This is a genomic window from Hymenobacter pini, assembly GCF_020421205.1.
Taxonomy (GTDB): domain Bacteria; phylum Bacteroidota; class Bacteroidia; order Cytophagales; family Hymenobacteraceae; genus Hymenobacter; species Hymenobacter pini.
In genome coordinates this window covers 1,321,441-1,433,889 of sequence record NZ_JAIZZH010000001.1, presented here as the reverse complement: position 1 = coordinate 1,433,889, position 112,449 = coordinate 1,321,441, and the positions used below count along the sequence as shown (strand labels likewise).

General features: G+C 58.4%; 117 protein-coding genes, 1 tRNA gene and 1 pseudogene (2 of these 119 cut by a window edge). 40 read left to right on the top strand and 79 right to left on the bottom strand.

Annotation, left to right across the window (positions count from 1 at the left end; translation table 11 throughout):
* The 6 genes from trxB to LF252_RS06125 all read right to left on the bottom strand — a co-directional run.
* On the bottom strand, positions 1-18 hold the beginning of the coding sequence (trxB, locus tag LF252_RS06150) for a thioredoxin-disulfide reductase (RefSeq protein ID WP_226268670.1). Its footprint begins 930 nt before the window's first position; 18 of the gene's 948 nt are visible here — the first part of the coding sequence; it begins with the start codon at positions 16-18; its stop codon lies off the left edge, out of view.
* A 242-nt stretch (positions 19-260) separates the two neighbouring features.
* The gene (locus LF252_RS06145) at positions 261-1,124 is read right to left on the bottom strand and encodes a sigma-70 family RNA polymerase sigma factor (protein WP_022823752.1); all 864 of its coding nucleotides are present in this window, start codon (positions 1,122-1,124) and stop codon (positions 261-263) included.
* A gap of 131 nt (positions 1,125-1,255) precedes the next feature.
* Positions 1,256-3,418 carry a polyribonucleotide nucleotidyltransferase gene (pnp, locus tag LF252_RS06140; RefSeq protein ID WP_226268669.1) on the bottom strand — a complete coding sequence of 721 codons (2,163 nt, stop codon included), beginning with the start codon at positions 3,416-3,418 and terminating at the stop codon, positions 1,256-1,258.
* Between the two features lie 204 nt (positions 3,419-3,622).
* Positions 3,623-3,898, bottom strand: a complete 276-nt coding sequence (rpsO, locus tag LF252_RS06135; RefSeq protein WP_226268668.1) for a 30S ribosomal protein S15 — start codon at positions 3,896-3,898, stop codon at positions 3,623-3,625.
* Positions 3,899-4,028: 130 nt separating this feature from the next.
* Positions 4,029-5,462, bottom strand: coding sequence for an LptF/LptG family permease (locus LF252_RS06130; RefSeq protein ID WP_226268667.1), 1,434 nt, complete (start codon positions 5,460-5,462; stop codon positions 4,029-4,031).
* Positions 5,463-5,582: 120 nt separating this feature from the next.
* The gene (locus tag LF252_RS06125; RefSeq protein WP_226268666.1) at positions 5,583-5,996 is read right to left on the bottom strand and encodes an START-like domain-containing protein; all 414 of its coding nucleotides are present in this window, start codon (positions 5,994-5,996) and stop codon (positions 5,583-5,585) included.
* Between the two features lie 137 nt (positions 5,997-6,133).
* Here LF252_RS06125 and LF252_RS06120 point away from each other — a divergent pair.
* Together LF252_RS06120 and LF252_RS06115 are read left to right on the top strand one after the other, a co-directional pair.
* A tRNA-Met gene (locus tag LF252_RS06120) sits at positions 6,134-6,207 on the top strand.
* 81 nt (positions 6,208-6,288) lie between these two features.
* Complete coding sequence (locus LF252_RS06115; protein WP_226268665.1) at positions 6,289-7,425, top strand: tyrosine-type recombinase/integrase; 1,137 nt, start codon at positions 6,289-6,291, stop codon at positions 7,423-7,425.
* Positions 7,426-7,589: 164 nt separating this feature from the next.
* Here LF252_RS06115 and LF252_RS06110 read toward each other — a convergent pair whose 3' ends face one another.
* The 40 genes from LF252_RS06110 to LF252_RS05915 all read right to left on the bottom strand — a co-directional run bounded on the left by LF252_RS06110 (position 7,590) and on the right by LF252_RS05915 (position 39,570).
* On the bottom strand, positions 7,590-7,865 hold the full coding sequence (locus LF252_RS06110) for a hypothetical protein (RefSeq protein ID WP_226268664.1): 276 nt from the start codon (positions 7,863-7,865) through the stop codon (positions 7,590-7,592).
* Between the two features lie 90 nt (positions 7,866-7,955).
* On the bottom strand, positions 7,956-9,230 hold the full coding sequence (locus tag LF252_RS06105) for a hypothetical protein (protein WP_226268663.1): 1,275 nt from the start codon (positions 9,228-9,230) through the stop codon (positions 7,956-7,958).
* Positions 9,231-9,281: 51 nt separating this feature from the next.
* A complete protein-coding gene (locus LF252_RS06100) occupies positions 9,282-9,845 on the bottom strand; it encodes a recombinase family protein (protein WP_226268662.1) in 564 nt (187 codons plus the stop codon).
* Positions 9,846-9,964: 119 nt separating this feature from the next.
* Positions 9,965-13,084 carry a phage tail tape measure protein gene (locus LF252_RS06095; protein WP_226268661.1) on the bottom strand — a complete coding sequence of 1,040 codons (3,120 nt, stop codon included), beginning with the start codon at positions 13,082-13,084 and terminating at the stop codon, positions 9,965-9,967.
* 11 nt (positions 13,085-13,095) lie between these two features.
* Positions 13,096-13,533, bottom strand: coding sequence for a hypothetical protein (locus LF252_RS06090; protein WP_226268660.1), 438 nt, complete (start codon positions 13,531-13,533; stop codon positions 13,096-13,098).
* Entirely contained in the window at positions 13,533-15,011 is a 1,479-nt protein-coding gene (locus tag LF252_RS06085) for a hypothetical protein (protein ID WP_226268659.1), read from the bottom strand. The genes LF252_RS06090 and LF252_RS06085 overlap by 1 nt, the downstream gene beginning before the upstream one ends.
* Complete coding sequence (locus LF252_RS06080) at positions 15,008-17,149, bottom strand: SprB repeat-containing protein (protein ID WP_226268658.1); 2,142 nt, start codon at positions 17,147-17,149, stop codon at positions 15,008-15,010. The genes LF252_RS06085 and LF252_RS06080 overlap by 4 nt, the downstream gene beginning before the upstream one ends.
* 1 nt (position 17,150) lies before the next feature.
* On the bottom strand, positions 17,151-17,693 hold the full coding sequence (locus LF252_RS06075) for a hypothetical protein (protein WP_226268657.1): 543 nt from the start codon (positions 17,691-17,693) through the stop codon (positions 17,151-17,153).
* 4 nt (positions 17,694-17,697) lie between these two features.
* Positions 17,698-18,516, bottom strand: coding sequence for a hypothetical protein (locus LF252_RS06070; protein WP_226268656.1), 819 nt, complete (start codon positions 18,514-18,516; stop codon positions 17,698-17,700).
* A 116-nt stretch (positions 18,517-18,632) separates the two neighbouring features.
* On the bottom strand, positions 18,633-19,091 hold the full coding sequence (locus tag LF252_RS06065; protein WP_226268655.1) for a hypothetical protein: 459 nt from the start codon (positions 19,089-19,091) through the stop codon (positions 18,633-18,635).
* A gap of 91 nt (positions 19,092-19,182) precedes the next feature.
* Positions 19,183-19,590: a hypothetical protein gene (locus LF252_RS06060; RefSeq protein ID WP_226268654.1), complete on the bottom strand. Its 408-nt coding sequence runs from the start codon at positions 19,588-19,590 to the stop codon at positions 19,183-19,185.
* Positions 19,590-19,736 carry a hypothetical protein gene (locus tag LF252_RS06055; protein ID WP_226268653.1) on the bottom strand — a complete coding sequence of 49 codons (147 nt, stop codon included), beginning with the start codon at positions 19,734-19,736 and terminating at the stop codon, positions 19,590-19,592. Before LF252_RS06055 ends, LF252_RS06060 begins: the two co-directional genes overlap by 1 nt.
* Entirely contained in the window at positions 19,733-20,188 is a 456-nt protein-coding gene (locus LF252_RS06050) for a lysozyme (protein WP_226268652.1), read from the bottom strand. Before LF252_RS06050 ends, LF252_RS06055 begins: the two co-directional genes overlap by 4 nt.
* A complete protein-coding gene (locus tag LF252_RS06045; protein ID WP_226268651.1) occupies positions 20,185-20,700 on the bottom strand; it encodes a phage holin family protein in 516 nt (171 codons plus the stop codon). The genes LF252_RS06050 and LF252_RS06045 overlap by 4 nt, the downstream gene beginning before the upstream one ends.
* Before the next feature lie 6 nt (positions 20,701-20,706).
* Positions 20,707-21,720, bottom strand: coding sequence for a DUF6712 family protein (locus LF252_RS06040; protein ID WP_226268650.1), 1,014 nt, complete (start codon positions 21,718-21,720; stop codon positions 20,707-20,709).
* On the bottom strand, positions 21,711-21,881 hold the full coding sequence (locus LF252_RS06035; protein WP_226268649.1) for a hypothetical protein: 171 nt from the start codon (positions 21,879-21,881) through the stop codon (positions 21,711-21,713). The genes LF252_RS06040 and LF252_RS06035 overlap by 10 nt, the downstream gene beginning before the upstream one ends.
* A 3-nt stretch (positions 21,882-21,884) precedes the next feature.
* Positions 21,885-23,219, bottom strand: coding sequence for a hypothetical protein (locus LF252_RS06030; RefSeq protein WP_226268648.1), 1,335 nt, complete (start codon positions 23,217-23,219; stop codon positions 21,885-21,887).
* Entirely contained in the window at positions 23,219-23,584 is a 366-nt protein-coding gene (locus LF252_RS06025) for a hypothetical protein (RefSeq protein ID WP_226268647.1), read from the bottom strand. The genes LF252_RS06030 and LF252_RS06025 overlap by 1 nt, the downstream gene beginning before the upstream one ends.
* Positions 23,585-23,898: 314 nt before the next feature.
* Entirely contained in the window at positions 23,899-25,572 is a 1,674-nt protein-coding gene (locus LF252_RS06020) for a hypothetical protein (protein ID WP_226268646.1), read from the bottom strand.
* The gene (locus LF252_RS06015; protein WP_226268645.1) at positions 25,569-26,210 is read right to left on the bottom strand and encodes a hypothetical protein; all 642 of its coding nucleotides are present in this window, start codon (positions 26,208-26,210) and stop codon (positions 25,569-25,571) included. The genes LF252_RS06020 and LF252_RS06015 overlap by 4 nt, the downstream gene beginning before the upstream one ends.
* A complete protein-coding gene (locus LF252_RS06010) occupies positions 26,203-26,877 on the bottom strand; it encodes a hypothetical protein (RefSeq protein WP_226268644.1) in 675 nt (224 codons plus the stop codon). Before LF252_RS06010 ends, LF252_RS06015 begins: the two co-directional genes overlap by 8 nt.
* A 64-nt stretch (positions 26,878-26,941) precedes the next feature.
* On the bottom strand, positions 26,942-27,442 hold the full coding sequence (locus tag LF252_RS06005; RefSeq protein WP_226268643.1) for a hypothetical protein: 501 nt from the start codon (positions 27,440-27,442) through the stop codon (positions 26,942-26,944).
* Positions 27,443-27,534: 92 nt separating this feature from the next.
* Positions 27,535-28,254, bottom strand: coding sequence for a porin family protein (locus tag LF252_RS06000; protein WP_226268642.1), 720 nt, complete (start codon positions 28,252-28,254; stop codon positions 27,535-27,537).
* A 103-nt stretch (positions 28,255-28,357) separates the two neighbouring features.
* The gene (locus tag LF252_RS05995; protein ID WP_226268641.1) at positions 28,358-28,930 is read right to left on the bottom strand and encodes a hypothetical protein; all 573 of its coding nucleotides are present in this window, start codon (positions 28,928-28,930) and stop codon (positions 28,358-28,360) included.
* A 2-nt stretch (positions 28,931-28,932) separates the two neighbouring features.
* Positions 28,933-29,217, bottom strand: coding sequence for a hypothetical protein (locus LF252_RS05990; protein ID WP_226268640.1), 285 nt, complete (start codon positions 29,215-29,217; stop codon positions 28,933-28,935).
* Positions 29,218-29,276: 59 nt separating this feature from the next.
* Entirely contained in the window at positions 29,277-30,287 is a 1,011-nt protein-coding gene (locus LF252_RS05985) for a hypothetical protein (protein ID WP_226268639.1), read from the bottom strand.
* Between the two features lie 51 nt (positions 30,288-30,338).
* A complete protein-coding gene (locus LF252_RS05980; RefSeq protein WP_226268638.1) occupies positions 30,339-30,746 on the bottom strand; it encodes a hypothetical protein in 408 nt (135 codons plus the stop codon).
* 30 nt (positions 30,747-30,776) lie between these two features.
* Positions 30,777-31,679, bottom strand: coding sequence for a S49 family peptidase (locus tag LF252_RS05975; protein ID WP_226268637.1), 903 nt, complete (start codon positions 31,677-31,679; stop codon positions 30,777-30,779).
* 107 nt (positions 31,680-31,786) lie between these two features.
* The gene (locus LF252_RS05970; RefSeq protein ID WP_226268636.1) at positions 31,787-32,470 is read right to left on the bottom strand and encodes a ferritin family protein; all 684 of its coding nucleotides are present in this window, start codon (positions 32,468-32,470) and stop codon (positions 31,787-31,789) included.
* Positions 32,471-34,294 carry a hypothetical protein gene (locus tag LF252_RS05965; protein WP_226268635.1) on the bottom strand — a complete coding sequence of 608 codons (1,824 nt, stop codon included), beginning with the start codon at positions 34,292-34,294 and terminating at the stop codon, positions 32,471-32,473.
* Positions 34,294-34,953, bottom strand: a complete 660-nt coding sequence (locus LF252_RS05960) for a hypothetical protein (RefSeq protein ID WP_226268634.1) — start codon at positions 34,951-34,953, stop codon at positions 34,294-34,296. The genes LF252_RS05965 and LF252_RS05960 overlap by 1 nt, the downstream gene beginning before the upstream one ends.
* Positions 34,946-35,521, bottom strand: coding sequence for a hypothetical protein (locus LF252_RS05955; protein WP_226268633.1), 576 nt, complete (start codon positions 35,519-35,521; stop codon positions 34,946-34,948). The genes LF252_RS05960 and LF252_RS05955 overlap by 8 nt, the downstream gene beginning before the upstream one ends.
* Positions 35,522-35,624: 103 nt before the next feature.
* A complete protein-coding gene (locus LF252_RS05950) occupies positions 35,625-36,014 on the bottom strand; it encodes a hypothetical protein (protein ID WP_226268632.1) in 390 nt (129 codons plus the stop codon).
* On the bottom strand, positions 36,011-36,304 hold the full coding sequence (locus LF252_RS05945) for a hypothetical protein (RefSeq protein WP_226268631.1): 294 nt from the start codon (positions 36,302-36,304) through the stop codon (positions 36,011-36,013). The genes LF252_RS05950 and LF252_RS05945 overlap by 4 nt, the downstream gene beginning before the upstream one ends.
* Positions 36,305-36,346: 42 nt before the next feature.
* Positions 36,347-37,711 (bottom strand): hypothetical protein, encoded by a 1,365-nt coding sequence (locus LF252_RS05940; RefSeq protein WP_226268630.1) that lies wholly within the window; start codon positions 37,709-37,711, stop codon positions 36,347-36,349.
* Between the two features lie 269 nt (positions 37,712-37,980).
* Positions 37,981-38,319, bottom strand: a complete 339-nt coding sequence (locus LF252_RS05935; protein WP_226268629.1) for a hypothetical protein — start codon at positions 38,317-38,319, stop codon at positions 37,981-37,983.
* Between the two features lie 11 nt (positions 38,320-38,330).
* Positions 38,331-38,660 (bottom strand): hypothetical protein, encoded by a 330-nt coding sequence (locus tag LF252_RS05930; protein ID WP_226268628.1) that lies wholly within the window; start codon positions 38,658-38,660, stop codon positions 38,331-38,333.
* 2 nt (positions 38,661-38,662) lie between these two features.
* The gene (locus LF252_RS05925; RefSeq protein WP_226268627.1) at positions 38,663-38,977 is read right to left on the bottom strand and encodes a hypothetical protein; all 315 of its coding nucleotides are present in this window, start codon (positions 38,975-38,977) and stop codon (positions 38,663-38,665) included.
* Positions 38,978-38,989: 12 nt separating this feature from the next.
* Positions 38,990-39,280: a hypothetical protein gene (locus tag LF252_RS05920; protein ID WP_226268626.1), complete on the bottom strand. Its 291-nt coding sequence runs from the start codon at positions 39,278-39,280 to the stop codon at positions 38,990-38,992.
* A gap of 32 nt (positions 39,281-39,312) precedes the next feature.
* Positions 39,313-39,570 carry a hypothetical protein gene (locus LF252_RS05915; RefSeq protein WP_226268625.1) on the bottom strand — a complete coding sequence of 86 codons (258 nt, stop codon included), beginning with the start codon at positions 39,568-39,570 and terminating at the stop codon, positions 39,313-39,315.
* Positions 39,571-39,857: 287 nt separating this feature from the next.
* Here LF252_RS05915 and LF252_RS05910 point away from each other — a divergent pair, with 287 nt between their 5' ends.
* The 11 genes from LF252_RS05910 to LF252_RS05860 all read left to right on the top strand — a co-directional run bounded on the left by LF252_RS05910 (position 39,858) and on the right by LF252_RS05860 (position 46,367).
* Positions 39,858-40,295, top strand: a complete 438-nt coding sequence (locus tag LF252_RS05910) for a helix-turn-helix domain-containing protein (RefSeq protein WP_226268624.1) — start codon at positions 39,858-39,860, stop codon at positions 40,293-40,295.
* Positions 40,296-40,325: 30 nt separating this feature from the next.
* A complete protein-coding gene (locus LF252_RS05905) occupies positions 40,326-40,613 on the top strand; it encodes a hypothetical protein (RefSeq protein ID WP_226268623.1) in 288 nt (95 codons plus the stop codon).
* Positions 40,614-41,059: 446 nt separating this feature from the next.
* Entirely contained in the window at positions 41,060-41,443 is a 384-nt protein-coding gene (locus tag LF252_RS05900; protein ID WP_226268622.1) for a hypothetical protein, read from the top strand.
* 26 nt (positions 41,444-41,469) lie between these two features.
* Complete coding sequence (locus LF252_RS05895; protein WP_226268621.1) at positions 41,470-42,096, top strand: toll/interleukin-1 receptor domain-containing protein; 627 nt, start codon at positions 41,470-41,472, stop codon at positions 42,094-42,096.
* Between the two features lie 10 nt (positions 42,097-42,106).
* Positions 42,107-43,543 carry an SIR2 family protein gene (locus LF252_RS05890; RefSeq protein WP_226268620.1) on the top strand — a complete coding sequence of 479 codons (1,437 nt, stop codon included), beginning with the start codon at positions 42,107-42,109 and terminating at the stop codon, positions 43,541-43,543.
* Between the two features lies 1 nt (position 43,544).
* The gene (locus LF252_RS05885) at positions 43,545-44,033 is read left to right on the top strand and encodes a TIR domain-containing protein (protein ID WP_226268619.1); all 489 of its coding nucleotides are present in this window, start codon (positions 43,545-43,547) and stop codon (positions 44,031-44,033) included.
* A 125-nt stretch (positions 44,034-44,158) separates the two neighbouring features.
* A complete protein-coding gene (locus LF252_RS05880; protein WP_226268618.1) occupies positions 44,159-44,605 on the top strand; it encodes a hypothetical protein in 447 nt (148 codons plus the stop codon).
* A gap of 1 nt (position 44,606) precedes the next feature.
* Positions 44,607-45,059, top strand: a complete 453-nt coding sequence (locus LF252_RS05875) for a hypothetical protein (RefSeq protein ID WP_226268617.1) — start codon at positions 44,607-44,609, stop codon at positions 45,057-45,059.
* Between the two features lies 1 nt (position 45,060).
* A complete protein-coding gene (locus tag LF252_RS05870; protein ID WP_226268616.1) occupies positions 45,061-45,447 on the top strand; it encodes a hypothetical protein in 387 nt (128 codons plus the stop codon).
* Positions 45,448-45,496: 49 nt separating this feature from the next.
* Positions 45,497-45,913, top strand: coding sequence for an STAS/SEC14 domain-containing protein (locus LF252_RS05865; RefSeq protein WP_226268615.1), 417 nt, complete (start codon positions 45,497-45,499; stop codon positions 45,911-45,913).
* A 43-nt stretch (positions 45,914-45,956) separates the two neighbouring features.
* On the top strand, positions 45,957-46,367 hold the full coding sequence (locus LF252_RS05860) for a hypothetical protein (protein ID WP_226268614.1): 411 nt from the start codon (positions 45,957-45,959) through the stop codon (positions 46,365-46,367).
* Between the two features lie 513 nt (positions 46,368-46,880).
* On the opposite strand, the gene LF252_RS05855 is transcribed toward LF252_RS05860, so the two are convergent.
* The 9 genes and pseudogenes from LF252_RS05855 to LF252_RS05815 form a co-directional block, all read right to left on the bottom strand.
* Positions 46,881-47,027 (bottom strand): DUF4113 domain-containing protein, encoded by a 147-nt coding sequence (locus LF252_RS05855; RefSeq protein WP_226268613.1) that lies wholly within the window; start codon positions 47,025-47,027, stop codon positions 46,881-46,883.
* A 533-nt stretch (positions 47,028-47,560) separates the two neighbouring features.
* Positions 47,561-47,905: a 50S ribosomal protein L20 gene (rplT, locus tag LF252_RS05850; protein ID WP_125423859.1), complete on the bottom strand. Its 345-nt coding sequence runs from the start codon at positions 47,903-47,905 to the stop codon at positions 47,561-47,563.
* Positions 47,906-48,058: 153 nt separating this feature from the next.
* The gene (rpmI, locus tag LF252_RS05845; protein ID WP_226268612.1) at positions 48,059-48,253 is read right to left on the bottom strand and encodes a 50S ribosomal protein L35; all 195 of its coding nucleotides are present in this window, start codon (positions 48,251-48,253) and stop codon (positions 48,059-48,061) included.
* Between the two features lie 183 nt (positions 48,254-48,436).
* Positions 48,437-48,994: pseudogene (infC, locus tag LF252_RS05840) on the bottom strand (translation initiation factor IF-3); the annotation flags it as partial.
* 230 nt (positions 48,995-49,224) lie between these two features.
* On the bottom strand, positions 49,225-51,189 hold the full coding sequence (gene thrS, locus LF252_RS05835) for a threonine--tRNA ligase (RefSeq protein WP_226268611.1): 1,965 nt from the start codon (positions 51,187-51,189) through the stop codon (positions 49,225-49,227).
* Between the two features lie 116 nt (positions 51,190-51,305).
* Positions 51,306-52,376, bottom strand: coding sequence for a tetratricopeptide repeat protein (locus tag LF252_RS05830; RefSeq protein ID WP_226268610.1), 1,071 nt, complete (start codon positions 52,374-52,376; stop codon positions 51,306-51,308).
* A gap of 111 nt (positions 52,377-52,487) precedes the next feature.
* On the bottom strand, positions 52,488-53,345 hold the full coding sequence (locus LF252_RS05825) for a tetratricopeptide repeat protein (RefSeq protein WP_226268609.1): 858 nt from the start codon (positions 53,343-53,345) through the stop codon (positions 52,488-52,490).
* 146 nt (positions 53,346-53,491) lie between these two features.
* Positions 53,492-56,269, bottom strand: a complete 2,778-nt coding sequence (locus LF252_RS05820) for a DNA gyrase/topoisomerase IV subunit A (RefSeq protein WP_262904880.1) — start codon at positions 56,267-56,269, stop codon at positions 53,492-53,494.
* A gap of 232 nt (positions 56,270-56,501) precedes the next feature.
* Entirely contained in the window at positions 56,502-58,415 is a 1,914-nt protein-coding gene (locus tag LF252_RS05815; RefSeq protein ID WP_226268608.1) for a DNA topoisomerase IV subunit B, read from the bottom strand.
* 194 nt (positions 58,416-58,609) lie between these two features.
* Here LF252_RS05815 and LF252_RS05810 point away from each other — a divergent pair, with 194 nt between their 5' ends.
* The 3 genes from LF252_RS05810 (at position 58,610) to LF252_RS05800 (ending at position 62,095) form a co-directional block, all read left to right on the top strand.
* Positions 58,610-59,794, top strand: coding sequence for an AI-2E family transporter (locus LF252_RS05810; protein WP_226268607.1), 1,185 nt, complete (start codon positions 58,610-58,612; stop codon positions 59,792-59,794).
* Positions 59,795-59,992: 198 nt separating this feature from the next.
* A complete protein-coding gene (locus LF252_RS05805; protein WP_226268606.1) occupies positions 59,993-60,463 on the top strand; it encodes a ferritin-like domain-containing protein in 471 nt (156 codons plus the stop codon).
* A gap of 153 nt (positions 60,464-60,616) precedes the next feature.
* Positions 60,617-62,095, top strand: a complete 1,479-nt coding sequence (locus LF252_RS05800) for an exonuclease domain-containing protein (RefSeq protein ID WP_226268605.1) — start codon at positions 60,617-60,619, stop codon at positions 62,093-62,095.
* Between the two features lie 9 nt (positions 62,096-62,104).
* Here LF252_RS05800 and LF252_RS05795 read toward each other — a convergent pair whose 3' ends face one another.
* Together LF252_RS05795 and LF252_RS05790 are read right to left on the bottom strand one after the other, a co-directional pair.
* The gene (locus LF252_RS05795; protein WP_226268604.1) at positions 62,105-62,527 is read right to left on the bottom strand and encodes a hypothetical protein; all 423 of its coding nucleotides are present in this window, start codon (positions 62,525-62,527) and stop codon (positions 62,105-62,107) included.
* 75 nt (positions 62,528-62,602) lie between these two features.
* Entirely contained in the window at positions 62,603-64,204 is a 1,602-nt protein-coding gene (locus LF252_RS05790) for a hypothetical protein (RefSeq protein WP_226268603.1), read from the bottom strand.
* 150 nt (positions 64,205-64,354) lie between these two features.
* Here LF252_RS05790 and LF252_RS05785 point away from each other — a divergent pair, with 150 nt between their 5' ends.
* On the top strand, positions 64,355-65,950 hold the full coding sequence (locus LF252_RS05785) for a hypothetical protein (RefSeq protein ID WP_226268602.1): 1,596 nt from the start codon (positions 64,355-64,357) through the stop codon (positions 65,948-65,950).
* 72 nt (positions 65,951-66,022) lie between these two features.
* On the opposite strand, the gene LF252_RS05780 is transcribed toward LF252_RS05785, so the two are convergent.
* The gene (locus LF252_RS05780; RefSeq protein ID WP_226268601.1) at positions 66,023-67,156 is read right to left on the bottom strand and encodes a DNA topoisomerase IB; all 1,134 of its coding nucleotides are present in this window, start codon (positions 67,154-67,156) and stop codon (positions 66,023-66,025) included.
* A 252-nt stretch (positions 67,157-67,408) separates the two neighbouring features.
* On the opposite strand from LF252_RS05780, the gene LF252_RS05775 reads away from it, so the two are divergent.
* Complete coding sequence (locus LF252_RS05775) at positions 67,409-68,218, top strand: M48 family metalloprotease (RefSeq protein WP_226268600.1); 810 nt, start codon at positions 67,409-67,411, stop codon at positions 68,216-68,218.
* Between the two features lie 159 nt (positions 68,219-68,377).
* Positions 68,378-69,565 (top strand): App1 family protein, encoded by a 1,188-nt coding sequence (locus tag LF252_RS05770; RefSeq protein WP_226268599.1) that lies wholly within the window; start codon positions 68,378-68,380, stop codon positions 69,563-69,565.
* A gap of 140 nt (positions 69,566-69,705) precedes the next feature.
* On the opposite strand, the gene LF252_RS05765 is transcribed toward LF252_RS05770, so the two are convergent.
* Both LF252_RS05765 and mtgA read right to left on the bottom strand, forming a co-directional pair.
* Complete coding sequence (locus LF252_RS05765) at positions 69,706-70,155, bottom strand: YybH family protein (protein ID WP_226268598.1); 450 nt, start codon at positions 70,153-70,155, stop codon at positions 69,706-69,708.
* Between the two features lie 88 nt (positions 70,156-70,243).
* A complete protein-coding gene (gene mtgA / locus LF252_RS05760) occupies positions 70,244-70,987 on the bottom strand; it encodes a monofunctional biosynthetic peptidoglycan transglycosylase (protein WP_226268597.1) in 744 nt (247 codons plus the stop codon).
* A gap of 243 nt (positions 70,988-71,230) precedes the next feature.
* Here mtgA and LF252_RS05755 point away from each other — a divergent pair, with 243 nt between their 5' ends.
* Both LF252_RS05755 and LF252_RS05750 read left to right on the top strand, forming a co-directional pair.
* On the top strand, positions 71,231-71,863 hold the full coding sequence (locus LF252_RS05755) for an LON peptidase substrate-binding domain-containing protein (RefSeq protein WP_226268596.1): 633 nt from the start codon (positions 71,231-71,233) through the stop codon (positions 71,861-71,863).
* A 62-nt stretch (positions 71,864-71,925) separates the two neighbouring features.
* Positions 71,926-73,146, top strand: coding sequence for a metallophosphoesterase (locus LF252_RS05750; protein ID WP_226268595.1), 1,221 nt, complete (start codon positions 71,926-71,928; stop codon positions 73,144-73,146).
* On the opposite strand, the gene LF252_RS05745 is transcribed toward LF252_RS05750, so the two are convergent.
* Both LF252_RS05745 and LF252_RS05740 read right to left on the bottom strand, forming a co-directional pair.
* Positions 73,136-74,038: a diacylglycerol/lipid kinase family protein gene (locus LF252_RS05745; RefSeq protein WP_226268594.1), complete on the bottom strand. Its 903-nt coding sequence runs from the start codon at positions 74,036-74,038 to the stop codon at positions 73,136-73,138. The two genes, LF252_RS05750 and LF252_RS05745, sit on opposite strands and share 11 nt — an antisense overlap.
* 85 nt (positions 74,039-74,123) lie before the next feature.
* Positions 74,124-74,933 (bottom strand): M48 family metallopeptidase, encoded by an 810-nt coding sequence (locus LF252_RS05740; RefSeq protein WP_226268593.1) that lies wholly within the window; start codon positions 74,931-74,933, stop codon positions 74,124-74,126.
* 192 nt (positions 74,934-75,125) lie between these two features.
* Between LF252_RS05740 and LF252_RS05735 the strand changes: the two genes are divergently transcribed.
* On the top strand, positions 75,126-75,320 hold the full coding sequence (locus tag LF252_RS05735) for a hypothetical protein (protein ID WP_226268592.1): 195 nt from the start codon (positions 75,126-75,128) through the stop codon (positions 75,318-75,320).
* Between the two features lie 93 nt (positions 75,321-75,413).
* Here the strand turns inward: LF252_RS05735 and LF252_RS05730 are convergent, their stop codons facing one another.
* A complete protein-coding gene (locus LF252_RS05730) occupies positions 75,414-76,112 on the bottom strand; it encodes a murein L,D-transpeptidase catalytic domain family protein (protein ID WP_226268591.1) in 699 nt (232 codons plus the stop codon).
* 196 nt (positions 76,113-76,308) lie between these two features.
* On the opposite strand from LF252_RS05730, the gene LF252_RS05725 reads away from it, so the two are divergent.
* Positions 76,309-76,755 carry a hypothetical protein gene (locus LF252_RS05725; RefSeq protein ID WP_226268590.1) on the top strand — a complete coding sequence of 149 codons (447 nt, stop codon included), beginning with the start codon at positions 76,309-76,311 and terminating at the stop codon, positions 76,753-76,755.
* Between the two features lie 143 nt (positions 76,756-76,898).
* Here the strand turns inward: LF252_RS05725 and LF252_RS05720 are convergent, their stop codons facing one another.
* Together LF252_RS05720 and LF252_RS05715 are read right to left on the bottom strand one after the other, a co-directional pair.
* Positions 76,899-77,360 carry a hypothetical protein gene (locus LF252_RS05720; protein ID WP_226268589.1) on the bottom strand — a complete coding sequence of 154 codons (462 nt, stop codon included), beginning with the start codon at positions 77,358-77,360 and terminating at the stop codon, positions 76,899-76,901.
* A gap of 197 nt (positions 77,361-77,557) precedes the next feature.
* Positions 77,558-78,031 carry a DUF4199 domain-containing protein gene (locus tag LF252_RS05715; RefSeq protein ID WP_226268588.1) on the bottom strand — a complete coding sequence of 158 codons (474 nt, stop codon included), beginning with the start codon at positions 78,029-78,031 and terminating at the stop codon, positions 77,558-77,560.
* A 285-nt stretch (positions 78,032-78,316) separates the two neighbouring features.
* Between LF252_RS05715 and LF252_RS05710 the strand changes: the two genes are divergently transcribed.
* Together LF252_RS05710 and LF252_RS05705 are read left to right on the top strand one after the other, a co-directional pair.
* Positions 78,317-79,939, top strand: a complete 1,623-nt coding sequence (locus tag LF252_RS05710) for an ABC-F family ATP-binding cassette domain-containing protein (protein ID WP_226268587.1) — start codon at positions 78,317-78,319, stop codon at positions 79,937-79,939.
* A gap of 19 nt (positions 79,940-79,958) precedes the next feature.
* Positions 79,959-80,729, top strand: a complete 771-nt coding sequence (locus tag LF252_RS05705) for a hypothetical protein (protein ID WP_226268586.1) — start codon at positions 79,959-79,961, stop codon at positions 80,727-80,729.
* A 110-nt stretch (positions 80,730-80,839) separates the two neighbouring features.
* Here the strand turns inward: LF252_RS05705 and LF252_RS05700 are convergent, their stop codons facing one another.
* Positions 80,840-80,998, bottom strand: coding sequence for a lmo0937 family membrane protein (locus tag LF252_RS05700; protein ID WP_226268585.1), 159 nt, complete (start codon positions 80,996-80,998; stop codon positions 80,840-80,842).
* Between the two features lie 340 nt (positions 80,999-81,338).
* Between LF252_RS05700 and LF252_RS05695 the strand changes: the two genes are divergently transcribed.
* Positions 81,339-82,226 carry a 3-hydroxybutyryl-CoA dehydrogenase gene (locus LF252_RS05695; RefSeq protein WP_226268584.1) on the top strand — a complete coding sequence of 296 codons (888 nt, stop codon included), beginning with the start codon at positions 81,339-81,341 and terminating at the stop codon, positions 82,224-82,226.
* A gap of 247 nt (positions 82,227-82,473) precedes the next feature.
* Positions 82,474-83,019, top strand: a complete 546-nt coding sequence (gene msrA / locus LF252_RS05690) for a peptide-methionine (S)-S-oxide reductase MsrA (protein ID WP_226268583.1) — start codon at positions 82,474-82,476, stop codon at positions 83,017-83,019.
* 73 nt (positions 83,020-83,092) lie between these two features.
* Here the strand turns inward: msrA and LF252_RS05685 are convergent, their stop codons facing one another.
* Together LF252_RS05685 and LF252_RS05680 are read right to left on the bottom strand one after the other, a co-directional pair.
* The gene (locus LF252_RS05685; protein ID WP_226268582.1) at positions 83,093-83,899 is read right to left on the bottom strand and encodes a hypothetical protein; all 807 of its coding nucleotides are present in this window, start codon (positions 83,897-83,899) and stop codon (positions 83,093-83,095) included.
* 217 nt (positions 83,900-84,116) lie between these two features.
* Positions 84,117-84,935: a 2,3,4,5-tetrahydropyridine-2,6-dicarboxylate N-succinyltransferase gene (locus LF252_RS05680; RefSeq protein WP_226268718.1), complete on the bottom strand. Its 819-nt coding sequence runs from the start codon at positions 84,933-84,935 to the stop codon at positions 84,117-84,119.
* 127 nt (positions 84,936-85,062) lie between these two features.
* On the opposite strand from LF252_RS05680, the gene LF252_RS05675 reads away from it, so the two are divergent.
* The 5 genes from LF252_RS05675 (at position 85,063) to LF252_RS05655 (ending at position 91,161) form a co-directional block, all read left to right on the top strand.
* Entirely contained in the window at positions 85,063-86,205 is a 1,143-nt protein-coding gene (locus LF252_RS05675) for a glycosyltransferase family protein (RefSeq protein WP_226268581.1), read from the top strand.
* Positions 86,206-86,303: 98 nt separating this feature from the next.
* Entirely contained in the window at positions 86,304-87,317 is a 1,014-nt protein-coding gene (locus LF252_RS05670; protein ID WP_226268580.1) for a 3-oxoacyl-ACP synthase III family protein, read from the top strand.
* Positions 87,318-87,435: 118 nt separating this feature from the next.
* A complete protein-coding gene (locus LF252_RS05665; protein WP_226268579.1) occupies positions 87,436-88,095 on the top strand; it encodes a metal-dependent transcriptional regulator in 660 nt (219 codons plus the stop codon).
* A 152-nt stretch (positions 88,096-88,247) separates the two neighbouring features.
* Complete coding sequence (mnmE, locus tag LF252_RS05660; RefSeq protein ID WP_226268578.1) at positions 88,248-89,639, top strand: tRNA uridine-5-carboxymethylaminomethyl(34) synthesis GTPase MnmE; 1,392 nt, start codon at positions 88,248-88,250, stop codon at positions 89,637-89,639.
* A gap of 229 nt (positions 89,640-89,868) precedes the next feature.
* Complete coding sequence (locus LF252_RS05655; protein WP_226268577.1) at positions 89,869-91,161, top strand: citrate synthase; 1,293 nt, start codon at positions 89,869-89,871, stop codon at positions 91,159-91,161.
* Positions 91,162-91,257: 96 nt separating this feature from the next.
* Here the strand turns inward: LF252_RS05655 and LF252_RS05650 are convergent, their stop codons facing one another.
* The 8 genes from LF252_RS05650 to lepA form a co-directional block, all read right to left on the bottom strand.
* Positions 91,258-91,623 carry a hypothetical protein gene (locus LF252_RS05650; RefSeq protein WP_226268576.1) on the bottom strand — a complete coding sequence of 122 codons (366 nt, stop codon included), beginning with the start codon at positions 91,621-91,623 and terminating at the stop codon, positions 91,258-91,260.
* A gap of 140 nt (positions 91,624-91,763) precedes the next feature.
* Positions 91,764-92,132, bottom strand: coding sequence for a hypothetical protein (locus LF252_RS05645; protein WP_226268575.1), 369 nt, complete (start codon positions 92,130-92,132; stop codon positions 91,764-91,766).
* 38 nt (positions 92,133-92,170) lie between these two features.
* Complete coding sequence (locus LF252_RS05640; protein WP_226268574.1) at positions 92,171-92,530, bottom strand: hypothetical protein; 360 nt, start codon at positions 92,528-92,530, stop codon at positions 92,171-92,173.
* Positions 92,531-92,833: 303 nt separating this feature from the next.
* Positions 92,834-94,783 (bottom strand): OmpA family protein, encoded by a 1,950-nt coding sequence (locus LF252_RS05635; protein WP_226268573.1) that lies wholly within the window; start codon positions 94,781-94,783, stop codon positions 92,834-92,836.
* A gap of 19 nt (positions 94,784-94,802) precedes the next feature.
* Entirely contained in the window at positions 94,803-95,384 is a 582-nt protein-coding gene (locus tag LF252_RS05630; RefSeq protein WP_226268717.1) for a 7-carboxy-7-deazaguanine synthase QueE, read from the bottom strand.
* Between the two features lie 288 nt (positions 95,385-95,672).
* Positions 95,673-96,584 carry a bifunctional 5,10-methylenetetrahydrofolate dehydrogenase/5,10-methenyltetrahydrofolate cyclohydrolase gene (locus LF252_RS05625; protein ID WP_226268572.1) on the bottom strand — a complete coding sequence of 304 codons (912 nt, stop codon included), beginning with the start codon at positions 96,582-96,584 and terminating at the stop codon, positions 95,673-95,675.
* 12 nt (positions 96,585-96,596) lie between these two features.
* The gene (locus LF252_RS05620; protein WP_226268571.1) at positions 96,597-96,776 is read right to left on the bottom strand and encodes a hypothetical protein; all 180 of its coding nucleotides are present in this window, start codon (positions 96,774-96,776) and stop codon (positions 96,597-96,599) included.
* Between the two features lie 118 nt (positions 96,777-96,894).
* Entirely contained in the window at positions 96,895-98,682 is a 1,788-nt protein-coding gene (lepA, locus tag LF252_RS05615; RefSeq protein WP_226268570.1) for a translation elongation factor 4, read from the bottom strand.
* A 174-nt stretch (positions 98,683-98,856) separates the two neighbouring features.
* On the opposite strand from lepA, the gene LF252_RS05610 reads away from it, so the two are divergent.
* The 3 genes from LF252_RS05610 (at position 98,857) to LF252_RS05600 (ending at position 100,788) form a co-directional block, all read left to right on the top strand.
* Positions 98,857-99,210, top strand: a complete 354-nt coding sequence (locus tag LF252_RS05610) for a hypothetical protein (protein ID WP_226268569.1) — start codon at positions 98,857-98,859, stop codon at positions 99,208-99,210.
* 64 nt (positions 99,211-99,274) lie between these two features.
* The gene (locus tag LF252_RS05605; protein ID WP_226268568.1) at positions 99,275-100,144 is read left to right on the top strand and encodes a carboxypeptidase-like regulatory domain-containing protein; all 870 of its coding nucleotides are present in this window, start codon (positions 99,275-99,277) and stop codon (positions 100,142-100,144) included.
* A 41-nt stretch (positions 100,145-100,185) separates the two neighbouring features.
* Positions 100,186-100,788 carry a Uma2 family endonuclease gene (locus LF252_RS05600; RefSeq protein WP_226268567.1) on the top strand — a complete coding sequence of 201 codons (603 nt, stop codon included), beginning with the start codon at positions 100,186-100,188 and terminating at the stop codon, positions 100,786-100,788.
* A 419-nt stretch (positions 100,789-101,207) separates the two neighbouring features.
* Here the strand turns inward: LF252_RS05600 and LF252_RS23125 are convergent, their stop codons facing one another.
* Entirely contained in the window at positions 101,208-101,441 is a 234-nt protein-coding gene (locus tag LF252_RS23125) for a pentapeptide repeat-containing protein (protein ID WP_226268716.1), read from the bottom strand.
* Positions 101,442-101,737: 296 nt separating this feature from the next.
* Here LF252_RS23125 and LF252_RS05590 point away from each other — a divergent pair, with 296 nt between their 5' ends.
* The 5 genes from LF252_RS05590 to LF252_RS05570 all read left to right on the top strand — a co-directional run bounded on the left by LF252_RS05590 (position 101,738) and on the right by LF252_RS05570 (position 111,523).
* On the top strand, positions 101,738-105,232 hold the full coding sequence (locus tag LF252_RS05590) for a methylmalonyl-CoA mutase family protein (protein WP_226268566.1): 3,495 nt from the start codon (positions 101,738-101,740) through the stop codon (positions 105,230-105,232).
* 17 nt (positions 105,233-105,249) lie between these two features.
* Positions 105,250-105,786: a hypothetical protein gene (locus tag LF252_RS05585; protein WP_226268565.1), complete on the top strand. Its 537-nt coding sequence runs from the start codon at positions 105,250-105,252 to the stop codon at positions 105,784-105,786.
* A gap of 89 nt (positions 105,787-105,875) precedes the next feature.
* Positions 105,876-106,655: a hypothetical protein gene (locus tag LF252_RS05580; RefSeq protein ID WP_226268564.1), complete on the top strand. Its 780-nt coding sequence runs from the start codon at positions 105,876-105,878 to the stop codon at positions 106,653-106,655.
* A 625-nt stretch (positions 106,656-107,280) separates the two neighbouring features.
* Positions 107,281-109,098 carry a peptidoglycan D,D-transpeptidase FtsI family protein gene (locus LF252_RS05575; protein ID WP_226268563.1) on the top strand — a complete coding sequence of 606 codons (1,818 nt, stop codon included), beginning with the start codon at positions 107,281-107,283 and terminating at the stop codon, positions 109,096-109,098.
* An 85-nt stretch (positions 109,099-109,183) separates the two neighbouring features.
* On the top strand, positions 109,184-111,523 hold the full coding sequence (locus LF252_RS05570; protein WP_226268562.1) for an amylo-alpha-1,6-glucosidase: 2,340 nt from the start codon (positions 109,184-109,186) through the stop codon (positions 111,521-111,523).
* 141 nt (positions 111,524-111,664) lie between these two features.
* On the opposite strand, the gene LF252_RS05565 is transcribed toward LF252_RS05570, so the two are convergent.
* Entirely contained in the window at positions 111,665-112,114 is a 450-nt protein-coding gene (locus LF252_RS05565; RefSeq protein ID WP_226268560.1) for a DUF305 domain-containing protein, read from the bottom strand.
* 95 nt (positions 112,115-112,209) lie between these two features.
* On the bottom strand, positions 112,210-112,449 hold the 3' portion of the coding sequence (locus LF252_RS05560) for a DoxX family protein (protein ID WP_226268558.1). 642 nt of this gene lie beyond the right edge of the window; the window shows 240 of its 882 coding nt (coding positions 643-882); its start codon lies off the right edge, out of view; the stop codon is at positions 112,210-112,212.

The following is a 112,449-nucleotide window of genomic DNA, read 5'->3' as shown; positions in this document are numbered from 1 at the left end:
TGGGGTGGTGGTTGCCATGAGAAATTAGGTAACGCCGGACTTTCTCGGCGCCATAAAGTGTGAAGTTGGGGTGCAAAAGTACACGCGGCCCGCATAATCTGCCGGCCTCAGTACACGTTGCTGCAAAACTGAGCCAAACGTGTTGACTGGTCACTTTGTCTGAAAGATCGACAAAGCTGGACAATCCAAAGGCACCGTTCCATACTGCAACAAAAAACCCCAACCAACGGTCAGGGTTTTTTGCTGTGGGGTAGAAAAGCTTACCCCAGGTAGGGTTTCAGCGCTTTGCTGCGGGAGGTGTGACGCAGGCGGCGGATAGCCTTTTCCTTGATCTGACGAACCCGCTCGCGGGTGAGGTTGAACTTCTCCCCGATTTCTTCCAGCGTGAGCGAATGTTCCCCGTTCAGGCCAAAGTACAGCGTGATTACGTCGGCTTCACGCTTGGTGAGCGTGCTCAGGGCGCGCTGCACTTCCTTGCGGAGCGAGTCGTTCATCAGGCCGGTGTCAGGGCTTTCCTCGTCCTCGTTTTCGAGCACGTCGAGCAGACGGTTTTCCTCGCCTTGCACGAAGGGAGCATCCACCGATACGTGGCGGCCCGAAATCTTCAGGGTGTCCACTACCTCAGAAGTTGTCAGTTCCAGCACTTCGGCAATTTCCTCGGGCGAAGGCTCCCGCTCAAACTTCTGCTCCAGTTCCGAGAACGACTTGCTGATTTTGTTCAGCGAGCCAACCCGGTTCAGGGGCAGACGCACGATGCGCGACTGCTCGGCCAAGGCCTGCAGGATGGACTGACGAATCCACCATACGGCGTAGGAAATGAATTTAAAGCCCCGGGTTTCGTCGAAACGCTTGGCCGCCTTAATCAGACCGAGGTTACCCTCGTTGATCAGGTCGCCCAGGCTTAGGCCCTGGTTCTGGTATTGCTTGGCTACCGACACCACGAAGCGGAGGTTAGCCTTGGTCAGTTTTTCCAGCGCTTGCTGGTCACCTTCCTTGATGCGTTGCGCCAGCGTTACCTCCTCATCGGGGGTCAGCAGATCCACCTTACCAATCTCCTGGAGGTATTTATCCAGCGACTGGCTTTCGCGGTTGGTGATCTGCTTGCTGATTTTTAACTGTCTCATTGCGGGCGCGTGAGAATGGAGTTATGGTTGCTTATCGTCGTCTTTGTCCGCTATACGGACGGATACCCTAACGCGGGTACCGGTATTGCCAGTGTGCAACACAGCGGTACCCGCGAAAGTTCGGGGAGTGCTTACTTAGCTGCGCCGTTTGAGTCGGCCGCCCGCTCCGGCTTAGGCAGCAACACCTTGCGCGAGAGGCGGTATTTGCCGGTTTTCTTGTCGATATCCAGCAGTTTCACGTCGATTTCCTGCCCAACTTCCAGCACACCTTCCAGCGAGGCCAGCCGCTCGTGGGCTACCTCCGAAATGTGCAACAGGCCGTCTTTGCCCGGCATGATTTCCACGAAAGCACCGTAGGGCTGAATCGAGCGAACCTTGCCTTTGTAGGTCTCGCCCACTTCCGGCACGGCGGCAATGGCGCGGATGCGGCCGATGGCAGCTTCCATGTCTTCCTGGTTGGAAGCGAAGATGCTTACGTGGCCTTTTTCGTCCTTCTCCTCGATGATAACCGTGGCGTTGGTATCCTTCTGGATCTGCTGAATCACCTTGCCGCCGGGCCCGATTACCGCACCGATAAACTCCTTGTCGATGAGCATCTTGTGCGAGCGGGGCGTGTGAGGCTTCAGGTCGGCAGCCGGGGTAGCAATGGTCTTGGCCATTTCGCCCAGGATGTGCAGGCGACCTTCGCGGGCCTGGTGCAGCGCCTGCGTCAGGATTTCCTTCGACAGACCCTGGATTTTAATGTCCATCTGGCACGCCACAATACCTTTCTCGGTACCGGTTACCTTGAAGTCCATGTCGCCGAGATGGTCCTCGTCACCCAGGATGTCCGACAGTACGGCGTACTCGCCGGTGTCTTTGTCCTGCACAAGACCCATAGCAATACCCGATACGGCCGACTTCAGCTTGATACCGGCATCCATCAGAGCCATCGACGAGGCACACACCGTGGCCATCGACGACGAACCGTTCGATTCCAGGATGTCCGACACTACGCGGATGGTGTAGGGGTTCTCGTCTTCCGAAGGCAGCACTTTCTTGATGGAGCGCATGGCTAGGTTGCCGTGGCCTACCTCCCGACGGCCGGGGCCGCGGTTGGGCTTCACCTCACCGGTCGAGAAAGCCGGGAAATTGTAGTGCAGCATGAACTTGTTGTAGCCCGACACCATAGCCGAGTCCACAATCTGCTCGTCGAGCTTGGTACCCAGGGCTACCGAGGTCAGCGACTGGGTTTCGCCGCGGGTGAACAGGGCCGAGCCGTGCGCACCAGGCAGGTAGTTTACCTCGCTCCAGATGGGGCGGATTTCCGTCAGCTGACGACCATCGAGGCGGGTGCGCTCCTTGATCATCATGTCGCGGATGGCCTTCTTCTCGGCCGATGAGTAGTAACGACCGAACATTTTCATGTCCAGTTCGGGCTGCTCTTCCAGCAGCTTCTCGATCAGCGACTTTTTCACGGCACCGAACGCCTCTTTGCGGCCCGACTTGCTGGTGTTGCCCGACTTGGCAATTTCGTAGGCCTGCTGGTACACGCCTTCCTGTACGCGCTTCTTCAGGTCGTCGTTCTCGTCGTACTTGGGGTACTCGCGCTTGGTGTGCGACTTCTCCACTTCAGCGGCCAGTTCCAGCTGCACGCGAATTTGTTCTTTGATGGCTTCGTGGGCGAAGTAGATGGCTTCTACCATTTCTTCCTCGCTCACTTCGTTCATCTCGCCTTCCACCATAGCCACCGAGTCGATGGTAGCACCCACGATAAGGTCGATGTCGGCACGCTCAATGTCGGCCGTTTTGGGGTTGATCTGCAGCTTGCCGTCGATGCGGGCTACGCGTACTTCCGATACAGGACCAGCAAACGGAATGTCGGAAATCGACAGGGCAGCCGAGGCGGCCAAAGCAGCCAGCGCGTCGGGCTGTACATCTTTATCGGCCGAAATCAGCGACACCATCACCTGCACTTCGTAGTGGAAGTCCTTGGGGAACATGGGACGCAGCAAACGGTCGATCAGGCGGGATACCAGCACTTCGGAATCCGACAGGCGGCCTTCGCGGCGCTGGAACGAGCCGGGAATTTTGCCGGCACCACCGAATTTCTCTTGGTAGTCAACCGACAGGGGCAGGAAATCCACGTCGGGGCGCGAGCTGGGCTGCGACACGACCGTAGCCAGCAGCATGGCGTCGCCCATGCGCACGACTACCGAACCGTCGGCGAATTTGGCCAGCTTGCCGGTTTCAATGGAAATCTGCCGCCCGTCGGGCAGCGTAATGTGTTTGGTAACCGCGGTGTAATTGGGCATCTTCTAGGATTGCTTGAAAAAGCGTGCAGCGGGCGAGCAGCCGTAAAACCAGCACCGGCAGTGGCAACTGATTTGCTCTGGGGAATTTGGGTTGTTTCCGGGGGGTAAACAACGAAACCGGCAGAATAATGCGGCCGGCTTCGGACAAAAAAAGAGCAGGGAACTTCCCATTGGAGGAAAGCTCCCTGCTTGCGGACCGTGGGCTTACTTACGAATGCCCAGTTCCTTGATGATGGCGCGGTAGCGGTTGATTTCGCGGTGCTGGAGGTAGTCCAGCATGCGGCGGCGCTTACCAACGAGTTTGAGCAGACCCAGGCGGGTCGAGTAGTCCTTCTTGTTCACTTTCAGGTGCTCGGTCAGGTGAGCAATGCGGTGGGTGAACAGGGCAATTTGCGACTCGGCCGAACCGGTGTCATTAGCGGACTTCTGCAGGCTGTTTTTTTCGAAAATAGCCTGTTTTGCTTCAGTGGTGAGTTGCATCGGCAGATAGGTTTCCCCGTCTTAGATTAAAAAATGAAAAAAGAAAAAGCCACCCCGCATTTCGGGGTGGCCGCAAAGGTATGGGTTTATTATCAACAATGCGCCATTCTACGTGCATTCTGCGCACCTACTAAGCTGATTTTTTGTAGCCGCGCAGGGGCCAGCGTAGCCAGTTGGGCACAAACCGATTCCAATCCACTTCCAGAATACCCGAATCGTGGCGTGCTTGGTACAAGAAAAACAGTCCAATAGGCAGCAGTACCGCCCCCGACATCCACATTCCTGCGCCCACGGGCATCACCATCTCCCGGCCGTATTTCTCACCCATGATGGAGATGACGTAGTAGATAATGAAAAACACGATGGATACCAGAATGGGCACCCCAATACCGCCTTTCTTAATGATGGCCCCCAACGGCGCCCCAATCAGGAACATGAGCAGAATGGCCGCCGACTGCGTGTATTTGCGGAAGGTTTCAATGCGGTAGTTAGCTGTTTCCTTGGCCAAGTTGTTCAGCCGCTCCGCCGAGGTACCCAGGAACGAGTGCACGTTACGGGCCCGGTTGGCGGCCTGCTGGGCAATGTTCTGGCTCACGGGCCGCAGCTCCGCCTCGGGCACCCGCCAGCCTTCTACTCGCTGAATGGCCGTGCGGCCGGCCGTATCTAGGCGCAGGAAGGTGTAGTATGGATTTAGCTGCGGAATTAACTGCCGCCGCTCCAGCAGCACCCGGTTGTGCAACGAATCGGTATAGCTCGCTAGTTGACCCAGGTCCAGCATCATTTTATTGGTCTTGAACAGATCCTCCTTCGTACGGTCCAGCCCAAAGGAAGCCAAGGAAAGCGTAATCAGGTTTCGGTCGAAATTTTGGCGAATGTAGCTGGCTCCGGCCCCACCCTGAGCACTGGGCTGCTCTACATAGGTGCGGCCGTGGAACAGCTCCAAGCCCAGATACTGCCCATTGAAGCGCGTGTACATCCGCCCGGAATCAGCCAGGATAACAGCGCTGCCACCCCGGTTTTGGGTGTGGTCGTAAATCATCACGCCTTTCAGGATATCCCCGTTTTCGCCCAGCTTCTTGTTCACCTTGATGGTATAGCCCGGAATACCGTTGTAGAACACGCCTTCCCGGATGTCCAGCGCCAGTTTCTGCTGCCGTACATCCCACAGCAGGCTGTATGCTTTCAGATTGGCCATCGGCACAATCGTGTTATTAAACCAGAATGCGCCGCCCGCTAGAAACAGGCTAAACAGCATAACGGGGCGCAGAATCCGCGTGAGCGATATACCAGCCGTTTTGATGGCCGTCAGCTCGTGGTGCTCGCCCAGTGAGCCGTAGGTCATCAATGACGACAGCAGCACCGCCAGCGGCAGCGAAATAGGTACGATGAGCACGCTGAAATAGAAAAGTAGCTGCGCAATAACAGAGAAGCCCAGGTCCTTCCCTACCAGATCGTCCATGTACTTCATCATGAACTGCATCAGGAAGATGAACTCCACCACCGCAAAGGTGAGCAGAAACGGCCCCGCGAAGGCCTTAAGAATAAGCTTATCTAATTTTTTCATACGAAGTACCGCCAGTTGCCCTGGCCGGTCAGGCAGGGTTCTAAACGTAAAGGAGCAAACAGGAAACGAAGATACGGTTCGTTTCGTGCCTGCTCCTTTCCGGAAGAGTGCCTGGGTGGATTAGCCGCCTACTTGCTCACGCAGGTTCTGGATGAGGCTGTCCCACATTTCCTGCAGCTCAACAGTGTCGGCTTCTTCTGAGTAGTCCACTACGCGCAGATACACCTCCTGCGTAAGTTGAGATTCCTCCACGAGGAAATCCAGGTAATTGGCATCGGCGGTATGGCGCTTGTTTTCATCGAGGAACACAAACCGTACGGAGCGGTTGGTGCGGTGCGAGGCCATTTCGGCGTAGTGCGGCTGGTTATCCCAGATGAAGTTGTACAGGTGCCCGCCTTCAATTTTTACATCCTGACAAAACCAATGAGAGAGTCCCGAAGCCGAGGCCAAGTATGGATACAGGATTTTTGGGGAAGCATTTATGGGGTATTCAACCGTAAACCGATGTTTGAGGCGAGTGGCAGAAAGGGGCATAAGCAGAACAGAGTAAAGAATTTAGGGCGGTGGCCTGATTGGTGAAAGTGGCCCGGCAGCCAATATACGCGGGTTTTTTTTTGCACAACACTTGCATTACGTTAAATCTTGTTCTTACATTTGCACCACCAAAACAGGGCGGGGTAGCTCAGTTGGTTAGAGCACAGGATTCATAACCCTGAGGTCACGAGTTCAACTCTCGTCCCCGCTACATACAAAAACGGCTTTTCCAGAACGGAGAAGCCGTTTTTTTGTGCTTGTTACTTTTTTATCACAAAATTATCACAGCCCCATGTACGCCCCTGAGTACGAACCCCGCCTGTTCGATGCCGAGGGCGACCTGTCCAAGCGGTGGTATATTGACTACCGAATCTGGGATACTGATAAACAAGCCTTCGTGCGCAAGCAGTACACGGGCATGAACAAGTACACCACCCTGCGCGAGCGGCGGCGGGTGTGCAAGGAGAAGCTGGCCGAGATTCGGCAGCTGCTGGAGGAAGGCTACACGGCCGGCAAGACCCCGGCCGTTACCCTGGGCATTGACCCGAAAAAGGCGACCGTGCAGCAGGCCGTGGAATGGGTGGTAGAGCGTAAGGCCGCGGCCGGCGTGGGCACGGAGTTCTACAACGTGGCCCTGCGCCGCATCCGCGAGTATGCGCCCTTTGCGTCCCTCCCGCTCAAGTTTCTCTCGCTGGCGCACATCACCAGCTTCCTGGACCAGCAGAGCAAGCGCGGCATTACGGCCAAAACCTATAATAACTACCGCAACAGCCTCAACGCCTCCTTTAATTACCTGGTCAAGCAGGAAATCCTGACCCGCAACCCCTGCGCGCCCACCGAGCTGCGCAAGGTGGAAGCCTCCCCTATTCATGTTCCCTACACGGAGGTCGAGCGGCAGGCTATCACCGCCGAGATTCTACGGCGGGGCGATGAGCAGCTACTCCTATATATAAGCTTCATCTACTACGGCTTTATTCGCAGTGGCAGTGAGCTGCGTTTGCTGCGCGTGCGCGACATCAAGCCGCGCACGGTGCTCGTGCCAGCGGCCCGGGCCAAGAACAGCAAGGCCGAGCACGTGGCCATCGTGCGCCAGCTCGAGGCCTTGATCGAAAAAGCGGGCCTGCGCTCCTACCCGCCCAATGCCTACGTGTTTACCAAGACGCACCAGCCGGGGCCAGAGCCCGTGGGAAAAAACTGGTTTGCCAAGCGGCACCGTAAGGTATTGGCCGCCGTGGGCCTGAACGATGGGGAACACACTGTCTATGGCTATAAGCACACTGGTGCTATCAACCTGTACTTGGCCACGCACGATATTGAGCTGGTGCGGCGGCACTGCCGACACGCCCACGCCGGCATCACGGCAACCTATCTGCGCAAGCTAGGGATGTTCGATGATGATGAGCAGCTGGCCAAAATGCCGGACTTTTAACAGCCTGCTTGGGGTGCGTCCCCAACAGGTAGCACCAGAACCGGTGCAGAAGTTACGCTCCCTGCAGTGGCATTTTACTGTTTCCCCGTTTCCCCAAAACAGAACGCCCCGCTACGGTTGGAAGCGGGGCGTTCTGTTTACTGAAGGCTTACAAAAGCTATCCTTTACGATAGCTGCACCCAGCGGCGGTTGCCGTACTTCACTCGGCGCGGGCCGGACACATCCCGAAAATGGGTGCGAATGAAGCTACTATCCGGGCGGGCCGAAAAGGCAATCGGGTTTGCCTCCTGCTTCAAAGTAAGCGAGTCCTGGCCAGTTGGCCTACCTCGGTGCTCCGAGACGGACTGCATGTCAGCAGTTTCAACAGTAGAGGAAAGTGGCGTTGTGCTGGCCATGAACAGGCTGAGCAGACCACCGGCGGCAAGTAAGATGCGCTTCATAATGCAAAAGTGAGGTTTGGGGTAGCAGAAGAACCCAAACCTCACTTTTTATAAGCCAGAAGCGAAGGACAGAAAAAAGCCTTTATACACTTAGTCTTTACTTCTCGAAAAATGAGCTTCCAAATACTCTATTGCTTTCCTAACGCTGAGATAAGCGTTAACAGCCTGCTGCTTATTAATTATATGAGTATTACCATGAACGATATCGTTTCTTAGTTGAATGGCATTCTTTTTTAAATCTATTGCCTCCGTTTTATCAATAAAACTCTCTCCGATAACATTAGGTATTATGTTTTCGAGAATCAAGCTTATCGGCAGTGGGTGCCTTTTACCATCCGCATCATTAAACGACATCATTTTATCATACTTACCCTTACCCATTCCTCTTTCAGTGCGATAATGATAGACAAGCTTAGGATGTATCCAAGTTTCAAACATAACTGCGCTATCAACAACAGCTAATCGCCACTCCCCTCGATCTAGTCTTCCTCTTATTTCTAAATCCAACACTTTTACTATATCTAAATTTTCATTGTCAATAAGTGATGCCCTTAACAGCGCATCTGCTTCCGAAGATACTTTTTGAGAAGCAAATTCAAGTATTGGCACGGGTAATATGGCCAGCTCCTTGATAATATCATTTAAACTATCGTACCATCTTATGATAACATTTCTAAATACATTCTTAGTAATATTATTTATAAAATATACATCATTAATAAATTTATATTTTTCAATGAATTTATTAATAACAATCTCGGATAATGCGAGATATACATCACCGTTAGCATCATTTACAAAATCCTTTTTTTGATTATAAATTGAATATTTAGGGTTTGTATTAATTACGTCATGATCGAAAATCTGAGATTCAAGCAGAGTCTTGATGTTATCTAAATCATTGTAATTCAATCGCATCAAAACAGTTGAAAAAGCGATATTTCCTACAGAATCACCTAACGGAAAGCCAATATAGACAGGGTCACTTTGTTGATTAATTCTATATAAGAATGATAATCCAACAATAACATTATCAGTAATTCTCACACGATACCAGTCACTAAGTTGTGTTGGCAAGTAAACACCATATTTGACGTTATCCTTTGACAAACCACTTACATCAATTATGGCTATTCTTGATGGTTCGAGTTCTGCAAGATCATATTCTAGCGGCTGATGACTAGATTCTTTTCTTGGTTTTTCACCTCTGTCACGTGCCTCAACATACTCTTGTAGCTGACTGTCGGTAAATCCATCATTCACAGCTATTAAAAAGGGCAGATCAAATGACACATCAACATATCTAGTGTTTTGGCTAACATACTTTGGATCAGCCATACCTTTTCTTACTTTTTCGGGTATCATAGAGTTATCTTGTTACAGTTGTGAAACATTAATGAATCTTCAATTTTCCAATTAAATGATTGAATTGCTTACAATTCGCTTATACCTCTTTACAGTGCTTTCGCTGATGCCCGTTACCTCTACAATCTGGTGAACTGAGAGCCCCGCTGCAAGGGAAGTCTTCACTTTCTTCAGCTTCTCCTCATCAACGCCAGCCGGGCGGCCCATGTGCTTACCCTGGGCCTTGGCCAACTCAATGCCAGCGGTGCGCCGCTCCCCATTGCTCTCCCGCTCAAACTGGGCCAGCGAAGCGAAAACGGCCAGCACCAGGCGACCGGCCGGCGTGTTAGTGTCGATGCCGAGGTCGAGCGAGACGAAGCGCACCCCGCGCTCATTGAAGTCATTTACCAACTGCATTACGTGGGCGGCATTGCGGCCGAGGCGCGAGAGGCGGTTCACCGTCACGGTGTCGCCGGCCCGGAGCACGCCGAGCAGCTTATTCAGTTCGGGCCGGCTGGTGCTGGCACCTGATACTTTCTCCTGGAAGATGCGGTCGGCCCCGGCATCGGTAAGCTCCTTTAGTTGGGTATCGAGGTTCTGATCCTTCGACGACACCCGGGCATAGCCAAAATTCATCCTGACAGGTCAAAAAGGTTGGTTCATAAAGTTACCTATCTGGCCCTACTTTTTGGCCCCTTACCGGAAATAAATCCGGTCGGTCAAGTTGGGGGCCGGATAGGTCCACCTTTTTGGCCCTATCGGATGCCTCCACCATTCTGGGTTTTCTCCACTACCTCCAGCCCGCGCTTCGTCTTCACCAGGTCGAGTGAGACTTCCAGATTGCGGGCCCAGTGCTCCACTCCTTCCAGCCGACCATCCAGCTGGCCCAACACACGCACCAACTGGGCCATCAAGTCCCCTATTGAATCACTGCCTCCACTGCTCACCGCCGAGGTGCCAGGCACCGTGGAGCCACCGGCGGCGAAGGCATTGCCCCGGCTGGCAATCTGGGCTTCCAGGAAACCCATCAGGTCGGCCTGCTTCGGGTCCGAATACAGCCAGTTAGGAATTACCAGCTCCGGCCCGGCCTCGCCAATCAGGCCGATGGTGGCCTTGCCCACCGGGCCGCCGCCGGCGAAGCTACCTCCGCTGGCCCCGCTGAGCAGGCCGGCCAGCTGGCCCACGCCAAATACCTCGCCCGGCCGCATCGTGTTACCACCCGATTTGAAGGCGGCAATCTTAATGCCGGCGGCCACGCCCCGGGCAATGGCAAAGCCGTTCTGGATGGCCAGCTGCGTGGCCACCAGGGCTGAGCCACCCGGCACGGCGTTGAGCGGGTTGCGGGCCGCGTTCAGGGCGTTGGCCTGCGTTTCGGCAATCACGCCCATGCCCACCTCGGCCAGCTCCGCGCCCTTGCGCAGCATCTTGAACAGCTGGTAGGCCGCGGATTTCTTGTTCAGGTTGTCTTCTACCAGCGCCAGCCCCTCCTTCAGCAGCCCGGCCCCGGCCTGCGCCAGCCGCGTCTCAAACAGGCGCAGGTCTTCCTTCTGCTCCTTCTCCTTCTTGATGCGGGCCGCCTCATTGAGCAGAATCTGCGCGTTCAGGCGCTTATACTCGACAGACTCCTCCCCCTTCATTTGCTTGACCAAGGCCAGCTGGTTTTCCATCGACACACGCTTGAGCTCATACAGCGCATCCTGGTACGCCTGCTCGGCCAGCAGGCCGTTGGTGAAGGCCAGCTCCAGTTGGGCGGCCTGCTGCTCCTCGTCGGCCTGCTCCTGCTCCACCTGCCGGGCCAGGTCTTCCTGTTTCAGCTTTTGCTCATCCTCTTTCTGCTTCTGACGCACGGCGGCAATGCGCTCCTGGCGCTGCTGCTCCAGCAGTTCCCACTGGGCCATGATCTGCTCATCGTCGCCCTGCAGAGCGGCCATCTTCCGGTCGGTCTGCAGGCTGATTTCCTGAATTTCCCGCTCGTACTTATTCTTCACGGCGGCCACGCGCAGGTCTTCCAGGCTCTGCTGGGCCGTGAGCTGCGCCTTCTCAGCATCCTCGCGGGCCTTCTTGAGTTCGGCCAGGTGCTTCTTCTGCTCGGCCAGCTCCTTATCGTGGGCCTTTTTGCGGGCCGCTTCCCGCTCCTTCTCGGCCTTCTCATCATCCTGGCGTGAGGAACCGCCCGTTTTCACGTCCGATGGCACCGGGGGCTTGCCCTCCTTGGTCTTATCGGCGGCCAGCGCCGCCAGCTGCTGGTTCTTGCCCTCGGCAATGGACTTGTTGAAGGCCGTGGTATAGGCGTCGGCCGCATCCTTGCCCGCCGTGGCAAACGCCTGCCGGGCCCCGGAGAAGTCCCGATCCTTGAGCATGGTAAACACCTTGCCCACCGTCACGGCCCACGAGCCCAGATAGCTGATGCTGCCCATCACGGCCGCCCGCAATTGCTCCATACCATTGATGAAGCCGGTGATGCCGTTGTAGACGTAGGCCTTGGTGATGGCCCACAGGTTTTCCAGCTGGGTACCCGATCCGGCAAAGCTCAGCGTGAGGTCTTCCTCAGCCTGTGCCAGCAGCTTGTTGGCCGCCAGCTGCTCCTGCTGCATCTGGGTGTACATATTGGTGCGGTCAATCAGGCTGTCGATGCCGTCGCCTACCTTGTACAAGGACTGCAGGTAGGTAGTGCCGGCATCCTCGCCCGGGCCCCCGAACACGTCGGCTACTACCGTCTGGAGCTTGCTGGCCGGCACCGTGGTGTCGTTCATGGCCGCGCTGACTTCGCGCAGGGCCTGCACCACCGTCATCTTGCCGGAGTTGATGCCGGCGAAGATGCGGTTGGTGAAGTCCTGACCAAACGCGCCGTCCAGTGCGTCGCGGGTGGCCGTGGTTTGCTCCCGGATACGCAGGCCGAACTCCTTCACGGTATCGGCTCCCTTGTCCGAAAATACCCCGCCCAGCTCGGCCTGGGTCACGCTGGTGATGAACTCCTCGGCCGAAGCCCCGGCCGCCTTGTACTGCACGGCGTACTCCTTGATGTTGTCCAAAAACTCGCCCGACCGGTTAGCCCCGGCCAGGTAGCCCTTCTCGATCAGGTCGAAGGCCTGCTCGTGGCTCACGCCCATCTGCTTGGCCAGCACGTCGGCCGCTTTGAGCACGTCGCCGTACTCGTCGCCGAAGGTTTTCGACAGGGCCCGCACGCGCACGGTAAGCCCATCCAAGGCCTCGCCTTGGGCCCCAGTGGCCGTGGTCACTGCCGACTTCACCTCGTCCACCTCATTGACCAGGCCGACGAAGGCCTGCACCATCTCCCAGATTTTCTCAATGGCCAGCAAGGGCAGCAGCGCCGCCATGGCCGCCTGGAAGCCGGCCTTCATCAGCCCGCTGGCTGAGGTGATGCCGTCGAGTCCCAGCTTAGCCAGCCAGGTGGATTTCTCGGTTCCCTTGATGGACTTGTCCACTTCGTCCATCCGGCCCTTCACCTCCTGCAATTCCTTGCTTTTCTTGATGAATTCGGCCGTACCGGGCGTCAGGTCCTTGATGTCCTTCTCCAACTGCTTTGCCGCGGCATCCATCTCGTTGTAGGTAGCCGACACCTTCTTGCCGTTGACGACGATGCGCACGGCCTCGGCGTTAGCCGCGGCCTGCTCGGCCGCCAGCTCCTCGGTGGTTTTCACCAGCGTGCGGGCCGCCGTATTGGCTTCCTTATACCGCTGGCTCATTTCGGCATAGTCCCGCTGCAGCTTTTCGCGGCCTGGGTCATCCTGGCTCATCTTATCGAGCTGGGCCTTCATTACGGCCGCGGCGGCCCCCATCTCCTTGATGGATGCGGTGGCTTGCTGGCCTTTGAGAATTATCTCGACGGTTCTGGTATCCGTATTGCCTGCCATTACGACTTCACTTATAAGGTAATTTCTATGGTTCCCGCCGTGGCCGCGTCCTGGGCCAAGGCAATCATCGTGTCGCCGTAAAACTCGCTGAGCAGCGTGCTCAGGCGGAAAGTCTGCCGGCCCATTTCCTTGCTGTACCATTGGCGCTTTTTGCGCGAGTAGCGGTAGAGCTGGCCTTTTTCATCCCGGATGCGGGTGTAGGCACTGTTGCTTTTGCGCACGCCGGCACCCATACCACGGCCCACGCCCATGTCGGCAAACTTGCCATAGAGGGCGTAGGCAATGGAGAGCTTCTGCACGTCCCCGTCGGATGCCGCTACCAGGTGGCCCTTGATGCTGTCGAGCAGCTCGCCGGTATCCTTCACTTTCAGCCGGATGATCTGCTCCCGCAGGTTGGAGAGGGTGATTTCGAGCCACCGCTCCACCGTCATTTGCTGGGTCGCTGCCATCAGTGCGCCGTCTGGTGGTAGGTAAAGCGGGCCTCGCCAATGGTGTCGTCGCCGCCCAGCTGCACGCTGATCCGCTCCCAGAGAAAGTGCAGCTCCTGCACCCGATCCTTCCGGGCCGGATCAAGGGAAAGGAACTCGGCCAGCGTGAGCGGCACCACCCGCTCCTCCTGGCGGGCGTTCAGGCGGAAAGCCAGCCAGTCCTTGTGCCACTGCTCGTACAGGCCGTCCGGGCCGTCCCAGCTCAGCGCGTACTGGCCCACCGTCAGGCCGCCGTAGTTCACGGTGCCGGCGCTGCCCAGCGGGTAGAGCTGGCCCTGGCTGTCGGGCTGCAGGCCCCGGTAAAAGAGCAGCCGCAGCTGCCCCACCCGGTTGTCCTGCATATCGAAGTCCTTGCGGTCGGAGCCCCCGGCCTGCTCGGCCGCTGGCACCAGCCAGCTCCGGCCGGGCTTTACGGGGTCGGCCTCGCGCACCATCCGGAGTGTATCGAGGGCGGGCCGGATGACCTCCTTGCCATTGCCGAGGCGCACCTCCGGCCAGCTGAAGTTTTTGAGCAGGTCGTCGCCGCTGTCCACCGTGAAGCCCAGCGTGAAGCCCTCCACCTCGGTGGCCACGTCGCGCCAGCCGGCCCGCACTTTCCGCTCCAGATACACCGGATCGGTGATGATGTCGCGCAGGGGCCGGATGGTCAGCTCCTTGCGCACGGGGTTGAACAGGTAGCCCAGCGCGAAGGTCTGCTGCAGCAGAATCAGCAAATCAGCCACCCGGATGTCGGGTAGCAGGCCGGCCAGCGCCACCTCGGCCACGTTGCCCAGCCCCTCCACCGTATCCAGGCTGCGGGTACTATACACCACCAGCTGCCGAATCTCCGGATCAACTACCCAGCTGCCGGCCACCGAGTAGCCGAACTGGCCCAGTACCCGGCTGAGCAGCGGCACCACCTTCAGAAACGGGGTGTAGGTGGTGCGCAGCTTGTCGGTGTTGAGGGGGAAGGCCCCGTCGTAGTAGTTGGCCACCTTACCCCAGTCGGGCGCTTTCTCTTTCGGGTAGAACGTGCTGTTGCGTACTGGAAAGAGCACGTAATCGTCGGTTTCCACCTGCAGCTGCACCGGCACCGTGCCCAGCGCCAGGCCGGGTAAGCTCTGCCCTTCGATGCGGGTGGCCAGCGCGTCCGAATCGGCCTCGAACTGGTACTGGTACTCGTTTTTGGCGCTGTCGTAATGCTGGTAGCGCAGCAGGCCGCGCCGCCAGAGCGAGCCGCCCAGATAGCAGTCGGCCGGGATGGGCGGCACCGGCCCTGTCTGGCGGGCCCGCACGGCGGGAAACTGCAGCAGGCGGCGGTTGCGGGGCGTATCCTGAAAGCCGGTCGGATAGGATTTGGTCCCCGGCACGGCATCGGTTTCAAACAGGGGGCTGCGGATTTCCAGCCCCAGGGTGGCGTTGTAGTCCAGCCACTCCTCGTGTACGCGGAAGCCAATCATTCGCTCGGAGCATCGACAGGTGGCACAATGGGCGGCGTTTCGATGGGCGTGCTCTGCACCGGCAGGCGCAGGCGCGGGGTGTAGTGGCGCTGGCGGGGCAGCTCGAAGTCGAAGGGCAGCAGCCGCCGGGTTTCATCCTCGTCGTAGGGCGTGAACGTGCGGTCCTTGACGGTGCCGGCCTGCAGCCTCTCGCCGTCGTAGAGCACCACCCGGGGCGAGAGCATGAAGTCCTGATCGGCCTGCAGCTGCTCCCGGCTGCGGGGGCCGGCGTACACCTTCAGCGTGGGCAGCCCGGTTTTGCGGTCCACCTGCACGTCGCCCCGCTCGGCATCGTAGCCGGCCACGCGCACCAGCTGCGAGCTGGTGGTTTTGGTGGCCAGCTGCACGTCGGAGCGGCCGAACGCCGGCAGCGTGTTGACCCCGCCCAGCGAGTTGCCGTACAGAAAGTAGCGGGGCGTGTGCTGGTAGCGGCCGTCCAGCTCGTAGGTGCGCACCTCCGAGACGGGCGAGCCATCCTGATCCGAGGCCCACACCTCCCACCGCAGCACGCGCACGGCGCTCAGCTCAAAGCGGCCCAGGTCCAGGGCCGCAAACGAGCAGGGCAGGATATACACCTCGTGCCGGCGCACGTCGTCGTAGCGGCCCAGCGCAAACGCCGGGCTGCTGCCATCGGAGAGGTACACGCGCACCTGGCGCACCACGGAAGTGGTATCGGCCGGCACGAGCAGGTAGAGCCATTCGGGCTGCTCCCGAGTCACGCGCTTACGCAGGGGCTCCCACGTCAGGAAGGGCTTCTGCACGTCCTGAAAGCCGTTGAACCACGTGCCGCGGGCCGCTTCCTCAAACGAGAGCCCGCCGTGCACCAAATAGCTCAGCTCGGAAGTGATGCCGGCGCTCAGCTCGCCGTCCACCCGCTCCTGGTAGCTCAGGTAAAACCGGCAGAAGTTGCGGCGGGCCTGCACGATATCAGGCACCAGCCCGCCGGCTACGGCCGGAAACTGGCAGTCCACGAAGGGCTCCAGTAGCTCCTGCACCTCGAAGACGGTGCGGCCGTCCCGGTCGGCGGGCTGCTCCTGGGGCTGGCCGGCCAGCTCGAAATGGCCGCTCAGGTACTCCCGCTCCACGTGCACGGAGCACACGAAGCTCAGGTTGGGCTTGGTGGTGGGGTCGTCCCGGTAGTCGTCGCCGGCATCGAGGCGCAGCTCAATCGGGTCGTGGCTGAAGAAAAAGCGGTTCTGCTCCACCGAGGCCGATATCTGGGCCCCGCAGCCCAGACTATCCTTGACAACGCAGGTGTAGATACCTGCAGCCAGGTTGGGGCGCACGGCCGTGCGGATGCCATCGTTCCAGAGGTAGGTATAGGGCCCCACCCCGCCGCTGGGGAATACCGATAGCCCGCCGTTTTCCTTACGAATGTCGAGCACAATCTGCGTGTTCTGGCCCACGCGCACCGTCACAGTGGTGTTGGCTCCGCTGGCATCGGTGACGGTGACCGAGTACTGGCCGGCCCGTATACCGAAGCGGTTCTTCTCGGTGCTGCCGTCGTTCCAGAGGTAGGTATACTGGCCGGTGGAGCCGTTGCGCACTCTGAGCAGGATGGTACCGGTGGCCGAGCCCCAGCACGTGGCCAGCGTGACGGCGGGCTCCACGATGACGGTCTGAGCCGTAGCCAGCCGGCTCACCTCCCGGAAGCGGGGGTAGTCGTTACCGGGTGTACCGAAGCCCCCATCGACGAGCGGCTGGAAGTCCAGGGCGGCATCGTAGTAGCGGGCCGTGAGGCTGACCTGCCCCTTGTACATGCCGGTGGAGTCCACCGAGGGGTCGTCCACGTAGCCGTCGCCATCGGCGTCTTCCGGTGTGGTGTCCCGCACCAGCGTAGAGGCCAGCTGGTACTTGTCAGCCAGGCCCAGCCGGGTCAGCTCCTGCTCGATAGCATAGCGCAGGGAGTTGGCCGTGCTCAGCAGCGGGTTTTCCGCCGCGTTGGGCTGCGTGTAGACCGTGTATTCGCGCGTGGCAACGGTGTAGCCGTAGCGGGCCGTGAAAGTGCGGTAGGCCCCGCCCAGCCAGAGCTGAATCTGCTGGCCGTCACCGGGGAAAACGTGCTGAAAAGTGAGGGATGCGTACCGTTCGCCGGCCATCTTAGTCGAGGTGGAATGCGTCCGGGTTGAAGGCCAGGGCCTTGGTCGCGGGCTGGGTGAATTTGAAGGTGAACTGGGCCCCGTAGTGGTTGTCGGCCACCGGGCCGATGAAGTCGAGTTGCATGTTGGAGCGGTCAATGAAGCGGCCTTGCCGGCGGGCTTCCGGACTGCGAAAGGCTTTCAGCACGAAGGCCATCACCTCGTGAGCAATGCGCTCGGTGCGCTCCAGCACCTGGTCGCGGTGGGCATCGTTACCGACTTTGGCATGTTCCAGAATGATAAAGGAGCCGTGCCGGTGCGTGAGCGTCTTATCGTCGCCCGAATCCTCGTAGTCGCCCTCGTAGCTGATGCACACCAGCGAGGGGCCGGGCTTCAGCGTGTTTTTGAGCTTCGTAAAGAAGGGCGTCCAGCTGATGGCTTTCTGCACCGGGTCGGCCGAGAGCACGAGCTTGACGAAGTGGCACTCGGTGGGCCGGTGGCCAATTTCTTTGTGCCGGGAAGCGGCCTCCTCAAACAGGGCCGTATACTCCAGATTGGCGAACATAGCGTTAGGTGGATTGCTGGGCCTCCTTGGCCCGGTCGTAGTTTTCCAGCACGCGCTGCATCTCGCGCATGACGTTGTGCAGGCGCTGCTGGGCCGTGGCGTCGATGCGGTGCACGCCGTCGGCCAGGCCGTGCAGCACGGCCTGCCAGCCGCTGAGCGCCGCCTTCCGGTTGGTGTCGCCCTCGAACACGCGGGCATAACGCCGCTCCAGCTCCCGCCGGCAACCGCGGTAGTAGAGCAGCACGGCAAACTTGACGTAGTGCGGCACCCGGGCCACGTGGCGGGCGCGCGCCGCCAGCAGGTGCTCGTTGAAGTCCTCGCGCCGGTCGCCGCCGTAGCTTACGGCCAGCGGGTTGTAGTCCCGGCGCTGGGGCCGGTAGAGCACGGCCACCAGCTTGTCCAGCGCGGCTTCCTCGGTGGTCTGCAGGTAGCGCAGGAAGTAGGTGTCGGCGAAGATGAACTCCGAAAAGCTCAGGTTCCGGAACGAGTCGGCCGGGCCGTAGAGGGTGGGCGCGAAAAAGGCTTGTCGCCAGCTGCGCACCGGCAGGCGGGGCAGCAGCTGCGCAGTGAGCGGGCGGCCTTGGTCAGGCTCCAACAGGAAGCGGTAGAAGGGCTTCAGCTCCAGCACCTGCACGTGGTTGATCTTGCGGAGTACGCGGGCGGGCACCTGCAGCAGCACGCCCAGCATCGCCCGGTGCAGCAGGGCCCGCAGGTTGAAGTCCTTGCCGTAAATGCGGCACACCTGCAGCAGCTGCTCGCCGGTCAGCTCATTCCATGTGCGGGCCATCTTGCGGTGCCGGCGGCCGATTTGTACGTCGTGCATAAGGGTGTATCGTTGAGAACAGCCCGAAATTCCACTAGCTAGTGCCAAAAGCGAAGGACACAAAAAAGCCCCCAACCATGTGGCCGGGGGCATCAATACTTTTTATGAAGTATTACTTAGAAATCAGCGTTACCTAACCAGTGTACACCTACTGCTTTCAGCAATGAGGTCAAAGTATCGGTATTGTCAAAATTGACTACTCGCAAGGTATTTCCCACAAAGACAGCAGCATAATGCCCATCTGCAATATTTTCACCGGGTAGGTTATGAACAACAAATGGAATTCCGTGTGCCATGTTCGTTTTCACCACTTCAGGCAACAGTTCCAGCACATCATTCAAAGCTTGGTCATACTCTTTCTGACGAAAGACTACTTCACCCTTTGCTTCACGAAGGGACTTTTCAAACGGAGCAGCAACCTCAATGTCTTCGTACGACATATAGTTACCAGTCATAGGTAATTTTGGAAGAGAAGCATTCATTCCATTCACCTTCCGAATTGCAAAATGCAGTTGCTTTTCAGTAGTGATGAAGTGACGGAACTTGTTAACAAAATCTTGGTGAGAGACAGACATAAAAAGGAGTTAAAATGAAATACTGTTGCCTGTTCTACAAGAAGTCTACCACTATACCGCATTTAAGCTACATCTGCCAGAACGTCACTTATTAATTCGACACGTTGTGCTTCAACCAGCGCCGACATACAAGAAAGCCAGCAGCAAAGCCTACCACGGCCACCACGGCAAACGTGCCGAAGCCCGGACCTCTGTTCTCGACGACTGCGTGGCCACCATTCGCGCCCTCACTGGCATTGCGGCCGGTGTTGTCGGTTTTGGTGGTACTGGCCGTGTTGCCTGGGGCCGTTTGGATGATGAACGTGTTCTTCTTGCCCACGTCCTGCAGCACCACTAGGCCACCAGCTCGGGCCGGCTCGGTGGGCACCGGTAGCCCGGCCTGGGCCAGCCGGGTGGAGTCCACGCGCCGCTCGAAGCCAGCAGTGAACGGAAGCCGCTCCGAAGCGCAGCTGGCCAGCAGGCAGCCAAGAAGGGCAAAATAGATAGCGAGACGGAGCATCAGATGCGACGGTTGGGCTTGAAGTGTTTGGTGGGCGTGTTGGCCGCCCCGTAGCGCGAAACGTGGCCGGCCACGGTGGGCGGGCAGACGCGGCAGCTGGTGGCCAGCAGCAGGCCGGCCAGTGCCAGAAGTAGGCGGCCTATCATTTCAGGAACAAGGCAAATTCCCGGAGCCGGCGGGCTTCAATGGCCGCATTCGGTTTGCCGTTCACATTGCGCCAGATACGGAAGGCGTTCTTCAGGTAGGCCGCATCCCGGTTGGCGTTGGCCGTGGCGTTGATGTATGTGAGCAGGCTGGACTTCTGCAGCGCCCCGGCTCCCAGATTGAAGGCAAAGCTCACCAGCGCATTGAACTGGTTCTGGGTGAGCGGCACCGTTACCAGGCTGTTCACAGCGGCTTCAAACCGTTGCAGATCGTAGGTGAGCAGCTGCTGGCTTCGCTCCCGGGTAATAGTCTGGCCGGCTTTTACATCAGGGCCGGTGTGGCCCACGCCGATGGTGAGCACGCCGGCCGAGCAGCGGTAGGCAGTCAGCACTTCGCCCTCCTCCTTCGTGATGAAGGCGCGGCCGGCGGCATCGGTTTTCATGGATACACTCATAATGGATCGGGGGTGATGGCGGCCGGTTCAGCCGCCGGGTTAAGGGATTCGGGTAGTGATGGCGCTGGTGCTGCCGGCAGCTGGCCGGTTTCTTCCCAGTCGGCTAGGCGCTTGCGCAGGAAGGCCGGGAACGGCAGGCCGCTGAAGCCCAGCCCCCGCAGGTTTTCGTCGATTGACTTCACTTCGGCCCAGAGTACGGCCAGGTACATCACGGCCTTGAAATGCGGCACCAGCATATTCAGAATGCTGTTTTTCTGGCCGTCCACCGTGAACTCGCAGAGCACGTGCACCATGATCAGCACGGCCCCGTACTGGATGAACTTCTCGAACATGCCGCGGAACTGGCGGCTGTGGTGCCGGCGGCGCTTCATGCTCAGCCACACGCCCAGGGCGGTATCCACCACGAAGACCACCAGCAGGTAGCCGATGAAATTCCAGTCGGCAAACACGTACTTCTGGAAGGCCGAGCCACTGCGCTGCAGCAGCTCGGTGAGTTGGATCAGTAAGGTCACGGCGGATTAGATGGCGCCGAACATCGGCGCGGTGGATTCGGTCAGGTAGGATTGGCCGCTCAGCGGGGCCTCGTAGGCCGAGGAGCCGAAATAGGTCGCATAGCGGTCGGCCGAGGCCGTTTCGTTCAGGTGCTTGCGCATGCGGCGCAGGTAGCGGGCCCCGTCGTCCACGGCCTGCTCCTGCTTCATATCCAGCAGGCGCTGCAGGCCCGGGTCGGATTCCTTGCTGTTGGCGTTGTCGGGCCGGTACACATTCAGCTCCAGCGCCTGGCCGTTCAGCGAGAAGCCCAGCTCCCCAATGGCCTGGGCCATCGTCAGGTGGGCCAGCGCCGGGCGCAGGTACTTCTCCACCAGGGCGGCATTCTCCGGCGTGAGCTGCTCGTCGGCCAGCTGCTGCTTCAGCTCGTCGAAGAACGGGGAACCCAGCGCCGGCTCCAGGGCGAAGCTCTCGGTTTTGCGCACCAGCGAGGCCAGCGACAGGAAGGTGGTGCGGGCGTTGTTGATGTTGTAGTGCTGCGAAAACTCAGTGGCCGTGCTAATGAACAGCTCACGGTGCTGGCGGGCGGCTTCCGAGCTTTGCCAGGTCGGAAACTCGGACTCGTTGCGCTGCAGGAAGGCCAGCACCTTTTCCAGCCCGTTGAAGCCCTTGCGCGAGAAATTGACCTTCAGATCGTTGATCTGCCACTGGAAGGCGGTTTTCTGGGTGGTGTCGCTGATGATCTGCACGCCGACCCCGCTGATCTGCACCTGGGCAATGTCCAGGTAGCTCACCATCGTGAGGTTGGCCAGGGGCGACTGCAGCAGCTGCAGCAGCTTCTTAGCCGGGGTATTCAGCTGCTCGATGCCCTCCTCTACCTGTTCCCGAAACTGCTGATAGAACTCGTCCCCCAGCATGGGCCGGATGTGCTCGTCCTCCACCAGCAGCAGGTCGGCCTGCAGGGCCGTGTAGGTGTCCTCGTCGGCCGTGCTGTTGAGCGTGACGTGGGCGCGGAATTGGTCGATGTCCTGAATCAAAGCCATGCTTGACGGAGTTGTGAGCGGATGGCTCGGATTTGCTGTTGAACTTGATTGTACTGGGCCTGCAGCTGGGTGCGGCGCGGGTCAGAGGCCGGCAGGGCCTGGAGTTCCACTAGTAGGGTGCGGCCCTGCAGCTGCAGGGCGTTGTAGGAGAGGTCGGGCATGGGTCAGGCCGTTTCTTGTTGGACTTGCTTGCCCTTGTCCATGGTCATGATCAGGGGCTGACGAAAGCGGAATTCCAGGTTTTCGGGCCAGCCGTTATAGTCCCGGATGAAGTGCAGCACTTCCAGAATCAGGTCCTGCTCGAAGGTGCTGGTACTGATGAAGTTGTTAAAGGCCACCCGGGCATCGGAGCCGCTGCCGGCCCCCATGTTCTTGCCGGGCTGGATGCCCATGAGCGTAGGCGCGACGCCGCCGGCGGTGTAGGCGTGGCTGGCGGCCTCCTGCGAGTCCTCGTTGAGCTTATCACTCTGCTTCTTGTCGATGGCCGTCACCTTGAAGGCCGACACGTCGTTGCCGCTGGAGTCCTTCACGGTCGTCGTCATCAGCGACTTGCCGGCCCCGTTACTGCCACTCATCACCTCGCCGAAATTCTTCAGCTCGGCCGTGATCAGGCGGCGGCGCTCCTCCTCGGTCTTATCGTCCCAGTCCTTGTATTTCCATTCCCAGTAGGCCGGGTGCACCTCAATGATGAATTCTACCGAGAGAATCTGCTTCAGCAGCATCTTCTTGAACTCCACCACGGCCTTGGCCACGTCGGCCCAGCCGGAACGGCGGAACGTGTTCCAGTCGGCCATCTGGTACTCCGATTTGTCGGGGCTGGGAATGTTGATCGGGTAGATGTACTTGAAGCCGTCGGTGCGCTGGCGCAGGGCCTCCACCTTGTTGTAGTACACCTCCAGCACCGGAATCTTCGTGGCGTACTCGTCATCGTGCCGGCCGCCGTTGGCCCAGTTGGCATTCACGTACACGTGCTGCATGGGCGCGTCGCCGGGCTTTTTCGGGCGCGAAAACCGGCAGTAGCAGGCGTCGATAGTGCTCACGTGGACGATCTGCTGGCGGTTGCGCGAGAGAATCAGCTCCACAAAGGCGTTGGCGAAGTAGCTCAGGTCCTTGGCGGCCTCGAAAGCGTAGCGCCCCAGGTTGTTGTTGCGCAGAAACGCCTCCACCTGCGGCAGGCGCACCCGTTTGAAGGTTTCCTCGCCCTGCTCGTCGATGTCGGCCAGCCCGTAGATCAGGCCGCCGCCGTACCAGGCCTTGGCCTTCCAGCTGAGCATGGTGGGCAGGGAGGTGTTTTTCTCCGTGTCGGCCACCACCTGCTGGGGGAACTGGTTATCCTCGCCCCAGTTGGCAACCTCCGAGGAGCCACCCGAGGCCTTGACGTGGGAAATGGTGGTGGTAGCGCCGGGCTCCAGCCTCCCGCCGGCCCCGGTCTGAACCACCGCGTTCAGCCCCTCGATATAGCCGAAGGACAGGTCGCCGTTGACGTAGGCATTGAGCATTAGAGTAGTACTTTTTTACCGTTGAATTCGAGTAGCAGATAGATGTGCACCTTCAGGAAGCGCCCGTTGCGGGTGTTCACCAGGTTGCGGGTCATATGATCAGAATGGTTGGGGGCGCGGGTACCTTTCGCGGCTGTTTTCTGGTGCATGTCGTCCGCTCGTTCCGACGCCCCCTCCCCTTCTACCGCTGAAGCACCTCCTTCCGGCTGCGCCCGGCTGCTCAGGCGCACGGCGTCGTAAAACACGACCTCGCCGCCTTCCTGCTTCCCCTCATTCAGCTTCACGAAACGCAGTGAAAACGGCTCCTTCGCCGTCTGCATTTGCTCCAGCACCTGCTTCAGTAGTATGAGTTTCTGACCTGTCATAACACTGCGAAACTCCCATCTACAAGCCCGAAAGCGAAGGACAGAAAAAAGCCCGCTAAGGGCTGGCAATCGGCTCCGAAAAAACCCAGTCTCACGACAAAGTGCTCCTGCGTGCTGCAAACGCCGTTTTTCGCCCGAAAACAGAAAATTTTGTCTCACGCTGCGGTAAATCACCCCAGCTTGCACTAACACCTTCCGGCAATTGCCACCCGGCCCAAAGGGATATATGAATGAGGTTCACGCAAACAAAAACCGCGTTTCTATGCAGGAAACGCGGTTTTGAATACCAATTGCCAGCTGTCTGCTCGGTGGACCTACCCTACCTGCATAATGAAGCCGCTGAAGTCAGCTGCCGGCTTGAGGGTAGTGTCGTCGATGCTGAGCAGGTGCAGGTCCACGGTGTCGGTGAAGTGGGGAGCTTCCTCAGCGGGCACGCTGGTGAGCTTCTCTGACTTCTTGTTCTTCTCGATACCGCGCGGCCCCTCCTTCATCTCCGTCAGCTGCATGGCCAGCAGCACCTCCTTGCAGTGGTGCTTATTAAAGCGGATGATGGGGTTGTGCGGGTCCAGCTCAGCCAGCAGCTCGTGAGCCAGCAGGTAGCGGGCATGATGGCCCGGCGTGCGTCCCAGCTTCACCACCTTCACCTTCCACCCCGCCTCCCGCAGCAGCCGGGCAAACATCTGGTTGTAGGTCTCGTCACTGTTGGCCACGCGGTTGTTCCCATGCTCGGCATCCTCAATAAAGTCCACCTGCTTGCGGATGTGGTAGGCGTAGTAGGTGGTGAACTTCTCGGCCAAGTGCCGGATCAGTTGCGGATGCTTCACGTACAGGCCCATCAGGAAGCGGTACTCGCGCCGTTTGCTGTGCACCTGGGCAACTGTCAGAAACGATGCCCGACCGCCCCAGTCCGGAGCGATGCGTAGCGGCAACGTAGGGTCACAGTCGGCATCCTGGCGGCTATCGGGTTTGTCGCCCAGCCGTTGCAGCTTCTTCAGGTTGTAGCTGAGCCCATCCACCTGGCCCTCCAGGTAGTCATTGTTGAATGCCTCGTAGGCGTGCTTGGCCGTATCGAGCGTGGGGTAAAAGCCTGCCTCCACCGCAAACGGCCGCTGGTTGAGCACCTCCACCCGGAAGGTGAAGTCCGTGAGCACCCGGCGCTGCTGCTCCAGGTAGCGGATGCCCACGTTGTGGATGTTCTCAAACACGTTGGCCTCCGAGTAGAGCTGGCCGTCCTTGTCCACGTAGTAGCGCAGCTCGGTAGTAAGCTTCTGAATATCCACCCAGATGGCCCGCCGGGCCTCCCGGTCCTTGGTGTCGATGTACTTCACCTGCAGCTTGATCAGCTCTCTGGTGAGTATTTCGTAATCCTTGCCGGCTTCCTGGTAGTGTTTGGAGCCCTCCAGCAACCATTTACCCTGCTGGCCGTAGGGCATCGACGAGAAGTGAAAGATGCCGTGGTGGAGCCGGTTATCGGACCACGCCCGGCGCTCATTGCCCCGGTTAGCCGGTACTACCTCGTCGTCGAACTTCTCCTTATTGAGCGTGAGGCTCTCGTCGGCAATCACCCCGTCCAGGTTCAGGCCCCGCGCGCTGCCACCACCTCCATCCAGCGAAATCAGGTGAAAGCAGGCCCCGGTGTAGAAGGTCATGGTGTGGTTCCACTTCAGCGGCGGCTCAAACGGCAGCAGGAAGTGCTTGGGCGGGTGCACGCCAATCACGTAGTGGATGCCCTGCACGTAGCCGATGCGCTCCAGCGAGGCAATGGTGCTCGGCAGCGTGCGGGTGAGAATCTGCTGGTAGGTCTGGCCACAGAGCGCCCACGCCGAGCGGGGCAGCTGCTGGATAACTAGGTGCATCAGCCAGGCAATCAGGCTCGACTTCCCGGTGGCCCGCCCCCAGATGCTGATGGCCGACTGCATCAGCGTGACGATGAAGCGCAGCTGGGGCCGGTTGAACTTCAGCGGCGTAACCTTCAGCTCAGTGCTCATTTCTTCGGTTTTCCTTTCTTTTCGGCCTTATCCAGCAGCTGCTCCATGTCCTCCAGCGGAATGCTCATGTTTTCCACGGCCTCAACCACTTCGGCGTACTGGGCTTCCTCCAGTTCCTCGATTTTCTCCACGTTGAAGCGCACCCCGGGCGCATCGGGGCCGCCGGCACCCTTCAGCTCGATCAGATAGGTATGGGCCTGCAGGGCTTCGAGGTTGCTGTCCTTATCCTCCACGTTCAGGCCCTCGAATACAATCATGTTCTTCTGAATGGCCGCGAAGGCCCGCATATCCCCCAGCGCCTCGGCCTGGTCGAGGGCCCGCAGCGAGTACTCCCAGAGCAGCAGCCGCTTCTGGGCCTTGGTGGTCTGCACAAGGTTACCGAACACGTGCAGCGCGTCCTGCACGATGCGGTACGCCGTGGCTCGGCTCACACCGAGCTTCTCCTGCAGGTATTCGGCCGTTTTCAGCGGCGACTTGCGCTGGAGCATGTGGTGCCAGGCCTCGTCGATGCGGGCGCGGCGTTCCAACTCCTGGGGCGTAAGGGTGCGCTCCACCTCGTCGCTGAGATAGGAGAAATAGATGCGGTCAAAGGTAGTTTCCAGCTTCGCCGGCACCACAAGGCTTTCCTGCTTAGCCACGGTTTACCTCCTCCCCTTTCAGCTGCTCGATACGGGCCGACAGGGCCTGCTCCTCCACCTGCGCGGCGGCCAGATCAGCAGCCCGGGCCGGTTTCTTCTTCCACTTGCTGATGCAGCTGCGCAGGTTGGCCCGGCGGCCGATCAGCTCGGCCAGGGTGCCATTCTTCACGTCGAAGGGTAGCGACTCCGGCACGGGCAAATGGCCGTGCTCCTTCACGTAGGCCGTGGCCGCCCAGCTTTCGTTGAGCTGGCGGCTGATAGCCTGAATGCGCCGGGCTGCCTGTAGGCGGTCGGCATCGGTGGGCAGGCCGGCCAGCTGGGCATGCAGGTAGCGCCGCTCATCGTAGAGCGGCGGGCGGGCCGTGGCCAGCTCCTGCAGCACCTGCTCCTGCAGCGGGTCGGCATCTGCCGGCTCTGGAGCTAGTGCCGGGGGCGCGGGGGCTGTCCTGCTGAGCACTGGCAGTACTGGGGCAATGGCCGGCAGCACATCCATCTGCACGCCGGCCTTGGCCAGCTTGCCCACCTCGTAGGCCAGGGCCTCGCGGTTGTAGCTGTTGGGGCCGGAGCTGAGCGTGCGCTTCAGGTGGGCATTGCTGCCCAGCGCCTCGTAGATGCGCCGGCCGGTTTCGTAGTCTCGCTCACTCTGGAGCCATTGCTGGGGTGTCATACCCCAAAATTCGACCGGCAATTACCAAAAGTGAAGGACGAAAAAAAGCCCCCGGAGCTACCGGTTACTTCACCCGGACGTAGGTATAATAGTGAACTGAATACGTTGATAGGCTAGACTCTCTGCGAAACTCCAGCTCTAATTCTTTCCGGGTGAATTTCTTCACGGTATAAGCATACCACCCCTGGGCAGTTGGCTGAACAGGACCATACATGGAGCCCTGATGATCTATTGTTAGACTCTGCTGGGTTCCATAATAGCTAAATGGCCCTATGAACATCGTATCCAGATTGGTCCCCTTTGGCTGGGTATGCGCAAGCTTCATTGTGGATGCGCTAGGAGTAAATACAAAGTAATCTGTATTGTCATCCGGAAAATGGGTGGACTCTACATACTCCCCAACAAACTCGTTATCGGCCCGGTGATAGTCGCGCCGACGCTTTCCTTCCAGCTTCCAGATACCCTTGTACTCTCCTGGTTCCTCTGGCGTGGGCTTCGGTTCCGAATCATGCGTACAGGATGCAATCAGGACGGCAAAGCCTAGTAGGTATAGAGCTGGTTTCATAAACTCCTAGTAGAAATTCAAGGCAAGTTAACGCATCCCTTTTACGAAAAAAGCCCCCAAAATGTACCGGAGGCTTTGTTCTCTTACTCACATTATTCTTTCCTGTTTACTCCGAATAGGTAGGCGACAGATAGCTGAGCGACGCGATTTTCGAAGTGAATAGCATATAGGCTGGTATTGTCTGACTGACGATATTCGGCGCCGACGTCTCTCAGTCCGTAGCTATAGCCAATCTGTAGCAACCAGTGATTATACCCATAGCCTATACCCGCCTGCACGCCAGCATCAAATCTTTTCGAGGCTATTCCTCCTTCTTTCAGTTCCACTACATCATCTATCCGCACATCCAAATCGCCTTTTACCGTGTGTATGTTTCCATAGACATCCGTATAGTCGTCAAATGTGTGTTGGCCGTTTAACAGCATTGCGGCATAGCCACCAGTAAATACTTGGAATCCTTGCCCATTAGGACGCTGCGAGTAGGCAACACTCACAGGGATGGTCAGATAATTAAGCCGGTACATCTGCTTGCTCCTCTGGTAGGTGCTTGGGTCACGAAATTCCTGATCAAATCGAAAGCCTTTCTGGGCATAGAGAGCAGATACCTGTAGTGCAACATGGTTCCGACTAATGGTCGCCATAGCTCCGGCTTCTCCTGCAATCAGCGAAGTGGTGTTGAATATACGATCAGAGGCTTCATAGCGAGCGGTTGCCACGTTCAGACCAATTCTGGGACCTACGTTCAAGTTGACCTGTCCTTGAGCGTTGCCAGCCAGTAAAACAGTAGCAGATAAACCAAGTAGATATTTCATAGGCCAAAGCTAGGCGAAACACGACAAAAAAAAGCCCCCGGCAAGCGCCGGGGGCCTTTCTGGGCAGTGGCAGCGGGGCTACCACTTCTTATCTGCCAGCACGTTACGCCAGGAACACCAGCACCTGTTCGGTGGAACCTACCATCACCTTGCCCGTGAAGCGCGGCGTGGGCCCGCTCCAGACGCTCTGGAAGGTGTAGGTGCGGCCTTTGGCGTCGGCCGTCTTCTCGCCCGTGGTGCCGGGGGCGGCTACCATTTTGGCCGGATAGCCCGGGTGGCCCAGCATGAAGGTAGCCCCATCTAGGTCAGCATACAGGATGTAGAACGAGCCGTTCTTGGCGAAACGGGCGAAACCGTCAGCCTCGGCCGTGTTGCCGGGATGGAACAGCTTCAGCGCGTTCTTGAACGACATGCCATCCATCTCGCCCTGGGTTTCCGAGGTGGCCCCGGACTTCTCCAGCGTGCAGTAGAAGCCGATGGCCTTCTTGCCTTCCTTCAGCTTGATGTCGCCGGGTACGATGGCCAGATCTTTCAGCGAGGTGGCTCCCTCAAACTTGGGCAGGGCGGGAAACTCCTGCACATCCGACTTGCGGATGAAGTACACCGTCTGCTGAATGCCGGCGGTGTTGTCCTGGCCTTCGGCCCACTCGATGTCTTCTAGAACGAAATCAGGCACGGCTAGATAGCGTAAAGGAGGTTAGAGAAGGTCAGCTCAACGTCCTTCGCCAGCTGCGGCACCGTTTCGATGGTGGGGCCGTCGAAGCTCTTGTACTCCTTCACCTCATTGCTGCAGATGACGGTTTTGGCTTCGGTGGACACCACCAGGCGGGGCCCTTTTTCGCCGGCCTGCACCAGCACTTTGGCTTTGCCCTTCTCCGAGCCATCCGGATTGGTCACCACGCCGGTGGCGTTGAAGATGCCCTTGGTTTTGGTCTCGGAGGTGATTGTTACTTTAAGTGGCATACGGCACTACAATGTGCCCACCTGACAGGGTGGCCAGGTGGGCGGGTTATCGTATCAGATTAGGGCTGGGCGACTACGGCGGGGGTGTTATAGTACTTCTCGTTAGCCCCGGCCGGAGCCAGACCGGTGATGTTGCCACCGATGACGCCGGCGCACACCAGCTGGTTGGTCCAGAAGGCCACTCCTTCCCACCACTCCATGAAAATCTTCACGTCGTAGTCCTGGGCCTGCACGTCGGTAATCACCGGCTCGTCGTTCAGATCGATCAGACGCAGGAAGTTGTCGTCGGGCGTGGTGAAGATCAGGTCGGTGCCATTCAGGCCCGGCAGACCAATCAGCTCCCGGTTACCCAGGATCGTTTTGAAGCCCTGGTTGGCCGTATAGGTGGGATACGAGCCGTACTTCTTGAAGAAGTCCAAGCGGTACCGCTCCAGGTTGCTGCTGGACATGTAGATGCGCTTCACGAAGCCTTTGATGACTTCGGGCAAGGCCAGCTCGAACTCGGTTACCTGATCGGTGATGTTGGCCACGGTCACCGCTTCCATCGGAATCTGGTACACCGGGTTTTCGCTGTTAGCGGCCAAGCCCAGTTCGATAATCTTCACGATACCGTTCATCGACTTGCCGAACGTGCCCAGATCGTTGGCGTCATACACGCCACGGCAGAGCAGGTACTCCCGGTCATCCACCACCTTCGTCATCAACTGCGAGTCGATGATGTACTTAGAAATGGGCATGTCCTGGGGCTTCTTGTTCTCCTCATAGAGATGTGAGAGCCAGGAAGACTGAATATCGTCCGGCTTAATCGGGTAGTTGACCTTCTGGCGGTAATTCACCAGCTCGTTTACCCGAAACTCCGTTACGCCCAGCGGATTCCATACCGACTTGAAACCCTGCACAACGTGGCCGGTAATTGCCTGCAAGGCCGGGAATTTGCCCTTGATGGCGGCGACGGTACGCATGTAGCCGGCCGTTACCGACTTCTGGTAGGCCATGCTGCGCACCTCTTTGTTGTTGGTGCGGGCATACGCGCCCAGTTCGGCCTTTAATTGAGTGGCATTGATAGCCATAGTGGGGTAAGAATAAAACGTGAAGAAATGGATGTACCGAGGTGCTGCCGCTTAGCTGAGCAGCTTGGCGGCTTCCAGGTTATGCTCTGCGTTGGGGTCGAAGAAGCTCGATGCCTTCGTACCCTCTTCCTGCTTGTCGCCGTCCTTCTTTGTAGCATCCGTAGGCTTGTCGCCACCCAGCGCACCGAGGCGGGCCACTTCCTTCTCCGAAGCGGCCAGCTTCGTAGTCAGGTCGTTGTTAGAAGCAGTCAGGTCCGTTACCTGCTTTTCTACAGCGCCCAGCTTGCTGGCTTTTTCGGCCAGGGCGTTGTAGTTGCCCTCCGTGATCAGGGCGGCCGTGGTGATGCCGGCGGCGCGCAACTCCTCGTTGGCGGCGCTGGCCTCCTCGGCCGTGATGGTGGTTTTTCCCGACAGTGCTTCCAGCTTCGGGAACTTCGATTTTGCGCCAAATAGCGACATAGGATTGGGGGTTTGGGGTGAAAAAAAGTCTTAGGAAGGGATCTGTTCAGCGGCCAGATCAAAGCAGAGCTGCAGGGCCTGCTGCATCGTGCCCACCGAGTCGGCCAGGCCCAGCTCCACGAGCCGGTCGCCCAGGTAGCACATGCCGCTGAGCACCTCGGCACGCTGGGCAGCATCCTTGGGCAGCTTCTCGCCCCGGTACTGCTCCACCGTGCTCAGGAATACCTCGTTGATGGGGTCGAGCAGCTGGGCCCGCAGCGGCTCCGGGTCGCCGGCAGCAGCAGCATCGAAGGCCGCATTCTTGTTGAAGCTCTTGGTGGCCGTATGCGAGTGCAGCGTGATGCCCTGCATCTTGAAATACTCGCTGTAATCGGCCGTGTCGAACTTGGTGCCGATGGAGCCGGCCAGGGCCGTGCGGCCTTCCATCATGATGTGGTCGGCCCCGCAGAAGCCCCACACGCCGGCCGAGCACAGCTGCGTGGCCAGCACCACGAATGGCTTTTGGGTCGCGGCCACGATGCTGGAAAACCGCTCGATGCCGGCCACCGTGCCGCCGGGCGTGTTCACGTAGGCCAGGTGGCCCACGATGCTCGAATGGCTGTCAGCTTCCTCAATACGCTGGCCCATCGTGCGCGTACCGGCCGAAAAGCAGCTATCCTCCTCCATCAGCACGCCGTCCACACTGAGCACGCTGATGCTGTTGGGCGGCATCTCGTTCAGGCTGCCATAGCCCTCGAAGAAGAGGCTGGTGGCGTCGAAGGCAATGCCGTGGAAGGCCGTAGAACTGGCCAGCAGCCGGGGTTGGGTCCAGTCTTCGGCCTTGAAGGTGCCGTTGAGCAGCGAGGCCACCAGGGGCAAATAGGACTGGGCAGCCGATTCCTCGATAAGGAACCGACCGCCCAGAATAGCACGTAGGATGAGACTGTTTTGCATCAGCTGGTATTGATCGATGCAAATCTGCCAGTCAGGCTGGGCCTCGCGAAGGACACAAAAAAGCCCCGCCGGGGTGGGCGGGGCTTGAATCAGGATGTGCAGTAGGGTTACAGGAAAGAGGTGCCCAGCTTGGCAGCAAAGTACTGGCGCACCTCTTCAATCTGGGCATCTGTGTCATTGCCTACCACCAGCCCGAATGCGTACCACCCCCCGCGTAGAGCCCCGTAGAGGCCACCCCCATCCGGGGTGCCACCCAGGTAGGTCGGGCTGGTGGTGGGCTGCTGCACCCACTGGCCATTGGCCTCAATCACACCATTGACCAGCAGCGTCGCCCCCGCACTGTTGAGTCGCACCACCAGCAGGCGCAGCACGTCGTCGGGGGGCATGATGTAGTTGGTCATGGTGCCGCCCACGCTGTTATAGAGCACTGCTCCTTCGCTCACCTGCACAATCCACCTGTCACTCACGCTGTCGACCAGGCGTACCCCCGTCCCGCTGCTTTTGCGCACTACCAGGTACACCGTGTAATCCGAGGGGACGGCCCGCAGCGTGGACAGCGAGAACAGTTGCGTGCCCGTGGCCTCATAGCAGGCGCGGCCCTGCGCATCCAACGTGAGGTTGAAGGCGGCATTGGCCACCGCGTCCTTGCCGTGGCCACTCTGGTCGAGCCACTGCGTGGCGGTATTGCCCGCCGAATCCGCTTCCAGGAAAGTAGCGAAGCGGGTTTTATCGATCTGTGCCGCCTCGCCTGGGAAACTATTCAGGTCAGCGGTGAGGAATTGCAGGTTCATTTACAGCAGGGTTAGGCCCACCGTGGCCGCGTCGGCCGCCACGTTCGGAATGGTCTTGACGTAGAGCTTTACGCCCGCCAGCAGCTCGCCCGCGCTCAGGCTGGACAGCAGCGCGTTAACCTGCGCCAGTGTCTGGTCAGGCGTGCCATACTGACGCGTTCCGACCCGCGTGTTGTGGTCGAGCTGGTAGGAGATGCTAGCCGCGTTCAGGTCCAGGGTTTCACTTTGAATCTGCAGAGGCGAGGGCACGGGCACTTCCCGCACCCGCGCGGTGGCGGTGGAGCGGATTTGCAGGTAGGAGGCAAAGCGGGTGTTGCTCTCGGATTTTGTGTAGTAGTTGCTCAGGTCCACGTTGCCCGAACCAGTACCCCCGCTCTGCACCGGCCGCTCATCAAGCAGTAGTGCCGCCAGAGTCGGAGCTGTCATGTCGGTCCCCGTTTGCAGGTCGGTAAACTCCGCGACCGGCTTGCCGCCACCCGGCGTGACGGTGCTTGAGCCCTGCAGGCGGATGGTGTCAGCCTGGTAGGCGGCCCCGCTGAAGATGGGCCCGGAGTCACTCTTCAAGGCGCAATCCAGCAACGAGAGCTTACAGACCTGCGCCGGGTTTACGCCGGCCGGGTAGCGGAACAGGCCCGAGCCGCGGCCGGTCACGGTGCCCACGCCGGGTTGCGGCTGCATGTAGGGCACGTAGGCACCCCTATAGTGCATCCGGAGGCCCTCGAAGGTCCACGCATCGTCGCCCTGGGAGTAGTAGCGGTGGCCGAAGCCCAGGAAGAAGTCGACCCAAGCATTGGGCCCACCGGTGCAGTTCACCAGCCGGTACGTGCTGGGCCCGGCTCCCTGTACCAGCAGGCACAGGCGCTTGCGCCAGCTCAGGCCGTACACCGTGATTTTCTGGCCTTGCACGTCCCCATTGGGGTAGTAGCCCAAATCCGCGCCCTCCACCACAGCGCCAGTGCAGTAGTAGGTGCCCGGGCGGTAGAAGCGCAGAAACGCGTGGTAGCCGCTGATGTAGCAGGCATCCGTTTCCAGCTGCATGCTGTCCAGCGCCTGCTGGGCCGTGGCGTAGCGCGTGAGGGTGCCGGCCGCGTCGATGCGCAGGGCTATGGGGGTAGCGGACAGGCGCACGTCCGTGGAGCCCACAAACTGGCCGCTGCTCTGCACTTCCAGCAGGGCCGTGCCCGCTACGTAGCCGGTGGCGGCCGGGGCCGGCAGCGGGGCAAAGACCGTGTAGTTCACGTCCGACTGGCCGGTGGGCAGCGGGTTCTGGTAGCTGCGCGGGGCTGGCTCGTTTACCTGGTGCAGCAGCGTCGAGCCATCCGGGTAGGTGAACTGAAACACGTCGCCCGGGTCGTAGAAGTGGTCCTCCTCGATGAACACCGGGTACGAGCCCACCTTGTCCTGCTCCGAGCCATCGGTGCGCACCCAGCTGGCTTTCACGCGCTGGGTGGTCGCGGGCAGGCTATTGACGTAGGCCAGCAGCGGCCCGGTCGAATCCTTGATCAGGCGGAAGCTGGCCGGGCCGGCCTCCACGCCGGCCGCGGCCGAGCCCATGTCCGTGGCGTTGGCCACAGTGGCCCCCTGCCCCACGGCCAGCACGTTCGAGTCTACCAGGGGCAAGTCGTCGAGCGTTTCCAGCAGCAGCGTGTTGCCCCGGATGGAGTTGACCGTGAGCTGGGCCCTGGCCACGAAGGCTTTGGTCATGTCCTCGGCCTGCTCGCGCAGGTCGGCCTCCCCGATCTGGAAGGTGTCGTTGTTCTGGTAGCGCAGGCGCCACTTGGCCAGGAAGGCCGCCGGCGTCATCACATCGGTAGTCGTGGCCATCAGATGATCTGGTAGGAAAGCTTAAAGCCGGATTTTAAAATGATGCGCTTGCCCGCCGGCACGGTGGCCAGCAGCTGGCCGCCCTGGGTGCGCAGCTCAATGGTGCCGCCCTGGCCCTGCTGCATGCCCACCGGCTGATGGAGCCCGTACTCGCTCACCTGCCAGGTGCCGAAGTAGGCCCGGGCCCGGCGGGTGGTGTCGGCCGCGAAGGTGAAGGTGGCCTCGTTGCGCTGGGTTGCGGAGCCGGTGGTTACCACCTCGCTCCAGGTGAGCGGCTCGTCCACGTCGCCCACCAGCCAGACCTGGCCGCTCAGGTCGCGGTAGAGCACCATGTAAAGGTGGCCCTGCATGGCCTCCAGGCCGGCGGCCAGCCCGCTGGTGTTCTTGGCCAGCACGCCCGTGAGCTTGGGCTGGAAATACTCGCCGTGCCGGTCCTTCTTGCCGGGCTGGCTGTAGCGGATGGAGTCGAGCACGGCCGAGAGCTGGTACCAGTTGGCCCCGGCCCGCAGCTCGATGTCGTCGAAGAGGATCGGATCGTCGGGCGTGGGTACCTGCAGCACCTGCTCCACGGGCACGTACCAGCACGTTTCGATGCCGCCCAGGTTGTCGCCGGCCACCTGCTCCAGGTTGCGCAGCTGGTAGGGGTGCGTCTCAGACATTGGCCGGCTGCAAGGGCCGGGAGGCCACAGGACATTTCGGCATTGAAACCGCCGGTTTTACGGGTGCCAGGCGCTGGCCGGCAGCCTTGCGCCGCCGGTAGTCGGCCTTGATCAGCGCGTCCAGGCTGATGTCGTCCTCCGTGAAGTCATACAGCGCCATGAAATCCTTGGCGTACTGCTTGGTCTCAATCGGCACGCCGTACTCGCGCAGCACGCGCAGGGAGCTTAAGAATTCCTCCTCCAGCATGTCCTCCACCTGGCGGTTGAAGTCGTGAATGGCCTGGGCCGTCAGGTGCCGGCAGCCATCGAGCCAGACCATTTTCTTGGAAATGGCCACCGTGAGCGTCTGCGGGTACTGCCCCACGGACGTGTCATACTGCCGGTCCTGCTCGGGTTTGCGCAGCAAATGGTAAAGCAGGCGGCCGGCCTGGCTGCTTTTGCTCAGGCGGAAGGGCTCCTGCCTGCCGATCAGGTTCATCTTCTTGAGCAGGTATTTGAGCACGGCCGAGCGCACGGCAATCGAGAGAATAAAAACAGGCGGGGTAACGGGTTGTCTAGTCGTTGGCATAGTGATCAAACCTACCGAAGGGCGGCTCCTTTTCAGAGGACATTTCGGAATTGCAACCAGCGCCGCCCCGCCCCCGGTTCACGGCCGCCGCTCACCTGCCGGCTCACAGCTGAAAATGCGCCTGCAGGTTCAGCGCTTTCTGGTTTAGCTTCAGGTACAGGGCCCCGAACGCCGGGCGCTGGGCCACGGTCGGGGCAAACAGCTCGCCCGCAACCAGCAGGGCATTGAGCTGCAGCAGCTCATCAAACTCCACCCGCCAGCGGCGGGGCTTGCGCCCCAGGCGGGCCGTGCGGGGCCAGGGGCCGCGCAGCAGCCCCTCCAGCCGCTCGCGCACCCGCAGCGTCGCGCGGATGCTCATGGTCTCCTCCAGCAGCAGGGGCCGCTGGCCCGAGCGCCAGACCAGCAGCCGGTGGTACATGCTCAGGGCCCCGTGCAGGGCCTCGGCCTCGTCGTGGTAGAGGTCCACGCGTTGCTCCAGCGCGCGCAGGTTCATACCAGTCGCACGCCGTTCTGCACCCACACCTCCAGCTGCGCCCCGCTCTGGTTATCGTAGATGCGCAGCTCCTTGATGGGCGAGCCCCAGGCCTTGTCCAGCACCCGGCTGCGAAAGCCCCGGATGCCGTAGCGCAGCGGGTCGTCCACTAGGTAGCGGCCACTGGTATCGTAGGAGTGAAAGGTTTTTTTAGCCCCGTTCTGCCACACCACCCAGGCGCGGGTGAGGGCCGTGGCGGGCCAGCTGGCCGGAGCGGAAACGGAGGGAACGGCGGTGACGGTGGCGGGCATACGGGTAGGTCGGTAAAAAGAAATGGGAAAACGTGAGTCGGGTTAGGCGGGCGTGAAGCCCAGGTGCTCCAGGCGGGCGGCCAGGCAGTGCAGCCCCGCCTCGCCGGCCAGGCGGCGCACCAGCGTGCGGTGGGTCCAGTGCAGGGTTTCCAGCGAGAGGCGCCTAGCCCGGTCGGAAGCCTGCACGCGCAGGCCCCGGTCCAGGTCGCGGCGCTGCCGGATTTCGCGCTCGGCGCAGTCCAGGGCCTTGTCCAGGGCCGTCAGACCGCCCTGCTTGCGGTTGACTTTGCGGGCCAGCCACAGGTGGGTGCGCGCAAAGCCGTTGGGGTTGCCGGCGTCGAAGTAGCCGCGGCCGGTGTGCACCTCCGCCCAGGGCAGGGCCGGGTACTTGTCGGGGTGGCGCTGGAAATACCAGTAGGCCTGGTCCACGCGGCGCAGCAGCTGCTCGTGCACCCGGTCCCAGTGCGGCTCGGGCGTGGCCTCCAGCAGGGGCCGGTACTGGCCCTGCCAGATGGCCAGCTTGGCCCAGCGCTGCTCCAGCTCCGAGAACGGGGGCAGGCCGGCGTAGAGCATGGTGCGGGCATACTGGTAAAACCGGCTGACGTAGGCCCCGGCCCGGGCCAGGCGGGCGGCCTGGGCCGGGGCCTGCTCCGGCGGGGCAAGCCGGGCCTGCCGGGCCGCCGCCCGCCCCTGGTGCCGCCCTTTCGCCGCCTGGCCGGCGGCGCTGCCCGGGGTCTGGATGCGGCCCTCCGGTTCCAGTAAGGGGGTTCCAGCTGCGGAGGCGGGTGCCAACTTATCCACTCGCCCTACTTTCTCTTGCTGAGATTCTAGTGGTTCAAGAACCTCAGTAAGCGAAAGATTCTTATGGTTGGCCCCCGAAAAAGCGGGCGCGGCAGTGGGCGTGGAATCGGCCTCCCCGGCCGGCTGGGGGCTTTCCACGGGGGTTTCCCACACAAAGGCGGGATTCAGCCACAGGTGAAAGTTGGCGCGCGTGCCGCGGAACTTGCGCGAGAGGATCAGCCCGCAGGCCTGTAGCTGCTTGAGGTGGTGGCGCATGGTCACTTCCGAGAGGCCGCGCTGCTCCATGAGCTTGCGCGCATTCACCGGCAGCGGGGGCAGCTGGCAGCGGCCGTCCGCTCCCACCAGCGCCTCGCTGAGCACGGCCTGACTGAGCAGGCGCTGCACCAGGCGGCGCACCCAGCGAATCAGGAGCAGCCCGGTTTGCTTGGCCCCGTCGCAGACGGCTTTGGGCCGGGTCAGAATGGTTGTGGCCGGCCGGGCCACGCCGTTGACGGTGTGGGCGGCGCGGGTGTGCACGCGGGGGCGCTGCTGCTGGCGCAGGCTTTCCACCAGGCTGTGCCAGGACAGGCGAATGTGCTCAAGGGAGAGCAGCGTAGGACGAAGCATCGAACCAGGACGAGTGTTGTGAATGTGTACTACATGCCCGAAGGCACCAATAAGAAGGCCGGGGCAAGTCCGGCGGGCGGGTATTCCCGTGCGGACGGCCGCTGGCCCGGGCTGCGATGCAGACCCTCCGTGCCCCCAGCCAGCGCGAGCTGGCCCGGTCCCGTAGCTTGTTCCCACCCGCTGGGGGAACGGTCGGCTTCGTGCGCCTTCTGGGCGCGGCCGATGGGGGCAGTAGGTGCAGTAGGTGTGCGGGGGGCGGGAAAACGTGGCTAGGCCGCCTGCCGTCCTTCGTTGAGGGCGGCGGCAATGGCCGCCAGGCGCGCGGTGAGCCGCTGCTCGTCGGCCTGGAGTAGCTGCTCCTCTTGCGGGAAGCGGCCGGGGTGCTGGCGGGCCACCGAGAGCAGAAAGCGCACGGAGTTCAGCTGCTCCGTGAGCTGGCCGCGCTCCACCAGCAGCTGGGGGCGGCGCACGCCGGCAGGCGGGCGCAGGTGCTCCAGGCCGAGCAGGTGCACGGGCTGCTGGTACTCCGAGAGCAGAAAGTCGCGGAAGGAGCGCGGGGGGCCGGCGGCGGGCCGGGCCGTGTAGAGGGCGTAGGCGGCAGTAGCCATCACAATCGGGGTTAGGAGCGTTTCAGGCCCATGGACTCGGCAATGGAGCGCTCCTGCCGGGGCAGGCGCTGGCGGCCCCGGGCCGGGCGCGCCGGCTTCTCCCCTAGCTCGGCCCGGGAAAAGCGCCACTTGAGCAGGTGACGGCCCCGGCCGGGGCGCGGGGTGGCGTAGGGAGCCGCGCGCAGCTCCTCGAGCACCGTCTGCTCGGTGAGCGTCTCGCCCAGGAGCTTACCCAGCACCTTGCCGATGTGCTCGGTGGTGTACTCGCTGGTGAAGGGCGGCGTGCCGAAGACCAGGGCCAGGGCGTGGGCCACGGGACTCAGGGAAGCAGAAGGCGTCATGATCAGGCGGCAGTAGGCAGTAACAGCTGAAACTCGCGGCGGCAGTCGGTCCAGTCGATTTCCCGAATGCCGCTGGGCAGCTCGGGCACGAGCAGCACCTCCTGGTGGGTGGTGCCCTCCTGCCGGGCCGTGCGCAGCTCCGGGGGCATGGTGCCGCGCACGTACACGGTGAGGTGGCCCTGCTGGTAGCTGTAGCCCAGAATGGGCTCGGGGGCGGGCACCAGGGCGGCCCCTTCCGGGAGCTGCTGCACGCGCACGCGCTTGCCTGTGCGGGCATCGGTGAGGGAAATCGGCGGAAAGAATAGCTGTTTGGACATGGCCGGGGCGGGTTAGGCACGCGTGGCAGAATCGGGAAAGGCGGGGGCCTCGGTGGCCGTGGCCGTGACCAGGCGCAGCTCCCCGCGCAGGGCCGCCCGGCGCTGCTGCTCGTAGCGGCGCACCAGCGGGGTTTCCTCCCGGTACTCCGGGTGAGTCAGGTCAATTTCCTGGCAGCGGCGCTCCAGCTCGTCCAGAGACGTGAGCATCACCACGGCCGGGGGCAAGAGCGTGGTGGTCAGGCGCGCCAAATCGCGCAGGCAGGGGCGGCGGGCCGGGGCCGGGGGCTCAGTGTTGAGGTGCATAGCAAGCGGGGGGTATAGGTGAGAAACGGGGACTACTTCTCGAATAAGGGGGCCGGGGCGTGCTCCGGGCGCAGGTGCGCGGGCACGGCAAACTCCGGCAGGGAGTGCTCCACCAGGGCCAGCAGATCGGGCAGGCAGGCCACTTTGCCCTGCTTGACGTGCGAGAGACGCGTGGAGGCCGAGGCGTACTGCTGGCCGTAGCCGGCGCGAATGGCCCGGTCCACGGCGAAGTGCGGCAGGTCCTCACAGACCAGTGCGAGTAGGGCATAGTATTTCTGCTTCTCCGTCATGGCAATGGGGAAAAAGAGTAGATTTGAAACGCGTATGTATGGCTTCTGAGTAGGCAGAACTACCTGATAAAGTAGGCTGTTGCTACCTCTTACCGCAGAGAAGGCATCTGCTGAATTGGCCCCTCACTGTGTTTGGACAGATTGGCTAACTGTTGCTTTACTTAGCACCGAATACGTACAAATGTACGCGTAAGATTTTCCCATAGTCAACATTTTGACTAAAATAAATCACCATTTTGTTGAGAAACGGAAAAAAAGAGACGGTAGAAGCTATACACCAGCGATTTATGCGCGCGCATGCTCACCTAATTCAAATGGACAGAGTGGGCAGTTTGAAAGACTTCTGCCAAAATGTGGGTATCTCTTATAGCAACTGGAGCAAGTACGAGAGAGGAGAAAGACACATCGATTTGACGAACATCGTCAAAATGATGAATCACTATGACATCTCAATTGAGTTTTTGATGCAGGGTAGAGAGCCCATTGATGGCTTTTCTGTCATGCTTAACAGACAAAAAAGTCAATCCACAGTTGATCGGTATATTGATATAGACACTGGCAAGGAGCATCCTTGGCCGATTGTACCATATCCTAATAAGAGGGCAAAACTTGAGAATGAACTACAGTTGGCCCAAGAGAAAATAGACCAGCTCAGTAGCCACCTGAAGGACAAAGAGCGGATAATACAGCTTTTAGAACAGCAGTCAAACAGGGAAAAAGAGTAGATTTGAAACGCGTATGTATGTCTTTGCCCGATGCTAGCTCCTGCCCTGCTTTCTGAACTCCAAACCCTGGGGCAACGCCTCATGGAAGCCACGGAGGCCGAGGAAGCGGGGGGCCGGGGGCCCCTGGATGCGGCGCAACGGTTCTTGTTTACCTACCTGCCGCAGGAGCCCGCGGTGCCCCACCGGGCCGACGAGCTGCTGGAGCTGCTGGCTCCCTCGCCCCACGTGCATCACTCGTGGGCGGGCCAGCGGCAGCTGGTACTGGAGGGGCTGACGCTGCTGCACCAGGTGTGGCTGCGTGAACCTCCTCAAGGGTGAGCAGCCGGGCCTCGGCCAGCGGCTCCCAGCTGCCGAGCAGAAAGGCCACGTCCTGCGCATCCCGCACGAGCAGACGGCCCGTGCCCGCCCGGAAGGGCCCGTAGTACGCCTGGAGTTCCAGCGTCCTCTTGCCCGCGCGCGTGTCGTGCTGGTAGAGGGCCAGAAACGAGGTCAGGCCGGCACTGATAGCCGAGCCCTGCACGGACACCTGGCCCGTGGGGGAATACAGCTCGGAGCTGGCAAAGCCATGCGCCCGCAGCAGTATCAGAATCGGCTGGCTCAGCTGGCGGACGTTGTCGGGGCAGTACGGGGCGAGGTCTTCCATCGTGTTTGGACGATTTGGCTGCCGGTTGCTTTACTTGGGCAGCGAGTACGTACAAACATACGTCAGATTAGAAATAAAATACACCCAATCACAAATAAAAATTTGTGATTAGCACTTTAATATGTCTGAAGGCACTATCAATCAGCGTCTTAGGGATTTGATAAAGGCTCTTGGCTTGAATGTCAGAAGCTTCAGTATCAAGTACAACCTTAAAGAAGGTACAACGCGGAACTACACTGATAGAAACTCGCTGCCTAATGCAGACTATTTATCAGCGCTGCTCCTTTCGATTGAGAACTTAAATCCCGCTTGGCTCCTACTCGGCCGTGGCGAGATGTTTCTCGATGGAGCGGCCGAGGTGCAGGTGGTGGATGCGAAGCGTGGGGATACCTCAGATAGTGAGCATCAGATAAAGACGCTTCAACGCGAGGTTGCTCTACTGGAAGCCCAGCTCCGGGATAAGGAGCGGATCATTCAACTGCTGGAGATGCAGGTAAAGAAGTAAATACAATGCTTAATTCATTATAAAAAATGGCCCTTTTTTCAAAGACTAATCTCAGACAGAGAGGCAAAGAAGAAATATCAAAAGTCTTATTAAAATCCCAAGACAGGCTTTTTAGCGAGCAATACAAAGGCAAAGTATTAATTAACGAATCAATAAAGCTTCAACTTTCAAAACAAGATAAAATATATGACATATTTCTTTCACATAGTTCAAATGACGTAACAGAAGTAGTCGGCTTGAAATACACATTAGAAGATTTAGGTTACAGTGTCTATATAGATTGGATAGATGATCCTGAGTTAGATCGAAGCAAGGTCAATAAGCATACAGCATCTCAGCTAAGAGAACGTATGAAATCCTGCAAATCTTTGTTTTATGCATTCTCACCTAATTCCTCCAACTCAAAATGGATGCCTTGGGAATTAGGTTTTTTTGATGGACTAAAAGGTAAATCTGCTATACTACCAGTAACAGACAACACTGACTATTCCAACAAGTTTATTGGCAGTGAATACTTAGGATTATATTATTATGTCACCATTCAACCCAACATTGCAAGAGAAGTCAAACTATGGATAAGGTCATCTGACAAAGAATATGTATTATTTGACAATTGGGTAGACGCAAACGAAGAACCATCACAAAAATCCTAATTTCAGAAAGATGATTATTGACCAGGAATCGTTCATCAAAAAATACGTTGAACATATTGAAGAAGGCGATGCAGCCTTATTCATCGGCGCAGGTATGTCTGTTAGCCAAGGATTCGTTGATTGGAGATCTTTATTAAGAGAAATTGCTGACGACCTTAAACTTGAGATTAATAAGGAGTATGACTTATTATCTGTTGCACAATTTCACTTCAATAAGTTTGGTAGAAATTCTATCAATAAAAAAATAATCGACGAATATAGCAAAAAGGCCGTTGAATCTAAGAACCATCAGATCATAGCAAGAATTCCAATTGACACAATTTGGACAACTAACTACGACAAACTTATAGAGAAGAGTATAGAAAAAGCTGATAAGCGAGCTGATGTAAAAACAACAGTTAGTAGTTTAGCTAACAATAAAAAGGGCAGAGACGTTACTGTGTTTAAGATGCATGGTGATGTTGACCGCCCTGAGGAAGCTGTGCTGATAAAAGATGATTATCAATCTTACCATATAAGAAGACAAGAATTCACCAACACATTAGTTAGCCATTTTATAACTAAAACTTTTTTGTTTTTAGGTTTTAGTTTTACTGATCCAAATATTGACTATATATTAAGTCGTGTAAAGTTAGAAATTGACAAAAATGCAAGGCCTCATTATTGTATAATTCGAAAGGTTAAACAAGAGGGAGAATATAAGAAAAAAGCTGATTTTGAATATGCAATTCGAAAACAAGAGCTTCTTATTGAAGACCTAAGACGATTTAACATACACACAGTCCTAATTTCCGAATACTCGGATATAACAAATATATTACTTGAAGTAGAAAGACGCTATAAACAAAAAACAATATATATATCTGGTAGTGCAGTAAGATTTAATACTTACAGCCAAGATGAAGCAACAAATTTTATCCATAATCTTAGTCATAGCTTAATTGAAAAAGGATATAATATTGTCACAGGATTTGGATGGGGAGTAGGAAGCGCAGTGATTAATGGTGCTTTACAGGCGATATACTCTGATTCTCAAAAATATTCTGACAAACAATTAACTATTCGACCATTTCCTCAATTAGTTATAGGAGAGCTTGATAAGGACACCTTATGGCATGAATACAGAGAAAGAATGCTTAATCTTGCGGGAATTGCCATTTTTCTATTTGGCAATAAAGAAAAAGGTGATGAAATTATCAACTCTGATGGTGTCAGAAAAGAATTTGAAATAGCAAAAAAACAAAATATACTATTGCTTCCTGTTGGCGCAACTGGATATATGTCTTTCGAACTATGGGAAGAGGTTTACAATAATCTCAAATATTATTTTCCTAGTCGTTCAAAAGTATTTAATACACTATTTACATCACTATCTAACAACACAATACCACTTTCTTCACACTTAGAAACAATTCATAAAATACTTTCATTAATAAAAAAACCCTAAAATGGCACGACGTGTATTTTTCAGCTTTCATTTCCAACGAGATTCACATAGAGTTTCTCAAATAAGAAACTGCAATGTTATATCCAATCATTTTGAAGAAGTTCCTTTCTTAGATCATGCAAAATGGGAAACCATTGAAAGGCAAGGTGATACAGCTATAAGAAACTGGATCGACAGTAATATGCATGGTGCATCTGTTATTGTAGTTTTGGCTGGATACGAAACGTATAACCGTAGATGGGTCAAGTATGAGCTTGAGAAGGCTCATTCAGAAAATAGAGGAATTGTGTGTATTGATATGGCAGGTATGAAGAATATGTTTGGACACATTGATCCAAGTGGAATAAACCCTCTTGCAACCGCAAAGGACTCTTCTGGGCGGTCATTGGCTTCTCTTGGCAAATACAAAACATACAGTTGGCTTGGAGATTTAGGTCGGTTTAACATTGATGATTGGATTACGGCAGCTGCTGAAAATGCAGGTCGCTAAAGTCTTTACCACCTTTTGTTGCTAGCCTGATATTGCTACAATAAAGGCTACCTTATCTTAGGTAGCCTTTATTGTAGCAATATCAGGCTGATGGACGTGTATTAGATCCAAATCTCGAATCTACTATGCCCGCATCCCTACGCCTCCTACTGCTGCTGAGCCTGCCGCTGCTGCTGGTGGCGTGTAAGGAGATAGCCGCCGAAGAGCCCCCGTTTGCGGACAAGACCGGCAACCTGCTCGGCGCGTGGCAGCTGGAGCATCAGGTAGTCACGCACTACGACGAGCAGGGCAAGGTGACGTCCCGCCGCTTGGAGCCACGCCGCCCCAACAGCTCCGGCGTGCAGGCCGTGGCCTTCACCGATTCCACGGTGCAGCTCGAAGAGTTCGGGCTGCTCAAGACCACCCGCTACACCCGCAGCAGCGATACAATCCGCATCAAGGGCATTTCCACCTGGGTCATCCAGCGGTTGACCGCCAAGGAGCTGGTGTATCAGGAGGAGCAGCGCTACTACCTGGCCCCGCCCCCTGCGCCGTTCAAGCGCCAGGAGACGGTCTATTACTTTGTTCGATGATATGCAGCCATCCCTACGCAAAGACTACCTGATTGCCGCCAGCCTGTATTTCGTACTCCTGGTACTGTACCTGGTGCCTGCGCTCTATCTCTTCTTGCCGGAGCCTATCGGCCCGGCGCGTCACGCCAACATTCCGCTTTCGGAGGTACTCGGGCCAGTGCTGCTGACCGTCTTCATGCAATTCGCACTGGCTATTGCCCTGGGCCTGGGCATCCGTGCCGGTAAGCCATGGGCAAAAGTCGTCTACGCACTGCTGCTTGCCTACGCAGGCTACGTTTTTGCCCGCGCCTTCCCCTTTTTCCTCCAGCACAGCGCCTGGACTATGACGAAGGAAGTAGTTGCCCTGGCCCTGATGTTGGGCGTGGGTTTCTTCCTGTTCCGCCAGCAGCTCACGCGCCGCCCGGCTCTTGCTCAGGCGGGCACGGTGGGGAGCGGGCGCAATCATGTGAGCTGATATGGCCGTTACCATACCCAAAAATGACCACCGCGCGGTGTGGCTGCTGCTTACCAGCCTTGCTCTTGTGTTGCTTGGCTACGCGGTGTTTCCCACGGCTGAGCGCGCTGTGGACTACTCACTTGGGTACCTGCTCAGCCTGTTAATCACGCTTGTTCCCATTGGCATAGTCTGCTGGGCGGTGTGGCGGGGTGCTTACGGGGTCAAGCTCCTGGTCATTGGGATGAGTCTGTATGAGTTTGTCAAACCTCTTTTTCACTTCTCAAGGCTACAAATCCCTCCGTTTACGCCGCAGTTTATAGTCCTGACGGTTTCGCTTATTCCTTGGATGGCGGCCGTTATAATTCTTGCCCGCGACCTGCTGCGCCGGCCAAGTGCCACGTCGTAATCTGGTATCTTCGCGCCACTCCTTGTTCGCTTCCCCCCTAGCCCATCCCATGCCTGCTGAACTAGTTAACGGCTTTGGTAAAGTATACCTGACCATCGACTACGACCCGACGAATCACTGGGTCTACAATAACTGGATCGGGTATCAGACCTACACCGGCATCATTGCCGGGGCCGATGCCTGCCTGCCCACCTTGCAGGAAAACGCCTGCGCCTACCTGCTCAACGACAACCGCCAAGTGCTCGGCCCCTGGGACCACGCCGTGGAGTGGATTGTGACCAACTGGGCTCCGCGCGCCATTGACGCTGGCCTCACCCACTTCGCCCATATCGTCAGCCCCGAGTCGCTGGCGGCTCAGTCCGCCACGTCCATGCTGCTGGGCTTCGAGGGCCAGCTGCAGATGCATATGTTTGATAACCTGCCCGAGGCGCAGCAGTGGCTGCGTCAGGCGCAGCCGGCTTCCTAGTCCATCGCCTGTTTACACGTTTGTTTACTTCTACCCCACTATCATGAAACACCTCTTTACCCTTCTGCTCGGCATCTCCCTGGTGGCCACCTCCTGCGACACCGATTCGCCGAAGCCGGCCTCGCCCGAGTTGGTCGGCCGCTGGAATGCTCAGGGCTCCACGGGCTTTACCTACAACGCGGCCGGTCAGCTCCTGAGTGAGGACAAGGTACTGGACCAGACCTTTTACCTGGAAATCAAGCAGGACTCGATGCACTACCGCAGTGTTCGGGATGGCAGCTCCCAGGGCAGCCACGCCTACACCCGGCAGGGCAACACGATTACCTATGGCCGCAATGCCTACCAAGCCAGCATCATTACCCTGGATGAGCACCACCTGACCCTGCGCTTCCCTGACCCGAATCGGAAGGCGGGCGCCTCGTACCAGGAGGTGGAGGATCATTATACGCGCTAGGCTGGAAAGCTTCGCCAGTAGCTCCGAACGGCTGCAGGAGTACGCGGCGTATGTGCGGCTGGAGGATCTTACGAAATAATATATGCCCCCTACAACATACCCTAGCACACGCTCTAATACCCGAATAGCGTTTTACCTGTATGTTATTCTGATGGGTGTGAACATGGCTATCAATGCCTACACCTTCTTCTCTATACTGGACCCCGTCCTACGCAGGCCCGGCTCCGACAAACTTCTTCTCCTGCTCTTGCTGGTAACGTGGGTTCTGATTCTGAGTCTGACTATTTGGACGGGCGTGGGCATGCGAGCGGGCAAATTGTGGGCAAAATTGCTGTTTCTAGTGTACGCTGGTGTGACGTATTATTTCATTCTGCGCCAAGTACCAGGCCTTTTGAATTCAACACTTAATTATCCAGCCGTAGCGCGCAACCTATTTGCCTTTCTGCTAATTCCTGGCATCATCTATTTCTCCTTCAGAGATACCTTTCGACCAAAGAATACAGCGTTCTAGCTTCACCCCCGAATACAGAGCAGATCCTCCCACACGGTCGTATAGGCCGGAGTCTGAAACTGGCTCTGCCCCACCCACGGCAGCACGTAGGTGCCCTTCTGGGGCAGGGCCGCGGCAAAGCGCACGGCCCCGGCCCCGAAGCGCCGCACCGGCCAGGGCCAGTAGCCCGGCGTTTTGCCTGGTTGCGTAGTTTGGTGATACAGGTGGTAAACTTGTCGTTTCGGGCTCCTGTACGGGGCATCACGGGTATCACACTTTTATCACAGACGTGCTAAAAACCTGCATCGCATCATCCATAAAAATGCCCTTCACAGGCTGGAAACGGGCTTCCTTTAGTGTGTTCACTAATTCAACTCTCGTCCCCGCTACATACAAAAACGGCTTTTCCAAAACGGAGAAGCCGTTTTTTTGTGCTTGTTATTCTGAGTATATCTGCTTGTCAGTGATAAATAATCCAGTTTGAGTCACCTCCTATTGACTTGCAGAGCAGGCCCACCTCTGCTTTAAAATGTTTAGGGGGTAATTATGTATGCATTGCAATATTTCCGTGTAAGGTTTAGATTAACAAGCAATTTGAATTATGCTCTGTCGCTGATTATTGCTCTCGCATAGTACTAGAAAAGCAAAAGCGCCCAACTCCTTTCGGGGTTGGGCGCTTTGCTAAAGCAGCTGTACGTACCGCTTACTTAATTTTCTCCACGATGCCTTTAAAAGCCTCGGGGTGATTCAGGGCGAGGTCGGCCAGAACTTTACGGTTCAGCTCGATACCAGCCTTTTTCAGGCCGCCCATCAACTGCGAGTACGACATGCCGTGCTCACGGGCACCAGCGTTGATACGCTGGATCCACAGGGCACGGAACTCACGCTTCTTAACCTTACGGTCACGGTAAGCATAGAGCAGGCCTTTCTCAACGGCGTTTTTGGCAACGGTCCATACGTTTTTGCGACGGCCATAATAGCCTTTCGCCAAACGCATTACTTTTTTCCGACGGTGGCGCGAGGCCGCGTGGTTTACACTTCTTGGCATAACCAGAGTTGTTTTTGGCGGCCGGCGGCGGACAAATCTGCCGCAGCTTGGAGTCTACCGGACGCCTGGTGAAAAATGGGTTGTTTGTTATTGGTAATTCGTTTCTGGCTGTCGGTTGATCAAGTCCGCCGAAAACCAAAAACCAGCAACCAATTACAGGTTGAGCATGTCCTTCACGCGGTTCATGTCGGCCGAGGAAACCAGACCAACGTGCGTGAGGGCACGCTTCTGCTTAGTGGTTTTCTTGGTCAAAATGTGGCTTTTGAAGGCATGCTTGCGCTTGATCTTGCCCGTGCCGGTCAGCGAGAAACGCTTCTTGGCGCCGGACTTGGTCTTCATTTTCGGCATTGTGGTGGTGATAAAAGGTGAAAAACTGCGGCGGTCGGCTGCCTAGGGCCGGTGCGCCAGCGTAAAAGTGGAGCCGAAGCTCCGGAAAAGCTATTCAGCAGCCTTATCGGCGGGAGCAGCGGCAGGTTTAGCTTCCTTGGGAGCTTCTTTACCCCCTTCCTTCGGGGCAGCAGCCTTGGCCGGTTTAGCCGGAGCCACAGCTTTCGGTGCCAAGTAGAGGAACATACGCTTGCCTTCCAGCTTGGGCAGTTGCTCTACCTTGGCCAGATCTTCGAGGGCCTGAGCAAACTTAAGCAGCAGGATTTCGCCCCGCTCCTTAAACACGATGCTACGGCCCACAAAGTGCACGTATGCCTTGATTTTGGCTCCCTCACGCAGGAATTCCTGCGCGTGCTTCAGCTTGAAAGCGAAGTCGTGGTCATCGGTGTTAGGTCCGAAACGGATTTCCTTGATGACTACTTTGGTTTGCTTAGCCTTCAGCTCGCGGGTTTTCTTCTTCTGCTCGTACTTGAATTTCGAGTAGTCGATGATGCGGCACACCGGTGGCACGGCCGTAGGCGAAATTTCCACCAAGTCCAGGTTTTGATCCTGCGCCATGCGGCGGGCCTGGTCGGTGGAATAAATGCCCTGCTCCACGTTGTCGCCAACGAGGCGGACTTCACGGGCCGTAATCTTCTGGTTGATTTTAAACGGCTCCTCGACCTGGGTGCGAGGGATATAGCGGCGGTTTGGGGTAGCTATGGCGTTTTCTCCTTAAGGTGAAAGTCGGTTTTGTGCGTGATTGACCGGACACGAAATGGCCCGTATGGGTTCAATCAGCGGGCGAATATCCGGCTTTTTTTCCAAACGCTCAAAAAAGACTATATAAAATTACGCTCCAGAACTGGCTAAAAACAATGTAGCCCCCCGTTTTCAGCTGGAAAACGGGGGGCTAGGCAACATCAAGTAAGCCGATTATGTGACTGGTCGGACTAGTGGGCTTCAGCGGCAGTTACTTTGCCGTCCATCATGTCGTTCACTTGCTGCTGGAAGCTGCTGATGAACTCGGAAATGGGCATGCTGCCCACGTCGCCCTGGCCGTGGCGGCGCACCGATACCACGCCTTCGGCCTGCTCCTTCTCCCCTACGATGAGCATGTAGGGGATTTTGGCCACCTCCGCGTCGCGGATTTTGCGGCCGATTTTCTCGTCGCGGTGGTCAACGGTGCCGCGCAGCTCGGCCTGTACCAGCGAGTCGTACACGTGCTGTGCGTAGTCGTGGTACTTCTCCGAAATGGGCAGTACGGCAAACTGCTCGGGCGAGAGCCAGAGCGGGAAGTTACCGCCGCAGTGCTCGATGAGTACGGCCACGAAGCGTTCCAGCGAACCAAACGGGGCCCGGTGAATCATTACCGGCCGCTGGCGAGAGTTATCGGGGGCTACGTACTCCAGGTCGAACCGCTCGGGCAGGTTGTAGTCGACCTGAATGGTACCCAGCTGCCACTTGCGGCCCAGCGCGTCGCGCACCATGAAGTCGAGCTTGGGGCCGTAGAAGGCGGCTTCACCCAGCTCGGTTACAGTGTTGAGGCCTTTCTCGGCCGCCGCTTCAATGATAGCTTGCTCGGCTTTAGCCCAGTTCTCGTCGGTGCCGATGTATTTGGCTTTGTTTTCCGGGTCGCGCAGCGAAATCTGGGCGGTGAAGTCGGGGAAATCGAGGGCGCGTAGTACGTACAGCACGATGTCAATCACCTTCGTGAATTCCTCCTTCACCTGGTCGGGGCGGCAGAAGATGTGGGCATCGTCCTGGGTGAAGCCGCGTACCCGCGTGAGGCCGTGCAGCTCACCCGATTGCTCGTAGCGGTACACCGTGCCGAACTCGGCCAGACGCACCGGTAGGTCGCGGTACGAGCGGGGCTTCGACTTGTAAATTTCGCAGTGGTGCGGGCAGTTCATGGGCTTGAGGAAGAACTCCTCGCCCGGGTTCGGCGTCTTGATGGGCTGGAACGAGTCGGCGCCGTACTTCTCGTAGTGGCCGCTGGTCACGTACAGCTCCTTGGAGCCGATGTGGGGCGTAACCACCGGCGAATAGCCGGCTTTCACCTGCGCCCGGCGCAGGAACTGCTCCAGCCGCTCGCGCAGCGCGGTGCCCTTGGGCAGCCACAGCGGCAGACCGGCCCCCACCTTCTCCGAGAAAGTGAACAACTCCAGCTCCTTGCCCAGCTTGCGGTGGTCCCGGCGCTTGGCTTCTTCCAGCTTCTCCAGGTACTCGGTCAGCTCCTTGGCTTTGGGGAAGGTGATGCCGTAGATGCGCGTGAGCTGCTTATTTTTCTCGTCGCCGCGCCAATACGCCCCGGCCACGTTCAGCAGCTTTACGGCCTTAATGGGTGAGGTATCGGGAATGTGCGGCCCGCGACAGAGGTCGGTAAAATCACCCTGCGTATAGAACGTGATGGAGCCATCCTCGAGGCGCTCCAGCAGGTCGAGCTTATAGGGGTCCTGCTTTTCGGTGAAGTAGGCAATAGCATCGGCCTTACTTACCTCACGGCGCTGATATTGGCTTTTTTTCTTGGCCAGCTCCAGCATCTTCTGCTCCACGGCGGGCAGGTCGTCGGTAGAGATGGTGCGGCCTTCGCCCAGGTCGATGTCGTAATAGAAGCCGTTTTCGATGCTGGGGCCGATGCCCAGCTTCACGCCGGGGTACAGGGCTTCGAGGGCCTCGGCCATTAAGTGCGCCGAGGAGTGCCAGAACGTGGACTTACCGTCGGGGTCGTTCCAGGTGAGAATGGCCACCTCAGCATCGTGTTCGATGGGGCGGTGCAGGTCGCGCACTTCGCCGTTGACGCGTACGCCGAGGGCATTGCGGGCGAGACCTTCGCTGATGCCGGCGGCAACGTCGTAGCCCGTGGCGCCATCTACAAACTGGCGCACCGAGCCGTCGGGGAGGGTGATATTGAGCATAAAATGGGGTTTGTGGCTATACAAACAGCCGTGAAGCCGCAAGTTAGTTGTTCGTTTTTAGTTGTTCGTTGTTCGATTCTAGTCGGAAGGAGAATTGAACAACGAACAATTCCTATCTATAACCCTGGCTGCTGGGCCTGAATAGGCTCAATGGCTTCGACGGGGGCCGGGCGCGGGGTTTCGTTCACGATAAGGCCCCGGGCCCGATTGCCTACCTTCCACACTTTGTAGGTCCAGTGCCGGTTGCCGGGGTTTTCGGCCACCAACTGGCGGTATTGGTCGGTGGCTTCGGCCCAGCGGGCCAGGCTTTCCAGGCTCTCGGCCAGCATCTGGCGGGCGTTTTCGAGGCGGGGGGCGCGGCGCAACGCGCGTTGCAGGTGCGGGATGGCCTGCGCGTACTGCCGGGACTTGTAGGCGGCCAGCCCCAGGCGGTAATCGGCGCGGTAGAAGGTGGTGTCCAGCTGCACGGTGCGGGCGTAGATGCGGGTGGCGCTGTCGGGCAGGTTCTGGAGCTCAAACTGGCGGCCGTAATCGTACCACAGCGGGCCGTAGGTGGGGGCCACTTTCAGGCCACGAGCCGCGTACTGGGCGGCCTGGGCCGGCTGCCGGAAGGCGTTGAGCAAGAAGGCCAGCTGGTGCAAGGTTTCGGGCTGACGAGGGTCACGGGCGAGACTGGCCCGCAGGTAATCCAGGGCCTGCACGGTATCCTGCAAGCCCACATACGCTACTCCCTTGTAAAACAGGGCCGCCGCCAGATCAGGCTCCTGCTGCAGAGCCCGGTCCAGCTGGTCCAGCGCATCCTGGTAGCGCCGGGTGGCCAAGTGCATCTCTCCTACCAGCAAGTTTAGATCAGGCGAGGCAAATCCGCGGCGGGCAGCTTCGTCGGTGGCGGCCAAGGCCGATTTGATGCGTCCCTGAGCCCGCAACGCCCGGGCTTTGGTGAAATAGAAATTGCCCGGCGCGTCATCCAGCTCCAGGGCTTGATTGATGTCCTGCAAGGCCGCATCAACCTGCCCGGCATCCAGCCGAAAAGCCGCTCGCCGGGCGTACAGAGAGGCGTTGCGGGGCTGGCGCTGAATGGCCCCATCCAGCTCCTCCGCTTGGATACGCGGACCACTCTGCACCGTTTTCAGGTTCACCATCTTTTCCGGTAGCTCCTCGGGCGTGTCCGAGCACCCGGCCAGCATACCGGCAGTCAGCAGAAGAGGAAACCAAAACAAACGCACGGCAGGCACAGCGGGAGACGGCAATAACATAGACCGGCACAAAGATACGCCCTCTTTCGGGGGAATTAGGGCTCAGAGCTTTTTGAGGTGACGATGCACCTGCCGGCGTAGTTTCCGGTTCAGTAGCTCCAACATGCGGCGGCAACGGCGGCTGGTTTCCAGCTCATCCACCGTTACGGGCGTCAGCGTCACGGCTTCCTGGAGCACGGCCGTGGCCCGGGTTTGCTGCCCCCGGTTCAGGTACACGCGTGCGAGGTCATAAGCGTACTGGATGCGGTGGGGGTCCAGCTCGTGGGCTTTGCGCAGGGCATCAATAGCCATAAACGTGCTGGCCCCGGTAGGCATGCCGCCCAGAAAAACACGGCTGAAAATCCGCTCCAGAATGTTGTAGTGGTCGACGCGGTAGTGCCAGCGGCCCAGCAGTTGCCAGGCATCCGACCACTGGGGGCGCAGCTCCGTGGCCCGGAACACGTGTTCCCGCATTTCGCGGTAGGCCAGCAACCGGCCCCGGGCCGTGAGCAACGGGGCCTGCGTAGCCAGGCACAGAGCCTCAGCATAATGCCCCTCGGCCCCGTTGGGCCGCACCACTAGGGCGCGGTTGGCATACAGGCGGGCCGCGGAGAAATACGCTGACTTCCGGGTTTCATCGGTGTAGCGGCTGCCAATGCGGATGCTGAGCACGGATGCCTGCCACAACGCTTCGTACGTAGCCGGAGCTTTGCTTAGTACCTGCTCATACACAGCCAAGGCCTCCGATTCGTGGTATTCGCTCTGCAGCCGAACCGCCTCGGTGAGTAGCCGGTCAATCGTAGGGTCGGGTGAGGCGGCCGCTACCGAAGCTGTCTGCGAAGCCGACTGCGCCTCGCTCAGTGGTATTGCCCCCCACCCCAACAGTATCCAGCAAATCAAGGCGCGACCCAGTGGCGGCATAAAGGCGGTGAGAAAATGAGGGCTACAACTGGCTGTTCAAAAGCAACAGCGGATAACGGCCGTAAAGTTGTGCATTCAGAAACAAAATGGCCGCTCAGACTAGATGAGCGGCCATTTTTATTCGGGTTCACCCGAAATTCAGGGACCTAGAACAGCTTAAGCTGCGACTTGGGTGTTTTCAGCACGGCCTGAGCCTGGGCAATGTCAGCGTCCGAAATATCTACCGGGCCGGTCAGCTCGGCTAGCGGCGCGGCCGCCGGCGCAGCGGCCGGGCGCGGAATGGTGGCCGGGCCAGCTTTCTTTTTGGCCGCTTTGCGCTCGGGCTCGGGACCTTCGTCGGTGAGCAGCGTGACGGCGTGCACCTTGAAGTAGTTGAGCTTGTTGCCCTGGGCCTTCCAGCCTTTCACGTCGATAAACTCGTGCAGAAGCAGCTTTTCGGTTTCTTTGTCGGCCTTTTTGTCGCGCTGCAGCTTCACTTCCACCTCCGGCTCGGGGTTGGCCGTCACGGCAATCAGCTTTGAGCCCTTGGTTTCAGAAATGAATACGAAGCGCTTGTCGAGGGTGCTGGTTTCAATTTTGAACCGCTTCACGAAGTAGGTTTTCGACTCGCCTTCCTGGTACACGGCCGTCAGCACGGTGTCGGATTCCAGCTTGCGCAGCAGCACCATGTTGGCCATATCAAAGTGCAGGGCTAGGTCCGGTGACTGCAGGTCGTAGCTGCCATCCTTGAACACGCGCAGAAGCGTGTCATCGGTATCGAAAGCACCGAGGTAGCGGCCGTGGCCGGCGTGGTTGAGGCGGCCCACTACGCTGTCGAAGAAGGTTTCGCGCCCGCCCAGGGTGGAGTCGCCCAGGCTTTTCTGCACGATTTTCTTGATGGGCTGCTTGGTTACGATGTTGCCCATTGAGCCCTTACCCTTGATGGCCAGCTCGGCAAAATCGAAATCAAACTGCTTCACGCGGGCCGCTGCCTTATCCGAGAGCTGCACGCTCACTACCTCCGACTCGGAGTTGGGGTTGGCCGTGAGGTACAGCGTTTTGGTACCCTTGGTGCCCTTGGTGAGGTCGTAGGTTTTGTCGCGGGTGATGCCCGTTACCAGGAAGCGCTTGGCGAAGCTGATGCCCGACGCCCCATCCTGGTAAATCATATTGTACACCAGCCGGTCGTCGTTCTTGTTGTACACGCCCACGTGCAGGATGTCCTTGCCCACGAAGGTTTTCTCGGCAATCTTGCTCACCATGAACGTGCCGTCGCGCCGGATACTGATGATGTCGTCCAGGTCGGAGCAGTCCACCACAAACTCTGCTTTTTCGTCCTTTTTGAGGCCGTAGCCCACAAAACCGTCCTGGCGGTTCACGTACAGCTTCTGGTTGGCAATAGCCACTTTCTGGGCCGTTACCACGTCGAAGGTGCGCAACTGGGTTTTCCGCTCCCGGCCGGCGCCGTACTTCTTCAGCAGCCCCTCAAAGTAGTTGATGGCGTAGCGCGTGAGGTTGGCCAGGTGGTCGGCCACTTCAGCCAGCTCGGTTTCCAGGCGCTGGATGTACTCCTCAGCCTTAAAGCCGTCATACTTCGAAATGCGCTTGATGCGGATTTCTGTCAGGCGGGTCAGGTCGTCCTCGGTAATGGCGCGGCGCAGCACAATGCGCTGGTCGTTGGCCTTGGGCTTCTCCCCGTCCACGCGCACAAACTTGCGCAAGCCGGCGTCAATAGTCTGCAGTATATCCTCCCAAGTTTCGCACTCCTCAATTTTGCGGTAGATGCGGTTCTCGATGAAAATCTTCTCCAGCGAAGCCGAGTGCCACTTTTCCTGCAGCTCGTCCTGGCGGATTTCCAGCTCCCGCTCCAGCAGGCGCACGGTTTTCTGGGTGCTCAGGCGCAGCATGTCCTCCACCCCCACAAACCGCGGCTTCTCCTCAATAATCACGCAGGTGTTGGGCGAGATGCTGATTTCGCAGTCGGTGAAGGCGTAGAGGGCGTCCATCGTCAGGTCGGGGCTGACCCCGGCCGGCAGGTGCACCTGAATTTCCACCTCGGCGGCGGTGTTGTCCACCACCTTTTTGATCTTGATTTTATTGGCTTCCGAGGCCTTCACGATGCTTTCCATCAGCGCCGTGGTGGTGGTGCCGTACGGAATGTCGCGGATGGCGAGCAGGGTTTTATCCACCTTCTCAATGGTGGCGCGCAGGCGAATTTTGCTGCCACGCAGGCCGCCGTTGTAGTTGGTGACGTCGCAGAGGCCACCGGTGGGGAAATCCGGGAACAGCTGAATGTCGCGGCCCCGTAGCACGTCGATGCTGGCCTTGCACAGCTCCCGGAAGTTGTGGGGCATAATCTTAGTGCTCAGGCCCACGGCAATGCCCTCCACGCCCTGCGCCAGCAGCAGCGGGAATTTCACGGGCAGCGTGGTGGGCTCCCGCTTGCGGCCGTCGTAGCTCATCTGCCACTCCGTCACGTCGGGGTTGAACACCACGTCGAGAGCAAACTTGCTGAGGCGGGCCTCGATGTAGCGCGGCGCGGCCGCCCCGTCGCCGGTGCGGATGTCGCCCCAGTTACCCTGGGTTTCAATCAGCAAATCCTTCTGGCCCAGGTTCACCATGGCATCGCCGATGCTAGCGTCGCCGTGGGGGTGGTACTGCATGGTTTGCCCGATAACGTTGGCCACTTTGTTGAAGCGGCCGTCGTCCATTTCCTTCATGGCGTGCAGAATGCGCCGCTGCACGGGCTTGAGGCCATCCTCAATAGCGGGCACGGCCCGCTCCAGAATCACGTAGCTGGCGTAGTCCAGAAACCAGTTCTGATACATGCCGTTCACGGTAGCCACGTCGTGAATCATCTCGCCGGGCGCAAACTTGGGCTCTTCCTCGGGCGCGGGTTCCTCCTCGGCAGCCAGCTCGGCGGTGGTTGATTCTATAGCCGCCATTTCCAGCAATAGCTCCCCATTCTCATTTACGCTGAGTTGGGTGGCAGCTTCATCGGCCGGGTCTGGGGCAGCCCCGAATTCGAAGGAGTCGCCGGCCCCAAACAGGTTGGGCTGCTCTTCAAAGTTCGGGTCCTGGGGGTTCGTTTCTTCTGACACAGTAGGGTGTGGCCCTTGCCACAGTTATTGTTCTTGTACCTCTCCCCGACCGTGGCCGGCCGAGGGAACTCATGCATTAGGCTACTTCCGCTTCAACTACTTCCGCAACGGGCAATACGTCGGAAGTTACCAAATCCTTCTCCTGGCGCAGGTTTTCGATGATGAATTCCTGACGGGCCGGGGTGTTTTTGCCCATGTAGTAGGTAAGCACCTGCTGAATGGAGCGGTCCGACTGCAGAATCACGGGCTCCAGCTTGATGTTGTCGCCAATGAACTTACCAAACTCATCGGGGCTGATTTCGCCCAGGCCTTTAAAGCGCGTAACCTCGGGGTTGCGGCCCAGCTGGCGCATGGCAGCCTGTTTTTCCTGCTCGTTGTAGCAGTAAATGGTGGTTTTCTTGTTGCGCACCCGGAACAACGGCGTTTCCAGAATGAACACGTGGCCGTTGCGCACCAGATCAGGGAAGAACTGCAGGAAGAACGTGAGCAGCAGCAGCCGGATGTGCATGCCGTCCACGTCGGCGTCGGTGGCAATTACCACGCGGTTGTAGCGCAGGCCTTCAATGCCTTCCTCAATGTTGAGGGCGTGCTGCAGGAGGTTCAGCTCCTCGTTCTCGTACACAATCTTCTTCTTGAGTCCGAAGCAGTTGAGTGGTTTCCCACGCAGGCTGAAAACGGCCTCGGTTTCTACGCTGCGGCTCTTGGTGATGGAGCCTGAGGCGGAGTCACCCTCGGTGATAAACAAGGTGGTGAGCAGCGCCTTTTCCTCGTCCTTGGTTTCGCCCAGGTGCAGGCGACAGTCGCGCAGTTTACGGTTATGCAGGTTGGCTTTCTTGGCGCGCTGGTTGGCCAGCTTCTTCACCCCAGCCATATCCTTCCGCTCCCGCTCACTTTGCTCGATACGCTTTTTCAGGGCTTCAGCTGCAGCGGGGTTCTTGTGGAGGTAGTTGTCGAGGTGCTCCTTGACGTAGTCGAGGATGAAACCCCGCACAGTAGGCCCATCGGGACCCATGTTGAGGGAACCCAGCTTGGTTTTAGTCTGAGACTCAAACACCGGCTCCTGTACCCGCACCGAAATGGCGGCCACAATGGAGCCCCGGATGTCGGCCGCGTCGTATTCTTTTTTGTAGAACTCGCGCACGGTTTTTACCACGGCCTCGCGGAAGGCAGCCAAGTGAGTACCACCTTGGGTGGTGTACTGCCCGTTTACGAACGAGTAATACTCCTCGCCGTAGTCGTTGCCGTGGGTGAGAGCCAGCTCAATATCCTCCCCTTTCAGGTGGATAATATCATAGCGCATGGCCTCGGGGTCGGCTTTGCGGGCCAGCAGGTCCTTGAGGCCGTTCTCGGAGTGGTAACGCTGGCCGTTGAAGTTGATAGTGAGGCCCGCGTTCAGGTAGCAGTAGTTCCAGATCTGGCTTTCCAGGAACTCTGGGATGAAGCGGTAGTTACGGAAGATGCTGTCGTCGGGCTGGAACACCATCAGCGTACCATTGCGCTGGCTGGTGGGCTGGGGTTGGGGGTCGTTGGTGAGCTGGCCCTGGGCAAACTCGGCGGCCTTCATTTGGCCGTCGCGCACGCTCTGGACCAGAAAATAATTGCTGAGGGCGTTAACCGCTTTGGTACCTACGCCGTTCAAGCCAACAGACTTCTGGAAGACCTTACTGTCGTACTTGCCGCCCGTGTTAATCTTGCTGACTACCTCCACTACTTTGCCCAGCGGAATGCCCCGACCATAGTCACGCACCTGCACCCGGCTATCGGAGATTTTAATGTCGATGGTACGACCGAAGCCCATCACGTGCTCGTCGATGGAGTTGTCAATCACCTCCTTCACCAGCACGTAAATGCCATCATCGTAGCTGCTACCGTCGCCGAGCTTGCCAATGTACATACCGGGGCGCAGCCGGATGTGCTCCCGCCAATCGAGGGAGCGGATGCTGTCTTCGGTATATGCGTGGGAAGCGGAAGAAACTTGCTGTTCAGCCATCAGAAAAAACCAGAAATCAGATTCGAGGTAAAATAACGCAGAAAATTGACCTTTTCCGCGTCGCTTTTCGCTAGTAAAGTTAGCATTTTACCAGCGTCAACGCCAATTTAAACGGCAAAACGGCGAAAATAATTCGCTTCCATTTGCTACAACCTCTTCTTCCTCCGCCAAACCAATACCAATAATATTAGCAAATGCTACACCCGAACGTTCAACATAATCTGCCACCTTCGGGGCACAAGCCCAACCCGGTAGTAAGGCAAACGCCCATCATTCAGTACGCCTTTTTTATGGTGGGCTTGGTGCTGCTGGTGTACACGCTCAAGGTGCTGGATGATATTCTACTGCCCCTGCTGTTTTCGGCGGTATTCACGTTGCTGCTGCTGCCTATTTGCCGGTGGCTGGAGCTGCGCGGCCTGCCCCGGGTGCTGGCCATCGTTGTGTGCCTGCTGCTGGTCATAGCTGTATTTGTAGGCATCATCCTGGGTTTCGGGTCCCAACTGGCGCAGTTCAAAAATGAGATTCCGAAGCTGCAGACCAAGATGATGCAGTCATTCACTGAAATTCAGGAATGGGCCCATCTGAAATTTGGCTACCAGCCAATGAGTATTGACGACCTGAAGGAAACTTCTATCAAGGCCCTGAAAAAATCGGGGGGTAGCTACCTGGGCACTACGCTCAACACCACCACTGCCGTGCTCAGCAACCTGGCGCAGGTGCTCATCTACATCTTCTGCTTTCTGTACTACCGGGACCACCTGCGGCAGTTTATGTTCCGGTTTGTGGCACCAGACAAGCGCACGGCCGTGCTGCACACCGTTGATAACATTCAAACGGTGGTGCAGGCCTATATTTCGGGCCTGGTAAAGGTGATTATCATTGTGTCCATCCTTAACGGCATTGGGTTGCTGGCGCTGGGCGTGAAGTTTGCCATCTTCTTTGCCATTTTCGCCTCGGTGCTGGCCGTTATTCCCTACATCGGCATCATGATTGGGGCTACAATTCCGGCCATCATCACGCTGGTAGAAACGGGCTCTGTGGTGCAGGCGGCACTGGTAATCGGGGTGTTTGTGGTGGTGCAGTTTCTGGAAGGCAACTTCATTACGCCCATGATTACCGGCTCGCAAGTAAGCATCAACCCCCTGGCCGCCATTCTGGCCCTGATTCTGGGTGGAGAGCTATGGGGCACGCCCGGCATGATTTTGAGCATTCCGCTGATGGCCGTGGCGAAAGTGGTGCTGGACGCCAACAAAACCACAGAACCCTGGGGCTTCCTGCTGGGCGACACTGCTGAGGGCGAGGACTCCGTGAAACCCGAAAACAAGCAGCCGGGCGGCCTGCAACGCCTCTGGAACCGCCTGCTCAATAGGGCGGAGTAACCCGTTCGACAAACGATTTTCAATAGACCACCGACGCTATCCGTTGGTGGTCTTTGCGTTTCGGCTGCAGCCGCTAATTGATTAGTTGGCTAAATTTTGTACGCAACCTCAACCCAAGCCTGTACGGTATACCGCATGTCGGTTGGCACAACGAGCTAACCAACAACTCACTCTTTACCACCCTAATTTTCTTTCACCATGGCAACTATCACCGGCGAAACCGCCCGCGCATACAACGACCTCGTAGAAATCAACAAAACTGCTGCTAAAGGCTACCAGGAAGCCGCCGAAGGCGTTTCAAGCCCCGACCTGAAATCGAAGCTGAGCCAGCTGAGCCAGCAACGCGCCCAATTTGCTTCGGAACTGAGCCAGCATGCTAACCAGTATGGCATCAACCCCGAAAGCGAGGGCACGGTAGAAGGCTTGGTAGCCGATGCCGCCGCCGCCGTACACCGTGGCTGGATCAACATCAAATCGGCCGTAACCGGCCAGGACGACTCGGCTATTCTGGGCGAGTGCGAAACCGGCGACGCTACCGCACTGAAAACCTACGAAACGGCTCTGCGCTCCAATGAGCTGCCCGTGGAAGCCCGCAACGTAATTCAGAAACAGCACGGCGAAATTCTGTCGGCTAAAAACTGGATTACCCAGCAGAAAGGCACCCGCTAATCTTATTTATGCCTCACGCACTATAAAGCCCGCCCCACCGGCGGGCTTTTTGCGTGGCTGGCAAGTCGGCCCGTAACGGTTGCAACCTTCTGGTCGGGTATCTTTGTTACCAATCTGTTTAGCTTATACCGCCGCACTCGTAGCACGCCGCCTTTGTACGCCATCATCGACCTTGAAACCACCGGGGGCCAGCCCACGCAGGACCGCATCACGGAAATTGCCATCTACATTCACGATGGTGAAAAAGTGGTGGATGAGTTCAGCACCCTGCTCAACCCCGGCCGGAATATTCCCTTCTTTATTACCCAGCTCACCGGCATCACCGACGACATGGTGCGTGATGCTCCGAAGTTTCACGAGGTAGCCCGCAAAGTGGTGGAAATGACCGAGGGCTGTGTATTTGTGGCTCACAACGTGCGCTTCGATTACTCGTTTCTGAAGAAAGAGTTTGCCGACCTGGGCTACAACTACTCGCGCAAAACACTGTGCACGGTGCGCCTGAGCCGCTCCCTGATGCCGGGCCAGCCCAGCTACAGCTTGGGTAAGCTATGCCAGAATATTGGCATTCCGCTGAACGGCCGCCACCGCGCCGCCGGCGACGCCGCCGCCACGGCCATTTTGTTTGGGCGGCTGCTGGCCATCAGTCAGGAGCAGGAACCCGACAGCAGCCGTGCCCCCGCCGACACGCTGGCCGCCGTAGATGCAACGGCCCCGGCCGGGCGCAAGCCAGCAACCACCAAGCAGCCATCGGCCCGCAAGATTAAGGCCGTGCAGGAGGCTATTAAAACTGCCCTGCTCCCGCCCAACATCACCCCCGAAAAAGTAGCCTCCCTGCCCCAGGAAGCGGGCGTGTACTACTTCCACGATGAGGCCGGCGAAGTAATCTACGTGGGCAAGAGCATCAACATCTACAAACGCATTCAACAGCACTTCGCCGTCGATTACAAGTCGCGCAAGAGTATTGAGTTCAAGAACTCTATTTCGGATATCACCTGGGAGCTGACGGGTTCGGAGCTGGTGGCGTTGCTGTATGAATCGCACGAGATTAAACGGCTGAAGCCGCTGTATAATCGCAAGTTGCGCCGCTCCGTGTTTCCGGCTGGTATTTTCTTGCGCACCGACGAAAACGGCTACAAACGCCTCTACTACGGCCGTGCCGACGACCACGCCCAATCGCACCCACTGATTGCCCTGGGCAACCAGTTCAAGGCCAAAGGTTTCCTGTTTCACAAAGTGGCCAAGTTTAACTTGTGCCAGAAGCTCTGTGACCTGTACAAAACCCAGGGCTCGTGCTTCGATTACCAGGTACACCGCTGCAAGGGGGCCTGCCTGGGCCTGGAGCCACCAGAGGAGTACAACAAGCGCGTGGAGGAAGCCATTGAGTCATTCACCTACGAGCATGGTTCCTTCGTGGTGATTGGGGCCGGCCGCCGACCCGACGAGAAAAGCCTGGTGGTGGTGGAAAACGGCCGTTACATGGGCTTTGGCTACGTGGACGAATCTTTCACGGCTCGACGCTTCACCGATTTTCGGGACGCCATTACCCGCTACAACGACAATAAGGACGCTCAGCAGATTATCCGGCAATACCTGCGCACAGAGCACCGGGATAAGGTAAAAGTATTCGGCTAGGCTACGTGGTTAGTGTTCCTGCTGCATCTGTTGCAGCCACTGCACGGCCGTGGTTTCGTCGTTGAAGCGGCGCATGTGGTACGTCCGCTGCTGGTCGTGGTCAGCGTTGTGAAAGGCCGGCAAAGAATCCGTTAGTTGTTGGTAGGATGGGGAAAGAAGCTGACTCAGGTACACCGTTTGACCGAGCAGCCCGGACAGACGCGGAAAAAACTCCTGCAGCCCCCAGCGAGTAGTTTCCTCGTCGGCAGGCAGGCGCCGCCGCCCATCCAGCAGCCAGTACGGGCAGCGGCACTGCTGGGCAGCGGCCAGAATTAGCTGGTAGCCCTGCCGGGTTTCGGCGCCAGATACTGGCCGCAGCCAACGGGCAACCAGGAAATTAAGGTCGCTCCGGAAGGAAAGTTGCAGATAGTCTGGAGCGTCGAAAGTGCGCATATAGAAAAATAGGCCCCAAATATAGGCTCAGGAAGCACTATTTGATTTTCTGAGCTGAGACCATCGACAGTGTACTCAAAACAGCCGGTGCCGCAGCAGCCAGCCGGCCGCGTCGAACTCCTGGGCCTGGGGCTGATATTTTTCCAGCTTGAGCTTGCCAATCCGCACGGTGTTGCCGTCGCCGCTGTCGTACACGGTGAGGCGGCTGCTGGGGTGCTTAGCCGGGGCGGGACTGGCCTCAATTAGATCTTGACCAGCGCCATCATACACTCCAATGGCAAAGTGTGCATCGGGCTGGCCCCGGAGCTCAAACTCATCGTTACCGCCCAGCCCAAAGAGCTTAATTGAGCGGGTTTCGCGGCGGTTGAACTGGCGTTGATTAAGCAGCACCGCACCTTGGGGTGTGAGCCGATACAACTGCACGCGCACCTGCCCCTCACCTACCGGCTCCACCACGAAGCGCTCCGGACCATCGGTGCCGGGCAGCTCCACATCCTTTGCCAATAGTTGGTAGAACTTGTCGGCTACGGCGGGCAGTTGCTCCCGGCGGCTGCGCAACTTGCGGCTGAACTCGGCGGCACTCATTTGCTGCACTTCGGCGGGCCACACGCGCATAGCGCTGGCAATGGCCGCGTCGGGCAATGCCTGCCGCAGCGAGTCGGCTACCTGCCGGAAATCCTCGCGGCTCAGGTACGCCAGCAAGGATTTATCCATGGGTCGGGCCGCACGGTTAAGTCCTTCCACGTCGGCTAGCCGAATACGTTCATGGAAACTCTGGTAGTTGGATTTCACCCAGCCCACCATGTGCGTAATCAGGCCATCATCGAATTTAAAAAAGGCATGGTCCCGGTCGCGTGGAATGGCCCGGTACACCGTACCGCCACCCGCCGCAGGAAAGCTGGCCCAGCGCCATTGGTCCTCGCGGCGGCTCCAGTCGCCGAGCCACATATCAAACAGGCGGCTACGCAGATACTGGCGGGCGTCAATGTGGTACTGGGAACTGGTTACCAAGTTAGTAAATACCTTACGGGAGCTTTCAACGGCCGTGGAGTTGCCAAAACTCTGCACCGTCCGCTGGTCGCCTTCGGGCCGCTCTTCAAACAGGTAAAGGGCATTGGCGAAGCCTTGACGGTACTCACCCAAGGCGGGGTCGTCGGCCACGTACACCAACCGGGGGTTGGTGTGGTAAAGCCCGGCCGCCTGAGCCAGCGGGGCCACGATGTAGGCTCCGTACGGGTGGATAACGCTGGTTTGGTCTTTCATTAGCCGCCCGACGGGCCCGTCCTGCAAGCCTTCAGGCAATGCTTTGGTAGCATCTTTATCCACGGAGCGCAGCACGTACTGTACCCCGTTCCGGTCAACCAGCCGCAGGTTCTTGGTTTGAAAAGAGCCGCCCTCGCGCACGGGCGTAAGGCCTCCCGGCACTGCCGTGCGCAGGTTGAAAACCGGAACGGTAACGGGCAGGCTCCATAACGCACGGTAGTGGGTACCCCAGAAAAAACGGTGCACAGCTCCCCTATCGTACTGCAGACCAGCCGCCACCTGCACTGTTGAGTCGGGGCGGATGGTGGGCGGCGCGGCCGAGGGCGCGGGCTGCGCCGGGGCCGAACACGAAATCAGCAGTAAGCCACCGCTCAGGCAACTGGCAGCCCGCGTGGTATGGAGGGAAAGTGGCACGAAGAAGCAGATTTTAAGCGCAATTGCCCTGCCCGAACCCGAGCAGTTGGACTTATAGCGCAAAGCTGGGCCCGGCGGTTGTAAGCACGAGCGTGGACTTTTCCGGCGCAGTTGCGTTGAAGGAGTCCAAGCCGCGTTTTTTCGTCCTGCATGACGCCCCGAACCTCCCTCCTTTCTCTACTGCTATTCTCCGCCGCGTGTAGCCGCGACACGTATTTTCAGCCCGATGCCCGGGTGGCCTACAGCTCGCCGCTTCCGGCCAACGCCGATAGCGCCCTAGTTACGGCCGGCCGCCACTATCGGCGCGGGCCGCTGGGTCGTTTTTTTCTGGGCCGTCATTATCGGAGCACCTGGGCCCAACCCGTGATGCTGCCCGTGTTCAATCCGCAAACGGCCGTATCGGGAGGGCTAAAATTTGGTAAAATCGGGGGCGGATTTCAGACCACTAGCATGACGCTGGTTGGCGCAAACGGCCGAAACTATGCCTTGCGCAGCCTCGACAAAGACCCCTACCGCACCTTACCCAAAGTGTTGCGCCAAGGCTTTATCCTAACCACCGTGCGTGACGCCACCTCAGCCGGCATGCCCTACGGCGCGTTTGTGGTGCCGCCGTTGGCCGATGCGGCCGGCGTGCCGCACACGGCCCCCCGGGCGTATTATGTACGCTCGGATGAAGATGGGCTGGGCCCGGCATCGGAGAGGTTCCGGGGCAAGGTGGTGCTGCTGGAAGAGAAATACGAGGGCAAGCAGAACATTGCCGGACCAGTGGCCGGAGCGGTGGATCTGGAGGAATCGGAAGATGTGCTGGCGGAGCGCTATGCCTCGGCAAAGCACCGACTGGATGGCGAGGCCTACGTCCGGGCCCGGCTGCTGGACCTCTGGCTGGGCGACTGGGACCGGCACGAAGGGCAATGGAGCTGGGCCGCCTACGAGCAACCCGGCGGCCGCACGCTTTGGAAGCCGGTTCCGCAGGACCGGGACCAAGTGTTCTTCCGGTTTGATGACGGAGTAATTTCCTGGTTAGCCAGCCGCTTGGTGGCGAAGTTCCGCACGTTCCGCCCGCATTTTGAAAGCGTGGAGGGCTACACGCGCAACGCCGCTTTTATTGATGAGCGGGCACTGGCTGCCGTACCCCGCACCACCTACCTGCGCACCGCCCAGGACCTGCAGCAACGACTGACGGATACCGTAATTGAGCAGGCTGTGCGCCAAGGCTTGCCCCCGGAAGTGTTCAAGCTGGAAGGCCCCCGGATGATACAAACGCTTAAAGCCCGTCGGGCCGAGCTACCCGGTGTGGCGGGTACTTTTTATCAGCTCAAAGCCCGCCAGGTACTGGTAGCTGGCACCGATGCCGCCGAGCGGTTTGTGGTGCAGCGCGTAGCCGATACTGCCACGGTCGTGTCGGTTTACTCGTTGCCTCTCAACCTAAAAAATCCGACAGCCTCACTGCTGTACCAACGCACGTTTAACCCAGCCGACACCAAAACGGTGCTGCTGCACGGCCTGCAGGGCAAGGACGAATTTGTGGTTTCCGGTCAGGTGCGCAAGTCACCGTTCATTGATATCTATGGTGGCCCGGATGAGGATACCGTGCAGGACTCCTCACGTGTGGCTGGCCTGCGCAAGCGCACCCGCTTCTTCGATACCAAGCGCAACAACGTGCTGGAGCCCGGCCCCGAAACCAAGGACCGCACCAAGCACAATGTGCTGGCTCACGCCTTTGACCGGGACGGCTCCGGGCGGTAACTAAGGGGGTTAAATTGCCCTCCATCATTGAAAAACAACGCCCCGACTTTTGGCCGGGGCGTTGTTTTTTGACTAGTGGCTCTTGACTTGTTTATCCAGCTCGGCCAGCATATCCAGCACCATATGCTCGGTGGGACTAAGCAAGTCGTTTTCGGTCGGGTCAGCATCGTGGCGACGTAGGTAGTCGATAAGCTTGTCGGAGTTGAATAGCTCAATTACCTGCGGGTGAATGTAGTATTTGGAGCACACGGTGGGCGTGTTGCCCAAATTCTCCGCTACGTCCTTAACGGCCCGCTTCAGAGTTTTAGGCTTGGGAAAATCGGGCTCTTCTGCCAGAATCCGTTCCAGGCATTCCACCATTTTCACAGTACCGCCCCAGGTTCGGAAATCCTTGGCCGAGAGGGCCATGCCGGTTACCTCGTGCAGGTACTCGTTCACGTCGCCCGACTCCAGTTCCTCGCGGTGGCCATCGGGGGCGTAGTACTGAAACAGGTGCTGCCCCGGAATTTCCTTGCACTTCTGCACCAGGCGGGCCAGCTTTCGGTCATGAATCGTGAGGTCGTGCGGTACTCCTTTCTTACCCACGAAGCTGAACCGCACATCGGCCCCGGAAACCTGCACGTGCTTGTCGCGCAGGGTGGTGAGGCCGTAGGTTTTGTTTTTCTTGGCGTACTCCTTATTGCCCACCCGAATAAATGACTGGTCCATGAGCGTGAGCACCAGCGCCACTACTTTGCGCTTATCCAGCTGCGGGCGGCCTAGGTCCTGATGCATGCGGGCCCGGAGTTCGGCCAGCTTCTCGCCGAAAGCCCGCAACCGACTAAACTTGGTAAGGGCGCGGGCCTGGTCCCAGGCTGGGTGATAAAGGTATTGCTTACGGCCCTTGGCGTCGCGGCCGGTTACCTGCAGGTGGGTGTTGGCCGAGGGCGAAATCCACACGTCCGTCCAGGCTGGCGGAATCACGAAGCCCTGAATCCGGTGCAGCGTTTTCTCATCCTGCACTTGCTCGCCCTTGGCCGTGAGGTAGCAAAACTCGCCGGCTTTGGTGGCCGTGCGGGTCAGGCCGGGCTTGGTATCAGTGAGGTAGCGCAGGCCGGCCAGTTCGGCTTGCCGGGCGGGGTCTTTGTATAGAACGTGCGCTTCGTCGAGCGGATCGAGACGCTTCTTCTTGGTTTTAGGGCGGGCGGGGGTAGTGGCGGTAGCCATCGGAGTCGGGAAGGGGTGGGTAGTTACGGGGCCGCCAAAACGGGCGGCAGTTATCTGTACGCAGGCGGGTGCGCAAGGGTGCAGCTGCTCGTTTTTTCCCGCTGATTCTGCGCGCACTACGGGCTGGCCATGCTACTGGGGCGCAACACGCCGCGGGGTGGCTGCGTTAGGCCCCTACTGGCTCTGGCACTGTTTTTTCTAGTAGCGGCCCGTACACCTGTTCCTTTCCTCACTCACCTGTTCAGTTATAGTATGCGTAACCTTCTGCACAAAATCGGACTGCTGGCCGGCCTGGCCCTTACGCTGGGCGGCGCGGCTTCCTGCTCCAAAGATGGTGACGGGGTGTTGCTGTTTTCCGTGGAAGACGACAAAGCCCTCGGCCAAAAAGTAGCCGCCCAAACCGATTCTACCTTCCGGGCCAAGGGCCAGCTGCTGGAACCCGGCAGCAACCCCCAGGCCTATGCGGCCCTCAACCGCATTGTAACGCGGGTGCTCGATAATGGCAAGCTCCAGTACCGCAATGAGTTTCCGTGGGATGTAAAAATCATCCGCGACGACCAGACGCAAAACGCCTTTGCCACGCCCGGCGGCCACATTTACGTGTACTCGGGCCTGATTAAGTACCTCGACAACGAAACCCAACTGGCCGGGGTGCTGGGCCACGAAATTGCCCACGCCGACCGCCGGCACACTTCCCGGCAGTTGCAGAACCAATACGGCATAAGCGTGCTGCTGAGCCTGCTGCTGGGCGAAAACCAGAACACGCTGGTTGATGTGGCCTCCAGCCTGGGCCAGTTGAAATTCAGCCGCGACTATGAAACGGAGGCCGACACGTACTCCGTGGAATACCTCAATGGCACCAACTACTACGCTTGCGACGGAGCGGCCGGCTTCTTCATTAAGGCCCAGAACGAAGGTCAGCAGAGCCCACCCGAATTCCTGAGCACCCACCCCGACCCAGGCTCCCGCATTCAGAACATCCAGACGAAAGCCGACCAGCTGGGCTGCCGCAACCGCACCGCCGGCAACACCGATTTTGCCACGTTGAAAAGCTCCCTGTAAGCTCCCCACTCACGCTACTAAAAGTCCCTGGCCGCTCGGTTAGGGACTTTTTTTCTGGCTGATAGTCAGAGCCGGTGAACAGGAATTGGGGCAAGCACAACACCAGCGGGGTCGTTCTGCGTAGGTCAGAGCATAGTACCGTGCTTATTTTACCTCCCGATGGCTCCAATTCTAGATAAACTGAGTGAGTGGGCGGAGCGGGCCGATGAGGCCCTGACGCGCACCCGGGCCCGGCTGGGCCTGCTGCATCCGCTGCAGTTGATTTCGTACCGCAGCTACGGCACGCCCGAGCGCCTATATGTGAAAGGCCGTTTGCTTACCGACAAAGGTATTAGTGAGCCCGACCCTTCGGATTCGCGCTGGCATAACCTGCTGAACATGTACCGCCGTTTCGACAGCAACGAAATCAACGGAGCCTGCCTGAGCGTGCTGCCCGCCGATGGCTCAGACCACACGGTGGTAACGGATGCGGAAGGGTACTATACCCTGAACCTGGCTCCTCAGGCCCTGCCGGAGCCCGTTGACTACCTGTGGTACCCGGTAGAAGTGTTGCTGCGCCAAGCCCCGGCGCCCTTCCCTACGCCGCCCGGCCTCAATACCCGTTCCATGGTGCTGATTCCGCCCGCCGATGCGGAATACGGCATTATTTCGGACCTCGACGATACCGTTATCCAGACCTCGGCCACCGATTTGCTGCGCATGGCCCGTACGGTGTTGCTGCGGAATGCCCGCTCGCGCCTACCCTTTAAAGGCGTGGCCGAGTTTTACCGGCAGCTGCAGCTGGGCCGCAATGGCAAGCGCAACAACCCGTTTTTTTACGTGAGCAGCTCGCCCTGGAACCTCTACGACCTGCTGGAGGACTTCCTGCACCTGAATGATATTCCGCCCGGCCCGCTGCTGCTGCGTGACATGGCCCTGAAGCGCAAGCAAGCCGGCGCGGCCTCCGAGCACCACGGCCACAAGCTCAAGGAAATTGACAACCTACTGCTTACGTATCCCAAGCTGCCCTTCGTACTCATCGGCGACTCGGGTCAGGAAGACGCCAACATCTACCGCGAAGTGGTGCGCCGCCACCCCGGCCGGGTGCTGGCCATTTACATCCGCGACGTAAACCTGCCCGAACGCGCCGCCATGGTCGAGAAAGTATCGGAGGAGCTGCGCGACGACAAGGTGGAAATGCTGCTGGTGAAGGACACCGTACAGGCGGCTGAACACGCCGCCCGCACCGGCCTAGTTTTCCACGAAGCCATACCGGCGGTGGAGCAGGAAAAACAAAAAGATGAAGCCGCCTCAGACGATGAAGATGGCCTGGACGGGGAAGGCTCCGGCCAGCCGGTAATGCGCTGATTGAATAACAGTTAAGTAGAAAACGCACTGTCATTCTGAGCGGAGCGAAGGATCTTATCACGCTAATACAGCGCACGTAACAAAGTCCTTCGCTCCGCTCAGGATTACAGACTTTCTTCCCTATCACCTGTCGTCCCTACCTAGCTGGAATGGTCGGCCACTACTACCCACTGCCCGTTGATGCGGCGCATCACCAAGAGGAAATGGCCTTGCAGGTCGCCGACGGTGGGGCGGGCTAGGTGCCAGCGGCCAATTACCTGGGCGGCATCGGGGCTGATAGGTTGAATACGGAGGTTGGAGAAATCAAGCTGCCCCATGGCGGCGGGGGTTGGGTAGCTGCGCCGGTAGTTATCCAGCGTACGTTGCCAGCCGTAGGTAAGCCCGCTTTTGCCGATGAACACCAGTGAATCATTCTGCCAGTAGCCCTGCATGAACCCGGCCACGTCGCCGCGGTTCCAGGCGGCCGTTTGGGTGGTCAGCACCCGCAAAATATCCTGACGGGCAGTTGCTGCAGCCGTGGCCGAGAGTTGCCGGGAAGTGGAGCAGGCGGTAGCTACGGTAAGGCCGGCCGCTAAGAGCAGGTATTTCATGGGCAGAAAAAGATTGTGGAGCGCCAAATAACCAAAAGCCCCGCTACCGAACTAGTCAGCAGCGGGGCTTGGCAAAAAATACAATGGCTTATTCTTCCATCAACTCCTGCACGTACACAGAGCCGCGCAGCTGCCGCATCCGGCGCAGCACCCGGCGCTGCTTGGCGCGGGCCTGCGGGCCGGGGTTGCTGGCCCGGAACCGCAACGGGTTGGGCAGCACGCCCGCCAACAGCGCCGCCTCCTGGGGGCTTAGCTTACTGGCCGATTTATGAAAATACTGCTGGGAAGCCGCCTCCGCTCCGAAGATACAGTCGCCCATTTCGGCCACATTCAGGTACATTTCCATAATGCGGCGCTTGTTCCAGAGCAACTCGATGAGCAGCGTGAAGTACGCTTCGGCGGCCTTGCGCACGTAGCTGCGGCCGTGCCACAGAAATACGTTTTTGGCCACTTGCTGGGAAATAGTGCTGCCGCCGCGCAACTGCTTTTTACCGCTCATATTCGATTTGGCTGCTTTCAACAGGGCATCTCCATCAAAGCCGTGGTGCAACAGAAAGCGCTGGTCTTCGGCGGCTACCAAGGCCAGCGGCAGCTGCGGCGAAACCTCCTCAAGCGTGCGGAAACTATACCGAATGCGGCGGTCCTCCTCCCGAATACCGTAGTACCCTTTGCCCACGGGCGCGTGGGCGCGCCGGTCGAGCATCAGCCAAGTGGCCGGGGGGCTCACCCACCGGTACGCCAGCACCCAGGCCACCGAGGTAAGAAACAGGGCAGCCAGTACCTGAGCGGCTATCCGGCCGGTTCGGCGGGCTAGTAATCGGTAATCCGTCACGGGTTGAAGTTGTGTGAGCTGAGCGGAATGGGTAGCAAGGCTCGGAAGCCATGCTTAGCGCAAAAATAGCGGCTCCGCCAGAGCTGCCACGTTGCCGGGACGTTTTTTACTATTTCCGGCATACCTGTTGGGTCACCTCCATGGCGTCTCAACCCCATTTGTGGGCAGAGTCATAATTATTTACCCATATTGGCACTCCTACCTATTTGCCTCACCTGCCCCCTCTCAACCCGCCCATCCGCTATGCGCCAACTGGCCCTGTTTCCGCTCAATCTCGTGGTGTTTCCCGGCGAAAAGCTTAATCTCCACATCTTCGAGCCCCGTTACCGACAGCTGATTCAGGATTGCGTGCAGGAAGGTATCACGTTTGGCATCCCGCCCTACATCAACGGCGGCGTGAGCACCATTGGCACCGAAATGCGGCTGGTGGGCATAGAGAAAACGTATAGCACCGGCGAATCGGACATCCGGACGAAGGCCGTGGGCTTGTTTCGAGTGCGGGAGTTCTTTCATGAGCTACCCGGCAAGCTGTACGCCGGAGCCACCGTGGAGCCCCTCCCCGACGATCTGGCAGCCGATGTGACCATGTACCACCAAACCCGGCAGCTTATTCAGCAACTATACAGCATTCTGGGGCTGCAGCGCCTACTACTGGAACTGCCCGAAAATTTTCGACCCTACGATGTAGCTCACCACTTGGGCATGAGCACGGAGCAGGAGTACCAGCTACTGGAAGCGGAAACCGAAATTGAACGCCAACAGCTGGTACTTCAACACCTGGAAACCGTGCTGCCAGTGCTTCAGGAAACCGAGCGGCTGAAGGAACGGGTGCGGCTGAACGGCCATTTCAAGAACCTTACCCCTCCTGCCTTTTAGGCGGTGGCAGCAAATCAGGGCCGTGTTGCGTACACGGAATGTACCCACGCACCTTGCCTCCCGTGTCTGTTTCGTCAAGTGTAGTCATTGTCCTCTTGCTACTTGCCGGCCTGCTGCTCCTGTGGCTGCTGCGGCGGTACCTGGCTGAGCGACGCTACCGCCGCCGCCCCTACGTGGCACCAGCACACAACAACTGGGCAAGCCACCAACCACCCTCTCAGGCCCCAATGCACCGGGTAGCGCTGCTAGGCGACCCAGGCGCCGTGGCCACCAGCGGCCCCGACCCGGTACTGGAACTGCTGGCCCACTGGCAGGACGAAACCGGCCCCCACGGTACCATCATCATTCTCGGCGACAACATTTACCCCGTGGGCATGCCTGCCCCCGACCACCCCAAGCGGGCCTTGGCGGAAGCCCGGTTTACGGCGCTCCTGGATGCGCTGCGCCGGTTCAGCGGCAACGTGGTGCTGCTCGGCGGCAACCACGATTGGAATAAAGGCCGGCCCGATGGGTGGGAATACCTGCTCCGCCAGGAGGCTTACGCCCGCCAGCAGTTGCCAACCGCCCATTTTCTACCAGCCAACGGTGCGCCGGGCCCCGTAACACTGCAGCTGGCCGATGGGCTGCTGCTAGTGGTGCTGAATACCCAATGGTGGGTGCAGCGCGGCCCCAAACCAGCCGCTGATTCCAAAGCTCCTTTTCGGGAGTTGCGCCAGTTGCTGGAGGCAAACCGCCACCAGCGGGTGTTGGTAGCCGGGCATCACCCGCTGTATTCCAATGCGCTTCACGGAGGCAAGTTCACGGCTAAGCAGCACGTTTTTCCGCTTACTACGGTGCACAAGCAGGCGTATCTGCCGCTCCCCATCATTGGCTCCTTGCTGCCGCTGTACCGCAAGCTGGTGGGGGCCGCCGAGGACATGGCTCACCCCCGCTACCGCAAAATGCGCCGCCGCCTGTTACGGGTACTCCACGAGTTTCCCAACGTGGTGTACGCCGCTGGCCACGACCACAACCTGCAGTACTTTCAACGGCACGGCGGCCACTATCTGGTGAGCGGCTCGGGCAGCAAAACCGCCTTCGTGCAGAAGGGTGGCAAGGCAACGTTCGTGCACGAGCACACGGGGTTTTTCAGTCTCGATTATTACCCCGGGCAAACGTGGTTGCGAGTATTGGAGCCAGAGGCTACCTCCGAGGTTTTCCGGCTCCAGCTATTTCCGCTCCCGGCCGCCACGCCTCCCATGGTGCCACTGTCTGATCGGCTGGAGCAGTTTTTCAGTCGTTAGCCGGCACCAGCACGCGCAAACTAGCCGGCTGAATTTCTACCTGGATGGGCGTTGCTAACCGGTGCGGCTCGCCATCAATCTGTACCAGTACATCCGCGGTACCGGGTATCGTAATGCAAGCCCGCCGACACCGCAGCCGCTGGGTGTAGTCTGAGGCGTCAAACTCGCTGGCGTACAACCGGTAAAGCAACGCGGGCGCGGCGGTGTTAGGAAAAGGCGCAATCAGGCAGATTTCAAACTGCCCGTCATCGAGCTGGCTGTCGGGGTTGATGACCACGTTACTGCCGAACGTATTGGCGTTGGCAATAGTCACCATGAAAGCCGGACCCTCCCAGGTTTCCTGGTCGGTTTCGATTCGGTACGTGGCGGGCTCGTAGGCAGCATATTCCTGAGTGGCAATGCGTACGTATGCCCCCGGGCCGCGCACCGTGCCTTGGTCAAACCGCTCCACTATCAGTGCGTTAAAGCCCAGGTCTGCCAAGTGCGCGGTGAAACGCCCCCCTACCTGCAATGTATCCAGCATCCGCACCTTATAGTCCCAGGTTAGGCGCAGGGCACTTTCCACATCCTGCGGAATCCCCAGGTCTTTCGACAAGCCATTGCCAGAACCTAGGGGCAGAATACCCAACGGCAGTGAAGTGCCGTGTAATGCTTCCGCAACCAGGCTAACAGTGCCATCACCCCCCGCCGCAAATACAGCATCGTAGGAGCGGGCAGCCAGGAGTTGTTGCAATTCTGCCAGGTCTTGTTCGCCGGTGGTGTAAAAAAAACCAACGGTCCGTCCTCGCTCCGTGCAGTAAGCGCCAATGGTAGCTTCCAGCGTTGATTTATCGACGTCGCCGGAAATGGGGTTCAATACGAACAGCAGATGCCGCAATTGAGCAGGAGCCATAGAGATTCAAGAGAGTTAATCACCGTACTTACCTAATACCAAAAGCTCCCCGACTGCACATGGCAACCGGGGAGCTTTTGATGCCTTAAGGCTTCAGATTAGCGGGCAGGCCCTGCGGAAAGTCGGCAGCAATATCCCGCTGCAGCTCCTGGATTCGGTTGCCGGGGTTGGGGTGCGTGCTCAGAAACTCCGGTGGGTTGCTACCGCCGCCCTCCCGCTGCAGCACTTCCATCACCTGAATCATAGAGCGGGGGTCGTAACCAGCCGGGGGCGTGAAATCAACGGCCAGCTTATCGGCTTCCAGCTCGTCTTCCCGACCGTAGCGTAGGGTGAGCAGCTTGCCAACCATGGCCGCCGCCGCAGCACTGGCGGCCGTACCGGGGCGGTCTGGGTCGTAGAGGCCAATGGCGGCGGCCCCCGTGAGGCCGTTTGTCAGGCGAGACTTGGCAATCTGCTCAGCCGAGTGACGTGCCACCACGTGGCCGATTTCGTGCGCCAAAACCCCGGCTACTTGGCCCTCCGTTTTCAGGTTTTTCAGCAGGCCAGCGGTAATGAATACTTGGCCGCCGGGCAAAGCGAAAGCATTGATGGTATTTTCATCGGCCAGCAAATGAAACTGAAATTTGTAAGGCGTTTGGGCCGCTTTGGTGCTGCGCACCACCTGCTGGCCAATACGCTCCACTGCCGCGCCCGCCTGCTGGTCGGGGTGAATTCCGCCGTACTGTTGGGCCATTTCGGGGGCAGCCTGCAGGCCCAGTGCAATTTCCTGCTGCGCCGACATATCCACGTGCTGCACTTCCCCGGTTACTTCGTTTTTCTGGGTGTTGCAGTAATACGGAATGAACGCAAAAGCGGCCATTACCAGGGCTATTATGTACCGTAGGTTGCCTCTCATGATTAAGTGAACTATGGGAAAGGGAGAAATGAGTGTACGCGGGACGGAAAGCCCCGTGCGCCTTGTAACGCGCCACTTTCCGCAGGGTTACCAGCCCCACCGAAACCTAAATTTGGGTGGCCTGCGTATGAGGCGGTATCCCGGCTGCCACGTAGTGCGCAGCTTCTCTCCTCCACCGAAATTTTCTTTATTATGAATCAGAAACGCACCTTCGGCAGCATCCTTACCGTGTTGGGCATTGTCGGTATCATTCTGGGTGCCCTGGGCTATTTGGGCCTGGGTGGCCTGGGCTTAGGCAAGATGAACTCCCTGGTACCCTTCGTTGTCGGCCTGATTTTCTTCTTCGCCGGCATCAACCTCGTCCGCACCACCGGCGACCGGGCCTAGCTACTGTTCCGGTCTATACGCCACTCGGCCCCGCCTTCGGAATCAACATCCGAAGGCGGGGCCGAGTGGCGTATTGTGTGTAGTGAACTTATCTTAGCTGGCGCGCAGTACAAGTTTCTTCTGCTGAGCAAAGGCTACCAGGGCCCGGTCCAGCCCGAGCCATTCCGATTGGTAAGCCGTTTGCGCCGGGGCGTTGGCAAACAGCACCGTACCGCCCTGAATGGTTCTGATAATAGCGGGGGCTTGGGCGGTAGGCAGTGCCGGGCACCCTTGGCTACGTCCCAGCCGGCCATGCTGGCGCACAAACTCCCGGCTTACGTAGTCGGCCCCATGTACCACCACGGAGCGGCTGAGCGCGTTGGTATTGTACCCCGCATCTACCCCCTGAAGCCGCAACGAAAGCCCGTGCTTGCCTTGGTAGGTGTTGCCGGTAACGTAGAAGCCCAGGCTGCTCATTTCGGAGCCTTCCTGGTTTGAAAATGTACGGGCGTACTCTTCGCCGGTGTTTTTGCCGTGCGCCACCAGCGAGTGATGTATCAGGCGCCCGGTTGCCAGATCAACCACCCAGAACCGCTCCTGCGTGCTGGAACGGCCAAAATCGACGATTGTCAACACATGGCAGGTGCCGCTCACCAAGCCGCGCTGTTGCAGGCTATAAAACCCAATCAGCGCTTTCCGAAACGTATCGGCAGGCAAACCAGCTTGCACCAACTGCGCCTGCGCGTACGTGGCGGCAACATGCTGCTCAAAGGCAGCCGTATAATACGCTCGCTCCGCAGCGTTCAGCGCCACGGGGGCAGCAACAGCAGCGGAGCGTGCTGGTTCGCTGGCAGCTAGTACCTTGTTCGATGTCAATCCAAGAAAACACGCAAGAAAAAGTCCGGCAGCAACCGTCGGCAAGTTCGTCATCGGCTAGAATAGTCGGGGCGAAGTAACAAGAGGCAGTTTAACACCTAACAGAACGTTGGGCTGACCAAAAATAGTACTTTTGCTTCAAACCAACATCATCCGGCTCAACTACTTACCAGTGCAAATCGTTTCCTTTCTCCGGCTTCCCTCCTTTTTTCTGCTAGCTGCTGGCTTCGTTTTCTCCAGTTGTGGCCACTCTCTGCCCGAGCTGCCAGATTTTAATTCAACTACCTGGCGGGCTGATCCATACGGTTGCCAAAACCAGCGCCGCGCGTTGCTACCCGTGCTCGAGAAGCACCGCAATGACCTGTACGGCGCCAGAATCAACGATGTAACCGCCTTACTCGGCCATCCCGATGAGGAGGAGCTTGGTGAGCAGAGCGACAAGGTATACATCTACTACGTAGCTCCCGGCATGCACTGCCAACCCGGTCATCCTCGTTCTGCCCAAAACCGCCTGTTGCTACGCAGCGGTGCTACCGGTACCATTACTGAGATGATCACACCGGTTCTGCAAAAGCAATAATTAAACTATTCCAATAGTTAGTTGCAAGCTGATCATTCAATCCTCGTTGGGCGCTTCGGCTGCCTCGTCCGCACTAGCAAAAAGGAAGGCCGCCCATCCAAGTTGGATAGACGGCCTTCTACAAATGGCCGGCGGCGGGTTGCTTAGCCCAACCCTCCCTCCGTAGAGTTTACGGGCACTGGCACGCTGTCGTGCTGCTTATCATCATGCAGCATGCTTAGCTGGGAAGGCGTCAGGATGCGGCGGCATTCATTTTCGTACTGGGCTTCCAGTTCGGCGAGGTGAGCGGTGCGCTGCTCCGTATTGTCCTGGAATTGCCATTGAATTTCCTCGGCTCGGGAAACTTTAATCCGGTTCACAGCGCGCATCTGAATAATTTGTGCCTCATTCAGATGGAGTTGCTGGCTCATCTGCCGGGTCATCTGTTCAACCTGAACGGCAAAAGGCTCAGGGTCTCCGGGACGTTCGGCGTAGCGGTCCTTCATCTGGGCCTGCGCCATTGTGCAGGTTCCCAACAAAAACAGGGCAACAAACAAAGCTTTCATAAAACGGTGGAAAGCGGGCAGGTAATTAGACATAATAAGTGTAGCAAGAACCAGTTTCATTTAAAGAAGATTCCGCTGATTAGCACTTATTTTGTACAAATTAATAAAAGATAAATAACATATACAATGACATTCTATAGATTTAGTCAAATTATTTATTGCAAATATCCATAAATATAGAATTATAGCAGTTTATGCTTAAACGAAAAAGGCCGGACTTTTAGTGTCCGGCCTTGTCTCGCTTACACAGGATGCTGTTACTCAAGACCAGTCAGTGGCTTATGGTCAGGACTTTTATAGTACTGCATGGCAATCAGGGAGATAATCACGCCCGACATAGCCCCTTGCAGTACAATGGCCAGGAAGGCAATGGTCACCGACAGATCAAACCCAAACAGGTCCTGAGCCCGGATGCCATCCATAATATGGCGGTTGAGCACTCCGGCGTATAGAATGAAGAAGAAGCCAAAGGCAACGGAGGCCACTACTGCCGTAATAATGCCCGTGCCGAAGCCGTGCAGGTACGGCATCCGTCCGTGCCGGTAGTTTTTGTAGTGTACGATGGCCAGGCAAATGCCAATGGCCAGAATAAGTCCGTTCAGGAAGCTCAACTCAATGTGCTCGGTCAGCCCAAAGAGAGAAGCTACCAGGAAATAGAGCATCATGCCGCCGGCTGTGAACAGCCCGTACCGGACGCCGTTGGCTTCAGGGGTGAGGTGAGATGTAGCCATAACAGGTGATGGTTTTGGTGTGAGGGTGAAAACACAGGTGTACTACAGTCGGCCGGAACTCGCTACGTATCCAATTCTGTTGGGTACTATAGCCAACTCCCAGATAAGCTGCCAGTTACTTTTTCTATACCGAGCTGAGGAGTAGACGGTTGTGATTCCAACCCTTTTTTTTCGGCTTACTTAACCAGAATCAGTCTGATTTCCGGGAGCCGGGCCTTTTTGTGTACTTTTGCGGGCCGGTTGCTCAGCCACTGGCTTTTCCGGGTTTTTCCCAACCAACTTTCTATGATCAGCACCTCCAACGTAAGCCTGCGCTACGGCAAGCGCATCTTGTTCGAAGACGTTACTATCAAGTTCATGCCCGGCAACGTGTATGGCCTCATTGGGGCCAACGGCGCTGGCAAGTCTACTTTCCTAAAGATTCTATCGGGCGAGATTGAGCCCAACACCGGCTCGGTGGATATGCCCAAAGGTGCCCGCTTGTCAGTGCTGAAGCAGAACCAGTTTGAATACGATGCTTACCCAGTGCTCCAAACGGTTATCATGGGCCACACCCGCTTGTGGAAAGTAATGGAGGAGAAGGATGCCATTTATGCCAAGGCTGACTTCTCGGACGCTGACGGGGAGCGGGCTGCTGAGCTGGAAGGCGAGTTTGCCGACCTGGAAGGCTGGAATGCCGAGTACGAAGCGGCCGAGTTGCTCTCGGGCCTGGGTATTGGCGAAGACAAGCACCACACCCTGATGGCCGACCTAGGTACCTCCGACAAAGTGCGGGTGCTGCTGGCTCAAGCACTGTTTGGCAACCCCGATGTGCTGTTGCTGGACGAACCGACCAACGGCCTCGACGCTGAAACCGTATTGTGGCTGGAAAACTTCCTGGACTCCTTCCAGAACACGGTAATTGTAGTGAGCCACGACCGTCACTTCCTCGACGCGGTGTGTAACTACATGGCCGACTTGGACTTCTCCAAAATTACCATGTACCCCGGCAACTATTCGTTCTGGTACGAGTCGTCGCAGTTGGCTTTGCGCCAGCGCCAGGAGGTAAACAAGAAAACCGAGGATAAGCGCAAGGAGTTGGAAGAGTTTGTGCGCCGCTTCTCGGCCAACGCTTCTAAGTCTAAGCAGGCCACTTCGCGCCAGAAGCTGCTGCAGAAGCTGACGCTGGAGGAGATTAAGCCTAGCTCGCGCAAGTACCCTTACATTGCCTTCAAACCCGAGCGGGAAGCTGGCAACCAGCTGCTGACGGTGGAGAATCTGAGTAAGTCGGTGGATGGCCAGGTAATTTTCCGCAACGTGTCTTTCTCGCTCGATAAGAAGGATAAAGTAGCCATCATCAGCCGCGATGACCGAGCCGCCTCGCTCCTGTTCGACATCCTGTTCGAGCAGATCAAAGCGGACACCGGCGACTTTAAGTGGGGCACCACTATCACGCCCAGCTACTTCCCTAAGGAAAACGCCGAGTTCTTCGATACCAACCTGAACTTGGTGGACTGGCTGCGCCAGTACAGCACCGAGAAGGACGAATCGTTTATCCGGGGCTTCCTGGGCCGCATGCTGTTCTCGGGTGAGGAGTCGCAGAAGAAATCGAACGTGCTCAGCGGGGGCGAGAAAGTGCGCTGCATGCTCTCCAAGATGATGATGGAAGCCGGCAACGTGCTGGTGCTCGACGACCCGACCAACCACTTGGACCTGGAAAGCATTACGGCGCTTGATAACTCGTTGCGTGAGTTCAACGGCACTCTGCTGTTTGCCTCCCACGACTTGCAGGTGATTCAGTCGGTGGCCAACCGCATCATTGAGTTGACGCCCGACGGCATCATCGACCGGCGCATGAGCTACGAGGAATACCTGGCCGACGAAAATATCAAAGCGCAGCGCCAGCGCATGTACCAATTGGTATCGTAGTTACGTTCAAAGAAGCATTATGAAACGACTGTTTTTCCTGATGCTGATTGGTGGAGCCAGCCTGGTAGGGCTGGCTCCTACCGTTTCAGCCCAAACCACCGATACCACTCGCACCGTTAAGCCCCAGCTGAATACGGCCCCGCCCGGTGCGGCTCCGGCACCGCGCCCCCAGCAGCCGGTGTACCAGCCCGCCCCGGTGGCGCCCACCACCCCCGACCCCAACGTGCCGGCGTCGAACATGCCCTACGACCCGAATAAGCCGTCGGGGATGGATTTGCCTCAGCGCCCCGGGGTAGCGGCTCCCCCTCCACCGTTGCGCCGTTGGTTTTTGTACTCCAACTTCGGGCTGGGCTTCAGCAGCATCTATGGGTTTAGCCAGTTTAGTGCCAGTGCGGCACCGGCCATAGGGTACCGGTTTACGGAGCGCTTTGCCGCCGGGCCGGGCATCTCCTACGCATATAACAGCTATTCGGCCCGCGGCTTTGATGGCATCAAGACCAACAGCGTGGGCGTGAAAGGATTTGCCCAGTTTATCGTGTATCAGCAATTTTTTCTGCATGCTGAGTACGAGGTGACCAAAGCCGAAGTGCTGTTTCAGGACCCAGCCAGCGGGCAGCTTTTCAAAGGTAAACTCAACGTGAATACTCCCTTAGCCGGCGTTGGGTATCGCACCCGCTTCAGCGACCGGGCCGCCGCCGATATTACGGTGCTCTACAATTTCAACGATGGTATTAACGACATCTACGGGCAACCCGTAATCCGCTTTAGCTTCCTCTTTGACTTGAAGTAGTCGCTGCTTGTACTGCTAAACACAGAACGCCCCGCTCAAGCATTTGAGCGGGGCGTTCTGTGTTTTTGGACTTTATGATTTCCACCTACTACAGTGGAAAGGCAGAGTGGTTACACCGCACTACCACCGCGTATCACACGCAGCAGAATGGCAATGATGGCAATTACCAGCAGAATGTGAATCAGGCCGCCGCCAACGTGCATACCGAAGTAGCCAACAGCCCAGAGAATGACCAGAATTACGGCGATGATATACAGCAGATTTCCCATGATGAAAAGAGGAGAGAGTTGGTGAAAGATAGGGAGAGTGGAACGCGTAGCCTCCTAGCTGAATTGGGTGATGAAGCTATGAAGGCCGATCTGCGGTTTTGTACGCGGGCCTTTCCGCAAAAGGTTTATAACATCTGATAATTTTTTTACATATATCTACCGATAAACACTTACACATATGATTATCAATTAATTACAAAACAAAACTTTCTATCATCATCATTGTATTTTACCGCTACCATCCTCTGCTTACCCGTTGGGCTACTTCTGCTTTTAAGGTTAGCTTTGCGGCCACAAGCCGGTTAGCTGGCTACACCTCCCACCCAATTCTCACTTTCACATGAACGTAGCCGTTATTGGCTCGGGCACGATGGGCAATGGTATTGCCCACGTTTTTGCCCAGCACGGATTCGCCGTTTCCCTTATCGACATTAACCAGGCCGCGCTGGACAAGGGCCTTGCCACCATCGGCAAAAACCTGGACCGTCAGGTAGCTAAAGGCAGCCTCTCGGCCGATGACAAAACGGCTACCCTGGGTCGTTTGACCACGTACACGAGCATTGCTGAAGGCGTCCGCAACGCGGAACTGGTGGTGGAGGCTGCCACGGAAAACGTGGAGTTGAAACTCAACATTTTCCGCGAGTTGGATAAGCACGCGCCGGCTGAGGCTATTCTGGCTTCCAACACCTCTTCTATTTCCATTACCCAGATTGCGGCCGTCACCAAGCGGCCGGCGCAGGTTATCGGCATGCACTTCATGAACCCGGTGCCGGTGATGAAGCTGGTGGAGATTATCCGCGGGTACGCCACCTCCGACGAGGTGACGCAGCGCATCATGGACCTCTCTCGGCAACTGGAGAAAACGCCCACCGAGGTAAATGACTACCCCGGCTTTGTGGCCAACCGCATTCTAATGCCCATGATCAATGAGGCTATTTACACCTTGTTCGAAGGAGTAGCCGGCGTGGAGGAAATTGACACGGTGATGAAGCTGGGTATGGCCCACCCCATGGGTCCGCTGCAACTGGCCGACTTTATTGGGCTGGATGTGTGCCTGGCAATTCTGCGGGTGCTGCATCAAGGCTTTGGCAACCCGAAGTACGCCCCCTGCCCGCTGCTGGTAAACATGGTAACGGCCGGCCGCTTGGGTGTGAAGTCCGGGGAAGGTTTTTACAGCTGGGGCCACGGCACCAAAGACTTGGTAGTAGCCGACCGGTTTAAGAAATAACCTCTGTAGAACACCTGTGAGCGGGTCTGTTTCACCTCAGCCCTGCCCCTGCTCCACACCTGACCATTGAGGCGGTGCGGGGTGCGGCAGGGCTGAGTTTATTCTGGACAGCACCAAACTTTTTTCGCCCAAAACCCCTTATACACGTATGCTACGAGCTATTATGACGGTTGTGCTAAGCGTAGGTATGCTCACCACAGTGCTTGCACAGCGTACTCCCCCTACTTCACTTAAGAAATCAACACGAATGGAACAGGCAACATTTGGTGCCGGCTGCTTTTGGTGCGTCGAAGCCGTTTTTCAGGACCTCAAAGGCGTAGACAAAGTGGTATCGGGCTACATGGGCGGGCGCATTGCCAACCCCACTTATAAGGAAGTGTGCAGTGGCCTCACCGGCCACGCCGAGGTAGCCCAGATTACTTATGACCCCAGCGTTATCTCCTTTGCGGAGTTGCTGGAGGTATTCTGGAAAACCCATGACCCCACCACCCTCAACCGCCAGGGGGCCGATACGGGCACGCAGTACCGCTCGGCGGTGTTTTACCACAACGACGAGCAGCACCGCCTCGCCGAGGAATACAAGCAGAAACTGAACGCCGCCCATGCTTTCCCGAACCCCATTGTGACGGAAATTACGGCCGCTACCACCTTCTATCCCGCCGAGGATTATCACCAGAACTACTACAACCAGAACGGGCAGCAGCCCTACTGCCAGTTTGTGGTGAAGCCGAAAGTAGACAAGGTACGGCAGGTGTTTGCTGATAAGCTGAAACCAGCCGCTGTTAAGCAGTAGAGCTTTCTATGATTAAAAAGGGCCGCTCCGAGTTATTCGGAGCGGCCCTTTTATGTTATGGCTGCCGGGCGGCTTATTGCTGCTCTACCAGATCAATCTGGAAAGGACCATGCTCCCGGCCCAGGGCATAGAACATGGCAACCTGGTTCATGAGGGTACGCGCGTACAAGTCGAGGGCGCGGGTTTCCAGAATTTGGTTGTTTTTCACAATGATGAAACTCACCAGCTCGCCCGGATACGCTCCATCCTCGCCCAGCGGCGGAATTGCCTCAAATGGGGAGGTATTCTTGACGGGGATAAATTCGCTCTTGGGCAGCTCCATCAGTGTCTTCTCGCCGTACGGGATGAAGCCTTTCAGGTGCGAGTAGCGATACTGCGGGTTCCACACCCAGCTGCCATTGAAGATGTAGTACTCATCGGTACCTAGGCGCAGGAAGTCCCGCAAGGACACGTTTACGCCAATGCGCCAGTTGGTGCGCTCCTCCAGCGCCTGTTTGATGAGCGCCAGACGGGCGGGGTCGGGCGTATCGGTGAGAGGCTGAGTGAGGCGGGCCTGGGCCACCAGCTCGCAGCCGGCGTACAGATTCAGCAGCTGCTGCCGCCACGCATTCTGCGCCCCCAGATGATAGGCATCGGCGCGGGTGAACTCAAAGAAATTGTGGGTGTAGGGGCCGGCAATGGCCACTCCGTCGCGGCCGTTAGCCTCGGCCCACTCCACCAGAAAGCACGGCCGGGTGCGGCCATCTACCCACGGAAGCTCCCGGTTAAACGCCACGCGCGTCTGAATGGTATCAGGAGCAATTTCCAGTTCCTGGGCAATGTAGTCGCGCACTTCGTCGCGGGCCTGTGCGGCCGATACAACTGAGCTATGGGTACTCATCAAGCAAAAGAAGAAAGAATAGTCAGGTAGCCGGGTAGGAAGTTCAGGTTGGCCACCGCTTACAATGTTAGTAGATTTGGTAGTGCGGTCCTACGAAACAGCGGGATTTGGCTGGCACAAATCCGGATAAGGACTGCGGAGAACACACAACACCCCGGCTAGCTCCTCAAGGAAGCCGGCCGGGGCGTCGGGTAATTACATTACTACAGCTTGCGGACTATACAGCCACGTTATGCTCGCGCAGGGCGTCGTTGAGCGACGTTTTGAGGTCGGTGCTGGGCTTGCGCTGGCCAATGATGAGGGCGCAGGGCACGTGGTACTCCCCAGCCGGGAACTGCTTGGGCAGCGAACCAGGAATTACTACCGAGCGGGCCGGCACATAGCCGCGGTACTCCTTGGGCTCGGTACCCGTCACGTCGATAATGCGGGTGCTGCCGGTGATGGTTACCCCCGCCCCGATTACAGCCTCTTTACCCACGAAGCAGCCTTCTACCAGAATGCTGCGCGAGCCCACAAAGGCCCCGTCCTCTACAATAACCGGCGCGGCCTGCACGGGCTCCAGCACGCCGCCAATGCCCACGCCCCCGCTCAGGTGCACGCCGGCCCCAATCTGGGCGCAGGAGCCTACGGTAGCCCAAGTATCCACCATTGTGCCCTCGCCTACCCAGGCGCCAATGTTCACGTAGCTGGGCATCATGATAACGCCGGGCGCCAGGTAAGCGCCGTAGCGGGCTACGGCAGGGGGCACCACGCGTACCCCTTGCTGCTCGTAGTTGGTTTTTAGCCGCATTTTGTCGCGGAACTCGAACGGGCCCACTTCGATGGTTTCCATCTGACGGATGGGGAAGTACAGGATAACGGCCTTCTTCACCCAGTCATTTACCTGCCACTCGGCACCTGCAGCGCCGGGCTGGGCCACGCGCAAGCGGCCTTTGTCCAGCTCCTCAATTACGTGCTGGATGGCCTCGGTGGTGGCAGATTGTTGTAGCAGGCTCCGGTCGTTCCAGGCAGCCTCGATGAGCGTTTGTAGTTCAATCATGAAAATGAAGTGTCGGTTGTAGAGGTCAGTTGGGGTTAGCCACCCGTCGAAACAGAAAGTCGCTGCCGACTGGCAACCGAAAACTGGCAACTCGTGCGGCAAAAGTACCATCTTCGTACCCAATATGCCGCCTGCCGCTACCATTTTACTGGCCTCCGTGCTAAAGCCCCTGGATGATACCCGGATGCTGGGAAAGTTTGGCCGTACCCTAGCTGAGCGGGTCGACACGGCGGTGCACGTTGCCGGCCGCTGGGCACCCGCACTCGCTCACCTACCGGCCAACCTGCATACCCATGTCCTATTGCAGGGCGGGCGGCTAAGCTGGGCCCGACTGGCCGCGCAAGTACGCTACTGGCAGTTGCTGCGGCGGCTGCGGCCCCAGGTGGTATTCGTACATGCGCCCGAGTTGCTGCCACTTACGGTGCTGTGGCAACTATTAAGCTCCGGCCGCCACTTCGTGTACGATGTGCGCGAGAATTATGCCCTCAATATCCTCACGCAGGCCGTGTACCCGGCCTGGGCCCGGGGGCTGCTGGCAGGTCTGGTGCGTAGGCTGGAAACGTTGGCCACCGGCCGGGCCGCCGGCATTATACTGGCGGAGCGGAGCTACGCCGAGGAGTTGCCTTTTGCTCACCGGGCCATCATCATTGAAAACAAGTATCAACCCTATGAGGAGCTGCCCGCAACACCCCGGCAGCGGCTGCCCTTGTCACCAGCGCCGTTGGAGTTGCTGTACTCCGGTACCATTTCGGAGCTGAATGGGGTGTGGGAGGCTATTCGGTTTACGCAGTGGCTACGGGAGGCTTGGCCCGGGGCCCGGCTCACTATTATTGGGGCCTGCCAGCAGCCTGACCTACTGGCGAAACTCCACGCGGCTGTTGCAGCGGCTTCGGGCGCAGTGCGGCTTGTTGGCGGGGCTGAGCTAGTTCCTCACACCGAGGTGGTAGCAGCCATCCGGGACAGTCACCTGGGGTTGCTGCCCTACCGTCCGCACCCCAGCACGGCCCGGTGCGTGCCCACTAAGCTGTTCGAATACTTAGCCAACGGCTTACCCGTAGTAGTTCCGCCCAATCCTTTGTGGACGGCTCCGGTGGCGGCGGCCGGCGCGGGCCTGCCTTTCGACTTTCAGGCCTCGGCGCACCCTTCGGCTCATGACTTTGCCACTCAGCTGCAGGGCACTACGTTTTACCCCGCTGGCGTGGTGCAAGAGGCACTCTGGAACTCCGAAGCCGGAAAGTTGCTTCACCTCATGGATTCTATCCGGTAACTACCGACCTTTGCGGCCCGTTTACGGAGCGGGGCCCGATTTTTTCTACCTTCGGCTCTCCTATTTTTCTCTGCCCTGCTCCGCAAATTCCCCTACTGATGAACAACACCCTCCGACACTCTGAAATTGCCGGCGTTGGCCACTACGTGCCTGAGCGCGTAGTCACGAATGCTGACCTGACCACCCTGATGGACACCACCGACGAGTGGATCCAGGAACGCACCGGCATCCGGGAGCGGCGCTGGTTTGAGGAAGGCAAAGACACCACCGCCAATATGGGGGCCAACGCAGCCCGCAAAGCGCTGGAAATGGCCGGTCTTTCGCCCAACGATGTGCAAATGATTGTATTTGCTACTCTATCGCCCGACTATTTCTTCCCGGGCTCGGGGGTATTGCTGCAGCGTGAGTTGGGTATTGAGGCTCCCATTCCGGCCTTCGATGTGCGCAACCAGTGCTCGGGCTTCGTGTACGCCCTCAGCATGGCCGACCAGTTCATCAAAACCGGCATGTATGATACCGTGCTGGTGGTGGGCTCCGAGATTCACTCCTCGGGCTTGGATATCAGCACCCGCGGCCGGGCCGTTTCGGTGATTTTCGGTGATGGCGCCGGGGCCGTGGTGCTGCGCCCCAGCACCCAGGAAGGTCACGGTATCCTGAGCACGCACCTGCACGCCCAGGGCGAGCACGCCGAGGAGCTGATTGTAAAGGAGCCCGGCTCCAACCGCAACAACCGGGTAGAGTATGTGATGGCCAATGAGCTGGACATGTACCCCTACATGAACGGGCAGAACGTGTTCAAGCATGCCGTGGTGCGGTTCCCGCAGGTAATCAAGGAAGCTCTCGACCAGAACGGCTACCAGTCCCAGGACATCGACATGCTGATTCCGCACCAGGCTAACCTGCGCATCACCCAGTACGTGCAGCAGAAAATGGGCTTGCCAGACAGCAAAATCTACAGCAACATCCAGCGCTACGGCAATACCACGGCGGCCTCCGTGCCTATTGCCCTGAGCGAAGCCGTGCAGGAAGGCCGCATCAAGCGCGGCGACCTGGTGTGCCTGGCCGCTTTCGGCTCCGGCTTCACCTGGGCCTCTGCCCTGATTAAGTGGTAATTTCTGCTTAGCCCAAAATCAAAAAGTCAAAAGTCGAGGCGGCCCCCGGTTCTGAGTTCGGAACCCAAGGCAGCACCAGACTTTTGACTTTTTGATTTTTCCGTTTTATTTCCGCCCTATGCCCAGCTACACCGAGGAAAATTACCTGAAGGCCATCTACAAGCTCAGCGAAGCCCAGCCGGGCATGGAAGTCAGCACTAACAGTGTGGCCGACGAGTTGCAGACCCGGCCCGCTTCGGTGACGGATATGCTACGCCGGCTCGGTGAGAAAGGTCTGCTGCACTATACCCGCTACCGGGGCGTCACGCTCACGCAGGAAGGCCGGCGGCTGGCCCTGCTCACCATCCGCAAGCACCGCCTCTGGGAAGTGTTTCTGGTGCAGCATATGGGCTTCAATTGGGATGAGGTGCACGACGTGGCCGAACAGATGGAGCACATCGATTCTGACCTGCTGGTGCACCGCCTCGATGAGTTCCTGGGATTTCCCCAGCTCGACCCCCACGGCGACCCAATCCCGACGGCCGAGGGTGTACTACACCGCCCGCAGCACCGGTTACTTTCCGATTTGCGCCCCGGCGAACAGGGCCGGGTTATTGCCGTCAAGAACACCTCCGCTCCTTTCCTGCAGTACCTCGATAAAGTAGGCATCAACCTGGGCACTTCTATTGAAGTAATTGATAAAGTCATATTTGACAACTCGCTAGAAATCAATATTAATAAACAGAACAAATATTTGATTTCTGCGGAAGTTAGCCGCAACCTGTTCGTCACGGATTAAGCTGCTTGCTGCCCCTGCTTTCTGAAGCTGAGCGTTGGCTTGCGCCAGTTCGCCTTGCGTCTTTCAGGCTTGCTGTGAAAACCAGTGCAACTGCTCCCACGCTTACCGCCCGCATAGCTGTACCTTTGCCACCCGAACCATTCCAGCGCGCTGTGGCCCCCGTACTTCCCGTTTCTCTCACCGATACCATTGTTGCCCTCTCAACCCCGCCCGGAGCCGGTGCCATTGCCCTGGTTCGCCTTTCCGGCCCCGATGCTATTCGGCTAACCGACGAGGTGTTCAATGGCAAGCGCCTGCGCGACCAGCCGGGCCACACCCTGCACTACGGCACCCTCCGCGACGGTGAGCGTATTCTGGACGAAGTGGTGGTTTCTTTGTTCCGAGGCCCGCACTCCTACACCCGCGAAGACGTGGTGGAAATCAGCACCCACGGCTCTGACTACATTGTGCAGGAGGTGCTGGCGCTGCTGGTGCGGCGCGGAGCCCGCCTGGCCGAAGCCGGTGAGTTTACGAAACGAGCCTTTTTGCACGGTGCCTTCGACCTGGCCCAGGCCGAAGCCGTAGCCGACCTGATTGCCGCCGATTCGGCCCTTTCGCACCAAGTAGCCCTGCGCCAGATGCGGGGCGGTTTCTCCCAGGAGCTGAAAGATCTGCGGGGCCGATTGGTGCAGTTTGCGGCGTTGCTGGAGCTGGAGCTGGACTTCGGCGAGGAAGATGTAGAATTTGCCGACCGCACCGGGCTGGTGCAGCTACTGCAGGAGGTACAACAACTGGTGCGCCGCCTGCTCCGCTCGTTTGAGCTGGGCAACGTCATCAAAAATGGCGTAACTACCGTTATTGCCGGGCGGCCTAACGCTGGCAAAAGCACCCTACTCAACGCCCTACTCAACGAGGAGCGCGCCATCGTGTCGGACATTGCCGGTACCACCCGCGACCTGATTGAGGATGAGGTGAGCATTGACGGCATTCGGTTCCGCTTTGTAGATACAGCCGGCCTGCGCGACACTACCGACGTAGTGGAATCCATCGGCGTGGAACGTACTCTCAAACGGGTACAACAGGCAGCCTTGGTTGTATATCTATTTGATATAACCACTACTACCCCATCTGAACTTAAAGCAGAAATTGAAGCCCTGAACCTACCCCTGGAAGTACCTGTGGTGGCCGTGGGCAACAAGCTCGATGTAGCATCCGATCCTGAACTCACCAGCTTTCAGTCCCTTTCCGATACCATCCTGATTGCCGCTTCCCGCGGCGACGGCCTCGACGACCTGCGGGAGACCTTACTGGCCAAGGTACGCGGTGAGGGCCTTGACCGCACCGGCAGCAGCACCATTGTTACCAACCTGCGCCACGCCCAAAGCCTAGAACAAGCCACCCGCCACCTCGATGCTGTGCTGGTGGGCCTGAGCACTGGTGCAGGCACTGAGCTGCTGGCCGCCGATTTGCGCCATGCCCTGGCCGCCTTGGGCCAGATTACGGGCGAAATCAGCAACGACGACCTGCTTACCAGCATCTTCACGCAGTTCTGCATCGGCAAGTAGGCAGCGGACGGCTTCCGGTATCGTTACCGGCGAAAAAATGCTGGTGTACAGGTAAAAACCTTGCGCTGCATGCCGCATTTTTAACGAGGGGGCCGTTTCTTTGCGCTTTCCCTATCTCAAACAACAACCTAGGCTTGGTTGTAGTATAGGCATCAAACTCTCACTGGGTTTCCGGCTAAACCGGTAATTCTTTAGTTTCGCCCTGCAACCCACCCTTCAACCCACTTTTATGGCAGAATCTGCTGAACTGATCCTCGACGGGAAATCCTTCTCTCTCCCCGTTATTGAAGGTACCGAGCACGAAAAAGCCTTTGACATTGGCAAGCTGCGCGACCAGTCTGGTTACGTAACCCTCGACTCGGGCTACAAAAACACCGGCGCCACCAAAAGCGCCATTACGTTCCTGGACGGCGAGGAAGGCATTCTGCGCTACCGCGGCTACCCGATTGAGCAGTTGGCTGAAAAGTCGAGCTTCCTGGAAGTAGCCTATCTGCTGATTTATGGTAAGTTGCCCACCGAGGCGGAGCTGAAGGACTTCTCGGGCCAGATTACCAAGCACACCTTGGTGCACGAGGATATGCGGAAGATTTTCGACGGTTTCCCGTCGGCTACGCACCCCATGGCCATCCTTTCTTCGCTGATTTGCGCCCTTACTGGCTTCTACCCCCAGAGCGTATCGCCGGACCTGAGCCCCGAGGAAATGGAGCTGAACATCATTCGTCTGCTGGCGAAGATGCCCACCATTGCGGCCTGGACCTACAAGAACAACATGGGGCACCCGCTGAACTATCCGCGCAATGACCTCGACTATTGCGCCAATTTCCTGTACATGATGTTCAGCTTCCCCACGGAGAAGTATGAAATCGATCCGGTAGTTGTCAGCGCCCTCAACAAGCTGCTCATTCTGCACGCCGACCATGAGCAGAACTGCTCTACCTCCACGGTGCGTCTGGTAGGCTCGGCCAATGCCTCGCTCTACGGCTCGGTTTCGGCCGGTATCAACGCGCTGTGGGGCCCGCTACACGGTGGTGCCAACCAGGAGGTAATTGAGATGCTGGAGGCCATTGAGCGTGACGGTGGCGACACCAGCAAGTTCATTGCCAAGGCCAAGGATAAGAACGATTCGTTCCGTCTGATGGGCTTCGGTCACCGTGTGTACAAGAACTTCGACCCCCGTGCCAAAATCATCAAGAAGGCTGCCGACGAGGTACTGACCGCCCTGGGCCTCGAGGATAGCCCCCTGCTGAAAATTGCGCAGGAGTTGGAACAAGCTGCCCTCACCGACCCGTACTTCATTGAGCGCAAGCTGTACCCGAACGTGGACTTCTACTCGGGCATTATCTACAAAGCGTTGGGCATCCCCACGGAGATGTTCACGGTGATGTTCGCTCTAGGCCGTCTGCCCGGCTGGATTGCCCAATGGAAAGAGATGCGCGAAAACAAAGAGCCCATCGGCCGTCCGCGTCAGATCTATACCGGCGAAACCGAGCGTGACTACATAAGCATCGAAGCCCGCTCGTAGTCAGCACCCTTCCATATTTCAACGAAAAAGCCCGCAAATGCGGGCTTTTTTTATTTCACTTTACACTGCAAATGACGTTGCATAACACGTTAAAAATCAGCGCAAATTTACGGCCGTGAAATTGGATTTCATTTCATCATAAGCCAGCATTTGCTTAGGCCGCAGGATATTGGCAAGGTCCCACTCATAACGAGCTTGAACCTCCACCATGGCCTCGTCCATCCGCGCTGCGTCGGCGGCGAACTGCCGACGCAACTCAGCCATTTCGGTGAGCAGCCGCAGATTCAGGGCGCGTACTTTTACGTACTGGCCTTCGGTGAGTCTGGTGCGCTCGGCCATCCGTCGGGTCATTTCAGAAGCCCGAACGGCCGTTTTACCACTACCATCGCCTGCCGTAGCAAAAGAGGTGAAAGAGAGGCTTACTAGAGTAGCAAATAAAAGTGAAGCGAAGACGTTTTTCATAACGGTGGTTGGGCTGGAGGAAAAGTGAAGAGTGGTCAACTAATAATTCTATTTAAAAATACACATTATTATAAACTTTACAATAATAATTTGAAATAAAATAAAACCCTGACTCCTATTCAGAGTCAGGGCTCTCAATATTAGTTGCCGGTATTAAGCGCTGTGCGACTGGCGCGATTTTGCTGATAAAGTGCTAGCTGAGCTGGCTGCAGTAGCGTGGCTAGTTCATGCTCATACTGCTGCTGGGCATCAGCAATAGCCCGATTTTGCAGCTCGGCATCGTGCACGAATACCGCCTTGGCCGACAGCATTTCCTGGAGCAGACGCAGGTTCAGGGCCTTTACCTGCACATACTGGCCTTCATTCAGGTGCACTTGCTCGGCCAAGGAGCGCGTCATAGAGGAGGCCCGCGTTTGCAGGTCCCGGTTACCATTGCCCGGAGCGGCCAGCATTCGATGCGAGGCCAACGTCAGAACTGCCAGCATTACGGGAATCGTTAGCTTTTTCATGGGTTTGGGAGTAGAGTGAGTGGAAGTGTTCAAGGGTGCTAGTGCTGTCCTAGCGCCGTCATGTTGGCCCGGTTCTGTTGAAACAGGGCCAGTTGGGCGGGGCGCAGCAAAGCCGTTAATGTGTTTTCGTAGCGGAGCTGGGCTTCAGCCAGCTTCTGGTCTAGCATGGCCGGGTCGGCTGCAAACCGAGACTGGATATCCTCCATTTCCGTCAGCATCTGGATGTTGAGTTGTTTCACGCGGACAATCTGGCCTTCATCCAGACGGGCCTTCTCAGCAATGGAGCGGGTAAGCGCCGTAGCCCGAGCCTGCAGGCCGGTGCCTTCACCACGGGTGTTGGCCAAGCTTACACCCTGCAGACCGAGCAACAAGGCAATAAAGAGAGTAATTTTTTTCACGGTGGTAAGTGGTTTAAGTGTTCTGTTGAAGTTGAAATGACGAGTTGATTCCTGGTACCCCAAGGTTCCGATCGGACGTGTTGCGCTAAACGCTTGCACCCGATAGGGGAGGTAGAGGATAGCCAAACATAAAAGCATTTATTTAATAATACAAAGATTTATTATAAATTTTTTGATTTTATTTTCAAAGCTTTGATTTGCATATAACTGACACATAATTACTTATGTGATACCCGACAGTTTAAAACACAAAAAGCCCTGCTCGAGAAGTACGAGCAGGGCTTCGGGGGAGGGGCTGACGGGCTACAGTATCCGGAGTTCTATCCGTCGGTTTTGCTGCCGGTGTTCGTCGGTATCGTTCGGGTTGAGGGGCTTGGTTTCCCCGTACCCTTTGAAGCGCAGGCGCTGGGCCTTTACGCCCTGACTGATGAGGTAGCTGTACACTGATTTAGCGCGGTTCTGCGAAAGAACCAAGTTGTCGTCGTCCGACCCTACGTCATCGGTATGGCCGGATATTTCTACCAGTATATCCGGATACTGCTTCATAAAGCCCACCAAGCGGTTCAATTCGGTACGGGATTTGGGCTTCAACTCATACTCCTTAGTATCGAAGAACAGGTTGTTGAGTACGATACTACGGCCGGAGCGCACCGGCTCCAGGTAGATATCTAGGGTGAGCGGGTCGAAGCTGCGCTTGTCACTGTAGTCGAAGCTGAGGCTGCGCATCAGGTACTTATCGGCGGAGGCGTACATGGCGTACTGCCGGCCTTCGTTGAGCACCACGGTGTACTCGCCGTTCTCGGCATCGGAGCCCACGTACTGCACCAACTCATCGGTATTGAGGTCGTAGAGCTGCACGTCGGCCTTGATGGGCTTCTTGGTGAAGGCATCGAATACCCGGCCCTGTGTATAGGTACTGGTTTCCCGGGCGCGCACCTCTTTGGGTACTTCAAACCCAAATAGCTCCACCGGCCGGTCCCGCTCCTGCTTCACCCCCGATACCGTGGCCTTAGAGCGGGAGCAGAAGCCCCGGCGGTTGTCGGAGGTGATATATAGTGAAGCCTCGTTCTCGTAGGTATTCAGCGGGTAGCCCAGGTTCTGGGGGATACTCCATTTGTCGGCGGCCAACTGCTCACAGCGGTACACATCCAGCCCCCCCATGCCCACGAGCCCATCTGTTACGTAATAAAGCGTAGTGCCACTGGCGTGAATGAAGGGAGCCATGTCCTTGCCGGCGGTGTTAACCGGTGCGCCCAGGTTACGGGCGGGCGTCCAGTTGCCCTGGGCATCCTGGGTGGTCATATAGATATCCTCCTGCCCTTTGCCACCCCGGCGGGTACTGGTGAAATACAACGTGCGCCCATCGGCCGATAGTGAGGGCTGAGAGTCCCATTCCGGCGAGTTTACGTTACGGCCCAGGTTCTGGGGTTTGCTCCAAGTGTTGCCGGTGCGGCGCGAGATGTACAGGTCACAATTGCCCACAGAGCTGGGCCGGTCGCAGGAGGCGAATACCAGCGTCTTACCGTCGCCGGATATAGCACCAGCACCCTCATTGTAGGAGGTGTTAATGGCCGGAGAAATAGATACTGGCTCCCCCATCGTGCCATCCTTATTCTGGCGACTCACGAACAGGTCTTCTCCGCTTTCGGCCGTAGGGCGGCCCGTAAACAGCAGGAAGCGGCTGTCGGCAGTGAGCACCGGAAAATACTGAAACCGGAAGGTGTTGAGCGGTTGCGGCAGTGGTTCGGGCTGGATGCCAGTAGGCGCGGCCATAGCCTTCTGCGCAAACTCGCAGTTGAGCAGCTGGCGCTGCGCCCGGGGCGCGTTCCGCTGGTTCTTGGCAGCCGTTTTCAGGTACTTTTTGTAGCTGTCGGCGGCCGTCTGGTACTCCCCGAACGTCATGGCCAACTCGCCCAGCGTGAAATAGTCGTTGGCGCGGCTGCCATCAACGGGCAATTTGGCCAGCCCGTCCCGATACGAGTCGAAAGCCAGCTGATTCTCGCCCATGGCTTTGAGCAAAGAGCCTTTCAGCACGTACGGCTCCCCCAGCGACGGAAATTTCTGATTGAGCTGGGTGAGCGTTTCCAGGGCCTTGTTAAAGTCCCGGTCTTTGGCCTGCTGCTGGGCCTTCTCCCACAGGTTGCGGGCTTTCGTGTTGGTGGTACCAAGCTGGGCCTGGGCCGCCGCAGAAAGCGGCAGTAGCCCACCCATTGTAAAGAGCAAAACTACCGGAACAACAATCGAACGGCGCATAGGTGGGAGAAGTAGGGCGCTACGGGATATCGAGGAATTTATGCGTCTGCAACGAAACCTGCCACTGGGGGTTGCTTTTTACATACTCCACAATCAGCGGCATCATGTCGGCAGACTTGCTCCACTCGGGCTGCAAATACAGGCGGCAAGTTGGTCCAACCAACGCGGCGTGCTGCTCAGCCCAGGCGAAGTCGCTCTTATTGAACACGATGATTTTGAGCTCGTGGGCGGCGGCCAGCACCTCCGGCAACGGAGCCTTGAACTTCTTGGGTGACACGCAAATCCAGTCCCACTCCCCACTGAGCGGATAGGCCCCGCTGGTTTCAATCCAGTTCTGGCAGCCGGCTGCGTGCAGGGCAGCCGTGAGGGGGACAAGGTTGTGCATTAGCGGCTCGCCGCCGGTAATTACTACGTTGCGGCCGGGGTATTCCGTAACGGCCGCAACCAACTGGGAAATGGCCTGACGCGGGTGCGCATCAAGGGGCCACGATTCTTTCACGTCGCACCACACGCAGCCCACGTCGCAGCCGCCTAGGCGGATAAAGTAAGCCGCCCGGCCGGTGTTGTATCCTTCGCCCTGGATGGTGTAAAACTGCTCCATTACGGGCAGTTCGGGTGCCGCCGTCCCCTGGGCCGGGGCCGCCGACGTAACAGGTAGTTCGTGCAGCAAAACAGTAATTCTCTAAAACAACAAGCCGGGCCGCCGGAAGGGTGCCGCCCGCAGTTGCGCGCGGCCCCTTCCCTAACGGCCCGACTTTAAAAGTAGTACACAGCCCCGAAAACTAAAAGCCTGAGGCGGTTTTAGTTGGATTTATCGAGGCTGAGCACCGGTTGAGACGGGTTAGCCCCACTCCTGCCAGCTAGTCCCGTAACGGCGCTACGGTTGAGTTTACTTTGGGTACACTTCCCCTTTGGCGGCGCGTAAGGTATTGAGTAGCAGCATGGCAATGGTCATGGGCCCGACCCCGCCCGGCACCGGCGTGATATAGGAAGCCAGCGGAGCTACTTCACCAAAGTTCACGTCGCCCTTCAAAGCCCAACCCGACTTTTTCGCAGCGTCCTCCACGCGGGTGGTGCCCACGTCAATAACCACGGCTCCGGGTTTCACCATGTCGGCCGTTACGAACTCGGGGCGGCCCAGAGCAGCTACCAGAATATCGGCAGTACGGGTAATATCGGCGAGGTTCTGGGTGCGGGAGTGGCATAAAGTAACCGTGCAGTTACCCGGCTCTAAGTTCTTAGCTAGCAGTATACTAACAGGCGTACCCACAATGTTACTTCGACCTATTACTACGCAGTGTTTGCCATCAGTCGGCAGCTCGTAGCGGCGTAGCAGCTCCACGATGCCGGAGGGTGTGGCGGGTAGTAAGGCGGGCAAGCCGGCCACCATCCGGCCAATGTTCATGGGATGGAAACCGTCCACGTCCTTCTCGGGTCGCACAGCCTCAATCACCTTGTTGGTATCGATGTGGCGGGGCAAGGGCAGCTGCACAATGAAGCCGTCGATTTCCGGGTCGTTGTTCAGCCGGTCCACCTGGGCCAGCAGCTCGGCCTCAGTAATGTCGTCCTCGAAGCGTAGCAGCGTGGAGCCGAACCCTACCCGCTCGCAGGCCAGCACCTTGTTGCGCACGTAGGTTTCGGAGCCGCCGTCGTGGCCCACCAGGATGGCGGCCAGGTGCGGCACCTTCTGGCCGGCGGCTTTGCGTTGGGCTACCTCGGCGGCAATTTCCTCTTTGATGTTCTCGGCAGTCTGTTTGCCGTCGATGAGTTGGTAGGTGGTCGCTTCGGGGTTGTTTGTCATGCTGGGTTGCGGTTATTGCTGATCGGGGATTTGGCTGTTGGCGTGGGCGGCAATGGCGGCGGTTCCGGCAGCCTGCAGAGCGGCTTCCATAGCGGGCCAGTCGTCGCGCCACCGGAACTTGCGCTCCTGGCCTTTGATGATTTTTTCCAGTTGCTCCGGGCTCGTGCAGTTCTTGAGAAGGGTGTCGGACATGTTCTTGAAGTGATTAATCAATACACGCCGTGTCAAGAAGTGTATGAGGTGAGAAAATGAGGTAAAGAGTATAGGGAAACAAAAAACGCGGCCCGTTTCCGGAGCCGCGTTTTCGCTACTAGTCGATTTTAAGAACGGCCAGAAAGGCCTCTTGCGGAATTTCCACGGAGCCCACCTGGCGCATCCGCTTCTTGCCTTCTTTCTGCTTTTCCAGCAGCTTGCGTTTCCGCGAGATGTCGCCGCCGTAGCACTTGGCAATTACGTTTTTGCGCAGGGCCTTCACCGTTTCACGGGCAATGATTTTCTGCCCGATGGAGGCTTGGATGGCAATTTCGAACTGCTGGCGCGGGAGCAGCTCCCGGAGCTTTTCGCAGAGGCGGCGGCCCCACTCGTAGCTCTTGCTGCGGTGCACAATGGCCGACAGGGCATCGACCTTCTCCCCGTTCAGCATCACGTCCAGCTTCACCATGTCCGACTCACGGAAGCCAATCAGCTCGTAGTCCAGCGAGGCGTAGCCGCGCGAAATGGTTTTGAGCTTATCGAAGAAGTCGAACACGATTTCTGACAACGGCAGCTCAAACGTCAGCTCCACCCGCTCACTGGTCAGATAGCTCTGGCCTTTGATGATGCCGCGCTTCTCCATGCACAGGGTGATGATGGGTCCCACATAGTCGGCCGCCGTGATAATCTGGGCTTTGATGTAGGGCTCCTCGATGTGCTTGATCATGTTCGGCTCGGGCATTTCGCTCGGGGCGTTGATGGTCAGCAGCTGATCTTTGGTACCGGTAGCGTGGAACTGCACCGAGGGCACGGTGGTAATTACCGTCATGTTGAACTCCCGCTCCAGGCGCTCCTGCACAATTTCCATGTGCAGCATGCCCAGGAAGCCGCAGCGGAAACCGAATCCCAGGGCCACCGAAGTTTCCGGCTCCCACACCAGTGAGGCGTCGTTCAACTGCAGCTTCTCCATACACGAGCGAAGCTCCTCATACTCAGTGGTATCTACCGGATAAATACCGGCGAATACCATGGGCTTCACGTCTTCGAAACCAACAATGGCTTCGGCCGTGGGGCGGGCTACGTGCGTGATGGTGTCACCTACTTTTACCTCCCGAGCCTCCTTGATACCCGAAATCAGGTAGCCTACGTTGCCGGCGCCAATTTCAAGGCGGGGCTCCTGGTTGAGGCCGAGAATACCGATTTCGTCCGCACCGTACTCTTTACCGGTCGCCATGAAGCGGAGCTTGTCGCCCTTGCGCATGGTGCCGTTCTTGATGCGGAACAGTACTTCAATGCCCCGATAGGAGTTGAATACGGAGTCGAAGATAAGCGCCTGCAGCGGGGCTTCCGGGTCGCCTTGGGGGGCAGGAATCCGCTCACAGATGGCATTCAGAATAGCTTCGATGCCGATACCCGATTTGCCCGAGGCCGGGATAATTTCGTCCCGGTCACAGCCGATCAGGTCCACAATTTCGTCCGATACTTCCTCCGGCATGGAGTGCGGCAGGTCGATTTTGTTGAGTACCGGAATAATGGTCAGGTCGGAGCCAATGGCCAGGTAGAGGTTGGAAATCGTCTGGGCTTCGATGCCTTGCGAGGAGTCCACAATCAGCAGTGCGCCTTCGCAGGCGGCAATGGAGCGGGATACTTCGTAGCTGAAATCGACGTGGCCGGGCGTATCAATCAGGTTGAGCGTGTATTGCTCACCCTTGTACTGATACTGCATCTGGATGGCGTGGCTCTTAATAGTAATGCCCCGCTCCCGCTCCAGGTCCATATTGTCGAGCAGCTGGGCTTGCATGTCGCGCTTAGCCACAGTGCTGGTGAATTCCAACAGGCGGTCGGCCAGGGTACTTTTGCCGTGGTCGATGTGGGCGATGATGCAGAAATTGCGAATGTTCTTCACTAGAGGCGGTTTTTTCCGAGGGCGAAGGTACGCAAAAGGCCCCAAAAACGCTAGCAGCCCGCTTGATCGACCTCTTAGCATGCAAGCTCGACTACAACAGGGTTGCACCTGTTCCGTACAAACGGCACCGGGCCGCCACCCCGTTCCGTTCTACCCAACTTCCCTCTCTTTCCTATGAGCATTCACCTAAACTCCAAAGCGGTTGCCTACGCCAAACAGCTAATCCAAGCAGGTAAAATCAAGAACGACTCCGGCCACTGGCACGAGCACAACCCCGGCACCGACGAGGAAAACCACTTTTTACAGAAGCATGAAATAGAGGAGTACGCCAAGTGGCACTTGGGCGAGGATACCAGCAAGGGCGAAGACACGAAGGGCCGGTACAAATTCCCGTTCGGCGACTTCCAGCTAGTGCACCGGGACGGGCTGTTGGCCGCCAAAGAGCGGGCCGCCCAGCAAGGCTACGCCGACATTGAAAAAGCGGCCGATGAATTGGAGCAAGCCTTGGAAAAGAAAGCCGCCCACTAAGGCAACTCCCGGCGAAAAACCGTGTTAATTCGCGGCCCCATCCCTCCTTTCCGTAGTTCTGCCCGTGTTACTTCGTCGGCTATTGTTGAGCTGGCTGCTCTGCCTATCATCGTATTCATTATTCGCTCAGGCGTTTACCCTGGAAGGCCAGGTGCGGAACGCCCGCACCAACCAACCGATACCCTTTGCTACCCTCGGCATCATTGGCCGCAACATTGGTACGGTGGCTGATGAGCAGGGCCGCTATATTCTGCGGTTTCCGGCCGCCCCTACCGATTCACTGATTATCACCAGCGTGGGCTTTTTTCGGGCGGCTGTGTCGCCGCAGGCTCTCCTAAACGGACAGCGGGAGTTTACCCTGGTGCCGCTGGAGCAAGCCCTGCCCGACGTGGTGGTGCAGCGCCGTCGGGTAAAAACCGGCCTACTGGGCCGCACCCAACCCACCGGCGACGTGCTCTGGACGGCCGGCTCCTCGGGCAAGGAAACCGTGGACGATGAGTGGGGCTGGGAACTGGGTACGGTGCTCACACCTAAGCGCCCCGCCTACCTCGATGCCCTGCACGTGTACCTAGCCACGAATACCTACGAGCACCTGCGCTTCCGCCTGAACCTGTACGCGCTGGAAAACGGCCGCCCCGGCCGGGCCCTGCTGGCCCAGGACATTCAGCTGACAACCACCGACAAGCAGCGGGGCTGGGTTACGCTGGACGTGAGCAACTATGATATCCGGCTGGAAGCCCAGCCCGTGGTAGCTACTATTCAGTGGCTGCAAAGCGAGCGGACGGAGCCTTGGGACAAGTACTTCTCCATTCCGGTGCGCCGCGACAAAAAGCAGGTCATGGTGGAGCGGGAGAACAGCCAGGCCATCTGGACGGTGAATGCCCTGCAGCCCAGCCTGTACTTCACAGTGCTGGAGGAAGTGGACAAGCGGTAGCCGTTTTGCGTATCTTCCCGGAAGACAACCCGCTTAGCCGTATGCGCCCCACCATCACCGAAGACGTCATCACGCTCCGCAGCCCGGTGCTGGCCAATATGTCGGACGACGAGTTCTTCGACTTCTGCCAGCTGAACGCCGACCTGCGCATCGAGCGGACGGCCCAACACGAGATTTTGATTATGTCACCCACCGGCAGCCGCTCCGGCAAACGCAACGCCCGCCTGACCGGGCAACTATACAGCTGGTTTGCTCAGCATGAGCACTTGGGAGAAGTATTCGACTCCAATACCGGCTTCACCCTCCCCGATGGCTCCGTATTGTCGCCGGATGCGTCCTGGGTTTCGGCCGCCAAGTGGAACGCCCTCACGCCCGCCCAGCAGGACAAGTTTGCGCCCGTGTGCCCGGAATTCGTGGTGGAGTTGAAATCGGCCACCGACTCATTAAGGACCCTGCAAGCCAAAATGCTGGACTACCTCCGCAACGGCGTGCAGCTAGCTTGGCTGCTCAACCCCGAAACCGAAACGGCCTACCTCTACCGCCCTACCCACTCCGAACCCGAAATCGTGCAGGGCTTCGATAACGAGCTGGCCGGCGAGCCAGTGCTGCCCGGCTTCCGGCTGCGCCTCTCGGAGTTGCGGTAGATGACGCCGGCACGGCCCCGGTCCGGCGGGCGGAGCCCGTCGGGCCGGTTGAAGATAGCTGACACCCGCCCGACAACGCACCAACCCGACGGCTTGCAGCCGCCGGACCGGAACGCCCCTTGTCAGCTGGTCAGCAGCCATTGTGAACGGGTCTGATACTGTTGTGAGTAAGTCACTACGCCTTGTCACTAGGTCAACCCTCAATGTCACCAGGTCAGCAGCTCTTGTCACCCCGCCAGTGTTCATTGCCACTAGGTCAGATGCTCTTGCCACCCGGTCAGTGCCCGTTGTCACCTAGTCAGCAGCTCTTGCCACCTCGTCACAGGGCGTTGCCACTGGGTAACGAGGCATTGCCACCCCGCCACCGTCCCTTGCCGCCTCGGCAGCAGCTAATGACATTTAGGAAAACGAGTAGGGTTTCAAGTAAAGAAATGAAAGGTGTCGAAATCTTCCTGCCCAGCTTCTTGTCCATAGCATGAGTTATTGCTGAAGACAAACCTGTCGACAAGTGCGTACTTAAAACGAGTGCTTTCGACAGTGCAACCAGTTATAACAGCTCTCGTCAGGGTAGCATATCTGAAGTCTGCTGTTTTCAAGCAACACTCAATAAATTGACAACTGGATAAGTCAGCACCGACGAACAGCACTTCCATCCAGCAGCGCCTAAAGACAGCTCCGCTGAGCACGACATTACTAAAATCATCTTCAGTATTCAGTTCTATAGACTCGAAGTGGCGTTGGCCGTTACGGTAGGCCTCCAACAGTTGGCCTTTTGAAATTATATCGTCCATGTAGATATCATTCAGGCCGGAGCATTTGAATTGTTGCCAGCAAGCCACTGACAAGTATTAAAGATAGGGCACTTCCACATAAAGCCCCGCGCCTCCCTCGCCGGGGCTTTTTTCGTACTTTCGCTACCCGAAAAACCACCCACGTAGTTCTCTCTACCATGCACCCAGCTCCCGTAGCGCCCTATAAACCCCAGAACCACGTCCGCATCGTCACGGCGGCGGCGCTGTTCGACGGCCACGACGCGGCCATCAACATCATGCGCCGCATCATCCAGAGCAGCGGCGCCGAGGTCATTCACCTTGGCCACAACCGCTCGGTGCAGGAAATCGTGGACTGCGCCATCCAGGAAGACGCCCAGGCCATTGCCATTACCAGCTACCAGGGCGGCCACAACGAGTTCTTCAAGTACATGCACGACCTGCTGCAGGAGCGCGGCGCGGGTCACATCAAAATCTTCGGCGGCGGCGGCGGCGTCATCCTGCCCTCCGAAATCGAGGAGCTGCAGGGCTACGGCATCACCCGCATCTATAGCCCCGACGACGGCCGCGCCATGGGCCTGCAGGGCATGATCAACGACCTGCTCGAAAAGGCCGACTTCCCCACCGGCAAAAACCTCAACGGCGAAGCCGGCCACGTCAAGGAAAAAGACGCCCGCTCCCTGGGCCGCCTCATCTCGGCCGCCGAAAACTTCCCCGAGGAGTTTGAGCGCGTGAAGGCTTCGTTGCTCGCTGATCGTTTTTCGTTTTTCGAGGGCGGCCGCCAGCAGACGGCCGAAGCCGGCACCACCCCGAACAACGAAAAACAAAAAACGAAAAACGAACACGCCCCCATCCTGGGCATCACCGGCACCGGCGGCGCGGGCAAATCCTCGCTCGTGGACGAGCTGGTGCGCCGCTTCCTGCTCGACTTCCCCGACAAGACCATTGCCATCATTTCGGTCGACCCCTCCAAGCGCAAGACCGGCGGGGCCCTGCTCGGGGACCGGATCCGGATGAACGCCATCAACAACCCGCGCGTGTACATGCGCAGCCTGGCCACCCGCCAGAGCAACCTCGCCCTGAGCCGCTACGTGCAGGACGCGGTGGACGTGGTGCGCGCCGCCGATTTCGACCTGATCATCCTCGAAACCTCCGGCATCGGGCAGAGCGACACCGAAATCATCGAGCACTCCGACGCCAGCCTGTACGTGATGACGCCCGAGTACGGGGCGGCCACCCAGCTGGAGAAAATCGACATGCTCGACTTCGCTGACGTCATTGCGCTCAACAAATTCGACAAGCGCGGTGCCCAGGACGCGTTGCGCGACGTACGCAAGCAGTACCAGCGCAACCACCAGCTCTGGGACCGGCCGCTGGACGAGCTGCCCGTCTACGGCACCATCGCCTCGCAGTTCAACGACCCGGGCATGAACCGCCTGTACCGGGCCGTGCTCAGCACCATCGAGCAGAAAACCGGTACGCCCTTCCACTCCACCCTGGAGACGACGGAGGCGCAGAGCGAGAAGGTGTATATCATTCCGCCCCACCGCACGCGTTACCTCTCCGAAATCACCGAAACCATCCGCCAATATGACCAGTGGGTCGATAAACAAGCCGAAACCGCTCAGCAGCTCTACGGACTCCGCCAAAGCCTTGACGCCGTCCGGAGCCTTGGCGCCGCAAACGGAGCCGGGGGGAGCAGCCGCGACGGACTCCAGCCCGATCAGCTCGCAACCGGCCTGGAGAAAACCTTCGAGGAAATCAAGCTCCGGCTGGACGGGCAAAACTGGAAACTCCTGGAAACCTGGCCGCAAAAGGTAGCCGCCTACAAAGCCCCGGAGTTCGTGTTCAAGGTGCGCGACAAGGAAATCCGCATCAAGACGCACTCCGAAACCCTCTCCCACCTGCAAGTGCCCAAGGTGGCCACCCCGCGCTACGAAGCCTGGGGCGACCTGCTGAAGTGGATGCTGCAGGAAAACGTGCCCGGCGAGTTTCCCTACACCGCCGGCGTGTTCCCCTTCAAGCGCGAGGGCGAAGACCCCACCCGCATGTTCGCCGGCGAAGGCGGCCCGGAGCGCACCAACCGCCGCTTCCACTACGTGTCGGCCGGCCTGCCCGCCAAGCGCCTGAGCACCGCGTTTGACTCCGTGACGCTCTACGGCGAAGACCCCGACCACCGCCCCGACATCTACGGCAAAATCGGCAACAGCGGCGTGAGCATCTGCTGCCTCGACGACGCCAAGAAGCTCTACTCCGGCTTCAACCTCGCCGACCCGGTCACCTCGGTGTCGATGACCATCAACGGGCCCGCCGCCCAGCTGGCCGCCTTCTTCATGAACGCGGCCATTGACCAGCAGTGCGAGCTGTACATCAAGGAGCACGGTTTGGAAGCCGAGGTCAACCAGAAAATCGACGCCATCTACCGGGAGCTGGGCCAGGAGCGCCCGCGCTACCAGGGCCAGCTACCCGAGGGCAACGACGGCCTGGGCCTCATGCTGCTCGGCGTGACCGGCGACCAGGTGCTGCCCGCCGAGGTGTACCAGCCCATCAAGGCCCGCACGCTCTCGCAGGTGCGCGGCACCGTGCAGGCCGACATCCTGAAGGAAGACCAGGCCCAGAACACCTGCATCTTCAGCACGGAATTCTCACTGCGCCTCATGGGCGACGTGCAGCAGTACTTCATCACCAACAAGGTGCGGAACTTCTACTCCGTGTCGATTTCGGGCTACCACATTGCCGAAGCCGGGGCCAACCCCATCACCCAGCTGGCCCTCACGCTCTCGAACGGCTTCACCTTCGTAGAATATTACGTGAGCCGGGGCATGGACGTGAACGACTTCGCGCCCAACCTCTCCTTCTTCTTCTCCAACGGCATGGACCCCGAGTACGCCGTGATGGGCCGCGTGGCGCGCCGCATCTGGGCCAAGGCCATGAAGCTGAAGTACGGGGCCAACGCCCGCTCGCAGATGCTGAAGTACCACATCCAGACCTCGGGCCGCTCCCTGCACGCCCAGGAAATCGACTTCAACGACATCCGCACCACCCTGCAGGCGCTGTACGCCATCTACGACAACTGCAACTCCCTGCACACCAACGCCTACGACGAGGCCATTACCACGCCCACCGAGGAATCGGTGCGCCGGGCCATGGCCATTCAGCTCATCATCAACCGGGAGCTGGGCGAGGCCAAAAACGAAAACCCGCTGCAGGGCTCCTTCATCATCGAGGAAATGACCGACCTGGTGGAGGAAGCCGTGATGCTGGAGTTTGACCGCATCACCGAGCGCGGCGGCGTGCTGGGCGCCATGGAAACCATGTACCAGCGTGGCAAAATCCAGGAGGAAAGCCTCTACTACGAGATGCAGAAGCACACCGGCGAGCTGCCCATCATCGGGGTGAACACCTTCCTCTCCTCCAAAGGCTCGCCCACGGTGCAGCCCGCCGAGGTTATCCGCGCCACCGAGGAGGAAAAGCAGTACCAGATCAGCATGCTCCAGCGCCTGCACGCCCGCAACCACTCCACAGCCGACGCCGCCCTGAAGCGCCTGCAGCAGGTGGCCGTGCAAAACGGCAACCTCTTCGAGGAACTGATGGAAACGGTCAAGTCCTGCTCCCTCGGCCAGATTACCAACGCCCTGTTCGAAGTAGGCGGTCAGTACCGGCGGAATATGTAATTGCTGATTGCATCAAAATGGCGCTGCACAACAAATCATTCTTCAGCAACCTTAACCTGGAAACCGCCGGTTTTCCATCTTGGGATTCCATATCCGACGAAGAATGGAAAAACGTGCTTAGCAATTATGTATTCAAAATTGCTGACAGTTTTGCTTTTGACAGCGTTTTTAAAAAAGCAGATTTATTCCCAGATGGATTAAATTATTTTGCTGACTGGGAGCTTAATATTATTGGCTTGTCTGAAGCCGATGGTGATATAGTTTGTAAATTTCAGCTCAATGACAATTGTCGGGCTAAGCTCTTAGAATATGAGTTTGCAGTTCATCATTTTGAAAGCAAGAAATTTCTCAACTATTACGAATTCGACTGCACCTACTTTTTCAGTGGTGAACGATTAATTGCAACATATATCAATCATGAAAGTGAGATAATGTTTCTCGACTTGAATGATGATGAAGCATCACTGATTGAAACCTTAGAGCCGCATATAAAACGTTCTTTTGTCGATTCTGCTGTTTTCATAGCTGCTGTAAAAGCAAGTAGAGCTTCTTGAATTAAGGTATATTATAGCTGATGCAACATCCTACATTCCCCATCTGGCGCGCGTTAGGCTAGGCTTGACTCGCGCTACTATGGGCAGCTTTGGATGAAATGGAAACGGGTGCTACCTTGCGAGAGGTAGCACCCGTTTTTATGGAATTATTTCGTCAATTGGTTTTGCTGATTCTTTTGCTGGCTCCTTTTATAGGCATAGCACAGGAAAGAAAATTACATATACCTCTGAATCAGCGAGGCGACACAACCTTCTGGTACAAATATCAGAGTGAGCTAGCACAACAATTATCACTCATTGCTTTACCTAAATCCACGCATAAATTTCATTTCCGGCTATGGATGGACAGACAAGCCATTGAGATATGGCAAGAGTCTACAGGCAGCTTTCAAGGGCAATTAGTTTCATGGGCTAAGGAGCACTCACCTGAAGGGGAAGAACCAACAAATAGAATAGCAGTGCGTGCTGTCCCTTTTGACACAGTCACTACCAGAAAACTATATCATTTAATTATCACTAGCAGCATTCAGGACTTGCCTGACCAAGAGCAAATCAAAGAATGGCGTCAAGGTTTTGATGGCATAGAGTACATTATTGAGACAGTTGATAGTAACGAGTATTATCTAAAAACCTATTGGACTCCTACCGCGCAGGGCAGTCTTGAAGAGGCCATTATGGTGAACCGGTTTGTTCAAGATGCTTCAATGCTGGCTCGCGCCCAAGACGAATGGAAATCATTTACCGCAACTATTCCTTACGAGTGCTACATGAATAGCAGCATGACTATAGCATGTAGAATACTTTCGTCAGCTGATAAAAGGCGCTTGAAGAAGGCGCGAGAGAATTATCGTAAAAGCCAGAGGAAATAATCTTCTTGTCTCATACCATAACTCGGTGCCCGTCAGCTAGAAGCGCCAGCCTCCCAAAGCCGCCGCAGCGGCCAGCCGGTACCGCGCCGCGCGGAGTCGGCCGGGCGGCGCTTTCTTGTAGGGTGTCGCTGGCTGTAGAGACGCAACCTTGCGTCTCAATCGTTGCTGATGTTGTGTACCTTGAACGAACTCCGGCGTCTTCGTTCAACGACGAGACGCAAGGTTGCGTCACTACAACCGCACCTGGCCACCTCACCGCTGCGTTGCTCTCCCAACTCACGCCCCAATTGTTCAAACGTACGTCCCGATTCTCCCAAGCTTAGCCTCAGTCTTCCAAAGCCCGGCCCCAGTCCTCCAAAGCATAGCCCCAACCATCCAAAGCTTGGACTCAGCCCCTCAAACCCTAGTCCCACCTCCCCAAAGCCTAGCCCCAACATCCCAAAGCCTCGCTCCAATTCTTCAAATCTTCGCCTCACCTCTTCCAGTCGTTTTGTAGAGTGCCAGAGGCCGGGTAAGGAGCAAACCTACCGGGCAATACCGGTCCCTGGCCCGATTCGGACCGCCAGGAGGGTCCGTTCACCGAGAGCCGCGCCGCCGAAGCTTGGCAATTGGCTAGCTTTACCCCATGCGCACGGCTCTTAACAGGTGGAAAGACGGTCTGCTGGCACTGCTGGCCGGACTGGCCGCCTGCTCCTCCCCCGATCAGTCAACCCAGCTGCCCCCGGCCCAGGATGTGCGGGTGCGCTACCAGGCCCGCCGCGTGGTCCTGCCCGACGTGCCCCAGCGCGGCCGCATTCTGGATAGGCACGACTCGGTACTGGTGGATACCCGGCCGCAGTTTCTGCTGAAGCTGCCCAACCGGCTAGATACCCTGAAGCTGGGTGAGCTGCTGGGCTGGGACTCTACCACCGTCCGCCAGCGTATTCGGGAGGCCGTGCCGGCGTATCGGCTGGGCTCCGGCTACCCCGTGCAGCTGCGCCTGACGGTGGCCGAAGCCGAGCGGGTGCGCCGCGACAGTAGCCAAACCGTGCCTCGCCTGACCCTGACGGAGCGCCCGCGCCGCACCTATACTACCCCGGCCGGGGCCCCGGTGCTGGGCTACACCTACGCCGAGGCCCAACCCTTCCTGGGCCAGGCCCGGCGCACTCAGCGCGGCCGCTTCTACCGCCTGCGCAACGGTGGGGTGGAGAGCTACTATAATGGGCTGCTGGCCGGGCACCGGGGCTACCTGCACCCGTTAGTGGATAAGCAGGGCCGGCAGCACGGCAGCTGGACAAAAGACACCCTATTTCAGCAGGGCCAGGACCTGCACCTCACCATCGACGTGAAGCTGCAGAGCTACGCCGAAAAGCTACTGGGCAACCGCAAAGGCTACCTGGTGGCCCTGGACCCGCGCACCGGCGAAATCCTGGCCTACGTATCAGCCCCGGTATACCCGGCCAGCACCATCACCGCCCCCGACCAAGCCGGGGTAAGGGCCGAGCTGCTGGACCACGAGGACCTGCCCTTGCTCAACCGTCCGGCCACGCTGGCCAACCCGCCGGGCTCGGTGTTCAAGTTGGTGAATGCCGCCGTGGCCTTGCAGCTGGGTGCCATTACGCCGGCCAGCGCGTATCCCTGCAACCAGGAGCTGGTGAGCTGCGTGCACCACCACCGCCCGGCCCGCACCCTCACCGCCGGCCTCAAGTACAGCTGCAACCCCTACTTCTACCAGGTGATGCAAAGCCTGATCGACTGCGTGCCTGACTCTTTGGCCGGAGATACCGTGGCGGCCCGCCACGCCAACCTGGCCCAGTGGCGGCGCTACGTCCGTTCGTTTGGGTTTGCTACTACGCTGGGGGTAGACGTTCCGCGCGAGGCGCCCGGCTTCCTGCCCACGCCCGCGTACTACGACAAAGCCCGCCGCACCCGGGGCTGGACCTACCGCTCCATCTACTCACTCAGTATCGGGCAGGGCGAAATCAACCTGACGGGCCTGCAGATGGCCAACATGGCGGCCATTATTGCCAATCGGGGCTGGTACTACCCGCCCCATTTGGTGCGCGGTATCGGCAAGGGCGGCCCCCTCTCCCGCTTCACCGAAAAGCACCACACGCTGGTGGATAGCGTGCATTTTGCGGCCCTGGTACCCGGTATGGTGGCCGTCATGCAGCGCGGCGGCACCGCCGACGCCTCCAGCCTGGCCGACGTGGGCATTACCGTAGCCGGCAAAACCGGCACCGTACAAAACGACGAGGGCGACGACCACGCAGCTTTCGTAGGCTTTGCCCCGGCCGACAACCCCAAAATTGCCGTGGCGGTGTACCTGGAAAACGCCGGCTTCGGGGCCACCGCCGCCGCACCCTGCGCCGTGATGGTGATGGAGAAATACCTGCGCGGCTACATTGCCCCCAAGCGTAAGCATTGGGAGCGGCGCATTATAAGCCGGGCAAGGCGGGAGTAATCACAAAACACGGTTAACGGAGAAGGGGTAGTTGGCTCGGCGCGTGTGTTTGAGCACGTACCTTTACCGTCCTAGCCGATTGCCTATGTCTTCCTTCCTGGTTCGCCGGGCCGCGCCGCTGCTCTTGGTGGCCGTCGCCGCCTGCACCGCTGGCCGCCCCGGCCGCCCCACTGCCATGTCCCGTCCCTCGGCCCCCGATTTGCTGGCGCAGATGCGCATGGTGGTGCCCCGCGCGGCCAACCGCCCGGTGTCGTTTACCAACAAAGCCGCCGCCTATTATTTCACCCAGACGCACCGCACCGACCACCCCGAGTGGAGTTGGTTTGAGGGCCTGAACGTAGCCAAAAACCGCGTGTTCGGCGGCTACGAGCTGTGGGTGGACGGCCAGCCCCTCGACAACGCCGCCGCCACCGAAGTGGCCGTGTACCCGCACCAGCTGCAGCGCCGGTACGCCGGCGGCGCGGTGGAAACCCTGTGGCTGCTGGATGAGCGCAATGTGCTGGCCGTGGACCTCGACCAGACCCACAACGCGCCCCTCGCCCTGCACCTGAAGGGCGACAACGTGAATTTCCTGCGCCAGCAGGCCGACGTGGCGTTCTTCTCGGCGCGGGAGGGCAACTTCCTGCTGGCCGTGGCCCCGCGCCAAACCGGGCAGGCGCTGACGGTACAGAACCAACGCGCCCAGACTACCGGCGGCACCGGCTTTCTGGTGGCGGTGGGCAAGGATGAGGCGGAGGCTACGGCCCTGATTCGGGAGGCGCAGCAGCGGGGCGAGGAGCTGAAGCAGGCCCGCCGCAAGCGCATGGGCGAGTACCTGCGCGGCCCCGTGTACCTATACAGCCCCAACGACTCGCTGACTCGGGCCCTGCGCTGGCTGCACGCCACCACCGACCAGCTCATCACCCACCAGCAGGGCGAGGGCATTTACGCCGGGCTGCCGTGGTTCAACGAGTACTGGGGCCGCGACGAGTTCATCTCCCTGCCCGGCACGGCCCTGGTGACGGGGCAGTTCGGGCCCGCCCGGCGCATCCTGCTGTCGTTTGCCCAGTACCAGCAGCTCGACCCCACCTCGCGCTACTACGGGCGGGTGCCCAACATCGTCAACCCCAGCAACATCGACTACCACACCACCGATGGCACCCCGCGCTTCGTGCTGGGGCTGCAGGACTACGTGCGCTACTCCGGCGACACCTCCCTGGTGCGGCAGCTCTACCCCAACGTGCGGGCCAGCATTGAGGGGGCGCTGAAGTACTGGACCGACAACAAAGGCTACCTGCTGCACGAGGACAACGAAACCTGGATGGATGCCCGTGATCAGAACCTGGTGGCCTACACGCCCCGCGGCACCCGCGCCAACGACATTCAGGCCCTGTGGGTGGAGCAGCTGCGAGCCGGTGCGGCATTTGCGGCATTACTGCACGACGCCGGCCGCCAGCAGCAGTGGCAGCAGCTGGCCGACCGGGTGCAGGCCCACTTCGCCCGCGACTACGCCCCCGACGCCCAACACCCCTACCTGGCCGACCGCCTCGACGCCCATAACCGCCCCGACTTCACCCTGCGCCCCAACCAGCTCTACGCCCTCGACCTGGTGCCCGATGCGGCCCTGCGCCGCCAAGTGGTGCGCCAGTGCTGGCAGGAGCTGGTGTACCCCTGGGGCGTGGCCTCGCTCAACCGACAAGACCCGGCTTTCCACCCCTACCACCTCGCCCCCGGCGTGTACCACAAGGATGCGGCCTACCACCGCGGAGCCGTGTGGCTCTGGAACAACGGCATTGCCATGCAGCGCATGCTGGAGGCCGGGCAGTCGGCCACGGCCTGGCAGCTGTTTGAGAATATGAACCGCCAGGCCCTGACCCGCGGCGTGGTGGGCGGCCTGAGCGAAAACATGGACGCCTACCCGCACCCCGGCGAAGCCTGGCCCCGCCTCACCGGCACCTACCTGCAGGCCTGGTCCAACGCCGAGCAGCTGCGCGTGTGGTACCAGTACTTCCTCGGCATCCGCCCCAACCTGGGCACCGGCCGCCTCACGCTGGCCCCGCGCCTACCCCAGGTCTGCCCGGCCCTCAGCTACACCGTGCGCCTCGGCGCAGGCCAGCTGGATGCCCAATACCAGCCCGGCGCCACCGCCGCCCACAGCTACACCCTGCACGGCTTCAGCACCACCGCCGTGGTGGACGTAGCGCCCTTCCCCACCCAAGAAGTGCAGCTGCCCGATGGGGCCACGCTGCACCTACGCCAGTCGGCCCGGGAGCTGCGGGTGCAGGTGCAGGATACCCAGGGCCGCCCCCTCGCTACCCACACCCTACTGCCCAACGCGGCCCGCCAGGCCCTACAACAGCAGAACGATGCCGCCCTGGCCGGTGTGCCCTTCGCTCAGCCCTTCGACCTCAGCCGCCACCCCGTGATGCAGGCGGGCAAGAAGTAGCCTAAGCGGGATTCAATGGTAGGCGAAGGGGATATGAGCATTGGGACCAGCGCATCCGTTGGCGGGCCGGGTTAAATCAGTAGGTGCTGAATTGAGATGCCCACCCACGCAGCCATGTTGCTTTTGCGTACCGGCCCCCTGCTATTTCAGGCGTTTCAGCATTTGCTTCATCTGAGCAATTTCGCGACGCTGGGCCTGAATGATGTCATGGGCCAGACGACGCACTTCGGGGTCTTGCAGGCTGGCCCGCTCACTGGTGAGAATGGCAATGGAGTGGTGCGGAATCATGGCTTGTACCCAGCGCCGGTCGTTCACGAAAGTCTGCGTCCGCATCAAAGCAAACGTACCCGCAAACACCCCTAGACAGCCCGCGGCAATCAGCAGGTTTTGGCGCTGATTGGTATACATGTGCCGCATGAACAGAAGCATAATCAGGGCCATGGGTGCCACCATCAGCACCGTCATGTAGAAGCGCATCAGGCTCGGGTACACATCGCCCAGCTCGTAGGTATTGAGGTACATGACCACGTACATCACTACGAACGACACGGCGAGCATGAGAAAGAAACGGCGGTAAGGATTTGGGTGCATGAGTGCTGAGGGGAGTAAGGACGTGACAGAATCGTGTAACGCCCACCCTCACTGCGAGGTTGTGCACCTACTTTCCTTAGCCTGGTTTCTGAAACCTAAGGCCGTACGTTGAACCGGGCCCTGTACACGGTGGTGTCGCCGGGGCCGAATTCGATGCGGCGGTTATCGGCTCCGGCCAGCTCAAACTCGCCATTAAGAGTGAATTTGACTTCGGTGATGAGATAACCGGTATACGTAGTCACAACGGCCCGGTACAGGCTGCTGTCGGAGTTGGCGGGCGTGAGGGCCAGGTCCTGCTCCCAACTCAGGGGTTTGTCGCGGCCGCGCAGGCCCAC

Coding starts and splice junctions, on each gene's coding strand:
- LF252_RS05740 (WP_226268593.1), bottom strand. CDS start 74,933: ATGAGAGGCAACCTACGGTACATAATAGCCCTGGTAATGGCCGCTTTT.
- LF252_RS05885 (WP_226268619.1), top strand. CDS start 43,545: ATGGCACGACGTGTATTTTTCAGCTTTCATTTCCAACGAGATTCACAT.
- LF252_RS06075 (WP_226268657.1), bottom strand. CDS start 17,693: ATGTTCGCCAATCTGGAGTATACGGCCCTGTTTGAGGAGGCCGCTTCC.
- LF252_RS06080 (WP_226268658.1), bottom strand. CDS start 17,149: ATGGCCGGCGAACGGTACGCATCCCTCACTTTTCAGCACGTTTTCCCC.
- LF252_RS05700 (WP_226268585.1), bottom strand. CDS start 80,998: ATGGGAAATCTGCTGTATATCATCGCCGTAATTCTGGTCATTCTCTGG.
- LF252_RS05590 (WP_226268566.1), top strand. CDS start 101,738: ATGCACCCAGCTCCCGTAGCGCCCTATAAACCCCAGAACCACGTCCGC.
- LF252_RS05945 (WP_226268631.1), bottom strand. CDS start 36,304: ATGCCCGCCACCGTCACCGCCGTTCCCTCCGTTTCCGCTCCGGCCAGC.
- LF252_RS06085 (WP_226268659.1), bottom strand. CDS start 15,011: ATGATTGGCTTCCGCGTACACGAGGAGTGGCTGGACTACAACGCCACC.
- LF252_RS05600 (WP_226268567.1), top strand. CDS start 100,186: ATGCGCCCCACCATCACCGAAGACGTCATCACGCTCCGCAGCCCGGTG.
- LF252_RS05770 (WP_226268599.1), top strand. CDS start 68,378: ATGGCTCCAATTCTAGATAAACTGAGTGAGTGGGCGGAGCGGGCCGAT.
- LF252_RS05820 (WP_262904880.1), bottom strand. CDS start 56,269: ATGGCGGCTATAGAATCAACCACCGCCGAGCTGGCTGCCGAGGAGGAA.
- rplT (WP_125423859.1), bottom strand. CDS start 47,905: ATGCCAAGAAGTGTAAACCACGCGGCCTCGCGCCACCGTCGGAAAAAA.
- LF252_RS05975 (WP_226268637.1), bottom strand. CDS start 31,679: ATGCAAAACAGTCTCATCCTACGTGCTATTCTGGGCGGTCGGTTCCTT.
- LF252_RS06125 (WP_226268666.1), bottom strand. CDS start 5,996: ATGCCCCTTTCTGCCACTCGCCTCAAACATCGGTTTACGGTTGAATAC.
- LF252_RS06035 (WP_226268649.1), bottom strand. CDS start 21,881: ATGCCCGACCTCTCCTACAACGCCCTGCAGCTGCAGGGCCGCACCCTA.
- LF252_RS05765 (WP_226268598.1), bottom strand. CDS start 70,155: ATGAAATACCTGCTCTTAGCGGCCGGCCTTACCGTAGCTACCGCCTGC.
- LF252_RS05905 (WP_226268623.1), top strand. CDS start 40,326: ATGCTAGCTCCTGCCCTGCTTTCTGAACTCCAAACCCTGGGGCAACGC.
- LF252_RS05710 (WP_226268587.1), top strand. CDS start 78,317: ATGATCAGCACCTCCAACGTAAGCCTGCGCTACGGCAAGCGCATCTTG.
- LF252_RS05685 (WP_226268582.1), bottom strand. CDS start 83,899: ATGAGTACCCATAGCTCAGTTGTATCGGCCGCACAGGCCCGCGACGAA.
- LF252_RS05900 (WP_226268622.1), top strand. CDS start 41,060: ATGTCTGAAGGCACTATCAATCAGCGTCTTAGGGATTTGATAAAGGCT.
- LF252_RS06070 (WP_226268656.1), bottom strand. CDS start 18,516: ATGCACGACGTACAAATCGGCCGCCGGCACCGCAAGATGGCCCGCACA.
- LF252_RS05965 (WP_226268635.1), bottom strand. CDS start 34,294: ATGGCCACGACTACCGATGTGATGACGCCGGCGGCCTTCCTGGCCAAG.
- LF252_RS05815 (WP_226268608.1), bottom strand. CDS start 58,415: ATGGCTGAACAGCAAGTTTCTTCCGCTTCCCACGCATATACCGAAGAC.
- LF252_RS05925 (WP_226268627.1), bottom strand. CDS start 38,977: ATGTCCAAACAGCTATTCTTTCCGCCGATTTCCCTCACCGATGCCCGC.
- LF252_RS05880 (WP_226268618.1), top strand. CDS start 44,159: ATGCCCGCATCCCTACGCCTCCTACTGCTGCTGAGCCTGCCGCTGCTG.
- LF252_RS06060 (WP_226268654.1), bottom strand. CDS start 19,590: ATGCTCCGTCTCGCTATCTATTTTGCCCTTCTTGGCTGCCTGCTGGCC.
- LF252_RS06020 (WP_226268646.1), bottom strand. CDS start 25,572: ATGAGCACTGAGCTGAAGGTTACGCCGCTGAAGTTCAACCGGCCCCAG.
- LF252_RS05630 (WP_226268717.1), bottom strand. CDS start 95,384: ATGGAGCAGTTTTACACCATCCAGGGCGAAGGATACAACACCGGCCGG.
- LF252_RS05830 (WP_226268610.1), bottom strand. CDS start 52,376: ATGCTGGCCGGGTGCTCGGACACGCCCGAGGAGCTACCGGAAAAGATG.
- LF252_RS05735 (WP_226268592.1), top strand. CDS start 75,126: ATGAATCAGAAACGCACCTTCGGCAGCATCCTTACCGTGTTGGGCATT.
- LF252_RS05950 (WP_226268632.1), bottom strand. CDS start 36,014: ATGAACCTGCGCGCGCTGGAGCAACGCGTGGACCTCTACCACGACGAG.
- LF252_RS23125 (WP_226268716.1), bottom strand. CDS start 101,441: ATGGAAGTGCTGTTCGTCGGTGCTGACTTATCCAGTTGTCAATTTATT.
- LF252_RS05980 (WP_226268638.1), bottom strand. CDS start 30,746: ATGTCGCTATTTGGCGCAAAATCGAAGTTCCCGAAGCTGGAAGCACTG.
- LF252_RS06010 (WP_226268644.1), bottom strand. CDS start 26,877: ATGACACCCCAGCAATGGCTCCAGAGTGAGCGAGACTACGAAACCGGC.
- rpsO (WP_226268668.1), bottom strand. CDS start 3,898: ATGCAACTCACCACTGAAGCAAAACAGGCTATTTTCGAAAAAAACAGC.
- LF252_RS05875 (WP_226268617.1), top strand. CDS start 44,607: ATGCAGCCATCCCTACGCAAAGACTACCTGATTGCCGCCAGCCTGTAT.
- LF252_RS05635 (WP_226268573.1), bottom strand. CDS start 94,783: ATGCGCCGTTCGATTGTTGTTCCGGTAGTTTTGCTCTTTACAATGGGT.
- LF252_RS05985 (WP_226268639.1), bottom strand. CDS start 30,287: ATGGCTATCAATGCCACTCAATTAAAGGCCGAACTGGGCGCGTATGCC.
- thrS (WP_226268611.1), bottom strand. CDS start 51,189: ATGCTCAATATCACCCTCCCCGACGGCTCGGTGCGCCAGTTTGTAGAT.
- LF252_RS05810 (WP_226268607.1), top strand. CDS start 58,610: ATGCTACACCCGAACGTTCAACATAATCTGCCACCTTCGGGGCACAAG.
- LF252_RS05565 (WP_226268560.1), bottom strand. CDS start 112,114: ATGCACCCAAATCCTTACCGCCGTTTCTTTCTCATGCTCGCCGTGTCG.
- rpmI (WP_226268612.1), bottom strand. CDS start 48,253: ATGCCGAAAATGAAGACCAAGTCCGGCGCCAAGAAGCGTTTCTCGCTG.
- LF252_RS06105 (WP_226268663.1), bottom strand. CDS start 9,230: ATGATACCCGAAAAAGTAAGAAAAGGTATGGCTGATCCAAAGTATGTT.
- LF252_RS06030 (WP_226268648.1), bottom strand. CDS start 23,219: ATGCTCAATGCCTACGTCAACGGCGACCTGTCCTTCGGCTATATCGAG.
- pnp (WP_226268669.1), bottom strand. CDS start 3,418: ATGCCCAATTACACCGCGGTTACCAAACACATTACGCTGCCCGACGGG.
- LF252_RS05970 (WP_226268636.1), bottom strand. CDS start 32,470: ATGAACCTGCAATTCCTCACCGCTGACCTGAATAGTTTCCCAGGCGAG.
- LF252_RS05570 (WP_226268562.1), top strand. CDS start 109,184: ATGTCTTCCTTCCTGGTTCGCCGGGCCGCGCCGCTGCTCTTGGTGGCC.
- LF252_RS06100 (WP_226268662.1), bottom strand. CDS start 9,845: ATGAATTTTGGCTATGCCCGGGTGTCGTCGAAGGATCAGAACCTCGAT.
- LF252_RS05860 (WP_226268614.1), top strand. CDS start 45,957: ATGAAACACCTCTTTACCCTTCTGCTCGGCATCTCCCTGGTGGCCACC.
- LF252_RS05670 (WP_226268580.1), top strand. CDS start 86,304: ATGAACAACACCCTCCGACACTCTGAAATTGCCGGCGTTGGCCACTAC.
- LF252_RS05940 (WP_226268630.1), bottom strand. CDS start 37,711: ATGCTTCGTCCTACGCTGCTCTCCCTTGAGCACATTCGCCTGTCCTGG.
- LF252_RS05650 (WP_226268576.1), bottom strand. CDS start 91,623: ATGAAAAACGTCTTCGCTTCACTTTTATTTGCTACTCTAGTAAGCCTC.
- LF252_RS06095 (WP_226268661.1), bottom strand. CDS start 13,084: ATGGCAGGCAATACGGATACCAGAACCGTCGAGATAATTCTCAAAGGC.
- LF252_RS05960 (WP_226268634.1), bottom strand. CDS start 34,953: ATGTCTGAGACGCACCCCTACCAGCTGCGCAACCTGGAGCAGGTGGCC.
- LF252_RS05915 (WP_226268625.1), bottom strand. CDS start 39,570: ATGACGGAGAAGCAGAAATACTATGCCCTACTCGCACTGGTCTGTGAG.
- LF252_RS05795 (WP_226268604.1), bottom strand. CDS start 62,527: ATGCGCACTTTCGACGCTCCAGACTATCTGCAACTTTCCTTCCGGAGC.
- LF252_RS05935 (WP_226268629.1), bottom strand. CDS start 38,319: ATGGCTACTGCCGCCTACGCCCTCTACACGGCCCGGCCCGCCGCCGGC.
- LF252_RS05870 (WP_226268616.1), top strand. CDS start 45,061: ATGGCCGTTACCATACCCAAAAATGACCACCGCGCGGTGTGGCTGCTG.
- LF252_RS06055 (WP_226268653.1), bottom strand. CDS start 19,736: ATGATAGGCCGCCTACTTCTGGCACTGGCCGGCCTGCTGCTGGCCACC.
- LF252_RS05955 (WP_226268633.1), bottom strand. CDS start 35,521: ATGCCAACGACTAGACAACCCGTTACCCCGCCTGTTTTTATTCTCTCG.
- LF252_RS05755 (WP_226268596.1), top strand. CDS start 71,231: ATGCGCCAACTGGCCCTGTTTCCGCTCAATCTCGTGGTGTTTCCCGGC.
- LF252_RS05720 (WP_226268589.1), bottom strand. CDS start 77,360: ATGAAACTGGTTCTTGCTACACTTATTATGTCTAATTACCTGCCCGCT.
- LF252_RS06115 (WP_226268665.1), top strand. CDS start 6,289: ATGTACGCCCCTGAGTACGAACCCCGCCTGTTCGATGCCGAGGGCGAC.
- LF252_RS05620 (WP_226268571.1), bottom strand. CDS start 96,776: ATGTCCGACACCCTTCTCAAGAACTGCACGAGCCCGGAGCAACTGGAA.
- LF252_RS05665 (WP_226268579.1), top strand. CDS start 87,436: ATGCCCAGCTACACCGAGGAAAATTACCTGAAGGCCATCTACAAGCTC.
- LF252_RS06145 (WP_022823752.1), bottom strand. CDS start 1,124: ATGAGACAGTTAAAAATCAGCAAGCAGATCACCAACCGCGAAAGCCAG.
- LF252_RS06000 (WP_226268642.1), bottom strand. CDS start 28,254: ATGAAATATCTACTTGGTTTATCTGCTACTGTTTTACTGGCTGGCAAC.
- LF252_RS05930 (WP_226268628.1), bottom strand. CDS start 38,660: ATGACGCCTTCTGCTTCCCTGAGTCCCGTGGCCCACGCCCTGGCCCTG.
- LF252_RS05585 (WP_226268565.1), top strand. CDS start 105,250: ATGGCGCTGCACAACAAATCATTCTTCAGCAACCTTAACCTGGAAACC.
- LF252_RS06040 (WP_226268650.1), bottom strand. CDS start 21,720: ATGGCTTTGATTCAGGACATCGACCAATTCCGCGCCCACGTCACGCTC.
- LF252_RS05575 (WP_226268563.1), top strand. CDS start 107,281: ATGCGCACGGCTCTTAACAGGTGGAAAGACGGTCTGCTGGCACTGCTG.
- LF252_RS06050 (WP_226268652.1), bottom strand. CDS start 20,188: ATGAGTGTATCCATGAAAACCGATGCCGCCGGCCGCGCCTTCATCACG.
- LF252_RS05805 (WP_226268606.1), top strand. CDS start 59,993: ATGGCAACTATCACCGGCGAAACCGCCCGCGCATACAACGACCTCGTA.
- LF252_RS06025 (WP_226268647.1), bottom strand. CDS start 23,584: ATGACAGGTCAGAAACTCATACTACTGAAGCAGGTGCTGGAGCAAATG.
- LF252_RS05655 (WP_226268577.1), top strand. CDS start 89,869: ATGGCAGAATCTGCTGAACTGATCCTCGACGGGAAATCCTTCTCTCTC.
- LF252_RS05705 (WP_226268586.1), top strand. CDS start 79,959: ATGAAACGACTGTTTTTCCTGATGCTGATTGGTGGAGCCAGCCTGGTA.
- LF252_RS05695 (WP_226268584.1), top strand. CDS start 81,339: ATGAACGTAGCCGTTATTGGCTCGGGCACGATGGGCAATGGTATTGCC.
- LF252_RS05920 (WP_226268626.1), bottom strand. CDS start 39,280: ATGCACCTCAACACTGAGCCCCCGGCCCCGGCCCGCCGCCCCTGCCTG.
- LF252_RS05610 (WP_226268569.1), top strand. CDS start 98,857: ATGAGCATTCACCTAAACTCCAAAGCGGTTGCCTACGCCAAACAGCTA.
- LF252_RS05675 (WP_226268581.1), top strand. CDS start 85,063: ATGCCGCCTGCCGCTACCATTTTACTGGCCTCCGTGCTAAAGCCCCTG.
- LF252_RS05745 (WP_226268594.1), bottom strand. CDS start 74,038: ATGGCTCCTGCTCAATTGCGGCATCTGCTGTTCGTATTGAACCCCATT.
- LF252_RS05785 (WP_226268602.1), top strand. CDS start 64,355: ATGACGCCCCGAACCTCCCTCCTTTCTCTACTGCTATTCTCCGCCGCG.
- LF252_RS05910 (WP_226268624.1), top strand. CDS start 39,858: ATGCGCGCGCATGCTCACCTAATTCAAATGGACAGAGTGGGCAGTTTG.
- LF252_RS05645 (WP_226268575.1), bottom strand. CDS start 92,132: ATGAAAAAGCTAACGATTCCCGTAATGCTGGCAGTTCTGACGTTGGCC.
- LF252_RS05865 (WP_226268615.1), top strand. CDS start 45,497: ATGCCTGCTGAACTAGTTAACGGCTTTGGTAAAGTATACCTGACCATC.
- LF252_RS05990 (WP_226268640.1), bottom strand. CDS start 29,217: ATGCCACTTAAAGTAACAATCACCTCCGAGACCAAAACCAAGGGCATC.
- LF252_RS06090 (WP_226268660.1), bottom strand. CDS start 13,533: ATGGCAGCGACCCAGCAAATGACGGTGGAGCGGTGGCTCGAAATCACC.
- LF252_RS06065 (WP_226268655.1), bottom strand. CDS start 19,091: ATGTCTGTCTCTCACCAAGATTTTGTTAACAAGTTCCGTCACTTCATC.
- LF252_RS05715 (WP_226268588.1), bottom strand. CDS start 78,031: ATGGCTACATCTCACCTCACCCCTGAAGCCAACGGCGTCCGGTACGGG.
- LF252_RS05625 (WP_226268572.1), bottom strand. CDS start 96,584: ATGACAAACAACCCCGAAGCGACCACCTACCAACTCATCGACGGCAAA.
- LF252_RS06130 (WP_226268667.1), bottom strand. CDS start 5,462: ATGAAAAAATTAGATAAGCTTATTCTTAAGGCCTTCGCGGGGCCGTTT.
- LF252_RS05825 (WP_226268609.1), bottom strand. CDS start 53,345: ATGCCGCCACTGGGTCGCGCCTTGATTTGCTGGATACTGTTGGGGTGG.
- LF252_RS05895 (WP_226268621.1), top strand. CDS start 41,470: ATGGCCCTTTTTTCAAAGACTAATCTCAGACAGAGAGGCAAAGAAGAA.
- LF252_RS05890 (WP_226268620.1), top strand. CDS start 42,107: ATGATTATTGACCAGGAATCGTTCATCAAAAAATACGTTGAACATATT.
- LF252_RS06005 (WP_226268643.1), bottom strand. CDS start 27,442: ATGAAACCAGCTCTATACCTACTAGGCTTTGCCGTCCTGATTGCATCC.
- msrA (WP_226268583.1), top strand. CDS start 82,474: ATGGAACAGGCAACATTTGGTGCCGGCTGCTTTTGGTGCGTCGAAGCC.
- LF252_RS05780 (WP_226268601.1), bottom strand. CDS start 67,156: ATGGCTACCGCCACTACCCCCGCCCGCCCTAAAACCAAGAAGAAGCGT.
- LF252_RS06110 (WP_226268664.1), bottom strand. CDS start 7,865: ATGAAGCGCATCTTACTTGCCGCCGGTGGTCTGCTCAGCCTGTTCATG.
- LF252_RS05775 (WP_226268600.1), top strand. CDS start 67,409: ATGCGTAACCTTCTGCACAAAATCGGACTGCTGGCCGGCCTGGCCCTT.